We start from the raw sequence: 95,292 nt of genomic DNA on the forward strand, positions 1-95,292 counted from the left end.
GGCACACCCCATCTCATCTACCGCGCGAAGGTGGATGAGGATTCCGAGAATGTGCCTACGCCCCAAGATCTCGACGCGGGAAATACCGCGTCCCTGACAGCGATTGAGGATGATCTGCAAGTTGTCAGCGCGGTCAAGGACCGCATCCTGGCCGAGATCGAGCGGGTTCAGGATCGCGAGATCGATCGCGGCGTCAATCTTGTTGGCCCGCACAGGGATGATCTCATTCTTGGCCTTAGGACCATGCCGGCGAAGGGCTTCGCATCGCACGGTGAGACCTGGTCCTATGCGCTGTCCCTGCGTCTAGCGGAATGGCAGCTCCTACGAGATGATGGGCGTGAAAGCGATCCCCTTCTCATTCTCGATGACGTGTTCGCGGAGCTCGATTCGAGGCGCCGTAGCGCACTCGCCAGCATGATTGATGCTGAGCAGGTCTTCATCACGGCTGCCGTCGGGGACGACATCCCACCGGAGCTCAGTGGTACTAGGTTCCGGGTTCACGAGGGGCAGGTGACACGTGAGAGTTGAGGAAGCTCGGGCGAAGGCCCAGGCGGAAACGGGTGATGACGTGTGCCTCGCGGCCCTGGAATGGGCGCGGCAGATGCAGACCCGTCACGGCTATCAGCGTGTGGGAAAGCCAAAGCCCTTCGTTGGTAAGGGTGCCCCGCGTGACGAGTCGCGAGTACCGCGAAACTTGGCCGTTCAGACTCCCGGTCCCGGGTGGGGTGACGTTGGTTCCGGGCCGCGGCCGTCGTGGCGGGATCCGCGTCCCATCGGGGAGGGGTTGGCGTCCCTCGTGACGGGCTCAGGATGGTCACGGCAGCTGGCCGTTGCGAAGCTACGGTCCGATTGGGATGGGATCGTCGGTCCCACAGTGGCGAAGAACTGTCCTCTCGAGAAATTTGAGGATGGGGTACTGACCATTACTGCAGCATCCTCCGCCTGGGCGGTCAACATTCAGTCCCTCCTTCCACAGGTGGAGAAGGCCATCGCGGACGCCATTGGTGAGGGAATTGTGGAGTCGATCAGGGTGCGCACTGCGCGAACTGTGTCGTGGAAGCACGGTCTGTTTTCCGTGCCGGGACGGGGACCGCGCGACACCTACGATTAGGCCCGTTCGAATAGTGAAATTCATGTATTAGCGCTAGAATGAGACGAGTTCTAAATCTAGGTATACCTACCAGTTTTAGGGTCCAGGACTACAGAAGCCATTCTGTGCATGTTTTCAGATGGCCGAGGTGCTGGGAAGGTTCAATGAAGGAGAATCCTGCACGTGGATGACGAACGCCTTTCGGAGGCAAATGCTCGGCGCCCAGGAACGGTTGATGAGGGACAGTCATACGACGCCGCGAACATCACCGTTCTCGAGGGACTTGAGGCAGTACGTAAGCGGCCGGGCATGTACATTGGCTCAACTGGTGAACGCGGACTGCACCACCTGGTGTACGAGGTCGTAGACAACTCGGTCGATGAGGCACTCGCAGGATACTGCGACCACATCGAGGTCACGATCCTTGAAGACGGTGGAATCCGAGTCGTAGACAACGGCCGTGGTATTCCCGTTGCCATGCACCCAACGGAAGGCAAGCCGGCAGTTGAGGTCGTCATGACCGTGCTGCACGCCGGCGGTAAGTTCGGCAACGGCGGCTACGCCGTGTCGGGTGGTCTGCACGGCGTGGGTGTTTCAGTTGTGAACGCACTCTCGGTTCGCATGGAAACCCAGGTGAAGCGCGACGGTAGCAACTGGAGCATCTCCTACAACAACGGTGTCACCGACGAGCCGCTCACGAAGGGGGAGCCCACGGACGAGACGGGCACGATCCAGACGTTCTGGCCCAACGGCGACATTTTCGAGACTCTCGACTTTGATTTTGAAACTCTGCGCCGCCGCTTCCACCAGATGGCGTTCCTCAACAAGGGACTGCGCATCACCCTGACCGATCTGCGTCCGCAGGCCATCGCCGAGGGTGATGAGGTGACGGGCGACGCTGAGGGAACGGCGAACGATCCGGTTCCCGGGCACCGCGAGATCTCGTACCGCTACGAGGGCGGCCTGCTCGACTACGTGAAGTTCCTCAACCAGATGAAGAAGGTTGACCTCATTCACGAGGAGCCGATCTACCTCGAGGCAGAGGACGATGAGAAGGCGATCTCGGTCGAGATCGCGATGCAGTGGACGAACGCCTACTCCGAGGCGATCCATACCTTCGCGAACACGATCAACACGACCGAGGGTGGTACGCACGAAGAGGGTTTCCGTTCTGCGCTCACGACGATCATCAACAAGTACGCCCGTGAGAAGGGGCTTCTCAAGGAGAAGGATCCGAACCTGACCGGTGAGGACGTTCGTGAGGGACTGACCGCCGTCATCTCCGTCAAGCTTGGTGAACCCCAGTTCGAGGGTCAGACGAAGACGAAGCTTGGTAATACTGAGGCGCGGACGTTCGTCCAGCAGCAGACCTACCAGCACCTGTCCACCTGGTTCGATGTTCACCCGAACGAGGCCCGCGACATCATTCGTAAGGCAACGCAGGCCTACCAGGCTCGCCTGGCTGCAAGAAAGGCCCGCGAGGCAACCCGACGCAAGTCCGTTCTCGAGTCCGCCTCCCTGCCCGGAAAGCTCAAGGACTGTTCCTCGCGCAACCCGGTTGATTCCGAGATCTTTATCGTGGAGGGTGACTCGGCGGGCGGCTCCGCCGTCAACGGCCGCGATCCCGCGCACCAGGCCATCATGCCCATTCGCGGCAAGATCCTGAACGTCGAGAAGGCACGCCTCGATCGTGCCCTCTCGTCCGACACGATTCAGTCGCTCATTACCGCCTTCGGCACGGGCATTGGCGACGAGTTCGATATCAGCAAGCTCCGCTATCACAAGATCATTTTCATGGCGGATGCCGACGTCGATGGTCAGCACATTGCGACCCTGCTCCTCACCCTCGTGTACCGGTACATGCGCCCCCTCATTGAGGAAGGCTACGTGTATCTCGCGATGCCCCCGCTGTACCGCATCAAGTGGACGAACGCCCAGCACGACTACGTGTTCTCCGATGAGGAACGTGACCGTGTCCTGGAAGAGGGCAAGGCCGCTGGCAAGCGACTGCCGAAGGACAAGACCACGGGCGCGGTTCAGCGTTACAAGGGTCTGGGCGAGATGAACGACATGGAGCTGTGGGACACCACCATGAATCCTGAGACCCGCACGTTGAAGCAGGTCGAGATCGGTGAGGCCGCAGCCACGGACGAGACGTTCTCGATTCTCATGGGTGAAGATGTGGAATCGCGTCGTAGCTTCATTCAGCGCAACGCGCACGACGTACGATTCCTCGATATTTAAGGGTAGATGTGAGCGAAGAAGAAACTGGAACGTACAACCACGGTGAGATTGTCGAGGTCGACCTCCAGCGCGAGATGGAGAAGTCGTACCTGGACTACTCCATGTCCGTCATTGTTGGTCGTGCACTTCCCGACGTTCGTGACGGCATGAAGCCGGTCCACCGCCGTGTCATCTATGCCATGTGGGACGGTGGCTACCGCCCGACGAGCGCCTTCTCGAAGTCGGCGAAGATCGTTGGCGACGTCATGGGTCACTACCATCCGCACGGTGACTCCGCCATCTACGATACGATGGTCCGTCTCGTACAGCCGTGGACCATGCGGTACCCGCTGGTGTCCGGTCAGGGTAACTTTGGTACTGCCGGTGACCTCGGGGCCGCTGCACCTAGGTACACGGAGGCCAGGATGGCTCCCCTGGCGGTCGAGATGGTGCGCGACATCGACCAGAACACGGTCGATTTTGAGCCGAACTACGACGGTTCGCTTCAGGAGCCGACGGTCCTGACCTCCCGCTTCCCGAACCTGCTCGTCAATGGTTCCGAGGGTATCGCGGTTGGTATGGCCACCCGCATCCCGCCCCACAACTTGCGCGAGGTTGCGAGCGGCGCTCAGTGGTACCTGGAGCACCCGGACGTCACGAAGGAAGAGCTGCTCGAGGAGCTCCTCAAGCTCATCACCGGCCCCGACTTCCCCTCGGGAGCCACCATTCTTGGCAAGAAGGGCATCGAGGAGGCGTACCGGACCGGTCGCGGCTCCATCACCCAGCGCGCCGTCGTTGAGGTCGATGAGATCAACGGCCGCCAGTGCCTCGTCGTCACCGACCTGCCCTACCAGGTGAACCCGGACCGACTCTTGGAGAAGATGGTCGAGAGTATCAAGGAGGGTCGCCTCCCCGGCATCGCCGACATTCGTGACGAGACCTCCGGTCGAGCAGGACAGCGCATCGTTATTGTTCTCAAGCGAGATGCTGTTGCGAAGGTCGTTCTCAACAACCTGTACAAGCACACCCAGCTGCAGAACAACTTCCCGGCCAACATGCTTGCCCTCGTCGACGGCGTGCCCCGCACCCTGTCTCTCGATGGCTTCATCCGCCACTGGGTGCACCACCAGATCGCGGTCATTCAGCGGCGCACCCAATTCCGCCTGGACAAGGCCCGGGAACTTCTCCACATCCTGACCGGCTACCTCAAGGCCCTCGATAACCTCGATGAGGTCATTGCCCTTATCCGTCGTTCCCCCACGGCCGATCAGGCACGCGAGGGACTCATGGAGCTGCTCGAAATCGATGCCGAGCAGGCCAACGCGATTCTCTCCCTCCAGCTGCGCCGCCTCGCAGCAATGGAACGTCAGAAGATTCTCGACGATTACGCCAAGGCCGAGGCCGAGGTGCTCGACTACGAGGACATCCTGGCACGGCCGGAGCGTCAGCGCTCCATCGTGTCCGAAGAGCTGCAGGAGATCGTCGACAAGTACGGCGACGAGCGACGCACCAAGATCCTGCCGTTCGATGGCGAGATGTCGGTCGAGGACCTCATTCCCGAAGAGGATGTTGTCGTCACCATTACTCGCGGCGGCTTTTCCAAGCGCACGAAGGTGTCCGAGTATCGCGCACAGCACCGCGGCGGCAAGGGCGTTTGTGGTGCATCGCTGCGAGGCGATGACGTTGTCGATCGCTTCGCGGTCGCATCCACGCACGACTGGCACCTGTTCTTCACGAACCTGGGCCGCGTTTACCGCATCAAGGGTTACGAACTACCCGAGGGTGGCCGCGACTCGAAGGGTCAGCACGTTGCGAACCTGCTTGCCTTCCAGCCTGGGGAACACATTGTCACGGCTTTGAACTTCTCCTCCTACGAGGATGCTCAGTACCTGGTGCTGGTCACCGCATCGGGTCTAATCAAGAAGACGAAACTGACGGACTACGATTCCCCGCGCACCGGTGGTCTCATCGCCATCAAACTCCGCGACCACATTGACGGTTCGACCGACCAGGTTGTTGGTGCCCGTCTCGTGAACGACGGGGACGACATTCTCCTCGTGTCCCGCAAGGGACAGTCGCTCCGCTTTACCGCAACGGATGAGGCGCTGCGCCCCATGGGTCGCGCCACCTCCGGTGTGACGGGCATGAAGTTCCGCGAGGGCGACTCCCTACTGTCCATGGACATCGTTCGCGATGATTCTGAGGTCTTCGTCGTCACCGAGGGTGGCTACGCGAAGCGCACGAGCGTATCCCAGTACCGCACGCAGGGTCGTGGTGGTCTCGGCATCAAGGTTGCAAACCTTGTTGAAGAGCGAGGCGACCTCGTGGGCGCACTCATTACCGAACCCACGGACGAAGTCCTTGTCATCATGAACTCGGGAAAGATCGTGCGTTCGGCCGTTTCCGAAGTGTCGCTGACCGGCAGAAACACCCAGGGCGTCATGTTCGCTCGTCCCGATGCGAACGACCGCGTTGCCGCGATTGCACGCAATGTCGAGACAGCCGAAGAGATTGCTCCGGAGTCCGGCGATAGCGCTTCGGAGGCTGCGGATAGTGAGCAGGCCGGCGATCAAGGCGTGGTCAACACCCCAGATGATATGCAAGCTGAGGTGTCGGGTGATGTAGCGTCTACCGTAGACAACACGACCGACGAGGATGAGTCATGAGCCAAATAACTGAACGGGCGGAGTCCGCACCGAAGAAGCAGCCGACGCGAGGCGGGATCCGGCGCGCGCACATGACGATCTCGAGGATCGACCCCTGGTCGGCTCTCAAGGTGTCATTCCTGCTGTCGGTCGGCGTTGGCCTCATGATCGTCATCTCCGCCATCGTCATCTGGAACGTGTTCGACACGATGAACGTGTTCGCCTCGATCAGGGACTTGCTCGAAACCCTTGGCTCTGCCCCGCTCCTTGAGCTCATGCAGTACCTGGAGTTCGGCCGCGTGGTCTCGTTCTCGATCGTCGTTGCCATCATCGATATCGTTCTTTTGACGGTTCTCGGTGGTCTTTTCGCGGTCCTGTACAACCTGATCGCGATGATGGTGGGCGGTGTCCACATCACTATCACGGACGAGTGAACACACTCTCATCGAAATTTCACTCTTTAGAAAGATTACGTTAAGATAACATTAGTGCCGTGGCCACCAGTTGATTCAAATCCTGGTGGCCACGAGACGTTTCCGGGGAAGGACACCTCTTCGGCATAATTCCCGATTCTCGCCGGCACAACTCGCGTCAACCGCGGGGTGTGTATGCAGGTTCACTAACCGTGAGTTTTGTTTCGGACCAGCCATTGAGTTAACCTAGTTTGGCACGTTACCGCAAGGCAACACGGGCCTATAGCTCAGTCGGTTAGAGCGCTTCCCTGATAAGGAAGAGGTCGCTGGTTCGAGTCCAGCTAGGCCCACACCCAACTGATTGGTTATCATGAAGAAGTTCGTAACAGTTCTCCTTGCAAGTGGCATTGGTTACCTTGCATGGATTAAGATTGCGGCTGACCGTGCTAATCAGGCATTATGGGAAGAGGTTGCGGATCCCACTCCGTCAATCTAAGGGGCTATGGCGCAATTGGTAGCGCATCTGCTTTGCAAGCAGAGGGTTCGGGGTTCGAGTCCCCGTGGCTCCACAAAATGAACGTGACACTTGGCTGCCGCGCTCGTCGCTTACCAGGCGAGTTTGGTTTCCTGGCAGTATTAGCCAGAATGTATTGGTATAAAAGTTGCTTTTGGTTGTAAAGCCTGAGAATGAGTGTTTAACCCGGTTCGAACCAAGTTCTTGTTGGCCACATCATGCTTTTTATCTCAGTCTATGATTGTGTTGCGTAGGAGAAGTGGTGTTAAAGCGGCTTCTATGGAGGGATGGGAAATCCTCGATACGAATGCTGTGACGGCACGACGCAACAACGGGGCTCAGAGCTGGTAGCCCACGATCTTGGTGTGCGACGTGTGGGGCAAGGCGATCGAGTGTGACTACTTCGGCGTCCGGGATTTCAGTGCTTTTCAGGCTTCGCGTCCCGTAAATACTCTCTGACTGATCAAAGGTCGCGAACGTGACGACGACGTGGTGAACTGTTCTGGTTTCTTCGCCAGAACCCACCAGCCCTTGAGGTGAGGCGTTACGCGGCTCCCGGCTTTTGAGCGCTCACCATGAGCCAAACACCCACAAATGCCAGGAGACCCCAGATGATAGCAACGAGCCACGGCAAGCCAGCGAGGATGATCAGGGGTGCCACTGCGACGGCTGCACCTTCAATGGGGATAAGGGGGATATAGGCGTAGCCGAATTCGTCCACGGTCCCCGACTCGAGATCTGGGTCAACGATGCGCAGCAAGGCGATGCCCGTGGCCACTGATCCCGTGGCCCAGCCCCAGGTGAAAATCTGCTTTTCAAACCAGGAATCGCCAAGGTACCTGGGCGCCACGAAGACGCCGAGGACAAGACAGAACACGATGCCCAGAACAAAGATCGCGATGAGGGCGGGCAGGTGGGCTGAAACGAAACGGGGTTCGATGGAGGCGATACCGCACACGATGAGGATGTCGGAGGCTGTGCCGGAAATTGCTTTAGTAGTTCCCCTATCCACCACGGTCATGGCGTTCGTGCGCCGCAGGATGAAACGCGCGATCAGACCCACCAAGAATGCTGTGGCGAACAGCGGAAGGGCGAAATTATTGAGCCGTTCAGCGGAGAGGTTTTGCACGACTCCACCCACGCCCACGATTGCCCCGATCAAGGAGAGATGAAGGCCCAGGGTCTCCATCGACGATCCCGACATCGTGTGCGTGGCATATGCCGAGCGTTCGTCACGCTCAAGGATCCCTCGCCTCATGGAGCGCGGGAGCGCAGTCGTGGAGGATTTCAGGGCCTTAGCGTAGCCGCGGCTGTGGCCGTAGCGCGACAGGATGACGCCACCTATGATCCCGGAGAGCATGCCCACCGTGGCCGCGGAGAAGGCAACAGAAGTGACTTCAGCCTGGCCCTGACTCGCGAACACATCACCCATCGCGGCGGACGTCCCAAAACCGCCGGACCATGCGGCGAATAGGATCAAGCCCATGAAGTTAGGTGAATCGAAGAGTGGGTCGAGGACAAGGAGAGCGAGTAGCATCCCGACGAGCACTTGCCCGGCTGGCATTGTGATGCCATAACCCGTGAATGCACGCACCTCCGAAGAAATCTTGGAGAAAGTGAAATCTTGGGCGATCGCCATCGATGCGAAGACAGCGGCGATGAGCATAGTCGTATATGACCCGATCATGGGCGAGAGCGGGAGAATTCCGGCCATGTTGGGACCCAGCAGGAATCCCAGCATGCCCGCGATGACCGGTGCAGGAAGAAGGAGCCACTGCAGTGGCCGAAGATACGCCCTCAAGACTACGCCCACGAGGAGCAGGGTGCCGATGATACCGACGTCGATAATGAGTGTGTTGAGGATCTGCGAGGCTTCCATAAGCTTTCCTACTCAAAGGATTAACAGCATTTCTACTGGTCGTGGGGCAAGTTGAGTTTATATGCCTTTTGCCGAGAAGTTGTGAAAATAGGTCGATACGCCAGGCTAAGTGTGCGACCGCGTCAGCATGACAGGATGTCTCGAGGCTCAAGGGTAAAGGAAATGTAACAATCCTGGTGATTACGTTTCTGATCCCCGCTTTTATGGCTGGGGAGACTAGTATTACTGGGACTGGCGCAGATAAAGCGAAGGAAACCCTATGATCCAGTTCCGCAATGTCGGCAAAACCTACCCGGATGGTACGACGGCAGTCAAGGACTTCAGTTACACGGTGGATCAAGGGCGTATTGTTGCCCTCGTTGGAGCCTCCGGTTCCGGCAAGACCACCCTGTTACGGATGGTCAATCGCATGGTCGAACCCACGACAGGCTCGATCTGGGTTGACAACAAAGATGTGTCGACTGTCGACCGCGTCCAGCTCCGCAGATCGATCGGGTACGTACTCCAGGCGGGAGGTCTCCTCCCGCACAGGACTATTGTCGATAATGTCGCCACCGTCCCCATGCTTAACGGTGTCAATCGGAAGAAGGCAAGGAAGGACGCGGAAGAGATTCTCGAACGTGTCGGCCTGGATGTCGGTATGGGAAAGAGATATCCCAGCCAGCTATCTGAAGGTCAGCAACAGCGTGTTGGCGTAGCCAGGGCTTTGGCCGCTGACCCCAAGGTGATGCTCATGGATGAGCCCTTCGGTGCGGTTGACCCGATCGTCCGAAAAGAGCTCCAGGAAGAGCTCCGCCGCCTCCAAGAAGAGCTCGGAAAGACGATTATTCTTGTCACCCACGACATTGAGGAAGCGTTCAACGTTGGCCATGACGTTGTGCTCTTGCGCAAAGGTGGCGAAATTCTCCAGTCTGGAACTCCGCAAGAAATCCTGTCCAACCCCCGCAACGAGTATGTTCGCCAGTTCATTGGTGCGGACCGCGCGGACCGTAATTTCACCATCAAGGAAGTGAACGGCGCCAAACTGATTGTTGATGGTGCAGGTCGCCCGGCAGGAGTCCTCCAACAGTGACCTGGCTATCCTATTCCTGGGAACATATTCGCGATCTCCTTCTCATCCACCTGTCAATAGCGATCCCCGCAATCCTGTTTGCGACGATTATCGCCGTCCCCATCGGGCGTTTTGCCTACCGCTTTCCGAGACTCGGCGGGACCCTTCTGTCCGCATCGACACTGCTGTATGCGATCCCGGCGCTCCCGATGCTCATCGTCATCCCCGCACTGTTTGGCACCAGCCTGCGCTCCGGTACCACAATCATCATCGCGCTCACGCTCTACGGAATTGCCCTGCTTGTTCGCAGTGCCTCGGATGGTTTTCACGCCGTTAATCCCCAGGTTCGTGAAGCTGCGATGGCGATCGGTTATTCGAAGCGGCAGATGCTTTGGAAGATCGACCTGCCACTCGCAATGCCGGTCATTATTTCCGGTGTCCGTGTCGTCACGGTCAGCACCGTCGGATTGACAACGATCGGTGCCCTCGTTGGTATTCAGAACCTCGGAAGTCTGTTCACCGATGGCTTCCAGCGCTCCATCATCGCCTCGGTTATCACCGGCATCGTTCTCACTGTCGCGGTCGCCCTCATTCTCGACGCCATCGTCCAACTCATTGGTCGTGTCCTGTCCCCCTGGGAGCGGGCTACCGTGCCGCAGCAGGTGGGATCGTGAACGTCATGACTGAAGCCTTTGAATGGCTTTCCGATTCGGCCCGCTGGTCGGGTCCTGGCAGCATTCCGCAGCGACTTCTCGAACACGTGGCGATCACAGGGCTCGTTGTTCTCCTCGCCAGCATCATCGCCATCCCCCTCGGCGTTCTCATTGGACATACGAGGAATGGCAAGGCGGCTGTCGTGGGCACGGCGGGTGCCCTGCGAGCCATTCCTTCCCTCGGTCTCCTGACCCTCGTCGGCCTCTACTCGGGTATTGGCCTCACCGCCCCCGTTGTTGCCCTCATTATCCTCGCGATACCGTCGTTACTTGCCGGTGCCTATTCGGGCGTGGAGTCTGTCGATAACCAGACGGTGGGCGCGGCGCGGGCGATTGGCATGAGTGAACGGCAGATCGTGTGGAAGGTGGAGCTCCCGATCGCGGCCCCCGTGATCGTTGGTGGTATCCGTGCCGCAACGCTCCAGGTCGTTGCCACCGCTACCCTCGCAGCCTACGTCGCTGATTTCGGGGTGGGACGATTCGTGTTCTCCGGGCTCAAATCCGGCAACTACGCCCCCATGCTTGGCGGGGCGATCCTCGTCATCGCCCTTGCTATCATCTTAGAAATTCTTCTCGCGTCCGCACACCGGGCGTCCCGTAAAATATCAAATCCGGCTTTGTGGCCGTGAAGGGAACATCATGAAACGAGTACTCGCACTCGTGACCGTTGCTGGGCTTGGACTTGTAGCCTGCTCCAACTCCGACCCGCTGGACGAGGGGGGTGATGGAGGCGGTGATCGTGATTCCTCCGCGATCGTCATCGGCTCCCAGGACTACTACTCGAGTGAAATCATCGCCGAAATCTACGCTCAAGCACTTGAGGCCGAGGGCTACGAGGTGGAGCGCGACTTCCGTATCGGACAGCGTGAAGCCTACCTGCCCGAAATAGAGGAGGGAAAAATTGACCTCTTCCCCGAATACACGGGACCTCTCCTGCGCTACTGGGAAGGAGAGACCGAAGTACGCGAAGCCGACGAGGTCTACGACGAACTTGTCGACGCCGCCCCCGATGGCCTCCGGGTGTTCGAATACTCTCCGGCAACCGACCAGGATGCCTACTTCGTGACGAAGGATTTCGCGGACGAATGGGGCCTTGAGACTCTTGAGGATCTGAAGAACGTAGAAGAAAGCATCACCGTTGGAGCGAACTCGGAACTGGAAACGCGACCGAATGGTCCGATCGGTCTGAAGGACGTCTACGGCGTCGATGTTGGCTTCACCCCGATTGAGGACGGTGGCGGGCAGCTGACCGTCAACGCACTCAAGGGTGATGACATCCAGATGGCACTCATCTACACGGCAGACCCTAGGGTTGCGGACTCGGAGCTTGTCCAGCTCGATGACACCAAGAACCTCTTCCTTGCCTCCCACGTCGTTCCCCTCGCGTCCGACAACGTCGATGAAAAGGCCGAAGAAATCATCAACAAGGTCAGCGCAGCACTCTCACCCGAGGACCTTGTGGAACTCAATGCACGCTCGGCAAACGAAAGCCTTCCCGCTGACGTCATCGCCAAGGACTGGCTCGCGGAGCAAGACTTCTAAGATAGAAAGTGAACGGAGTAGTTCACTTGGTTGACCTGGGCCCGGAGGAAACTCCGGGCCCGTCGCTTCACAATCGTGGTCGACGAGGGCGAGATAGGTGGAGAGTAAACGAATGCCCCCACCGCAGGGTGGGGGCAGGTTCGTAGGAAGTGGTTCTCTACTACTTCTTTTCGGGGTGACCGAGCTCCGTCTGGTTATCAGATTCGGTGAGACCAGCCTGCTCAGCGGCTTCAGCCTCGTTAAGCGCGGGCTTGTCGACCTTCTCCTCAACGACCGGGTCGTTGACGGAGGCCTGTGCCTCGGCGAGCGGGTCGATGGTTGCGCCCTCGCCGGAAGCTGCGGCCTGTGCGGCAGCATCCTCAGCAACGATGTCCTCCCAGTAGGCCTCAGCCCAGGGATCCTCGATCGGCTGGTTGCGCTTCCAGATCAGATACCCAACGCCAGCGGTTGCGACGCCAACGAGAACCCAACCGAACTTGCGGGACTTCTTCTTCGGCTCCGGTGGGGCCTGCAGTGCCTTCGAGGTTGCGGTGGAAACGGCGACAGCCTTGTCCTTGAGGCTACCGTCCTTACCGGCCTCCTCGCGAGCTGCATCGGCTGCGGCCTGGATCCTAGGGAGAACGTCGCGTTCCCAGCGATCGGATGCGGTCTCGGTCAGCTCCTGAGCCTTGCGGGAAGCGGTCTCAACGCGAGGGGCTGCCCACTTGGCGCCCTGGTCTGCGTAGTGCTTCGCCTGCTTGCTTGCCTTGTGGGCGTAGGTGCTGGCCTCAGCGCCTGCCTTCTCTGCGAAGTGCTTAGCGGATTCACTAAGAGAGCCAGTGCGGCTACCAATCAGATCAGCCCATTCGCCAATCTGACGGCTCAGTACTTCGCCTAGTTCCCCGGACTGGGACTTAGCCAGCTGCGGAGCGGTCTTCTTCTTGCCGAACATTCGACACCTCCATGTGGATACGACTATTACGAATAACTAGATAGAGTCTATAGGCACAGGCTGGTAGTTCGCTCGAGTTGAAATAATTACCCCCAAGAAATACGCCGATGGCGCAAGTAGCGGTTGGGCACCGGCATGCGATAGTGGGAAGATAGACCGTATGGAAGCAACTTTGCATACGAATCATGGCGATATTGTCGTCGAACTGTACCCCAACCATGCACCCGCCACGGTCGCGAATTTTACGGAGCTCGCCACCGGTCAGCGCGAATGGCAGAACCCGGCAACCGGTGAGCGCACCTCGGAGCCGCTCTACAACGGTGTTGTGTTCCATCGCATCATCCCCGGCTTCATGATCCAGGGCGGCGACCCGCTCGGAACCGGAACCGGCGGCCCCGGCTACAACTTTGACGACGAGATCCACCCGGAACTATCGTTCTCTGAGCCCTACGTGCTCGCCATGGCCAACGCTGGCAAGATCGCGGGTCGCGGCACCAACGGCTCGCAGTTCTTCATCACCGTTGCCCCCACCACCTGGCTGCAGGGCAAGCACACTATCTTCGGTCGCGTCGCCGACGAGGATTCGAAGAAGGTTGTTGACGCCATCGCAGCCGTTGACACCAACCAGATGGACCGTCCGCTCGAGGACGTCGTCATCAACTCCATTTCCGTATCGGCATGAGTGAATATCCGGATCCGGTGCCGGCAGGACCTCCGCCGGATCCGGATCGCCGCCGCTATGTCAGGCGGCCCAAGCCCGTCGTCACCATCGCCATCATCGTGGCGTGTATTGCCGTCTATGGGGCTGGTCGCCTCTGGTCCGAACTTGAAGCGACCCTGATCTTTGCGCCGTGGCTGGGCGAATCGCAGCCCTACCGATTCATTGGATCGGCCTTCCTTCACGCGGACTTCTGGCACCTGATCTTCAATATGTACGCCCTGTGGCTCGTGGGTCAGGCCATTGAACCGGTCTTTGGCTGGTGGCGTTTCGTCTGCCTCTATCTCCTGTCCGCCATAGGTGGCAACGTCGCAGTCCTTGTTCTTGCCGATCCCACGGGGGCGTCCTGGGCAACCTTTGTTGTGGGAGCCTCCGGCGCCGTCTTCGGACTCTTTGGCGCCCTCTTTGTTCTCGCGAAGGGCCCATCGAGGGACACCACGCCACTCCTCGTGCTCCTGGGAATCAACCTCATCCTCGGCTTCGTCGTCGATGGCATTTCGTGGCAGTCGCACGTCGGTGGCCTCATCATTGGTCTCATCGTTGGATTCCTCCTGACGAAGTCGAGGAAGACGTGGGTCAACATCCTCAGCATCGTCGGAGTCCTTGCGGCGCTGGCCGCGGTGTCGCTCCTCATCTATTCCTAACGCATCACACGCACTGGGCTCTTCGTCCCGACAGCCACCCTTCGGGGTGGCTGTTTTCGTTATTCGCCAAACAAATTTTCTCACCATTCACCAGTTTGTCCACAGAGTTATTCACAGCTGGGGATTGTTTCCACCGGAGCGCGGTCAAAAAACGTTGAAATCTCCGATAACTACATCGATGTAGTTATCCACCTGTGGGAAATACCTGTGGATAACTCTGGTTTGTTCCACAGCAGTGGATGAAATTGTGGGAAAGATTCTTGTGTGCTAACCGTTTGACACGAGCTTGTTGTTATGCGTTAACGAGGAGTTCATCGAGTTTCCCCAAGCACAATCCACCTATCCCCACGGGTGCGGAAGTAAAGGGTGAGGCTACGTGCCCCCATGAAGATCCCAGCGTAACCGGCCCACAGGGCAATTAATCCGACCATTCCGAGATCCGCTCCCGGACCCGCGAGAGCAAGGGGGACGGGTGTGTATAGAACGAGGGCGAGGATCATCATCCAGGCAAGGTAGCGAGTATCCCCGGCACCGATGAGAATGCCGTCAAGCATGTAGGCGATCGAGGCGATCGGCAGGCCGACGGCGCACATAACGAGGCCCCACATGGCCCACGATGCGACCTCACCGGATCCGGTGAAGGCGCGGGGAACAAACGGGGAGGCTAGCGCAAGAACAACCCCGAGGACGGCTCCAACGCCGATGCCCCACCACAGGCAGCGGGACAGCACCTGCCGCACGCGCTCGGGAGCCGAAGCACCGAGAGCCTGACCAACGAGCGCCTGGGCGGCAATCGCAAGGGCGTCAAGGCCGTAGGCCGCAAAGTTCCAGATTGAGTTAATGATCTGGTGGGCCGCGAGGGCGGTCGTGCCGAGGGCCGTCGCTGCCGTGACAGTTAACAGGATGCTGACGCGAAGCGACAGGGTGCGGATGATGAGGGGTATTGAGTCGCGTAGCGACTTCAGTACGCCAGCACCCGAGGGCAGGAGAGACACCTTCTGGCGATAGGCGGCGCGAGCAACGACGGCGCCTAGGGCAAGACCCATGCCGGTTTGGGCGAGGGCGGTACCGTAACCTGCACCAGCGACGCCAAGTCCTGCCGGATAGATGAGCAGATAGGACAGGGGAATGTTGGCCAGTGCGCCGGCCGTTGCCACGTAGAGCGGAGTCTTTGTGTCAAGCATCCCGCGCACTGTGCCGGTTGCGGCGAGAACGATGAGCATGCCGGGCAGTCCCCAGGCGCTCGCCGAGAGATATCGGGTTGCCTCATGCAGAACGGCTGCCTCGGGACCAAACCAGCTGAGGATCGTTTCCCCAAAGAAGAGGAGCGTCAACATGAGGACGATGCCAAGACCGATCGCGAGCCACACCCCATCCATGCCGAGTCGCAGGGCACGGGCGGGCTTGCCGGCACCAAAGTAGCGGGCCGTGGAGGCCGTCGTCGCGTAAGAGAGGAAGATGCAGATGCCGACCATCGTCGTCAGGATGGTCGAGGCAAGAGAGAGCCCGGCGAGCGGATCGATTCCGAGCCGACCAACGAGCGCGGTGTCCACAAGAATGAGAGTCGGCTCGGCCAGAAGGGTAGCGAGGGTGGGGAGCGCAAGCGACACAATCTGTCGGTCAATTCGTGTGGTCACGTCAACACCCTAGACCGGCGTGAAGTTATACTTGAGGAATGTGATCTCGGCGGAGTGTTCACGTCTTTATCCGTGAGTAAAGTTATCCACAGGTGTGGATATGTTTGGGGATGAATTCCCCAGGATTTCAACAGAAAAGCGCGCCAATTTCATCCACAGGTGGGATCGTTGTGGGTAACTGCCTGTTTTGCGCACAAGTTTTCCACGAAATGTACGGAGTGTTTCCACTGTTCGCAGCCGGTTGTCCACAGTTTATCCACAGATTGCGATTTGGTGTGGGCCGGTATAGTCGCCTTGAGGACAAGGAGAGCAATGACGGATTCTGGGGCAGGTTTCGAGCGCACGCCACCGCAAAATATCGAGGCAGAGATGTCTGTTCTCGGCGGCATGATGCTGTCGAAGGACGCTGTCGCGGACGTGACGGAGATTCTCAAATCCGATGACTTCTATCGTCCCTCCCACCAGCTCATCTTTGAGATCATCATGCAGTTCTTTGGCGACGGCGAACCCGCCGACGCCGTGACGGTTGGTGCCGAGCTCAAAAGGAGGGGCGAGCTCGAGCGCGTGGGTGGCCTGCCCTACCTGCACTCCCTGGTCGCCAGCGTCCCGACGGCCGCGAATGCCGGCTACTACGCCACAATCGTTCGCGAGCAGTCGCAGCTCCGTAAGCTGGTAGATGCCGGCACCCGAATCGTCCAACTCGGATACTCCACCGACGGCGCCGAGGTCGACCAGCTGGTCAACATGGCCCAGTCGGAGGTCTATGCCCTGACTGACTCGAACGAGAGCCGTGACTACGCGGTCATGGAAGACATCATCAACGACCTCGTCGAGACCCTTGAACACAACGAATCCAGGGGCGGGGAACTCGATGGTGTGTCATCGGGATTCCCCTCGGTCGATGCCATGCTCAACGGTTTCCGTGGCGGTCAGATGATCATCGTGGCGGCCCGCCCCGGTGCAGGTAAATCCACGTTCGCCATGGATGTCTGCCGCGCCGCAGCCGTCCATCACAACCTCCCGGTCGTGTACTTCTCGTTGGAAATGAACAGGACCGAGCTGTCGATGCGTGTCCTGGCGGCCGAGTCGAGCGTGTTCCTTGACCGCATGATCAAGGGCAATATGACCGCCGATGACTGGCAACGCGTCGTTGGTGGGCTGGAGAAGATCTCGAAGGCCCCACTCATCGTCGATGATTCACCGAACTTGACGATGGCGGAGATTCGCGCGAAGTGCCGCAGGCTCAAGCAGCAGAACGACATTCAGCTCATCGTCATCGACTACCTTCAGCTCCTCACGTCGGGCGCGAAGAACGTCGAGTCACGCCAGCAGGAGGTTTCCGACTTCTCCCGTTCGATCAAGCTTCTCGCCAAGGAACTCAACGTTCCGATCATTGCTGTCGCACAGCTCAACCGTGACTCTGAGAAGCGTGAGACGAAGAAGCCCATGGTGTCGGACCTGCGCGAATCCGGTTCGCTCGAGCAGGACGCTGACGTCGTGATCCTCCTCCACCGCGAGGACATGTACAAGTCCCGCGACGAGTCCCCCTCGGGCCTCGGTGAGGTCATCGTCGGCAAGCACAGGGCTGGCCCAGTCGGCTCCATCATGCTGACCTTCCAGGGCCACTACGCGCGCTTCGTCGAGGCCGCTGGAGACATCTAAGACCCGTCGAGCAGAACCGATCGTACGCGGCCCCCTTATCCACAGTCCTGAGAAAGGGTCCCGGCTCGTACGCGATCCTGAGCTGCGGTTCCCGCTTTCGAGCCTGAGCGGTTGACCTGCGTTGCGTCACGCTTGATAACGTGGCACCATGCTGACGACGATTCTGAGCGACGCACTGTCCCGCCCCATCGAGGTCTTCGAGAGGATCATCGATGAGCTCACCCTTGAGGAGCTTCATTGGGCTCCGGAGGGCGCGGACAACACGGTCACGTGGCTTGCGTGGCACACGGGGCGAGAGATGGACCTGCAGTTCGCGGCGCTCCAGGGTGCTGAGGACGTGTGGAAGCGTGACGGCTGGGTTGCTCGGTTCGGGCTGAATCTGCCCGAGGACTCGATGGGGTACGGCCACACGCCCGCAGAGGTGAGTGCGGTGGAGGTGACCGATAAGAGCCTGCTCGTGGGGTACCTGCGGGCCGTGTCTGAGGATGCCAGGAGCTACATTGCTTCCCTTGAGGAGAGTGCTCTGGACGAGATCGTTGATAGGAACTGGGATCCGCCCGTTGCTCGCGCCACCCGGATCGTCTCCATCATCGACGACGCTTCTCAGCACGCAGGGCAGGCCGATTACGTGGCAGGAATGATCAAGAACCTGCGATAGCGCGCCGGAGGGAACGAGCACCCCAGATCGCCAGCGCACCAACTTCTCGTACAAGGGACTTCAGGGTGATGGTGTGAACGGGGGCGGCAACGCCCCTCGGATCAAGCCCGATGCTCTTAGCCATGAGCAGTGCCCTGGGCAGGTGCGGGCGGGAGGTGACAAGCGTGATGGGAGGCAGGCCATCGGTGGCTACTTCCTGCGGGAGCACCGTGGGATCGGGTGCCTCCTCGGCGCTCTTCCCCACCCACGCATCGGGGTAGTCGGGGGAGGCGAGAATGGCCGCGAGGTGACGGAGGTTCTCTTCCGTTGTTCGTGAATGTGTCTCCTCAACGAGGCACCTGCGGGGAATACCGGTTTGTTCGAGGTAGCGGGCCATGACCGGGGCCTCGGCCTCCGCTCCCTCACTACCGATCCCACCCAAACAAAACACGACGGGTTCCAGGCCAACGCCGGTGGCGGTACGCCATTCCTGCACCGCGGTGTCGAGACGGGAGTGCAGGGCGGGGTTGGGACGCCCGCCCTGCACTGTGCTCCCGAGGACCGCGATAATCGGTCTAGTTTGTATAGGCACCTTGCCACACAGTGTCGAATGGCGGGTTGGCCGAGATCCTGCCCTGAATGCCCGCAGTCACCATGTCCTTGCCGACCTGGACGGCCTGACGGAGCTCGGTGCCCTTGGCAAGTTCGGCGGTGATGGCGGCAGCCAGCGTACATCCCGCGCCGTTGACGCGGTGCTCACCCACCTTGGGTGCGCGGTAGATGGTTGCCTCTTCGCCGTCCCACAGGACGTCGATGGCTTCGTCGCCTGGGAACTCGGTGCCACCCTTGACGACAACAGCCTTGGGGCCGTTGTCTGCAATGCGCTTGCCGGCCTCGATGAGGTCGTCAATGGTGTTGAGTGATTCCATGCCCGAGAGCGTGAGTGACTCAACGTAGTTCGGTGTCGTGACTGTCGCCTGGGTCAAGACCAGCTCACGCAGAGCCTTGTCGGTGTCGAAGGCCTGACCGCGTTCCTGACCCTTACAGATGAGAACGGGATCGACAACCACGTTCTTCCACGGCTGCTTGCGGAGGTTCTCAGCGACGACCTCGATCGTGGGAGGAGCACCCAGCATGCCGATCTTCACGGTGTCGAGCTCGTAGGCGGCAGTTGCTGCAGCGATCTGCTCCGCGATGAGATCCGGGGGCATGGGAGTGAAGCTGTGTCCCCAGTCGTTGTCGGGGTGCATCGTGACCACACAGGTGAGGGTGCCGAGTCCGAAGGTACCAAGTTGGTGGAAGGTACGAATGTCGACCTGGAGGCCTGCGGCCCCACTCGCCTCTGAACCGGCGATTGCGTAAGCGAAGTTCATAATTGCCTTTCTGTCACAGCCTTTCCATCGTGGCTGGATTTGAGCCCTGTCGACCCTCCTCGCCACGGTCTAGCTTTGTGATCCTCTCATAATCCTCTTCAGTGAGTGGCACGTCAAAGATGTCCATGTTTGATTCGACTCGGGACTTGGTGACGGATTTCGGAATGACGACGTCCCCGCGGTTCACGTGCCAGTTGAGAACGACCTGGGCGGGAGTGGCTCCAACGCGTTCCGCGATCTCCACGACCGTCGGATCGTCGAGTACGGCTGCGCGCCCGAGGGGCGACCATGCCTGGGTGACAATGCCGAGTTCGGCATTCTTGGCGCGGGAGGCCTCGTTCGTGAAGTAGGGGTGGATTTCGATCTGGTTGACGGCGGGAACAAGGTCCGAACCGTTCGCCAGCACATCGAGGTGCTCGGGCAGGAAGTTCGAGACGCCAACGGCCTTTGCGCGACCGTCCTCGTAGAACTCCTCAAGCGTCAGCCAGGTGGTCAGGAAGTCACCACCGAAGAGGGTGGGGAGCGGCCAGTGAATAAGGAACAGGTCGACGTAGTCGGTCTGCAGATCCTCGAGGGACTGACGGAAGGAGATACGTGCCTCGTCGGGCTGGTGGTTCGGGTTGTTGAGCTTCGTGGTGAGGAAGATGTCGGCGCGATCGATGCCGGACTTCGCGATTGCCTCGCCAACCTCGGCCTCATTGCCGTACATCTGGGCGGTATCGATGTGGCGGTAACCGGCCTCAAGAGCCATCGTAACCGCGTCTACCGTATCTTCCGGCGCGATCTTGTATGTGCCATATCCGAGCTGGGGAATGGTGTTTCCAGTATTCATCGTCACGTTTTTCATACTGTTATTGTCCATGTTCGGGCGATGAATAGAAACCGCTACCCGTAATCGGTCGTCCGTTGCGCTGGTGGAGGGCGTTCAAAGCCCCTGACCATTATGTGTTCGAGCTATCCGCTGACCGGCAACTTTGCTACCTTACTGTTATGCAGCTCATACCAGTTCTTACAGTGGAGGACGACAAGGCTGCGCTTGATTTCTATCTGGACGTGTTTCACGCGCAGGTCGGTCGTAGCCTTTACAACACAACCCACATCATCGTTCAAGGCCAATCGATTGCGATTCGGAGGAGCGACAAGGACCACCCGATCGAAGGCGACGGTAACGTCGTACTCTTGGTGGAAACGGCAGCTCCTGATGTCCTGGAGCAGGCGGCTCTGAAACTCGGTGCGACAACGATCAACCCGGTTGATGATCAAGACAGCGGCATTCGTGCCGGAAGCATACGAGACCCGTTTGGATTCCAGTGGATACTTTCAACCCCGATACCCCGATAGCGACCGTCGTTGACCTTGGGTTCGCCAACTTCACGGTCGTCACCCGGGACGACGGCACCGTCATCGCCTCAAGTTTCGACAGTGTGGAGAAGATGGCGGCGGGGCGACCCTACGTCATGGGAGAGGTGCCGGGTCCCGCTCTGCCCGCTCTCGAATCCTGGTTGAAGGGCGACTTCGCTCCGCTCATGGAGGTGCCGGTCCAATACTCCGGTACCCCCAAGCTCGTGCAGCTCCGCCAGGAGCTACGGAACGTCCCCGCCGGCACTGTCGTGACCTACAAGCAGCTCGCAGAACAGGCGGGCCTTCCGACTCTGCCTCGCCTTGCTGGCAGAGCATGCTCCACGAACCCCTGCCTCCTGTTCGTCCCCTGCCACAGGGTCGTCTCGACAGCCCACATCGGCCCCCCGGTCATCCCCGGCCAGTACGCGGGTTCCACAGAGTTCAAGGCAAAGATCCTGGCTCACGAAGGCGTCGAAGTTGGTACGGAAACCAGAGAAGACTACTCCGGTTTCTAACAGCAGGAGTTCTCCTCCGTGGCCATCGTTGGGTTCTGTCATCGAGTGATCTACACGTGCGGATAGACCCACGAAGCGTTCGTACAGGTAGGACGTACAGGGCAGACAGAAAGCGTCGACACATAGGGAGAGCGGGACTCAGTGAGTCCCGCTCAATCGTTTAAAGTGGCGCCGTTCTGGTTGATGGCAGGGTAGCCCTTAGTAGATCTGGGACTTCTCGACTTCCCTGGGGTCAAAGACCTGCATGTTTCCCGCCTCGAGGGAGTCGATGAGGGTGAGATCGTCGGCGGAGAGGTGAACGGACGCGGAGTGTAGGTTCTCCTCCATGCGGACGCTGCTGACCGACTTCGGAATGACGATGCGGCCCTTGGCGAGATGCCAAGCGAGAACAACCTGCGCGGGAGTCGCCCCAACGCGCTGCGCAATGTCGAGGACAACCTGTTCCTTGAGGTCGGCGCCGCGACCGAGCGGCGAGTACGCCTCGACGGCAAGCTCCTCAAGCCGTGTCACCTTCTCCACCTCCGCCTGCTGGTAGCTGGGGTGCAACTCGATCTGGTTCACCATGGGGGCAATGTCGGAGCCATCAAGAAGGATCTGCAGGTACTCGGGAAGGAAGTTCGCGACACCGATGGCGCGGGTGCGCTTATCTTCGTAGATCTCCTGGATCGCCATCCACGACTTCACGTAGAGGCCACGCTTGGGGCTGGGCCAGTGAATGAGATAGAGGTCGACGTAGTCGAGTCCGAGCCGCTGGAGAGAATCATCGAAGGCCTTGAACACGGATTCGTAGCCCTGTTCACCGTTGCGGAGCTTCGTGGTCACGAAGATGTCGTCGCGGTTGATTCCGGTGGCCTTGAGGGCGGCGCCAACGCCTTCCTCGTTGTTGTAGGCGGCAGCGGTGTCGATGTGGCGGTAGCCAAGCTCAAGGGCGGTCTCGACGTTTTGTTGGACCTGATCGTTCGGCACCTCCCAAACACCCAAACCAATCTGGGGGATCTCCACACCATTGGACAACGTGACGGGCTGGACTTCGGACATTCCTTTGCTCCTCAGAAATACAGATCACTGCGAGAAAGACGCACTCCCATCATGTCAAACCCACCGAACTAATCCCACCGACAAACATCCCTGGCAAACAGATCGCCTGCATGGACGGCATAATCGAACCATGATGATCCAGACAGAGACCTACAGAATCGCGTCCGACACTTACCACGAGTACTCCTATCCCGTTGCGCTCGATAGGACCGGGAAGGTCGCGGGCACGATCGAGATCTTTGCCCGCGAGATCGTGCGAGACGGCCACGAGAAAGACCCCCGCATCGTCTTCTTCCAGGGTGGTCCCGGTTCCCCCGCACCCCGACCAGCACCCGTGGGCGGATGGGTCGACTGGCTGCTCGGCCACTACCGCGTGGTTCTCTTTGACCAGCGGGGCACAGGCGCCTCCAGCCCACTCGAGGCCAGCGCTGTGACCGCCCAGGGTGACGCTGAGGCTCAGGCGGACTACCTCGCATGCTTCAGGGCGGATGCCATCATCGACGATGCTGAGGACCTGCGCCATCACCTTCAGGACGACGAACCGTGGCATGTGCTCGGGCAATCCTTTGGTGGCTTCATCAACACCGCCTACCTCAGCAGGGCACCCCACGGCCTCGCCTCCGTCATGATCACCGCGGGCCTCCCATCGGTCACGGAGCACGCAACAAGGACGTACGAGCTCACCTGGGCATCAACAGACAGGCGCAACAGCGAGATGTTTGAGCAGTTCGACGGACTCGAGGAGCGCGTGTGGGACGTCGCCGTTCACCTCGAGAACAGCGACGAAAGACTGGTCACGGGGGAGCGTCTCACCCCGGCCCGACTGCGCATGCTCGGGCTCGTCCTCGGATATTCGTACGGGCCGCAGACACTGCGGTTCCTGTTCGAACAGCCCTTCGTGACGATCAACGGAGGCAAGAGGCTGAACGCACGCTTCCTCCACGACGTCACCGACCGGCTGTCGTTTGCCACAAACCCGATCTACGGGGTCCTGCACGAAGCGATCTACTCGGGCACAACCCCCGAACCAACGGCGTGGGCGGCGCACAGGGTCCGGGACTCCTTCCCAGACTTTGCTCTCCCGGGTACAGGACAGTCGCCGTATGCCACCGAGAGCGAGGCCCGTCAGGCGGGCGCACCGTTCCGGTTCTCCGGCGAACACGTCTTCCCGTGGCAGATGAGGGAGGACCCGGCACTGGCCCCCATGGCGGACGCCGCCGACCTGATCGCGGAGCGAAAGTTTGGCAAACTCTACGATCTCGAGGTTCTGGCCAGCAACACCGTCCCCGCCTCGGGCTGGGTGTTCTGGGATGACATGTTCGTGCCGGCCAGCCTCTCGCTCGACACGGCGGAGCGGATCCGTGGCTTCCAGCCCATCCTCACGAACGACTACCACCACGACGGCCTGCGAGCAGACGGTCCGAAGCTGCTGGAGCGCATGCACGAGCAGAACCAGAAAGCGATCAACGCATTGAAGTAGTTTCCCTCGCGACGCCACTTGTTGGCATGAGAACACAATCATCGTGATTCGTGATGTTATCCAGTGAATTGAGTGATCATTCGGTTATTTGCGTGAACTGTTCCTACAGTTAGATAGAAAGGTTTCCGTTTCAAGAAGGGAGCAGGGAGTGACGGCCAGCATCTCACCGATTGTGCTTGAGCAGCTCACGTCCTTCGTTCCCGACCAATTTTCTGGAACAGGAACGCCTTCCTACCTCGGCGCGGGATGGGATTTCGCCGTCTATCGGTGGGGAGACAGGGTCCTCCGACTCCCAATCCGCGATCAGGCACTGACCTGCCTCCAGAACGAGTACAGCTGGATTCCCGACGCCACCAACACTCTCGTGGAGAGCGGATTAGCCGTCCCCCTTCCCCGATTCCGTGGGGAACCAACAGAAGGCTTCCCTCGCCCCTGGCTCGTCTCCGACCACGTGCCTGGTGAACCGCTCATCCGAATGCCACGTGGGCAACGGGGCAGGGCGGCGCGGGACATCGCGGTGGCGCTCGCGGCCATGCACCAGCCCGCCCCACCGGATGCTCCCCACAATCCGTTCCGCAACGTCACACTCGAGGAGAAAGCGACAGCGTTTGCCTCATATTCGGCACGGGTGAATCTGCCGGCCGAACTGCACGAGGTCTTCCAGCTTGGTGTGCAGGCTGAGCCGTGGCGGGGCGAGAAGCTCTGGTGCCACGGCGACCTACACCCCGGCAACATTCTGAGCAGAGACCAGCAGGTGACCGGCCTCATCGACTTTGGTGACCTGGGTGCCGGAGACCCCGCCGTTGACCTCGCGATCTTCTTCCTCGCCTTCACCCCCGAAGAACGTGAGCATGCTCGGGTGATTCTCCGGTCGCTCGGGCACAATGATGATGGCGCGCTCTGGGCGAGAGCACGGGCGTGGGCGGTGCACATGACCGCCGCCCTCCTGACCTCAACCGACGCCGACAACCGAGAAATCGCAAGCCAAGCACTGACCCTTCTGTCCGCCAACCGTTAGAGCAAGCCGTGGCAAAGAACAGCAAGAAGAACCAGAAAAGCAACGCAACCCCAGAAACAACCAGGGAAACCAAGGTCAAGAACGACCCGGCCCTATCCGACCAGCTCTCGGGAGTTGAAGAACGCCTGAACCAGCGCATCGACCTCGTCGTTAGTCTGCTGAAGCCAGAAAATCACGCGGGTGAGCTGGAATCTGGATCGGTGCAGTCCACCGTTTCTGATGACGACTCGAGTTCGGCAGTCGAGGGAACGAACGACCGCTCAAGCTTTGACCTTGCCCAGGTGTCGGAGGCGCTCGCAGCCGTGGCTCACTCGGTGCGGTTGCGAATGCTCGTCACGGCAAGCGCGAAGACTGTGCGCGTGACGGAGCTGCTTGAGACACTTCAGCTTGGGACGACTGGGCAGGTCTATCATCACCTCCGGATCCTCACCGGAGCGGGCTGGGTTGAAACAAACGGGCACGGTGACTACTGGGTGCCCGATTCCCGGCAGGGCTTTCTCGATCGGGTTCTTGCCCTTGGTGACGAACTTGGAACCCTGCGGGCGATGACTCAGTCCAGGTGAAAGTCGTAAGCTGAAGGAATGGCTGAAGACTTGACCCTGCGTGCCCGCGAACTCGTCGACGATGATCTCGTAGCACTCTTTGGATCAGCCACAGTCGACCGCGGCAAGGGATACCATCGCGAGGATCGCGTCGAATCGCTCAGCGTCGACGACTCGATTGTTGCTCGCGTGAAAGGCAACGGCCGCTCCTACCTCGTTGTCATCGACTCCATCGAACCCTTCAGCGCCCAGTGCACCTGCCCAGTTGGCAGCTATTGCAAGCACATGGTCGCGACCCTGCTGGCGATGGGAGCGGGCGGTGACCTGGGTTGGCGCAGCCTCCTGACCGCCATGACCCACACCCACAAGGAGAGCGGCGCACCCCTTGCCATCAGGATCGACACGAGAAGCGAGGGGGCGCCGCTGACGGCCTTCCGGAAACGGGACCACTGGGTGCGATTGCCGTGGCCGGATCTGACGAACAACAGGTGGCAGTCGACCACGGATGGGCTCGACCAGTCCCACGTCTCGGTCCTGCGCCACCTGCACCGCACGGCACGCCGAACGAGACCCTGGAACTCCCCCTCGGACATCCTTCTCTCGGACCTGGGAAGCGGAGGCCTGTCGTTCCTCCGCCAACTCGCCGCCGAGGGCATTTCGTTGCTCGATGCTGACATGGAGGGGTTGGCGGTCGCTGACGAGGTGTGGCCGGTCCGGCTCGAGATCGAATCAAAGGAAGCCCTCCACGCAACACCCGTGGTGTCGAGACTCGATGGGGTGCGTGCCTACGCGCTCCCGGGAGTGGTACCAGTCGTGGCACTGTCCCGCGGAAAAATCGCTGCAGTCAACACATCCGTTCCCACCCAGATCCAGTCACTCATCGCATCCCGCGCCACCATCGACGTTCCGATGGAGGACCGGCTCGAGTTTGAGGCGAGCTTCATTCCCGCACTCGGTCAGGTTGAGGTGACCTCACCGGATGGATCCTTTGAGCAGACGGAGTTCTCCGAGCCCCGACTCCACCTTCAGGTGGCCAGGCCGACCGGGCTCACGCACTTCCTCGAATGGAAGCAGTCCCGCACCTCCCTCACGAGCGGGCAGTCGCTCGTGTCTGAGATCGGCAATACCGATCTGAGAGAAGACTTCGACCTCGTTGACACCCTGTGGGAACAGGCCGACTTCCCATCGGGTAGCGTCCCGCCGAAGGTTGCGAGCCTGGGCGTGGAGTACCTGGAGACTCTCAAGGAGTTCTTCATACCGGCCCTTGAAGAGACCGGCATTGGGGTGACGTTCTCGACCAGAGCCAACATCGAACTCGTGAAGTCCGTGCCCGAGCTTCGGGTGAATGCCGCGAGCGAGCGGGACTGGCTGGATCTTGCCATCACCGTCAACATCGACGGTCACGACGTGCCGCTCCCAGTTCTCTATCCCGCGCTCGTTGGTGGCGCACCCTACCTGGAATTCTCCGACCTGCTCATCAAGCTGGGTGAGGAGTTCGATCCGCTACGCAAGCTCCTGCGCGAGGCCGCCATGCTCGGCCGCATCAAGGGCAAGACCATCTCAGTCCCCACCCCACAGTTGCACGCCCTCAGCATCCCTGAGGAACTCCTCGAAGGATTCCTGAAGGACAGGTTGGGCAAGCTGGCCGACATCGCCACCCCCGTGGAGGTCCCGCAGTCACTGACCGCGGAGCTGCGTCCCTACCAGGCCACCGGGTACTCGTGGCTCGTTCGCCTCGCGAAAGCCCAGTACGGTGGGGTCCTCGCCGACGACATGGGTCTCGGTAAGACAGTTCAGATTCTTGCGGCTCTCAGCAAGCTCAAGGAGGATGGGGAACTGAACGGCCCCGTTCTCATCGTTGCTCCCACCTCGGTCGTGTCGACGTGGCGCAGCGAGGCAGCGAAGTTTGCTCCCGGCCTCAACGTCACGACCGTGAATGCCACGAGAAGGAAGCGCCGCACCCCCGTCGCGGGCCTCGCCGGCGCTGATGTCATCGTCACCTCGTATACGCTGTTGCGGCTCGAACGTGACGAGTACGAGCACGTCGATTGGCAGGGACTCGTTCTCGACGAGGCGCAGGCCGTGAAGAACCCGCGCACCATTGGTTATCGCACGATCATGAGGCTGCGGCGGGACTGGACCTTCGCCGTCACGGGCACGCCAATTGAGAACTCGATCGGTGACCTGGGTGCGATCTATGCGCTGACAAACCCGGGCCTCCTGCCGGGGGCTGACCGGTTCTCCGAGAAGTTCAAACGCCCCATCGAACGTAACGGGGACCCGGAGGCGCGAAACATGCTGATCAAGCTGACAAAGCCGTTCCTCATGAGGCGCCGCAAGGCGGATGTGGCATCTGATCTGCCGGAGAAGATGTCGACGGTCCTGTCGGTGGACATGGATGAGGCGCACGAGGCACGGTACACCCGTCAGCTCGAGCGGGAACGTCAGGAAATCCTTGGCCTGATCCGAGAACCGGACCAGAACCGGATCTCCATTCTCGCGTCCCTCACGCGCCTGCGCAGGCTCGCCATCGACCCGGGTCTGCTCGAGGAGCATGCCCCACCGGCGAACAAGACGAGGGTGCTACTCGAGCACCTGGAGTCCCTCCTTCCCTCCGGTCATCAGGTCCTCGTGTTCTCCCAGTTCACGACCTACCTGGGCCGTATTGCCGAGCAGCTGAAGAAGGAGAAGATTCCCTACGCCTACCTGGATGGTTCCACCCGCAACCGGGACCAGGTGATTGAGTCCTTCAAGTCGGGAGAAAAACCCGTATTCCTCATCTCCCTCAAGGCGGGCGGTGTTGGCCTCACCCTTATCGAAGCCGACTACGTGTTCGTCATGGACCCGTGGTGGAATCCAGCCGCGGAGGAGCAGGCAATCGACCGCGCCCACCGCATCGGGCAGGACAAGCACGTGCACGTGTACCGACTTGCCTCCACGAACACGATCGAGGAGAAGGTGCTTGCCCTCCAGGAGCGTAAGCGTAGCCTCGCCACCATCATCGAGCAGGACGGTGGCAGCACCATCACCTCCGACGATATTCGGGCGCTCCTCGAAGACTAGAAGCCACAGTCAGTACGTTGTTCCTTTGACTATGGTGGGATCACGAGGCATGCGGAGAGAACCCCTCTTGCGGTCTGAAAGGTTCAGTCCCGTGCGCCAAGCGCTAGCTTGATGCTGGGGACTGATTGGTAGGGCCTTGAGTTCGTTACGCCTTAGGACATGGGTTCGTCGGTGACTGGGCGCAGGAGGTACTCGGCTGCCTTCGCGTCGTCCTCCGCACGCAGGCGGGGTGTCGAGGACTGCTCCGGGTTGTAGCCCAGCATGTCCTTGTAGAAGGCGCGAATCTTCTCCATGTCGTCTGCGACGTTCCAGGTCGGCTCAAAGGTCGGGCCGGTGCCGTACGTCTTGGTCACGGAGTCAACGAGACCGAAGGTGATGGGAAGCTTGTTCTCGTACGCGATTCGGTAGAACCCGGACTTCCAGTACTCCTGCTTCGAGCGGGTGCCCTTTGGGGTGATGCAGAGGGTGAACGTGTCGGACTGCTGAATCACCTGGGCCAGGTTGTGGGTCAGGCCGGTGGACTGGCGGCGGTTGACGGGAATGCCACCCAGCCAACGCACGAGGCTCTTGAGTACCGGGACCTTCATGACCTCGTCCTTGACGAGGAAGTTAAACTCGCGCTCAGCCTGCCACATGATGAGGACCATGAGGAGGGCATCAAAGTTTGAGGTGTGCGGAGCGCCAATGACGATGGTCTTCTTCGGCCAATCCTCGATCCGGGGCTGCCACTTCGGCATGAGGAACGAGAGCGCTTTGGCGATGCCCTTACGAATCTTCTTACCGGCCACTGGTCACCGCAATCGAGTAGTTCCAGATCTGAGAGGAGGTGCCGACCGGACGGCGGCCTTCCTTCTGGGAGTGACCTTCACGGAACGCCTGCGACGACTTCCAGGCCTCGAAAGATTCCTCGTTCTCCCAACGGGTCACTACGAGCCACGTGGTGCGATCATCCTCGGGCCGCAGGAGCTCAAAGCCAAGGCAACCGGGAACGTCGTCCATGGCCCGCGCACGCGGAGCGAAGCGTTCAGCCAATGCATCACCTGAGTCGGCAGGCACCTCAATCGCATTAATCTTGATCACTGTCATGATGAGTCCTCTACTTTCCTCAATCATGATAGTCCGACTTCAGCGTCAGGGAAGCTTCGAGTCCACGATCTCCATGAACTGCGGCTCTTCTACGTAACCGGGCACGACCGTGTCATTGATGATGAACGCGGGAGTGCCGGTCAGGCCAAGATTCAGTCCGTGCTCCCGGGAGTCCATGATCTCCTGAAGGATCTCGGTGGATTGCATTTCTTCGCTGAACAGATCGAGATCGGGAACTCCGACTTCTTCTGCAACGGACACGAAGTAGGCGAGGTCGTAGGAGGGGTTCACTCCCTCGTATGTGTCGGTGTAGAGAGCATCGGAGTACTCCCAGTACTTCCCCTGGTTGCCGGCGGCGCGCGCCGCCGAGGAGGCGAAGACCGACGAGTCGCCAAGGACAGGGAGGTCGCGGTACTCGAAGCGCACCTGGCCCGATTCGATCAGGGGCTCGAGCGACGGGAAGACCTCGTGGTGCCACAGCGCGCAGTAGCCGCAGCGGAAGTCCGCGTACTTGACGATGACGATATCCGCGTCCGGGTCGCCGAGGGCGTAGGGGTCGTTCGGGTCGCGGTGGATCTCGGCTGCCATGACGTCGGGATCCGTGATGTTCTGAGTCGCGGCAGTGGTCGGGTCAGCAACCTCCTCGGGGAAGGTCTCGTCCGCGGTTGCTTCACCGTCCTGGTTCTCTGCTGTGCCGGAGTCAGTGCCGCTGGCACCGCCAGAGTCGGCTCCTTCAGCGGAACTGGTGTCGATCGTTGCCTGCTCAGCCAAGGACTCGTCGTTGCTGTCGAGACTCAGAACGAGAGCAACTGCGAGGACGATGACGGCCACGAGGAGGACAACGACGGCAATGAGTAGCCCCCGGTTTCTCGAACCCTGCTGTGGGGGTTGGCCGTAGGGAGGGAGATTCTGGGGGCTACCGTATGTCATGACTGCCAGTGCTGCATTTCCTTCAGTGCATCATCGGGGGAGGTGATGCAGGTGGCGAAGGTGTCGAGGTCGACGTTGCCGCCCGAGATGATCGTGCCAACGCGGGAGCCACGCGCAATCTTGCCGCTGTCCACGAGGGACTTGATGCCGGCGAGGCCGAGGACACCAGTCGGTTCAGCAACGAGCTTGAGGCGGTCCGCGACGAGACGCATCGAGGTGAAGATCTCCGAATCCGGAACGGTGATGATCTCATCGACATTCTTCTGCATGAGCTCGAGGGTCAGATCCGAGATGTGGCGGACACGAGCACCGTCAGCAATCGTCTGCGGCGAGGAGATGCTGACAACCTCACCCTTGGCGAGTGACTGCTGAGCATCGTTCGCGTTCTCGGGTTCCACACCGAAGATCTTGGCGTTGGGGCTGAATACCTTGGTGACAAGAGCGGAACCGGAGATCAGGCCGCCACCACCAACGGGCAGAACAATGGCGTCCACGTGCTTGACCTCGCGGAGCAGCTCCTGGATCGCGGTGCCCTGACCTGCGATCAGGTCGGGATCGTCGAAGGACGATATCATGGAGAGGTTGCGTTCAGCAGCGACCTGCTGGGCCATCGCGATGCGGTCGTCGTCCTCCGGGTCGTACATGATGATCTCAGCGCCGTAGGAGCGGGTCATGTCGACCTTGACCTGCGGTGCGTCGGTGGGCATGAGGACAACGCCGGTCAGACCCAGCTGGTATGCGGCAAGCGCCATAGCTTGACCGTGGTTACCGCTGGAGTACGTGACGAAGCCGCGTTCCTTCGAGATCTCGCCACGCTCCATGCGTGCCAGGATCGCGTTGAAGGCGCCACGGGTCTTGAAGGAGCCCGCACGTTGCTGGTTCTCACACTTGATGAGCACCTCGATGCCGAGGTACTTGTTCAAGAGCCTGGAACCGACGACACGGGTCTCGTGGGTGTAAGGCTTGATTCGGGCGGCGGCAGAACCGACATCTTCGAACATAGGCAGGGCGGTCATTTTTTCTCCTATCAGAGCAGGAAACTGAAGGCGGGTGTGTCCGGTTCCAGTTTCTCGATTGCCAGCGGTGACTCAGCCATCCTCTCGAGGAGGGAAGATAGTTGGGTCGGAGCATCGATTTCGATGCCAACGAGTGCTGGGCCCGTTTCTCGGTTGTTTTTCTTGGTGTATTCAAAAAGGACGATGTCTTCCCCATCGGAGAGCACTTCGTCCAAGAAGTGGCGCAGGGCCCCGGGCCGCTGCGGAAAGGTGACGAGGAAGTAGTGGCGCAGTCCCTCGTGGACCGCGGACCGTTCAATGATCTCGTCGTACCGGGAGATGTCGTTGTTTCCACCGGACACGATGCAGACCACGGGTCTGTCATCGGCGGTCACGTGCCCGAGGGCAACGACCGTGGAGGCGAGAGCGCCTGCGGGCTCCGCGATGATTCCATCCGTCTGATAGAGCTCGATCATCTCTGTCGAAACCGCGCCCTCAGGAACCGAGATGACGTCGTCGAACATGTCCCGAACGATGGGGAACGTGATGTCACCGACCCGGGAGACGGCCGTGCCGTCAACGAAGCCGTCGACCTTCGGAAGCTGGACGGGGGAGCCGTTCTCGATCGCGGCGAGCATGGAAGCGGCGCCATCCGGTTCCACGCCGATAATCTTCGTGTTCGGGTAGTTCTCGCGAACGTAAATCGCGGTACCGGCTGCGAGCCCACCCCCACCGATGGGAACAATAACCGTCCTGGGCTTGGTCGAGGCCTGCTCGAACACTTCCCGGATCACGGTTCCCTGACCGGCAATGGTCCGTGGATCGTCGAAGGGGTGAACGTAGATCGCGCCAGATTCGACGGCATACTCCTGAGCGGCCTCCGAGGCCGCGTCAAAGGTTTGACCGCCAATGATCTGCTCGATCCAGGCTCCACCGATGTCTTGGATGCGGCGGCGCTTCTGCCGCGGGGTGGTGGCGGGCAGGAAAACCTTGCCGTGGATGCGGAGCTGACGGCACGCGAAAGCAACGCCCTGGGCGTGGTTACCTGCGGAGGCACAGACGATCCCGAAGGATCGTTCCTCGTCCGAGAGCATGGAGATGAAGTTGTATGCTCCACGCACCTTGTACGACCGACCAACCTGCAAATCTTCCCTCTTCAGCAGAACATCGCCGCGCATGAGGCCGGACAGACGGAGCGACAATTCGAGCGGGGTCCGCCGAATCATGGGTCCAAGACGTCCCGCCGCTGCGGTAACATCTGCTCCAGTTGGTTGTGTCATGCTTCCATGGTGCCATGTAAAACACGGACGGAAGCGGCACTTCGTCCTAATTGTGCATACTGAATACACACAATTTCATGCACCGAAACAGAGAGATAAGGTCGCCATGGATCTTGACCCGATTGACCAGATCTTTGAGTTTGAAAGAAAGTTCTTTGTCGGCGCCGTTCCCGACGTGACGGAGCATGCGCACCGCACTCTCATCATCCAGGGCTACGTGTTTGCCGAGGATGGGTACGCGATCCGGGTTCGCGTCACGGTCCCGGAGCAGGACATCACCTTCCCGCCCTTCAACGACGAGGCTGACCGGTTTGGAGGCTACGAGCGCCGCATCCTCTCCCAGGTGTCCGACTCAATCTCCGATGCTTGGATCACCGTGAAGTCGCCGCCGGTCTCGGCCCAGCGCTACGAGCTCGATCAGCGCCTCGATGATTCGGTCGCCATCAACATCCTGCAACGCTCCCCGCGCATCATCATCAAAACGAGGCATTCCGTGTGGCTGGGGTCCGACGGCTGGGAGATTGACGAGTTCCACGGCCAGAACACCGGGCTTGTGCTCGCCGAATGTGAGCGAACCGGTCCCGTTGTCGACCTGGATATCCCGGACTTCTGCGAGACAGAGGTGTCCTCGGACATGAGGTTCACGAACGACTACCTGTCCCGTCAGCCCTGGGCGGGCTGGGGCGAAGCGTTCCTCGCCGAACTCGCCATCAAAGGCCCCTACTTCGAGGACTACCACTCGTAGACTGTGAGCCCTTCACGTGCCAGACTCGCCGACCTGCGCGTGAGAGCCAGTCGCAGCTTGGCTCCGATACCACGGCGCCCTATCCGCGGCGGACCAGGTGAGTGCCTAGCTCGTGTGTTCACGAACAGTTCAAGAAACCGTTACCGTGTCCTAGCTCACGGAAGGGCCGGGGTGTGGGAATGTGAAAGTGCCTCCCACGAAAGGTCGGTGCGTTGAGCAGACGAGCACGCAAGTTCCCCACCTTCAAACGATCTCCCGAAGCTAAACTCCAGCGCATCTCCCAATCCCGGCCCCTGATGCCACGGTCGGGGCGAATGGAGCGGCGCTACTGGCTAACTCCATCGAGCAGCCTAAGGAGCGGACAACTCAGCCAGTATTCCCTGTCTTTCCTCACTCCGACGGAGCTGGTTGGGGTGAGGTGCCGTCTCGTGGTGGTCGCGACACAGGGGCGTCGTTACCCTTTTGGCTAGACTCCTCCGAACATGGATCTGCTGACGGGCAGTGCAGGGCTAGGCTACTCGGAGCTAGGAGGAGGGGCGGTTCTGAAGGACCTTGATGGAGGGCTGGGCAAGGATTGCCAGCGTCGCAACCGTGAAGGCCGACATGGCGGAGGCGGCACGGTCGCGATCAACCTCGTAATTGTCCGCCAACCATTCCGCCGCAACATCGATGGACCAGGCATCAACGTCGAAGACGTCGACGTCGCCAATCCTGTCGAGAACGTTCTGATCGATCGTCGTCCCCTTCTTGTGGTTGACCACGATCGCGATCTCGGAGTGCACGCCACGGAGCGGGTGCAGGGTGGTGTCCGGTTTATCGTCGAACAGCTTGTAGACCCCGGGGGTATCGATCTTCTCGCCGCGCAGGCCACCGAGAGGATAGGAGTTCTTGATGGGGAGGCCAAACTCGAACGCAACCTCCCGAACGAGATCCTCCTGCTCGTTCGCGTAGGTGATGATGCTCGTGAGCCCATCGAGGGCACCACAGCCGCTCGAGCGATCATCGGGGCCGGCGTGGATTGAGCCCTCGGCTCCGTGCCACGCGAGCCTGTTGCTGAGGTCGTCCGCACCCCACAGGGAGTCCGTGATGCCACGGGTTGCTGCGAGAGCCACAAGAAGGCTGAGCGAGCCCCCGGGCATGCAGGGCACGATCTTCGCATAGGGGGTGATGGGCCTACGCCCATCAATGCACCGGGAGGGAAGATCAACCTCGGTGTTGACGTAGAGGGAACCGTCCGCGTTTGCCAGAGCAAGGGGTTCCAGCCCGGGATGCCCGGGATCCGGTGCGATCGAGCCCTTGGCTAGGCGAGCGAAGACTCCCACGAGCTACTTCCAGCCCATTGTCATGAGGAAGCCGACCAGCATGACACCAAATCCGAGGAACAGGTTGTAGTTACCGTTAGAGAACGGGATCGGGTAGTTACCACTCGTCACGTAGGCAGTCACAACGATGATGAGGCCGATGACCATGAGGGTGACCATGAGCGGTGCCCACCACCGGGGAGAACCAGGCCGTTCCCGATTCTTCTCAATGTCCACTTTCTTCTGCGCCTGCTGCCTCTTAACAGCTTCTTTGCGGCGCTTGGATTCGGGCATTCTGGCTCCTTACCTGGTAGTGGCATAAACTTATCCGGACTAGTCTGGAATTGAGGAGGGCGTTCATGGGCCGACACGCCAACACCAAACCGTCTGCTCTCTCGAGAGTACTAGGTGTGCTGGGAGAACTCCTCATTACTGCCGGAGTTGTCGTGCTCCTCTTCGTTGTCTGGCAAATCTGGTGGACCGACATTATCGCCGGCCGCGAGCAGGGGCGACTCGTGTCCGAGTTCCGCCAGGAAGTTGGTGAGACCGAGGTCGATCAAGAAGGCACCGAGTACCGGGGTGATCCGCCACTGGTCGATGTGGATGCCATCCGGGCCTCCCTCAACACCAACGAGATCTGGGGCATCATGCACGTCCCGGCCTTCGGGGATGACTACGAGGTGGGTATCGCCGAAGGCACGGACCTCAAGTCCGTGATCGACAAGGGCAGCCTCGGCCACTACGAGAACACCCAGTTGCCCGGGGAGCTGGGGAACTTCGCGCTCGCGGGACACAGGCAGTCCTACGGGGCGGCCCTCCGCCAGCAACCCGACCTCGAGGTCGGGGACGCCCTGATCGTGGAGACCGCGGAAACCTGGTATGTCTACCGCGTGACCGAGCATGAGGTCGTGGCCCCCAGTGCCATCGAGGTGCTGGCCCCCGTCCCCGGCCACCCCGAGACTCCTGCCGACGGCCACTACCTGACCCTCACGACTTGTCATCCCCCGTTTGTGTCGAACGAACGCTGGATCACGTACGCAGAACTCGACTACTGGATGCCCCGCGACGAGGGCACACCGAAGGAGCTTTGATGTATTCCGCACTGTTCCGCAGGCTCCCTGGCCCCACCTGGCTCAAGGTCATCCAGGTCCTCATCCTTCTCGCTGCCATCATCGTCATCCTTTTTGGATGGGTGTTTCCGTGGGCAGCCGAGCATCTTCCCATCTCTGAGAATACGGTTGGTTAATGAGCAACATTCTGATTGTCGACAACTACGACTCCTTCGTTTACACGATCGCTGACTACCTTCAGCAGCTCGGTGCGAACGTGACGATCCGACGCAACGATGCCGTCGAGGTAGACGACGCCGAAGAGTTCGACGGTGTGCTGATCTCACCCGGTCCCGGCACCCCCGCGGACGCAGGCGTGTCGATGGACATGATCCGGTACTGCGCGGATCACGAGAAGCCGATGCTGGGCGTCTGCCTTGGTCACCAGGCTCTTGCCGAGGTCTACGGCGGCACGGTCGCGCACGCCCCGGAGCTCATGCACGGCAAGACCTCCCAGATCTTTCACGAGGGCACGGGCGTGTTCGAGGACCTCCCGAGTCCCCTCGAGGTCACCCGCTACCACTCGCTTGCCATCGAGGACGGCACGAACCCGGACGTCTTGGAAGTGACCGCGAACGTCCGTCACGCAGGCGGTGAAGTTATTATGGCGGTCCAGCATAGGGACCTGCCTCTGTGGGGCGTTCAGTTCCACCCCGAGTCGATCCTCACCAACGGCGGGCACAGGATGCTCGCGAACTGGCTCGCCATCACCGGTGACGACCATGCCGTCGAGAAGTCGGCGGGCCTCGCACCGCTCATCAACCGCGGATAGTAGCCAATAGCTACGGCGGCGACCCGGGGCCGCTCGGGAACAGGACCGGGTATATGGCTTCTGTACGCAGAGCAGTCGACACTACCCAGAACGTATCGTCACCGAGAAGCCTAAACTCTGAACATCAGACGGAAGTGGGGGAGCACCGCTTGGTGCTCCCCCACAACCATGTCTCTTACTCCTCGGGAGGTCCGGTGGTCGGATCCGCTGAGGGCGGGCCGTCCGTCGTGGGATCCTCGCTCGGAGGCTCCTCCGTGGTCGGGTCCTCAGACGGTTCCTCCGTGGTGGGATCCTCGGTCGGTGTCGGTTCCTCAGCGATGGTGATGACGATCTGCTGACCCCTGGGAACCGTTGCACCCTCGGGGTAGTTCTGGCGAATAACGGTGTCCGGAGTCTGGTCTGATTCCTCGGACTCGATCCGGTAGCTCAGGTTCAGGTTGTCGAGCTCTGCCGTGGCGATGTCGACGTTCATGCCGACCAGGTTCGGAACGGTCACGCGTCCGGATGACACCTCGACGTTGACGACGGTGCCGCGGGGAACGTTGCTTTTCGCGGACGGATCCGTCGACACGACCTCACCCTCGTTGAAGTCGGGATTGTTGTCGACCGTGGACTGCGTGCCCCACGTCAGTCCAGCGTCCTCAATGCTGCGACGAGCAGCTTCGACATCGAGACCCGTCACGTCGGGAACCGTGGTTTCTCCGACTCCGGAGGAGAAGGACACCGTCACGGACGAGCCTTCCTCAACGGGGGTTCCTGCGGGCGGATCGGAGGATACGAAGAGGCCCTCGTCGATGTCCTCGGACTCGACAGGGTCGCCGATAACAAGCTCGAGATTGTAGCTCGAGAGCTCTGTTCTGGCCTGCGATTGATCCATTCCCTCAAGGTTTGGAACATCGACCATGACAACTGAGGGAGTCTCCTCATCGGTTGATCCATCGCCGGAGAACACCTGGTATGCGCCAAAGCCGGCGAGAGCGAGGAGCAGCACGATGATGATGCCCCAGAGCCAGCCCTTGTTCGACTTCTTCTGCTGGGCCGGGAACTGGCCGGTCTCGAAGGGTGGGTAGTTGCCCGTGTGGGCGGACACGGCGGACGGTACCGACCCGGTGGGGAACACATTCGTTGCGGCCGCCACGGGAACCGGTGCCGGCACCGCATAGGCGGTGGTCGCGGGTGCCGTGACTGCGAGGCCGCGGACCGCGTTCAGCAAGTCCGAACGGAACTGGGCCGCTGTCTGGTAGCGATCGTCGCGATTCTTAGCGAGCGACTTGAGAACAACGCGATCAATGGCGTCGGGAATGTCGGCCGTGATCGAGGAGGGCGGTGCCGGCACCTCAGAGACGTGCTGGTAGGCAACAGCCACAGCAGAGTCACCGGTGAACGGGGGTTTACCAACCAACATTTCGTATAGGAGGCAGCCGGTCGAGTAGAGATCGGACCGAGTATCAACAATCTCGCCACGGGCCTGCTCGGGAGACAGGTACTGGGCGGTGCCGACCACCGTGTTCGTCTGGGTGACGGTCGAGTGAGCATCGGCCAGGGCGCGCGCAATGCCGAAGTCCATGACCTTGACCGTGCCATCCTGGGTGAGCATGATGTTGCCCGGCTTGATGTCGCGGTGAATGATGCCCTCGCGGTGCGAGTATTCGAGTGCCGACAGGACACCGGCCGCGACGTGTGCGGCCTCGTCGATCGGGATCGGATCGCCGTCGGCAAGAAGGTCACGAACGGTCTGGCCGTTGACGTACTCCATGACGATAAACGGGAGGGTTACCTTGCCGGTGCCGGTCTCGATCTCCTCCTCGCCCGTGTCGTACACGGCGACGATCGAGGGGTGGTTGAGAGCTGCCGAGGACTGGGCTTCCCTGCGGAAACGGGCCAGGAAGGTGTCATCCGTTGCCATGTCGGAACGCAAGACTTTGATGGCAACCGTGCGCGAAAGGCGAGTGTCGTAGGCGATGTACACCTGTGCCATGCCGCCGCGCCCAATCAGCCGGCCAACCTCATACCGGTTGGCAAGCATGCGCGGGAGTTGGTCCACCATAATTAACCTTTCCTAACGACTAGTCGTTCAATGCGGTCAGCATGACCGACTGTGCCATGGGGGCCGCAAGCGAGCCGCCGTCCGTACCAAATCCTTGATTCCCACCATTTTCCACCATGACCGCGATGGCGACCTCGGGATTCTCGGCGGGAGCGAAACCAATGAACCAGGCGTGCGGAGGTATCGTACTCGAAATCTCCGCGGTGCCCGTCTTGCCGGCAACCTCAACGCCCTGAATCTGCGCGCGATAGCCGGTTCCGTTCGCCACAACCTCAACCATCATGTCGGTCATCTCCTGAGCGGTTTCCTCGCTCATGGCACGTGAGAACTCGCGAGGCGAGGTCGTCGACACCTCGTCAAGATCGGCTGACAGGGTCCGCTTCACCAGGTAGGGCTGCATGAGCGAACCATCGTTCGCGATCGCGGAGGCAACCATCGCCATCTGCAGCGGGCTCACACGCGTCTCAAACTGGCCGAAACCAACCTGAGCGAGCTCAGCCTGACCCGTGGTGTCGGGGAACTGGGAGGACCGCACCGGCATCGGAATCGACAGGTCCTGGCCGAAGCCAAACTTCTCGGCCTGCTCCCTCATCGCATCCTCACCGAGATCAACGGCCGCGATGGCGAAGGGGGTGTTGCAGGACTGGCGAAGAGCCTCGAGCAGGGTCGCCTGACCGGAACCATCGCCACAGGCAAGCTCGCCCGGGTTGTGGATGACGTGCGAGGTGCCGGGAGGGGAGTAGTCGGTCGGCGCATCGATGCGCTCATCAACCTCGTAACCGTTCTCCAACATCGCCGTTGCCGTCACAACCTTGAACACGGAACCCGGGGTGTACAGCTCGCCACCCGTGGCCCTGTTGAGGAGCGGCTGATTCGGGTCCGCCACAAGCGCGTCGTAATTCTCCTGCGCGGCCGCGGAATCGTGGGTCGCGAGCAGGTTTGGATCGTAGGAGGGAACGGACACCATGGCGAGAATTTGGCCCGTGTCCGGTTCCAGAACAACGATGGCGCCTCGCTGACCAGCAAGAGCGTCAACCGCGGCCTGCTGAATCTCGGGATCCAATGTCAGCTCCACGCCACCACCGCGCTGGGAATCACCCGTGAAAAGGTCACGCAGGCGTTGCAAGGCGAGGGACTGATCCGAGCCACCAAGCACGGAATTCTCGTACCGTTCAACACCGGTCATGGAGTTGAAGGCGACAGAGAAGTAACCGGTCGCGTGCGCGTAGAGCTCGCCCTGGTTGTAGGTGCGCTGGTACGAATACAGATTGTCGACCGGTTCGGAGGACACGATCTCCTGATCGGCCACGATGATAGGACCGCGCTCGCGGCCGTACTCCTCGTAGATCGTGCGGGAGTTCCGGGAGTCCGCAACGAGTTCGGGGGCGCGCACGAACTGCACCATGGTCACGGAGATCATGAGGGCAAGGAACATGAGGCACGCGAGCGTTGCGAGGCGGCGAATGGGTACGTTCATGACAGCCTCATCGCCTGGGTCTCCTGCCTATCCTCATCGGTCTCTTCCTGCGGTTCAATGTCGAGTTCGTCTTCATCACCATCATCGATTCCGGCTTCCTCCCACGCTGGTGGGAGCGGTTCGGCGGAGCGGACCTGGGGGCTACGGGCGGCGTTGGAGACCCGCAAGAGCAGGCCAATAACGATCCAGTTGCACAGCAGGGACGAACCGCCGAGCGCGACAAGCGGCAGGGTGAGGCCGGTCAGCGGAATGAGGCGGGTGACGCCACCAATGACCACGAAGATCTGGAGGGCAATCATGAAGGACAGGCCGGCAGCGAGAAGCTTCCCGAACCCGTCACGCACATAGGCCGCGGAACGCAGGCCGCGAATGACGATGACGAGGTAGAGGGAGAGGATCGCGAAGACCCCCGCCATACCCAGCTCCTCACCGATCGAGGCAATGATGAAGTCGGAGTTAGCCTGAGGCACAATGCCCGGGTATCCCTGGCCGAGACCGGTGCCGAACAGGCCGCCGGATGCCATGCCGAAGTTGCCCTGGACCACCTGGTAGGAACCGAAGGCCGCGTTGTACACATCGGGATCCATGGCGTTGAGCCATACGTTGAAACGGGCGGTCACGTGCGGGAAGAGCTGGAAGACAGCGAAGCCGCCAACAAGGGCCAAGACTCCGCCGATGATGATCCAGGAAAGCCGGTCCGTTGCCACGTACAGCATCGACACGAACAGGCCGAAGAACAGGATCGAGGTGCCAAGGTCCTTCTGGAATACGAGAACGGCGAGGCACACAGCCCACGCAAGCATGATCGGGGCGAAGTGGCGGAGCTGTGGTAGCTGCATTCCAAGGAACTTCGGGCCCGCCAGCGCCAGGTTGTCCCTGTTGACCACGAGGTAGCCGGCGAAGAAGATCGCGAAGAAGATCTTGGCGAGCTCGGCGGGCTGGAACGAGAATCCAGCGAGCGAGATCCAGATCCGGGCACCGTAGATCTCGACTCCCAAGCCAGGAACTAGAGGGAGCAGAAGCAGGATCGCGCCGATGATGAGGGACGTGTACGTGAACCTGCGGAGCACCCGGTGGTCCCGAATGATCATGAGGGTCAGCACGGCAAGGATCATGCCAAGCAGGGTGAAGATCCCCTGCGAACCGGCCTCGTTCGTGCCGTGGTAGATGTCGATTCGCTCGATCATGGCAAGGCCCAGGCCGTTGAGTGCCATGGCCGATGGGAAGATGACCGGGTCGGCGTAGGGTGCCGCCCAACGAATAAGAATGTGGCAGAGGAGTGCGACGCCGCCGAACATGGCGGACACGACGACCATGTTGTCCGGCATCGTTCCGTTGGCGCCCAGGTGCACGAGTGCGTACGCCCCCAAGCCGATCACGGCTGACATGATCGTGAGGAAGAACTCGGGGAGCCTGCCGGGATGAGCCGCCAGGTGAGTCACGGTCGCCATTAGGGAGTCTCTTCCGGCTGGCCGCCGCTGTCACCCCGGGATGGCGGGGTGGTGCTGTCTTCCGAGGAGGATTCCGATGGTGAGGACGTCTCGGATGGGGAGGTTGACTCAGTTGGGTCTTCCGATTCCTTCCGTTCCTCGTTCTCCACGGTCTGGTCCCGCAGGAAGTCCTGCTCCAGGTCGGACACGAAGCTTTCCGCATCCTCGCGAGAGGACTGGGTGACGGGCTGTTCGAGGCGGCGCTGAGCCGTGTCCGTCAGGTCCTCGATGCGCAGAGACGTTCTCTCCTCCAAGTGGGATAGCTCGAATGGTCCGATTGCCTGCGGTATGCCGCGGTAGATGCCCACGTTCCCATCGGCGGAATAGACGTAGTACTGGGATTGGGTCCAGTACCAGCCACCGAAGAGGCCACCGAAGAGCAGAACGAAGACACCGATGAGAACGGCGAGCCGTGCCGGCCACTTCCGTTTCCGGGGCTCCTCATCCACTGTGCAGTTCGGGTCCGCCACGTTTCCGGTGCGGACGACCTTGGACCGGTTCTCGTCCTCAAACTCTGCCGAAGCGGAACCAACCACGACCGGGATCGTCGAGGGGGCGTTGTTCGTGGTGATCTCACGATCGTCCATGACGTCGAACAGAATGACCGTCACGTTGTCGGGAGCGCCCGCAGCGAGCGCGAGCTCAATGAGCCGGTCTGCGCAGCGCTCAAGATTCGAGTAATGCAGGAGGGTGTGTGCGATTGTCTCGTTCGAGACAACGCCGTAGAGACCATCGGAGCAGAGCAGCCAGCGGTCACCGACCACTGCTTCGCGGATTGATTCGTCGAGCTCGACCTCGCCCTCGGTGTCACCCAAGGCCCTCATGATCACGTTCTTCTTCGGGTGGTTCTCTGCCTCTTCGGCCGTGATCTGACCGTGGTCGAGAAGGTACTGAACGAGGGTGTGGTCCTTCGTCACCTGGATGAGGGAGTCGCCACGAAGCTGGTAGGCACGTGAGTCGCCAATGTGGACCATGGCGAGTTTGTTACCGGAACGCATGATGGCGATGCAGGTGGTGCCCATTCCCTTGAGGGAACGATCCTCCTCCGCCATGGCAACTAGTTCGTCGTGAGCCTCCGTGACCGTTTCCCGCAGGAGCGGGAGCAGATCATCGGCGCGATGAATGTCGTCAAGCTCGGACAGGCGGCTGACCGTCACGGACGAGGCGGTGTCACCTCCGGCCGCGCCACCCATGCCGTCTGCAAGCACAATGAGGTGAGGTCCAGCGTATCCAGCATCCTGGTTATTCTTGCGGACCGCACCAACGTCAGAGCGAGCGGCGAAACGTAGTTGAACAGACATGGGAGCCTACCGTTGGAGAGTGAAGGTCGTTTGGCCGATGGTGACGGAATCGCCCGCCTTCACAGGGATCGGGTGATCAATTCGCTGGCCGTGGACAAAGGTTCCGTTCGTTGACTGCAGGTCCTCCACGTACCAATGGCCCTCCGATTGGAAGAACCGAGCGTGCCGTGCAGAAGAGTAGGAGTCGTTGAGAACGAGGGCGGAATCAGGGGAGCGTCCCACGATGATGGAGGCGCCATCGAGCGGCACGGTTGTGCCCACAAGAGGACCGTCGGTCACGATGATTTTCGTTGGCACGTCACGGGCGCGCTTGGCGGGCTGCTTCTTCGGTCTGGCCTGCTGGCGAGAGTAGTTCACGGGAGCTACGGGTTGCGGCTTCTGTCCGCGCTTGCGCACCCGGACTCCGTAGATGTCGCGGCGCAGAGTTGCTATCACTGCCAGCACGAAGACCCACAAGAGGACCAGGAATCCAATGTGGAGAATCGTGAGGACGAGTTCGCTCATACGTAGCTCTCCGGACTATTCCAGAACATGATGCGGGTACGGCCGATCGTGATCGTGTTGCCATCCACGAGTGTCGCTGCGCTGATCCTGTGTCCCTCCACGAAACTGCCGTTGGTGGAACCCAAGTCGGTGGCAATGACGCCGCGGGGAGTGACGCGAAGTTCAAGGTGGTGGCGGGAAACACCGGTGTCATCAACAACGATGTCGGATTCGGAACCGCGGCCAATGATTGTGACCGGTCCCGTGAGAAGGTAACGCTGACCCTGAACATCAATGATGGGGTTAGCTTGAGATGGAACGGATGTAGTCACGGGTGCAACAGCTCCTCGCTTTGTTTGAGTGGTAACGCGAATCGTACCGACCCCCTGCTCAACGCCCTGATCAAAGCTCATGCGGAGCGGGCCGAGGAACGAGTATCCCTGCGACGTTGCGTACTTGACTGCGTGGTCAATGAGTTCGTCCTCGATCGCGGCCCTGCCCCATTGCTCAAGCTTCTCCGAGTCATCGGGGGAGAGGGAAATAGTGAACTCGTTGGGTGAGATGGTGCGCTCCCGTGAATAGACGGCAGCCCCCTCATCCATTGCTCTGTTGATAGCCGAAGCGATCTCGACAGGCTTGATCTCGGACTTGAAAGCGCGACTGAAAACGGAGTTGACGACGTTCTCGATTCCGCGTTCGAACTTACCAAAAGCTCCCATGCGAGCATCTCCTTTCCGCAGACAGTCGGGTCAGTGCCCACAACTACACCCAGACTAGTAGGTTTTTGCATTCTAGAGACGGTAGCGGGGAGTTTCATGGGGAGTTACCGGGTAGAAATGTCTGCACGCTCACAGCGCAAGAGAGCGTGACTAGCAGGGCAATTGATCAGAAGCTCCGTGGCGAAACCGAAAACTCCGACACGCCGCCTCCAACATCCACGTACTCAGTAGGCGTTCTCACAATTTGCGCAGTTGGAGACAGGGTCAGGGTCAATGTAAGCTAACAAAGCTGGTATCCAGTGAGCGCAAGTGGCGGAATAGGCAGACGCGCACGGTTCAGGTCCGTGTGCCCGAAAGGGCGTGGGGGTTCAACTCCCCCCTTGCGCACCAGATGAAATGCCGCAATATTTCGATATCGCGGCATTCTTCATATTCACGTGAGGCACTGCTATGCCCCGGAATCGGAGCTTCGACGCCCCGAGTGTTCTCCGTGTTTATGAGGCTTCGATCATGTCTCGCCGGGCGCTAGACGTCTGGTCCAGCTCGGTGTGCTTCACGCCCTGGACGATCAGCCAGATGCCGATGCTGAACTCCCAGATGGCGATGGGTAGCGCGCCGAGTGCGGCTTCCGCTCCTGAGCCGGCCAGTTCTGCCGATGTGCGGATGGTTCCCAGTGATAGGAGCGCGATGACGCCGGTGAAGACAGTGGAGGCCTCAAGTACTCGTGACGAAGCCGAGAGCGAGACCCTCGCTGTAGCGTCTGCCGATTGGGTAGAAGGCGACCGCGGTTCCGATGCAGGCAAGCGCGAGAATGATCTCGAGAACAACAGCGCCATTGAGCATCTCCATGCTTCCGGTTCCTTCGAGGAAGGGCTCTTTCATGGCGAATGCGGGAATAGACGTAACGAAGGTGACGAGGTAGAGGACGCCGGTGAGGGTGGCGAGCTTGCGTTGTGAATTCATGGGATTCTCCAAAGAACTGCTTGAGGTGTACGCCGTATACAAATTATAATAGGTGTACGCGGTACACGTTCGCAAGGGAGAAATGTGGCAGAGCAGAAAAGCCGCAAGAGGCTTGACCAGAGGGCCGTCGTTTCCGAGGCCATTGCCTTTGCCGACGAGGAGGGCCTCGAGGCAGTCAGCATGCGTGCGCTCGCGGCGCGACTGGGGGTTGTTCCCATGGCCCTCTACCGCCACGTGGCTGACAAGGATGACCTGCTTGGGCGAATGATCGATCAGATCATCGAGGGGTACACGGCTCCACCGGCGGGAGGTACCTGGCGGGAGCGGGTCCGCTTTCGGGTCATGAACGCGCAGGCTGAGATTCTGGCGCATCCCTGGCTTGGTGCTGCGATTGACTCCGCCAAGCGGCGCACGGAAGCGGTGCTCGCGCACATGAATGCCGTGTCAGGGGAGTTCATTGATGGTGGGGTTTCGCCCGACCTCACGCACTATGCGATGCACGCACTGGGGAATCGGATGTGGGGCTACAGCACGGAAGCATTTGAGGATGCGGATGCACCCACTCCGAAGGATGTTGATCAGCCCGATGTTGCGCAGTACATGACGCAGAACTTCCCCCACGTTGTCGCTATCGCAATGGACTCCGTTGCTCGCAACCCAACGGGATCCTGCGACCGCCAGACCGAGTTTGAGTTCACCCTCGATTTGCTACTCGATTCTTTCGAACGCCTTCACGAGGCAGGCTGGGTGTCCCGACCACTGCGAAGCTGAGCCCTACTTGGTTGGCGTCGAGTGTGGCTTTACCCGGAGTGGTTTCCGAAGAAGTTGAGGTCAGCAATCTCGAGGAGTGACATGGTTCCATCCTCATTGAACACAATGATGCCGGCCTCGTCTGAGGAAGTGATGGGGATGAGGACGTAGCATTCTCCCGCGACTGCGCCGCCCACGGTGCTGAACTCCGCCATCTCGAACCGATCGATGACGAGACCGGTGCTGAGTTCTATGGCAACGACTTCGGATGCGTAGGAGTTGGCCGACTGATTGCTGTGGATGAACAGCACCCCATAGGCAATGCCGCCAGCGAATTCGCTCGTTGCCGGCATCTCCGGAATCTTGCCGCTTTCGACCAGCGTTGCGTACTCAAGTTCTTCGACATCGAATTCGCAGTAGAGGTCGTCAAAGAAGCACAGGGTGTCGATGTCGTCGAGCGTTAGCGGAGTCATCACCCGCAAGCTGTTGGTGATGATTCTGGGGTTGTAGAACGTCTCGTCTCCGAACGGTACCTCCTCACCACCATCGAGGACGAGGGAGGAGGTTTGCGCGCCCGGGGCGGTCTCCTTCACGCTCAGGGTCATCCCGGGTGCAAGCTGCGCGGTCATGACGGTGTCCTGGTCGGCAAAGTTGAGAATCGAGGATCCGGTAAGGAGGATCGACCAGCGCTCATTCACTTCGTCGCTCGCAGGCTCCGCGCTAGCTTCCCCCAACGGAATCGTTTTCAGGTCGCCGGTCTCGTCGATGGCGACAATGACTTCCAGGTCGCGGTCGTACTCGTACGAATCCGCGTCGGCAACATAGTTCTCCAGCCCCGTGATGGAGTCGGGTTCCGCAACAGACGAACCGTCCTCAAGGGAGCGGATGTAGAGACCATCATTGCTTGCGACATAGACATGGCCCTTGCCCGCGACTATGACTCGGGTGTCGCTGATGAGCTCTCCATTGAGCTGTTCGTCCCACAGGACCTCACCGCCCTCAAGGGTGATCGCAGCGACGCGGTTCTGGAACATGTCCTTGAACATGCGCTGATACCAGCCGCGCGTGCCCGTTCTCTCGTACGCAACTAAGGCAACAGACTCGCCGTTGATCTCGGTGATCTGAACTTCCGAACTAACCTCAAGTCGGGGTCGATCGCCGGTCGCGTAATGGGCCACGAACATGACTGAAGGGATCGCGAGAAGTACGAAAAGGGTGAAGATGGCTCCGAGGCAACCGCCGAGGCTCCGACGCCCTTGTGTGGATGCTTGTGTTCGCTTTTGGTCATCCGAGCTGGAGGGAGAACTGTGGGTGCTCGACGTGGCAGATGAACTCGAGCTAGAAGAAGCTGAACTACGTGAAGAGACTGAGCTATGCGAAATGTTCGTGGTCTTTTTGGAGCCGAAGCGCTTCTTGCGTGGCCCCAACATGGGTCCCTGCGAAGAATCATCCATCTACAGCATCGCTTTCACTCGGTACGTCACAAACAGTCACTTTTCAATGAAGAGCAGCCGATCCGCGACTGAGCGGCGGTACCCAAATTGTAGGCCGAGTCCGCAGCTTCCGGAGAGCCATACAGCTTTCGGCAACCCGCTGTTTAACGACTGGTCAAAGAACCAAAGGTTCAGTCCGCGGCCAATCCGGTGAACCAATGCCAAGACGGAGAAGTGCTGGCGTATGTTTGAAGATGAGTGCAGAGGCCACATCCTTGTTGCTGGACACGGCTTACAGAACATGTGGTTGCGCTGAGGATATGGAAGGGCAGGGATTGGTGTTTACGGGAATTGTGGAAGAGATCGGCACAATCGAGTCGATCGAACAGCAGGCTGGTGGTGAGATCAGGCTCGTCATCAATGGAGCCAAGGCAGCATCCGATGCTCAACTTGGCGACTCCATCTCCGTGAGCGGCGTTTGCCTCACAGCAGTGGACCTGCCGGGTCACTACCGGTTCGCGGTCGAAGCGGTTCCCGAAACCCTGTCGCGAACCACGATCGGTGAACTTGAGCCAGGCTCGCGAGTGAACCTGGAGCGTGCCCTGAAGGCGGATGCTCGCCTGGGAGGACACATTGTTCAGGGCCACGTGGACGGCATGGGAGCGCTCCTTTCTCGCACCGATGGTGGCAGGTGGCAGGACCTGACGTTCTCCATTCCAACCGAACTCGCCTACCTCGTTGCCGAGAAGGGCTCAATCACGATCTCCGGAGTTTCCCTGACCGTCACGGCCGTGACCGTCGAAACGTTCTCCGTCTCCCTCATCCCCGCCACCCTTGAGGCGACCACGTTGGGCGATCTCGTGGTTGGGGACAGGGTCAATCTTGAAGTTGATGTTCTTGCTCGCTACGTGGCGAGGCTGATGGCGAAGGACTCCGCAGAGTCCTGAGGGGCCGACTGGTTTGGTCATTATGCGAGGAGAAGCTTCGCTATTGAGGGTAAACTGCTCACCGGTTTGACCAGGTTGAATGACCAGATCGCGCGCTTTGTGCCCCGCGGGTCGATAAACTTGAGTCATTACTATTAGGAGGATGTTGGAGAAATGACGATACAATCCAAGGCCTCCCACAAACGCCTCCCTATTGGGCCCGCCCCGCACGCTTTTGACATTGAGACCGCAACCGTTGAGAACACTAACTACCGCACCACCGTGTGGTCGGGTAAGTACCTTCAGGTCACCCTCATGTCCATTCCCGTCGGTGAGTCGATCGGACTGGAAGCACACCCCGACACCGACCAGTTCCTGCGCATCGATGCTGGCGAAGGCAAGTGCGTCATGGGACCCACGGAGGACAACCTCGACTTTGAGCAGCAGGTGAGCGACGGATGGTCGATCCAGGTTCCCGCGGGCACCTGGCACGATGTCATCAACACGGGTGACGAGCCGCTCCGCCTCTACACGGTCTACGCCCCCGTTCATCATGCCGCCGGAATCATCCACGAAACGGCTGAGGATGCGGAGCGCGATGAGGACAACGGTGTGGACGTACCCCCGAAGTGGAGTGTTCAGCCCGAGGTTACCCACGACGATAAGCACGCCTAGGCGTGCCGACTGAGGCGGCTGACTTCCGCAATGCGGCTAGATGAGTGAGGCGGGGCGGGGATCATTCCCGGCCCCGCCTCACGTCTAGCTTTGACCTAGTCTCTAACTGCTTCAGGCGCTAAGGAAACTACCTCAGTTGAGAAACCTACCGCCACCATGTCTGTTGCGGCGCCACGGGCATGGTCCTCTTGTGGCGTGAACGCAGGAAGTAACGTTCGATGGCCTCGGCCGTTTCGGTGGGAATGTCCTTGCCCTCGAGGTAGTCGTCGATGTTGTCGTAGGAGAGTCCGAGCTCGTCCTCGTCTGTGCGCTGCGGCTGATCATCGAGCAGGTCAGCTGTTGGAACCTTCTGCCACACGCTCTCGTCACCACCGAGCTCACGCACGAGGGAGCGAACCTGGCGCTTGTTCAGGCCGGTCAGGGGCACAACGTCCGCACCACCATCGCCGTACTTTGTGTAGAAACCGGTGACCGCTTCTGCTGAGTGGTCGGAACCGACGACCAGGAGCCCCTTGTCGCCTGCCAGTGCGTACTGGGAGATCATGCGGAGGCGGGCCTTGACGTTGCCCTTGTTGAAGTCGGTCATGCGAGATGGTGCCGCAAGGTCGTATTCCTTCTCGAAGGCATCAACCGCGGGACCAATGTTGAGGGTCACGGTCTGGTCGGGCCCAATGAAGGCGAGTGCCGCCTGAGCGTCCGACTCGTCGGCCTGGACGTGGTGGGGGAGGCGGACGGCCATGAACGTCGCCTCGCCACCTTCTTCGCGTACCCGCTCGACAGCGAGCTGTGCCAGGCGACCACCCAGCGACGAATCGACCCCGCCGGAGATGCCGAGCGCATACCCCTTGGCGCCGGTGGCGCGCAGGTAGTCGACAAGGAACTGAATGCGAGATTCAATCTCTGCCTCGACGTCAATAGTGGGCTTTACGCCAAGTTCGGCGATGATCTGTTCCTGCATTTCGCGCATAAAACGAGAATACCCCAACGAGTTTCTGGCGCATGCACAGAGCATTCATCCACCTGTGGATAACTTGTGAATTTCTGTGGAAAGCGACGTGAATCTGTGGAATTATCGCGGAAATCCGTGGAGGGAACCTGTGGATAGAATGTGGAAAAGTAAGTTACAGGGATGTCTTTTTCCAGGTCATGGGCATGTTGCGTGTGAATATGAGCCGGTAGGAATACACCGTCAACATCAGTCCTCGAGCCTGCCCCAATTGGCCTCGAGTCCGCGCAGGCGATCCATCTCGCGCCGCTCCTTCTTGGTTGGGCGTCCGGCGCCGCGTTCACGAATGAACTGGGGCGGGAGATAAACCCTCGGCCTCTCTGGCGTGTGGTTGATGTAGCACTCCTGAGCGAGAGGGGCGCTCGTTCTCTTGAGAATCAGTTTCGTGACCTCGAGGATCCGATCCTGGCCCTCGATACGTAGCCGAACCTCATCGCCGACCTTGACCTTCTGGCTGGGCTTGGCGGGTTCACCGTTGACCCGAACGTGCCCGGCTTTCGCCGCATTCGTGGCAAGGGTTCGGGTCTTGAGTTGCCGAACCGCCCACAGCCACACATCAACCCGAACGCTTTCACTCATGGACTGAGTCTAGTTCCTGGACGCGGACCTGGGGATTTATCCAACCGATCGGAACGGACATTAATGAGGCGGTTTGGGAGTGCTGTATGACGAGAGTTACAGGTCTGTCATCCGATTATGGGCGAAATGAGGGTCTCTGGTAACCCTCCGTTCATGTCGATACTTCACAGTAGGTTCATGACTCTTGCCGACAGTGGGGCCCGGACCTACGTCAACGACGCCCTCGTTGACGAGTTTCGTGCCTTCGTCGCCAGGATCGGCATCATGAACGCCGTCAGCGGACTTTTCGATGACTTCATCCTCGAAAACGGACTGACCTTTCCCGGCAAGGCATTCACTCTTCACCATGAGGTCGTCGACGTTGGTGGCCCGCAGTGGCTCATCGTCGCCGGATCCTCCAGCGTCCCCCGAGGTGTTCACCTCCAAGGGGCGCCGGCATGGGCGCGGGAACGCCTCGGATCGGTCGAGCAGCCCGCCATGGTCGTGTGGGGAAAGCCGGGATCCTGGAACACCTCTCCTGAACGCCGCGACTATGAGGATGACGGAACCCTTCCCATTGTTGACGTCGAGCGGCCGTGGATGACGGAGGGGATCCGGGACGACATCGCTCCCGCTCTGACCGATGTGGCAACCCGCAACCACTTCCAGTACCTGCTCCCCACGGACGAACCCGACGTCCTCGCAGCCGCGAACTTCAATATGCTCGCTCCCTCGATCTGGAACGCACTCGTCTGCCCCGCGGTCGTCACCAACAAGCAGCGTTTGGCCGCATCGCTTCGCTCCCTCGCCGCGCACGTGCACCTTCAGCCGATCGAGGCAAAGAAGATCACCGCGGTCGTCAACCTGATCGAGAAGCTGTGGTTCACGTACGTCCCGGGACAGCCCAAGCCGCTAACTGAGGTACCGGGATCCATCGACATCCCGCCTCGCACCCCCATCATCGAACGCGACCTCACGAGTCAGAACACGGCATTTGTGTGGGGTTGGGCAATCACGGCGATGTCGCAGGCCGCCAAGGCCATCCCCGTACGCGAACGCACCGCCCGCTTCGACCAGTCCGGGCTCCTCATCCGTGACCGATCCGCATGGGCACGCCTCGTCGGTCTCGACGCCGGCAGGCTCGCCATGGTGGGCGAGGGGGCAACAGAGCACATCCCGACCAGGCAGTACTTTACACGCCCCAGCTGGGTTCCGGGACTTCACGAGAAGTTCGGTGGCTCCGAAGCCTGGACCGTGCGCGGATTCTGGCGCGGATGCAACGCAACCGGACCGATCGAGAACATCAGCTACCTGAGCGCCGCGGCCAAAGTGAAGCCCAACAGGGCCGCCAACCTCCCCGCTGCGCTCGCGGTCGTACCCGATCCCGTGACTGCCGAGGCGCGCATTGAGGTCACGGAGATGATGCAGGGGTTGCAGGACTTCACCTGGAACAACTCGGTTCTTGCCACTCGTCCCGGCTACGGAACCACCCCGGCTTCATACCCGTTCTAGCGCAGCGGGGTCGGGTTCCCTAAACCGAATGAGCCCCACTCGTGGTGAACCCACCGCCTCCGGCGAGTCAGAAGTGGGGGATGTCGGTGGCACCCCTACGTGATTGGCGTCAGCACAGCCGTTTCGTCGGGAGCGGGCGATGCTTCCTCAGCGGTTCTCTGAGCTTCCTTCGATCCGTTTGCTTCGCGATCGGTCACGTCAGCCACGAACTCGTCTGCTTCCTCGTTAGTGTCGGTAACCGCAATGCAGAAGGTGTCTCCCATGCCCTGGCGGTACTGGACGGGATTCCGCTCGACCATCCTGATCCGCTCGCCCCACTTCGCCTCCACCTCGGTTGCCTGTAGGCGATAGCTGGCGCTGTCCTGGCGGGAGGCATAAACGGCGATCTTCGACTCGCTACCGGCTTCGGGAACCTCGGGGGTGAGCAGGGGGTCGAGTGAGGCAATGGATGATGCAAAGACCTGGTAGACATCCCGGTTCTGAGCAAAGTCGTGCATGTCCAGCGTGAATGCGGGTGGGGCGGAGCGGGAGATGCGGATGATGTGGGGCGAGGTGCCGGGAGCAAAGGCGACCTGCACGTGCAGGAACGTCAGCTTTGCGCGCAGGGCTTCCGCAACGGACCTGCCGAGGCGTGCCAGCAGGGGCGGAATGGGGCTGACCGTGCGGTAGGTGTACTCGGTGGAGGACTCGGCCGGCCACTCCGTGACACCCTCGAACAGAACTTCCCGGTCGGCGCCGATGAAGGCATCCCAGGAGAGGATCTGACCCGCGGGTGAACCAACGGGAAGGCCGGCTTCCCGGGCGATCTCAAGAGAATCAGCATCGGAGGCTCCCCAGTTGATTCCGGGAATATTGAAGTCGAGGCGGAGCTGAGCGTCCTGAGCCAACCAGTACGAGTTGTTGGAATCAAGGCGGGAGGGCTTGCCGTACTTGTAGTTCAAGAACGCGACGCCGCGATAGACCTCGTCATAGTTGTCGAGGCTGGATACCCGGTAGTACTCCGTCAAGGACTCCTTCAGCCGATGATCAAGCCCCTCGAACTCGGCATCTCCGATCCCCAAAACTCGCACGCCGCTTTCTGCAAGGTGCTCAACCAAGTTGACGTTGATGTGAGGGAAATCCGGGGAAACGAAGATGAAGCTGCTCATGAGGATCCTTATCTCGACTACTTGCATCGTAGTTGGCTTCCGTGAACTTACCGAAACACTCGTGCACCTGCGTGTAGCGACTGTGTCCCGTGATTGTCGAGAACAAGGTCAAGAAAAGTCGATTGCGGAGGGCAGAGAACATTGTGGAGGAGGCTTCCTGGCGAAGGAGATGTCCTGGTGAGAGGAACAGGAAATAGTGGACCTCGGGAGATGTTTCCGAACACGTGAGTGTCCGTGGTGGCCGCCAGTGTTTGCTGACAGCCACCACGGACAGGGTCGATACGCGAAGGATATGGTCACCATGCGAGGAAGAGGGTTATCCTGCGGACTTCTCCCGGCGGCGCTCCTCTGCCTTGCGCTGTTCCTCCTGACGGCGGTGAAGGACCTTCTCGTCGATCGGGCCATCGTTGGATGCTCGGAGCCGGCGGTAGTAGTCGGCCGCTTCGTTCTGGCGGGTGCGCTCCAGACCCGAGGAGATCGGTGCGCGCCAGTGGTCCCGGGTGTATCCGAACGCTGCGACGAGGTCGAGGGCGTGCGGACGGATCTTCGTCAACAGGCGAGCAATGTAGTCGTCGAGCGTGCGAGCTCGACCAAGGGACAGGTGCCCGTGCATGAGGTACCAGGCGAGCTGCTTCTGGATTGTTGTCAGGGCAAAGAGATCCCGGAGTCGCACCAGGACTGCTCTCGTCTCGTCGTCCTCGATCTTCTTCAGACCGTTGTTGAATGCGGTCAAGAGAATGACGTCGACGTGAGCCTTGGCGGCGTCGATCAACTCCGCCTGATGGGAGTTCACCAGTGCGGCTGCGTCCTCCTTCGACATGCTGGAGGCCTGACGGAGCGACAGGCTGAGTTCCTCAACGAGGGACTGCGCACGTGAGGAGATGAGTTCGAGCTGCAGGTCGGGATCGCGTAGCGATGCCGCGGTGCGGCGCACCGAACCGAGATCGGATGCCGACTGAAGGAGACGGCGCCACGGCGTGTGACGGGTCGAGATGGTTTCGGCGCGGGAGGCAACGAACTTCGTGACGTCACCCGCGTCCATGCCCTTCAAAGAGTTCGCGTACTCGCCGAGGAGTCGTTTGCTCACGAGTTGGAGGAGAACGTGATTGTCTCCCTCGAAGGTTGCGTAAATGTCGAGGTCCTGGTGGAGGCCAACGAGCCTGTTTTCCGCCATGTACCCCGCGCCGCCGCACGCCTCGCGGCAGGCCTGGATCGTTTCCAGGGCGAGCCAGGTTGAGGACGGCTTGATCGCCGCGGCCATGGTCTCCAGGTCGATCCGGTTTTCCTCCGTGTCCCCCTCGCCGGAGAAGACCTCGTCGAAGGCCGTGAGGAGGTCCTCCTGCGCGAAAGCGGAGGCGTACGTGCGGGCGAGAAGCGGGAAGAGTCGCTTCTGGTGAAGCTGGTAGTCGAGAAGCACGACCTCGTTGATTCCCGTGAAGTCAGCGAACTGGCGCCTCTGAGAACCGTAGGTGATGGCAATGCCAAGGGCGAGCTTCGCGGCATTCGTGGCCGCTCCCGAAAGCGACACGCGACCCTGAACGAGGGTGGTGAGCATCGTGAAGAACCGCCTGCCGGGTGAGGCGATGTCGGAGCTGTAGGTGCCGTCGGGAGCTACGTCGCCGTACCTGTTGAGCAGGTTCGTGCGAGGGATCCGAACGTGGTTGAAGGCAAGCCGGCCATTGTCGATGCCGTTGAGGCCGCCCTTCTCGCCGTCGTCCTCGGAGCTCACTCCGGGCAGGAGCTCGCCGTCCTCCCTGATCGGAACGAAGAAGCAGTGCACTCCGTGATTAACGCCCTTCGTGATGAGCTGCGCGAAGACCACGGCCGCATGCCCGTGGAGTGCCGCGTTTCCCAGGAACTCTTTGGTGGCGGCACGGAACGGGGTGTGAATGACGAACTCTTGGGTTCCCTCGTCGTAGGTTGCGGTTGTGCCCACGGCCGACACGTCGGAGCCGTGACCGATCTCGGTCATGGCGTAGACGCCGGGAAGCTTCACGCTCATCGTGTCATCCATCCACTTCTTGTGGTGCTCCTCGGTGCCGAGGTGCAGGATGGCGGAGGCGAAGAGGCCGAACTGGACGCCGGCCTTGATCTGAAGCGAGGGATCGCCGGCCACGAGCTCCTCGAAGGCCGCCAGGTTGGCGCCCGGATTGTTCGAACCGCCGAGGTGCTCGGGAAGCATCTGTGCGGACCAGTTCCGTTTCGCGAGTTCCTTCAGGCGCTTCAGTGTGAGCTCGCGATGATCGTCCATCGTCATGTCGACGGGGCGAGCAAAGGTCGGATCGCCAGCGATCTCGCGACCCCACTCCCTCATCTCACCCCACCTGCCGTCGAGCACGCGGGTCAGTGCCGCCACGTCGATCCTCGATTCGTCCTCGATGTGCAGGTGAGATTCGGTCGGGTCTCCGGCGCCACCGTCGTTGGCCGAAATGGGGCCCGAAGCGTTGGCCGCGTTAGCGGCATCGTCAGAGGTGTCCCCCGAGGGTATTGGGGGTAGCGTTGTCGTCATTGATAACTCCCGTGAGCAGTGCTGTTGTGATGAGGTGTTTGAGGTCGTCTTTGGGCATGGACTTGTCGGACTCCATCCACCAGGTGAAGGTGGCGTTGACAAACCCGGTTGCTCCCGCAGCCCACGCGTTCAGCATGGGCTCGGGAACGATGGACTTCATGGCTGAGGCGATGAGGATCGAGCAGTCTTCCAGGAACCTGTTGAGCCCCTCCGAGGGCTGGGTGATGAAGTTGTAGACGTTGACGGAACTGGCCGCAGCATCCACGTACATGCCCACCATGGTCTGAATCGATTCCGCAGGCGTTGAACCCGATTCCACTCCGTCTTCGAGGCGGTGCTTCATGCGGGAAAGGATGGACTCACCTAGCGCGCTCTTCAGCTCATCTTTATCCTGAAAGTATCGGTATACGATCGACTTCGAGGTGCCGCTCGCAGACGCAATCGCCGCCATGGTCACGTCTGGACCGTCGGTGTGGATCAGTTTACGGGCGACATCAATGAGCTCGGCACGCCGCTGTTCGCGGTGAGATGCCCAGCGTGTTGATCGCCTATCAGTCGATGTAGTAGGGTTCACAAAACTGACGGTATCAGATACTCTCGGTATTGCATACCTTGGAAATTATTCAACGAACGGAGAACACGTGAAATATCCCCGCAATGTTGCGGTGCTGGGTGGGAATAGGATTCCATTCGCCCGAGCTGGCAAGGCTTACAAGAATGTCAGCAATCAGGACATGCTCACCGCCGCCCTCGACGGGCTTGTTGCACGGTTCTCTCTTCAAGGAGAGCTCCTCGGTGACGTGGCGACAGGTGCCGTTCTCAAGCACGCGAAGGACTTCAACCTGACGAGGGAAGCGGTTCTCGGATCCGCTCTGGACTCCCGCACCCCCGCAATCGATATCCAGCGCGCCTGCGCAACCGGCCTCGACGGCATCAGCCTCGTCGCCAACAAGATCGCCCTCGGACAGATCGAGGTCGGCATCGGTGGTGGCGTGGACTCCACCTCGGATGCTCCAATCGAGGTCAGCAACGACCTGCGTGCGCTGCTCCACCGCCTCAACTCCGCGAAGACCATGAAGGATCGCCTCAAGGTCCTCTCGGGTCTGCGCCCCGGAGCCCTCAAGCCGTCGGCTCCGTCCGCGGCGGAGGTTCGCACCGGACTCAACATGGGTCAGCACCAGGCCCTCTCGACCGAGAAGTGGGGCATCGCCCGCGAAGAGCAGGACGAGATCGCCTACAACTCCCACAAGAACCTCATGGAGGCCTACGAGAAGGGCTTCTTTGATGACCTCATGACCGGCTATCAGGGCCTGGATCGCGACGAGAACCTGCGTGTCTCCACCCGTGAGAAGCTTGCCTCCCTCAAGCCGGTCTTCGGTGGCCCCGAGGGCACCATGACCGCGGGCAACTCGACCCCGCTGTCCGATGGTGCGTCAACCGTTCTCATCGCCTCGGAAGACTGGGCGAAAGAACACGGCCACCAGCCCCTCGCCTTCATCCGCGACATCCACACCCGTTCCGTCGACTTCGTCAACGGCGCAGACCTGCTCTCGGCTCCCGCCTACGCGGCACCCGAGATGCTGCAGCGCCACGGCCTGTCCTTGGACGACATGGACTTCGTGGAGATCCACGAGGCCTTCGCCGCCACGGTTGTCATGATCCTCAAGGCATGGGAATCGGAGGAGTTCGGTCGGACCGAACTCGGTCTCGACGGCGCCTTCGGCACCGTTGACCCGGCACGCCTCAACGTTTACGGCTCCTCCCTCGCGGCAGGGCATCCCTTCGCCGCCACCGGTGGCCGCATCGTCGCATCGCTCGCCAAGATGCTGTACGAAGCGGGCCCGGGCAAGCTCGGACTTATCTCTATCTGCGCAGCTGGCGGGCAGGGCACAGTCGCTCTGCTGGAGTCGGCTGCCTGAAAGGCACACGAATGAAATTCGATTACACGACCGCCGTACGGACCGGCCCCGGCAAGTTCATTGCCGGGAAGACCGGACTTCCGCAACCGACCGACCTGCCCCGCTTCATGGACCGTCCCCAGCCCGTGCTCGGGCCGGTTCTCGTGCTCGGTACCAGCCAGGGTACCGAGGACATCGCGAACCAGATCCTCGCCTGGGACGGTGACGTGCGCAGGCACGGAGACGAGCTCGACAAGATCGGCACCATCGTCGTTGTCCTCGACGAGATCACGAACCCGACCGACACGGGACCGATCATTCGTGAGCTTCCCGCCGCGTTCAAGAAGATCAAGACCGGTGGTCGCGTCCTCACGATCTCCCGGTCCGCAACCGAGGACGATCCCGCGGTGAACGCAGCTCGTGCCGGCGTTGAAGGCTTTATCCGTACCCTCGCGAAGGAGGCCCGCCACGGCGCCACCGCCAACGGCATCGTCGTCGACGACGACGTGGAGATCACCGCATCCTCCGTGATCGGAGCACTGCGCTTCTTCCTGACCGCGAAGTCCGCCTTTATCTCGGGTCAGACCCTCCGGGTTTCCGACGATGGTGGCGGCATTCCCGCCCTGTGGGAGCAGCACCTTGCGGGCAAGAACGTGCTCGTCACGGGCGCGGCCCGGGGCATTGGTGCTGCGATCGCACGCACCCTGAGCCGCGACGGCGCCAAGGTCATTGTCCTTGACGTTCCCGGTTCCGGTTCCGCCCTGTCGGAGCTTGCGAACGAGATCGGTGCGATCCCGCTGCAGATGGACATCACGAGCGAGAACGCCGGCCAGCGCATCGTTGACGAGCTAACTAAGCGCAACATCGTGCTTGATGGCTTCGTTCACAACGCCGGCATCACCCGCGACAAGTACTTTGCGAACATGACCGATGATCGCTGGGACGCCGTCATCGACGTCAACATTGCGGCTCAGCTCCGCATCAACGACGTCCTGCTCACATCGGACCGGCTGGGTGACCACTTCCGTCTCGTTTCCCTCGCCTCCACCTCCGGTGTGGCCGGGAATGCGGGTCAGGCCAACTACGCCTACTCGAAGTCAGCTGTCATGGGCATGGTGGCGGCCCTCGGCCCGATCCTTGCCGAGCGTGGGGGTACCGCCAACGCCGTTGCTCCCGGCTTCATCGAGACCGAGATGACCGGCAAGATCCCACCCGTTCAGCGTGAGATCTTCCGCCGCTCCAACTCCCTCAAGCAGGGTGGCCTGCCCCTCGACGTCGCAGAGACCGTGTCCTTCCTCCTCAGCCTTCCCGCGGGTGGCTATGTCGGACAGACCCTGCGGGTGTGCGGGCAGAACCTCGTGGGTCGCTAATGCGCATCGAGCACGAAACCCTGCCCAGCTTCGGCCAGACCTTCTCCGCTGCCGCCCTTCAGGCGGCGCGGATGAAGGCGGGCCGTGGCGTTGCCACGGAGCTCCCCGGGGTGGAGGCCTCGGTCAAGCTCACCGCCGATCCCGCCCGTCACGCCGAGTTTGTTCACCTCATGGGCGACACCGTCACCACCCACCTGCACCCGGGATACGTGCACGCGCTCGGTTTCCCACTCACCATGTCCCTCCTCGTGAGGAAGGACTTCCCCCTGCCCCTCCTTGGGATGCTTCACATCACCAACCAGGTCACCCAGACTCGGGGCATCGAAACGGGCGAGGAGATGGAACTGGTCGCAAGCATCGAGAACGCCCGCCCGCACTACGCGGGCACCCTCATCGATTCCGTAGTTCGTGTGAACGTCGGTGGCGAAGAGGTTCTCGTCGACACGGCAGGCTATCTCGTGCGCGGCTCCGACTTCGGTGGTCCCCTCCCCGAGCGCCCCGAGCGCGTGGAATTCGAGCCGCCGAACCCAACGGCCGTGTGGAAGCTGGGGCCAGATGCTGGGCGAAAGTACGCCCACGTGTCCGGGGATGGTAATCCGATCCACCTGAGCAAGTTCACTGCCAAGCCCTTCGGCTTCAACAAGCCCATCGTGCACGGCATGTATTCCGCCTCCCGCGCCTACTCCGCAACCGGGGTCGGCAACAACGGTCCGCGGGATTGGTTCGTCGAGTTTGAAGCTCCCGTGTCCCTGCCCGGCACAGTCCAGTTCGCAACCTCGCGAGAGGACGGACGTGTCTCCTACGAGGGGTGGCGAGCAGCAAAGGGGGATAAACCCGCTCGCCGGCACTTCAATGGGTACATTGCACATCAATAGAACCATCGAACTTTACTCCAATTTGGCCAATTCTTGACCAATGCGACGGAATATCTGGTTAGATAGGTGGCGTGATGAGACTTGGGGTTGCGGTAGCGGTGCTGCTGCTGGCCGGTTGTGCGGCCACAGACGATCCGTACGTTCCCCCGCGTCCCAGCACGTCGCCTTCTTCAGAGGGCCCGGTCCTCATCGAGACCGGCCCCAGCAATAAGGAGATCTTTGCAAACATCGAGCGGGCCGAGGACGCTGTTGATGGCGTCGCCGTGGCTGTTCAGACCCGTCTCAATTCCTACGTTGTAACAGTTGCAACGGCCGAAGACATCTACGAAGTCACCATCGTCGGTGACGGCATCATCACCAACCTGGTGACGGAACGTAGCGATGACAACGAGGCAAACGGCGTCGAGCAGGTCGTGACGCTCGCGGATGCTATCGATGCTGCCGCGGTGATCGTTCCTGGTCGCGTCGAGGCCGCAACCATCAGCTTCCTCGCCGACGAGGATGATCCGGTCTTCCGTGTCACGATCGAGACCGACTCCGGAGTTGTCGTTGTGACGGTCGATGGTCACAGCGCTGACGTTCTCGGCACGGAGACTCTCGAGGAATCCGAAGAGTAACAGCGCGGCCGTGTCCCAGCTTGGGAAGGGTGTCGTGTTCATATCCAGCCGAGTTCTGCCGCAGCACAAACTTCCCGTGCTGACTTTGCACTGATGACGGGCTAACTCGCCTACCACGTGTGCCATTCGTCCCGGTTTTGTTTTGATACTTTGTCTATCCTGTCAACATGGGTGAAGACACTGATCAGAGCGGTAATCAGCCGGTTGACCTCCACGTTTGTCCCGTTCTCGATCGCGCGTACGGCTTGCTTGGCAAGCGGTGGATGGGGCTCATCGTTGACACACTCCGGCAGCGACCAGCTCACTTCAACGAGCTCGTGCACGCTTTGTCGATCTCCAAGCGTGTCCTTTCCGCACGCCTGAAGGAGCTGATGGAAATCGGTGTTGTGGCCCGCGAAGACGAGGGCGGAAACATCGAATACTCGCTCACGGAGTCGGGAGAGATGTTGGCGGGGTCCATGGATGCCATGCGGGAGTGGGCAATCAAATACCTCCTGCCGCCTAAGAAGTAGGAAACGATTCGCTACACTAATGCCTGAATGGAGCGATCCATTCAGGCGCCTTTGCGTCGATCACGGTGGTGGCAGCGCCGGATCAGTCCCCTTCACGTCTTCTTACGTTTCTTGAGGTCTGCATGTCTGCCCGATTTGTACCCGTCCGCCGCGGCCACTTCGACACCCTTGTCGTCCTGTTTGTGTCCTTCCTCCTGCTGTCCAACATTGGCGCAACCAAGCTCATCGAGATCAACCTTTTGGGTGGCACGTTTGTGTTCGATGGTGGGGCGATCCTCTTCCCGCTCACCTACATCATTGGTGACGTGCTCTCCGAGGTGTATGGGTTCAAGGCCGCACGCAAGGCCATCCTGCTCGGCATGTTCGTTTCGATCATGGCCTCAGCCGTGTTCTATCTCGTTCAGATCGCACCGCCCGCAGCCGACTACGCGAACCAGGCCGCCTTCGAGACCGTCCTCGGCTTCGTCCCCCGCATCGTCGCGGCCTCCGTTTGCGGCTACGTCGTTGGTCAGCTTCTCAACTCGTGGGTTCTGGTCAAGCTGAAGGAACGCTACGGCGAGAAGAACCTGTGGGTCCGCCTGCTCGGTTCCACCGTTGTTGGCGAGGCCGCCGACACCATCATCTTCTGCCTCGTTGCCTGGGTCGGTGTCATGCCGATGTCCACCATCCTCAACCTCATGATCGTGGGTTACCTGTACAAGGTCGCGCTCGAGTTTGCTCTCCTGCCCGTCACGTATCGAGTAGTCTCCATCGTGAAGAAGCATGAACCGGAGTACGAGGAGATCACGTGAGTTTCACAGTCGGAACGAGACTTGATGGTCAGGGGCGTACGGGAGTCATCCACACGCCCCACGGGGACATCCAAACTCCCGCCTTCATCCCCGTTGGAACGAAGGCAACCGTCAAGGCCGTTCTACCCGAGTCGATCAAGGACGTTGGGGCGCAGGCCGTTCTCGCCAACGCCTACCACCTCTTCCTTCAACCCGGATCGGATGTTGTGGACGAGGGGGGTGGGCTCGGAAAGTTCATGAACTGGCCCGGCCCCAGCTACACCGACTCGGGCGGCTTCCAGGTCATGAGCCTCGGAACCGGTTACAAGAAGGTCCTGTCGGAGCAGTTCGCCGGCACTGGTCAGAAGGGTCGCGACGGTAGCGACTTGGAGGTGGCGGAGAACAAGATCCGCCGAGCACACATTGACGACGATGGCGTGACGTTCCGTTCCCACCTCGATGGCACCAAGCACAGGTTCACGTCCGAGGTGTCGATGCGGATCCAGCACGAACTCGGCGCCGACATCATCTTCGCCTTCGATGAGCTCACCACCCTCCTCAACTCCCGCACTTACCAGGAGGAGGCCCTCGAGAGGACCCGGCTGTGGGCGGAGCGTTGCCTCGTTGCGCACAAGAAGCTAACAGAGGAACGCACCCACCGCCCCTACCAGCAGCTCTTCGGTGTCATTCAGGGCGCCCAGTACGAGGACCTGCGCAGGAAGGCCGCCCGCGACCTGGGAACCATGGAAGTTGATGGTCAGATGTTCGATGGCTTCGGAATCGGTGGTGCACTCGAGAAGGAGAACCTCGGAACGATCGTGGGGTGGGTGAGTGAAGAATTGCCTGAGAACAAGGCCCGTCACCTCCTCGGCATCTCCGAACCCGATGACCTGTTTGCTGCCGTCGAGGCCGGTGCCGACACCTTCGACTGCGTGAACCCGTCCAGGGTTGCTCGCAACGCCGCCATCTACTCTCCCGACGGCAGATTCAATGTCACCAGGTCCGAGTTCAGGCGGAACTTCACCCCACTTGTTGAGGGTTGTGAATGCTACACGTGCACGAACTACACGAAGGCCTACCTGCACCACACGTTCAAGGCGAAGGAGATGATCTCCTCCACCCTCGCAACGATCCACAACGAGTACTTCACGGTTCAGCTCGTTGACTCGATCCGCAGGTCGATCGAAGAGGGCACCTACGAGGAGTTCAAGGGCGAGACCCTCGGCAGGTTCTACGCCATGAAGTAGTGAGAAGTAGTCGTGCTACGACTCGGGTTGCTTAGGCGGTGACCGCCGAGCGGCTCTCACAGACAAACACAGTTGGGGCGGAGATTCACAGTCTCCGCCCCAACTCGTCTCTGACCTGGACTTATGTCATGGCCACGCGCGATCCGAGTCCACCCGGTTTAGTCCGTTCCTGACTCGCGTTTGTCACGAGCCGGGTGACCCCGGCTTGGTCGGTCTTTAGTCATTCCGGCGATAGTCGGTTGTGAGGATCCTTGTCTCGATGGGCCGGGATGCGCCTGCTGCGAGGAGGCATGTGGTGATGCCGATGGCGATGACAACGACGAGAAAGAGTCCGTTGTTCATGGAGACAAGGTCTCCCTGCGCGCTCATGACCAACATGTTCCCGACAAGCAGGCCGAGGGGAACTGAGACGCCGAGGGTGGTGAGGAGTGGTAGGAGAACCTGGCGGTACCGAGCTCCAGCGAACACGGACCTGGGGGTTCCCATGCGGGTGAGGGCGACTGTCTGTTCCGCCCTGTCGACCGTGAACGCGGCCTGATTGATGAGCGTCGACGTGGCCGCAACGAGCATGCCGATGGCGAGGGTGAGGAAGATGCCGGTCGCGACGTCCCTGATCTGAAGGTTGAATATCGGATCGTCGGGAACGTGGGGCAAGCCCACGGTGAAGGCGGCAATGAAGCCGATGAATGCCAGTCCGCCAACATTCCTCCACGCATCCCGCGGCTGCGCAATGAGGCGGCGGGCCGCCAGCAAGCTCGCTGGGTTCGAGGTACGGACGAGAGGGCGCGCAACGAGCTGGATCAGCATGGGACCAACGAGGCTGACTGTGAAGAGGACGAGCGCGATGAGTCCGCCGATGACGAGGAAACTCAGCATGTTCGACTTGAGGAGGTCGAATGACTGGACGGCGATGATGAAGACCGTGACAGCCAAGAAGAAAACAATGACCCGCCAGAACTGCAGTGCCTTCGGTGTTTCCCGCTTCGCAACACCGAGGGGGCTGATGACAACCCGGCTGAGTCCAAGGGTGGTCGACAGTGCCGAAAGCAGAAGAATGACGCCAATCATGGCAAGGGTCAGCCACCAGGGTCCCACCATCTCACCAGGAGACAGATACGCGCCGTGGAAGGACACGAACTGCCACAGCGGCAGCGTCAGTGCGAAGAGGGCGACCCCGAGGACGGAACCAACGAGGGTGAGGACAAGGGTTTCGATGACGGACATGAGGACGACCTCGCCGCCGGTCATGCCGATGAGTCGCAGGGAGGCGAGGCGCTTGGCGCGACCCGTGGCACCCAGGCGAGCCGCTCCAGCACCGAGGCTGAGAATCGGAACAACGAGGATGGCGCAGGCGATGATCGCGAACGTGACGTACATGCTCGAGATGTCCTCTGCCGTGTTGAAGTCGTAGGGGGAGCTATCGATGATTGCCTGTAGAGCTTCGGGTGGGTTGTGCCAGCGATCGACGAACATGGCGGTGCCGTTCGCAACCACGAGGGCAAGGAGTGTCGTGACGGCAAAGGCGATGACTGCCAGAACATCGAGTCCGGAACGGTTTGTTTTGATGCGGGAGAGGGCAAGGCGTGAGGAGAGACCAATCATCGTCCAACTCCCAGCTTGCGATCGTCGTGGATGATGGCGTCGCGGATCTCAACGAGACGATTGCACCACTTGGCCACCTCGAGATCGTGGGTGACGACAATGAGGGAGGCTCCCGACATCTGGCACACGGTCGTGAGGATCTGCATGACCTCGTGGCCGGTTGCCTGATCGAGTGCACCGGTTGGTTCGTCGGCAAAGACAACGCTGGGCTTGTGGACGAGGGCGCGAGCGATGGCTACGCGCTGCGCCTGTCCGCCCGACATCTCACCCGGCTTCCGGTTCCCCATGCCATCAAGCCCGAGCCTCTTGAGCCAATGCTCTGCTTCCTTGAGGGCGCGGCCACGCTTCCAGCCGTTCAGCAGGAGCGGGAAGGCGACGTTCTCGGCCGCGGTCAGCTCGTCGACGAGCTGACCGTCCTGGAAGACAAAGCCGAAGCGGTCCCGGCGCAGCTTGGAGCGTTCCGTGTCGCTCAGGCCGGTAACGTCGATGGGGCCGAGGTTGACGGTGCCGGAATCGGGGCGGAGAATCCCCGAGAGTGCGTGCAGGAGCGTGGACTTGCCGGAGCCGGAGGGACCCATGATGGCGACGGAGGATCCGGATTCGACGGTGATTGATACGTCGTTCAGGGCCCGCACAGGGCCGTAAGTCTTGACCAGGTGCGTTGCATTCAGTGTGTTCTTCATGGTCACTATTCCACTCGCCTTATCACGTGAGGAACATCCAGGACGGTTCCGTCATGGAGTAGAGCTAGCTCTACTGTCCTCATCACCTGTCCCCACTAGTATGGGTTCCATGTCTCCCCGCGTCCGCAACACGGCCATCATTATTGCCATTCTCGCAATCATTGGTGCCCAGCTCATCTTGGGGGACCCAACCACCGCGCTCCTAACCGCATTCGCTGTCATCCTCGCACTGGGCTACCAGTACCGTTCGAAGGCGGCGCGTGATGCTCGGGACGAGAGCCCCGAGAGCTACGCGAAGAACCTCGCCGACCTGCGCAGATCCCGCAGAGAGATCGTCGGGGCCTTCGAGATTGAGCGACGCAGGATCGAACGAGACCTGCACGATGGGGCGCAGCAGTACCTCGTGGCCGCGACGATGAAGATGGGGGAGGCGAGCCTGACCCTCGACCCGGTTTCGAACGAGGGAAGGTTGCTATCCGCGGCCCAGGACGATGCCTCGCGGGCCATGAAGGCATTGCGGGAGACGGTGCATGGCATCCATCCCCAGGTTCTGACCGACATGGGACTGGAGGCGGCCGTTCGCGACCTTGCGCGACGCTTTGAGGACGTTGAGGTGAGGTGCCCGCATCCGCTCCCGAGCCTGCCCCAGGGAGTCACAGCATCCGGCTACTTCTTTGTGTCGGAGGCGCTAACGAATGCAGCAAAGTACGGGGGACCCGCCGTTGTACTTCTTACTGTTGATGAGCATCTGCACGTGACCGTGACGGATCGGGGCGAGGGTGGCGCGGTCATTCGGCCGGGGCACGGGCTGTCTGGCATGAGGGAACGTCTCGCCGCGTTCGGTGGAGAACTGTTTGTGTCCAGCCCCCACGGGGGTCCCACGGAGGTGAGGGCAACCATGCCGCTCCTTCTCGACGTTGGTGAATCGGGGTACCTGTGAAGTTTGTTGTTGCCGATGACTCGGCTCTCCTGCGCGAAGGCATCGTTGGGCTCGTTGAACGGCAGGGCCACGAGGTACTAGCGGCGGTCGATGATGCTCCGAGCCTCGTCACTGCCGTGCGGGAGGCTATCGAAAACGGCAGTGTTCCGGACGTGGTCATTGCCGACGTGAGGATGCCACCGGGCATGAGAACCGACGGCCTCGATGCTGCGGCTGAGATCCGCGAGGACTACCCGGAATTGGGAATCATGATCCTCTCCCAGTACGTGGCACCCGCGTACGCTTCACGCTTCCTGACCGGCACGGGCGGCGGGTTTGGTTACCTGCTGAAGGATAGGGTCGCGAAGGTCGCTGATTTCCTCCGATCGCTCAGCATTGTGTCCGCAGGCGGGGTTGTCATCGATCCCGAGGTGGCAAGTCAGCTGGCACGAGCACGATCCGGTCCTCTCGATAGCCTGACGGAACGTGAGAGGGAGGTCCTCGCCCTCACGGCAGAGGGGCTGTCGAACAGCCAGATCTCCGAGAAGCTCTTCCTCTCCGCGGGTGCCGTCTCAAAGTACGTGGCAGCCGTGTTCCTCAAACTGGGATTGCCCGTGGGAGAGGAGAATAGGCGCGTGCGAGCGGTCCTTACCTATCTCACGTCCACAAGCTGAGTGAATTCGTCATCAACACGGGCCAACGCACCGTCTCGGCCTGATTCTCAGAACGTATTGCCCATGGTGGGTTGCGCGCCGATCTGAAGGTGCTGCCAACCTACTTGTGATCACTCACTGAGCGCCGGGGGAAGTGACCAGGTGGTCTCTCCCGCTTGCTCGACTCGAGCAGATCTCTCCTCGAGGTCGAGGATCACGGTGATGGAATTGGTGTCGTCGTGGGTCGTGTATGTGAATGTCGTGTTGGTGAGCTCAAGCTTGTCGGTGCGAGCATGCTTCAACCAGGGGTGTTCGCGGCGGAAGTTCGCACCCCAGCGGTACATGTTGAGCAGGGGGAGCGACTCATCCTTGATGGCGTCGGTAGGCGTGGCTGGTAGCTCGGGACGCAGCGGATCATCAGCCTCGTAGCCTTCGCCCTTGACTCCGAGCCATCCGAACTCGTCACCGTAGTAGATCGAGGGGATTCCCGGTGTGGTGAAGAGGATGAGGGCGGCGACAGCCGCCTTCGACTGCCCCAGTGTTGAGGTGATGCGTTCGACGTCGTGGTTGCCGATAAAGGTGTTGGGTGAGAACGATTCGAGGAACGCGTCGTGACGCTGCAGCGACCAGTCGAGTTCGAAGAAGTTCTCCTCCTTCAGGCTCGACCAGATGGCCTTCCACAGCTCGTACTGGGTGACAGAATCCAGCCGATCCGGTCCCGTGAACGACGGGTAGTCACCGTGAATGACCTCCCCAAGGAACCATGCCTCCGGGTACTTTTCCTTGATGGGAGGGAGGATCTTTGCCCACACCTCGGGGTTGATCCGGTAGGCCGCGTCCATCCGCCACCCCATGACCCCGCGATCAAGCCAGTGGGTGATGACGTTGGAGATGTAGTCGAGGACAACGGAGTCCGTGTGGTCCAGCTCGAGGAGGGCACCGTGGCCCTCGAACACGGCCGGGCTACCATCCTCGTTCCTGATGACGTGTTCTTCGAGGGGGTGGCCCTTGGCGACGTGGTTGAAAACGCCGTCGAGGATGATGCCGAGTCCGCGTTCACCAGCCTCGCCAATGAACTGATCGAAGTCATCGTCGGTGCCGAGGCGAGGGTCGAGACTGAAGTGATCGGTTGTGTCGTATCCGTGGGACACGGAGGTGAAGATGGGTCCGAGAAGGAGCATGTCGGACAGGCTTGTGGCGTGGTCGAGCCAGGGAACAAGCTTGAGGATCCGGTGCTCCTCCATCCCGGGATCTGTCCAATCACGGATTGGGGCTCCTGTCGCGCCAAGTGGGTATGTGTGCCAAAGCGTGTCCATGGTATCCATTATCCCCTATCTCTAAAGAGTTAGGGCTCTCACTTCATGTTTGAGTACTACACCTGCAAGTTTGTGTGCACTAGACTGACGTCGTGGTAAAAGGGGGAGCCGTGCGGAAAAGTATCGGATGTATTGCCGTGGCAATGGTACTTGCCTTGCCGGCATGCGGTGCCGTGTCGGCAGCTCCCTCAGGGGAGAGCGCAGTCAGGCAAACACTACCGACTGATGGATCCGAGCTTGGTACTTCGGAGAGTGCGACCACGGCTGAGGGCGATAGTCTGACGGTCGAATCCGCTCCCACCATTGCGGACACGACCGACCCCGTCAACGTTGAGGATGTCATTCCGCCCGCGGAGCAGATTCCGGCGGAGGCCATGGCGGTGGATGGTTCCATGACTGTCGCACTACCCGACGATTGGCGTTACGCGGAGGAAATCGAAACCCCATACTCGGTGTTTGCGTGGACGAAGGTTGATGCCACACAGAACATGTCCGTGGCACCGCTCGGACCCTGGGTGCAGATCGGTAATCCCGAGAACTACCTGCAGAGCCTGATTGACGCTGGCAACCTCGGGGATGCCACCGCCACCTATCAGGGTGATGCCACGATCGACGGCTACGACGGTTTCTGGGTAGCGGTTGAGGGCCCCGGGTACGTTGCCAACATTTACTACATCAACGTTGATGGCGGGATCAAGGAGATCACTGTCAACGCACTTCATGCTCAAGGTCTGGCAGAAGCCGACGGATTGGTGCACACAATTGACTTCCTTTAAGCGCGCAGCAGCCCTGTCTGCGATCCTCGTCGTTTCCGCATGTGGAAACGTTTCGAACGATGAAGCGGAGCAGACGGAGACCGGCCAGATTCAGTCCGAGACTCTCGAGTCCGACCTCTCCACCGAAGAGGCCGCTGACTACTCGGTCAGCATCGATGTTCCTTCCGACTGGTACGAGTCCGACAAGGCCGGATTTGACTACCAGTACCTGTGGGATGGAAACGACTGGGACGACATTCTCGCGCAGGACTTCAATGACCAGTCCTATGACTTCACCGGTGACTTCTTCCGCGATCTTCTTGAAAGCAATCTGCCTGACGCCGAGTCGATCACGGTCCGTGACGACAGCGCCGAGCTCGGTGGCTACCCCGCGATCATCATCGACGTCACCTACACGACCGACTCCTACACGTCACTGACCTACGTCGATGTGGACGGGCACCTGTGGGAGTTCACCGTCAACGCACAGACCCAGGAAGGCATTGAACGCGGCGAGGACATCAACGACACCGCCACTTTCACGCCGTAGATTTGCGCCGTGGCCCCGCGCGGGGCATGGCATAGACAAACCTTGAGGGGAGCAGGTCACCTGCTCCCCTCAACATCTCTCAAGATCTGCCGATCTGTGCTGTGCCGGATTGGACCGGGCTTCACCGGCACCGGGGACTAGTCCCGGGCCGCCTCGTCAGCCAGAGCGATCAGCAGAGTGCCTCGCGCGTGAACCATCTTGCCTACGTTCCTTGTTTTCTTGGAAGTCAGGCTTCTCTTCTGCCAGGGATGAAGAGTCACTGGAGACCAAAGCGGATTCCGAAGCGGGTGCGACCGCTGGTGTGGTCGCGGCGTCGACTGTGGGCTGTTTCTTCGGCGCTGGCTTGCGGCGCGGCCAGGGCAGCTCGAAAAAGAGCCACTTGAGAGGCGGGATCCAGCGACAGACGTAGACAGCGATCGTGGGAACGATGAGGCCGAGGGCCATGAGGGCGTAGAAGTGTCCGATGCCCCAGTCCGTGCGCCACCCGAACCACCAGCTGTAGCCGAGGAACATCGGGTAGTGCATGACGTAGTAGTAGAGGGAGTTCCGGCCAATGAACTCAATCGGCTTCGTGATCCACGACGACTTGATGTAGGAGGCGTAGGCGACGACAAGCAAGGTGAAGGCGATCGGACCCCAAATGTATTCGGGACGGTACCTCACGGCCGTGATTCGCTCGACGTAAAGGTAGATCGGTATGAGGGCAAGGACGATGAGAACGAGAGTGACTGGTGGTTTCCGAAGGAAATTGATGAACGCTTTCAGGTGGTCCATGATGAGTGCCCCAAGGAAGAAGAACACCATGAGGAATCCCCAACGCAGATCGATTTGATCGGGGTCGGGAACAAAGGCGACCTGGTATGCGCCGAGGCCAAGGCCGACGAAGATGCCTACCCACAGGGGCAAGCGAAGCCACACAAGGATCTGGGCGAAGATGTAGTAGAAGAACAGATTCCTCAGGTACCACAGCGGCGTCAGGTTCGGGTTGTCGGGTTGGAGGATCTCCATCGGGATCTGATCCAGGGTGGCGACGTCGTGAATCCACAGGACCACGAAGAAGAGCGCCATCCACACGGCATAGGGCCACGCCAGTTTCGTGAACTTACCGGGCAGGAAGCTCTTCCAACCACGCCTAATCGACCGAGGCACGAGCATGCCGGACAGGAACATGAGCATCGGCATGCGCAGCAGCACAAGTACGCGGTTGGATGTGATCATCCAATCCGGGCTTTCAAACAACGATTCTTGGCGGCCGATAGCTTCAGCGTGACCGTAGATGACTGCGATGATGGCGATACCCCTCACCACATCCATCCAGATTGCACGTTGTCTGACCGTACTGGCTTTCTTCACCTCTTGAGACACCACGTCAGACTATCAACGAGGTATCTGTTAAGTGGCGGAATGTTGCCAATACCTCGGGTCAGGCGTGCTTTTTCGTCAGTGCCTTCTCGACCTTGACCTGTACCTTCGGGTTCTTCAGAGCTTGCGCAAAGTCGGCAGCCTCAGCGTCCAGGACGGCGGACATCGACTTCAGGAGGGACTTCCGATTCGGGGCCTTGAGCTCCTTGAGTGCCTTCTTCACGGCCTTCGGATCGATACGTTCGATGGTCGCGTCAACCAAGCCCAGCTTCTGTGCCTTGCCGACGCCGATGAGTTCGGCGTTCTTGATCATCTCGTCGGCAGCCTTATCACCAATCCGGTGCCGCAGCAGTTCCCGGGTGCCGAAGTCAGTGGGCAGTCCCAGCTTTGCGTAGGCCGTGCTGTAGCGGGCGCGAGCGGTTGCCAGCTGAATGTCGCAGGCAAGGGCGATACCGATTCCGGCACCGGCACAAACACCGTCGATGAGAGCAACGGTTGTGGCGTTTGAGAACAGAATGTCCTCAACGAGGTTCCCGCCCTCGCGGATGATTGCCTCCACACCCAACTTGTCAGTCTCGGCCTGTTTCGCGAGAGCGGAAACAGTCTCCAACTGGCCTCCGGAGGAAAATGCTCCGTTGCGTCCCGTGAGGATCAGGTACTTGGTCTTCACGGCTTCGATCTGTTCGGCAAGCGCGCGTACGAACTCTGGATCCAGAGCATTCAGATTCGACGGATCATCAAGGACAATCCACGTCTGATTCTTGTCGATGAATGCGGAGACCCGAGGATCACTTGAAGAGGGCGGTTCCTTCACATTCACAGAATAGCGGTAAACCGGCCACGACATGGACGCGGTTAGTTTCCGTGCAGTTCATCTTCACCCGCCTGAGCACGAAGTTCACATAATCAGGGAACGTGTGCGAGGAAAATAACTCATGTGTGGGTGGCAGGAGAGCCGCAACTCGGGTCAGGCTGGGTGCCGGCTTTCGTGCCAGCAAGTGTGCGGGGCCGCTGTGAGCAGGGTGCCGGACTGCTCGTGTCAGCATGGTGCCAAACCGCTCGTGTCGGTCGTGCGAGTCTTTGTTCGTGGCACAAACAAGCCCAAGAAAGGCAGCCTTGAGGGATGCCACCGACTCCGATTAGAACGGGAGGTCGGAGATGGCGGGAATGCCGGGCAGGGAGGTTGCCGATCGGACCCCGTCGATGACCGCGAGGCGAACGGCCTCCGCGGCGAGGAAACAGACGGCATTGACGTGGGCTTCGACGTTTCCGGTCGACACGGCAAAGAGGGTATCCCCGTCGTCCATCGTGTGGAGCGGGCGAATCGCACGAGCAAGACCGTCGTGGGCGGCAGAGGCAACCTTGTTGGCCTGAGCCTTCGTCAAAGAAGCATTGGTCGCCACGATCCCGATCGTCGTGTTCGTCATACCCACGGTTGCCCCAAGGTAGCTCTCGGTCGGCAGGAAGCCCGACTCGTTGTGAGTGCCAGCGATCTTCGAATCACCGTCAAAGATGTCACCCAGGGCGTTGACGACCACGGCAGCGGATACGACAAGATCGCCCTCGCGGACAGCGGCCTGACCGAGACCGCCCTTCATGACTCCCGGGAAACCACGGTACTTGCCGACTGTGGCACCCGTTCCGGCACCAACGTTGCCGCGCTCGCGGTTATCTCCTGCCGCACGAACGGCTTCGCGACCAAGCTCAGCCGTGGGGCGGGTGCCACCGGAGACGGGAAGATCGAAGATCACGGCCGCGGGCACGATCGGAACAATGCCCATGCCGGTATCAAGTCCCACGCCCTGGTCCGCCAACTCCAACATCACACCGTCGGCAGCGGCAAGACCGAAGGCGGATCCGCCCGTGAGGACGAGAGTGTTGACCTGTTGGACTGCGGCGGTGGGATCCAGCAGGTCTGTTTCCCTCGTGCCGGGGGCGGAGCCCCGCACGTCAACGCCGGCGGTGCCGCCCTGATCGATGATGGCGACGGTGACACCGGTGCCGTTCGTGCTTGCATGACCCAACCTGAGGCCACCAGCGTCGACCAGTGCACCATTCTTCACAAGTTCCATGACACGACACTACCGCGGCTCTTGGGTGTGAGCGACTAGCGTAGGGAGGGTGAAGTTAGTGGAGAAGGTCGACCTGCCGGTGCAGGAGGCGCTGCCAAATCTTGGGGAAGCCATGGATGAGGCGGGTGCCGCCGTCCTGTCGGCACCTCCCGGCACGGGCAAGACAACCCTGGTGCCACCGTTCCTTGCGAACCGGACCAACGGAACAGTCATCGTTGCTCAGCCGAGGCGGATGGTGGCGAGGGCCGCAGCCCGCAGGCTCGCATCCCTCCTCCACGAGCCGGTCGGCAAGTCGGTGGGGTACTCGGTCCGTGGCGACACCAAGAGGTCGCGGGACACCAGGGTCGAGTTCGTGACCGCGGGTGTCCTCCTCAGGCGGATCTTGACGGAACCGGATCTGCCCGGGGTGGGAGCCGTGGTCCTCGACGAGGTGCACGAACGACACCTTGACTCCGACCTGGTCGCGGCGCTTCTCCTCGACGTTCGCGACCTCACGGGATTAAACCTGGTCGCCATGTCCGCCACTCTTTCCGCAGGCACGTGGGCCGAGTTGCTCGATGCTCCCGTCGTTGAGGCCCACGCCCGCATCCATCCGGTGGAGACCCTGTACCGTCCAGGACCGCAAGCCCTGGGGCCGAGGGGAGTGGAACGCGACTTCCTCCAACACGTTGCCGACGAGGCGATGCTGGCCGCAGGTGAAGAGGCGGGAAGCGTGCTCGTGTTCCTCCCCGGCAGGCGCGAGATAGAGACTGTGTCGACCATGATCGACCACCCACGTGTCCGCATCCTCCACGGTTCCGTGCCCGCCAAGGAGCAGGACGCGATCCTCACGGGAGACGGTGAACAACACATCGTTCTCTCCACGTCGATAGCGGAATCATCCCTCACGGTTCCCGGAGTGACCCGAGTTGTGGATTCGGGACTGTCGCGGGAGCCGCGCACGAACTATCGTTCAGGAGTCTCGGGACTCGTCACGGTTCCGGTCTCGAAGGCGAGTGCTGCGCAACGAGCGGGACGAGCGGGGCGCCTCGGCCCCGGCCAGGCCCGGATCCTCATGAGCAAGACCAGCTGGTCTCGCCTGGACGACCACCCGGAACCCGAGATCCGAACAGCCGACCTCACCGACTTCCTCCTGTCAGCACTGACGTGGGGCGATGTCGCTGACCTCAGGCTCCCGGACCGGCCTCCGGTCCCCGCCCTTGAGTCGGCCACAACGGTTCTCGAGAGACTGGGTTTGGCCTCCGATGGTGAGGTCACTGACCTGGGCAGGAAGGTCTCCCGGATCCCCGCGAATCCGCGGACCGCGACGGCCCTCCTGACTCTCAACGACGAGGTGGGGACCAAGGCGTGCACGGAGATCATCGCGCTCCTCGAAGAGGACCAAAATGTCCCAGGCGCAGACTTGGCGGCAGCGTGGCGGAGCATGCTCCGAAATGGCACCCGTTCGTGGAAGCATTCGGTTTCCCGCCTGGAACGACTCGTCCCGTACTCGAAAGGTGCGGGTCTGAGCATGGATGAGGCGATCGGTGAGGTCGTGGCGAGTGCCAACCCCGATCGGATTGCCGTCCTGCGCTCCGGTCGCTATCTCACCACCATGGGGTCCGGCGCGGTGCTCCCGAACGGGTCACCCCTCACGGGATCGGAATGGTTGGCGATCGCGGATATGACCGACATGGGACGAGCAGATGCTATGATCCGTTCCGCCATCCCCATCTCACCCTCCCTTGCCGCGGAGATGGGGGCGCGGGAAAGAGTCGAACACGAGGTATCGAACGGCCGGTTGAAGGCATGGAAGATCCGCAGCATCGGGGCGATCGAGCTGTCGCGAAAGCCGGCGCAGATCGACCCAGACCAGGGCAGAAAGGCGCTCATCGAGTACGTCACGGCAGACCTGTCTGTGCTCGGATGGTCAGATAGTGCGACCGTGCTCCGCGAGCGCCTCGACTTTCTTCACCGCACCCTCGGCGAACCTTGGCCTGATGTGTCCGATGGGACGCTCGGCGAGGGGCTTGAGGAATGGTTGGGGGTTGAACTGGAGCAGTGGGCAATGGGCAAGAAGATCCAGGCCGACGTGACCGATGCTCTGCGCAGACTCTTGCCCTGGCCGGAGGCACTCGAGCTGGACACGCTTGCGCCCTCCCGGATCCCCTCACCCGCTGGCGGCACGGTCCAGGTGCATTACGATAGCGAGAAGCCCTACGCTGCAATGAAGCTCCAGGAATGCTTTGGCTGGCAGGAGTCACCGACCCTTGCCGGAGGTGTGCGCCTCCAAATCCACCTGCTTTCGCCCGCGGGACGGCCCCTGGCTGTCACGGATGATCTGGCATCATTTTGGCGCGGCGCATACGCTCAAGTCAGGGCAGAGAACCGTGGACGGTACCCGAAGCATCCCTGGCCCGAGGACCCACTGACTGCCGAACCCACCCGCAAGACAAGGAGAAGGTCGTGAAAGAGCTGAAAGCCCTGAAGAAGCAGGCGGCCGACGCGGAGCGGGAGATGAGGGACTGGCTGGTTCGCGACGGCAAGCAGCCAACGAAGGTCGAGGTCCTTGGCCGAATCAACGGTCCCGGCGTCACGTTCTTTGCCATGCAGTTCCAGGTCCCCGAACACGACGGATGGCTCCTCGGTGTCGCCGGTGGCTACCTGGAAGACACACTCACCCTCACGGGTCACACGGTCTCGTCCTATCAACCCGTCACGGAGAACTTTGGTGAGGATGCGACCTCACTCATTGCGGCCATGGATCGCGCTCTCAGTAGTGGCGCCGTGGCAGAAGGCCGGGATGTGGCAGAGTACCTGTCTGCCACACTGCTGCTCACCCAACCGGCCCACCTGGAGCGCCTGCGAGCACTCCTCGGTGGTCGCGTTGAAGACGATGTTCTTTACGTCGGCAACTCCCGGATCACGACCGGACCGGAACTGGACAAGCTTGGCCCCATCGCCGAACGCGCCTACCTGTGGCCGGATGCGACGAACGCGGTCTCCCACCACACGGCACGGCTCGTCGTCGACACGGCAGGAACCGACCACCTGGCGCGAGCAGAGGAACACGCCCGCAGGGTCACTGAACTCATCGACTCCTCAGTCGTTGGCATCTCCGCCAACGGAACCCTGTACGAACCCGCCTTCTATCGGCAGGTAGTCGACACCACACCAGCCGGCACTCCGCCCGTCCTCGTTCTCGTGCAACTAGGACTCGCAAAACGCATGGGTAAGCTCCACGGCTTCACCGAGGGCCTCGCCGACATCGGGAAGGACGAGTTCCTTCTCGAGGGAGACAGTCCAGAAGAGCTACAGCGAGTCCTTCTCGAACTCGCCTCCCACATTCTCGTGACCGGAGCAGTCATCCCCGACGACACGAACCTCACCCTCTCCACGGGACAGGTCCTTCACCTCACCCGCAAGGGAAGCGGAGAGAACGCGGCACTGACCGGATCGCTCAAGGACAAGTAACTCAAGAGCAAGTACTCACGGATCTGTTCAAGCGCTCGCGGAAGTCGGTTCCAACTGGAGCGGTGCGTGACGTCCTAGCGGGTCATGAAGATGAGGCACTCTACGTGCGTGGTGTGCGGGAACATGTCAAAGAGCTGAGCCCGCTGCGCCGTGAATCCCATGATTTCCATGTCCCGCGCAGCGGACTCGAGGTTGCATGAGGAATAGAGGACGGTCTCAATAGTGGAATCGCGGATCCACTCCGCCATGTCCCCAATGCCCCTGCGCGGCGGATTTACCACGAGCAGGTCTGGCACGATGTCCTGCTCGCGCGCCCACTGGCCAGCATCCCCAGCGAGGAACATGGGCGGCCCACCCGCGGCGATGACTGCCTGCTCCGACAGCTCGACACCGGTGACGATGCGGCTTGATAAGGCCATGGCCTTCGCGAAACCACCGACACCGCAGTACAGATCCCAGATCGAGGTCGGATCGATCTCGTCCGCCCACGCGGCCGCTGTTGCGTACAGGACGCGGGTGATCTCGGTGTTGGTTTGGAAGAAGCCCTGGGGGCGCAGCTTGAGCTCAAGCGGACCCAGGCTCATGTCGAGAACCTCATCCCCGAACAGATGGATCTCTGTTTCTCCTTCGGGAAGGGCAACGTGCGTGGGTAGCAGGTTGACGCTCCCCACCTCCATCGGAATCTCGTTTGCCAACCAACCCAGATTGCTGGCGATGGTGGGGATCTGATCCTTAGTGCGAAGCACGAACCGGACCATGAGCTGTCCGGCGGGATTCGCGGTCACGATGATGGACTTCAGTTCCCCCGTGCGGTCCGGGATCGAGTAGGGGATCAGACCAGCGCGAGTAATGAACTCCGTCAGTGGCCCATGCGCCCTCGTAATAGCGCTGTCGTACAGCAGGCAGTCCCGAAGATCCTGACCCATCCCGTTCGTGATGATCCCAAGCGTTGGTTCATCTGTCGTTCCAGCAACAATGATCTTTGCCTTGTTGCGGAACCCAAACTCGGCACTCGCAACGGGAGGGAGCCATTCGGATGCGCTGAGTACTTCCTCTGCACGTGCCTGCTTGTTCGAAAGCTGAATGTCGTACGGCGTGGCAAGAAGGGTGCACGAACGGCACCTGTCCTCGTTGAAGTATCGACAGGGCGTCACAGGTTCACTCATTGCCACCCGCCAATCCTAACCCGGGGTGCAAGAGCGAAAGCTTTCGGGTAGCGATGAGGGAGGCCCGTGGGCCTCCCTCATACGAAGCAATACAGATAGACCTAAGAGCCGATCGAATTACTCTTCGATGTTCATGCGCTCGCGAACCTCGGGGTTCTCGTCGAGCCACTCGGCAACGGTTTCTGCCGTGGGGCGGTCGCTGTTCTCGTTGAGCGCGTAGTTCTCAACGTCGGACAGTTCCTCATCGGTCAGGGTGAAGTTACCAAGCATCTCGGCAACCTCGGGATGATCGGCGGCAAAGCCGTCGCGACCGTAGGAATGGATTTCCTCGATGTCACCGAATGCGCCCTCGGGATCCTCAAGATCACGGATGTCGTAAGCGCCGTAAGCCCAGTGCGGGGACCAGAGAGTTACAACAATGTCGCGTCCCTCGTTCATGGCGCCGTCGAGCTCAGCGAGCATGGCGGCGGTGGAGGAGATCTGGAAGTCCATGCCCTCAAGGCCGTAGGTCGGGATGACGTGGTCACGGGTGCGGGCGGTGATGCCGGCGCCACCGTCGATGCCGATGATCTCGTTGCCGAACTCATCGGCGTGCTCTGCGAGCTCCTCGATGGACTGAATATCAGAGTCAGCGTTGACGGCGAGAGCCAGCTTGGCCTCGTCATACCAGACTCCAAGATCCTCAATCTGATCGCCGTACTGCGCGATGTAGCTTTCGTGGGTGATGGGGAGCCATGCGTCCAGGAGCAGGTCCATGTCGCCCGTGGACAGACCGGTGAAGATAATACCGATCTCGCCGTCGGTCAGGGTCACGTCGTAACCCTGCTCCTCAAGGGCGATCTCCATCATGTGGGAGACAACAACACCCTCGTCCCAACCGGCGGGAACGCCGATGTTGAGTTCGCGGGCGACGGCTTCGCCGTTGCCGTTGCCTTCTGTTTCGTTGGTGGTGTCATCGCTGTCGCTACCGCATGCTGCGAGCAGAGTGGTGGCGAGGGCTGCGGTGAGGGCGATGCTCCTCTTCGATCGAGAAATCATGTGATTTCCTTTCTTGGTAGGTTGATCGTTCTTCCTGCGTTTATGAAAACTAGAGCTTGTCCTTGTGGCTGACGCCGAAGGACGCTGTGACGCGGTCAAGGTAGATGGCAAGCAGCACCACGGCGAGACCGGATTCGGCGCCGAGAGAGATGTTGACCGAGGTGACCGACGTGTAGACGTCGCGACCGAGACCACCCGCGCCGACCATGCCGGCGATGACGATCATCGACAGAGCCAGCATGATGACCTGGTTGATGCCACCCATGATGGTGGGGCGAGCGAGCGGAAGCTCGATCTGGCCGAGGATGCGAAGCGGGTGTGAACCGAAGGCGTGGGCTGCTTCCACGACCTCGCGGTCGACGCCACGGATGCCGAGTTCGGTGAAGCGAACGGCCGGTGCGATCGAGAACAGGATCGTTGCCACGATGCCGGGAACAACACCGATTCCGAACAGGACAACGAACGGGATCAGGTACACGAACGCGGGCATGGTCTGGAGGAAGTCAAGGATGGGTCGCACAATGGCGCTCACCCACTTGTTCTTTGCGGCCAAGATGCCGATCGGCACACCGATGACAATGGTGATGATCGAGGCGACAAGGACCAGGGCGAAGGAGGACATCGCGTTCTCCCACTGATTGACTCCGTAGATGATTGCGAAGCTGATGATCGCGAGAAGAGCCAGTTTCCAACCACTCGCGGCGAAAGCCACGACGGTCAGGAAGACAACGATTGTCCACCAGGGCAGTGCGTCGACGTCACCCTGCAGGCCTTCCTCGGCACCATGCGAGACCAGTAGCCACATGTCCATCGCGAACGCAACGGCCGCGCCGATGGCGACTGGAATGCCAATCGATTTGCCCTTCCAGGCGTAAACGCCTGCGGCGACGAGGACGAGGATGATCGCCGGAAGCCACCAGTCCCAGCCGAGGCCGCTACTATTCGTGACCCACGTGTCGAGCACGTAGGCAAGCAGGAACGTGCCTGCCGTGTAGGCACCAGCCTTCCAGCCCTTCCACAGCAGTGCCACCACGGTGAACACGACCGCGAGGGACAAGAGGTTCGGGGTGAGGAGGAAGTTGTTGAGGAAGCTGTACATCGGCTGAAGCAGGTCGTCAGCAATGAAGTTGAAGAAGCTGTTCAGGTTTGTTGTCAGCCAGTCGACTGCGTCCCTCGTCCATTCGCCAAGAGGGATCCTAAAGAGGAGACCGTCTGTCATTACTTGCCCTCCTCGGAAGCGTCGCCAGAAATGTCAGTTGTCAGTGGGGATTCGTCGGATGTTGCGCCCTGTTCGGCGACGGGATGGTCAGAGACCGGGTCGGAGGAGGGCGCGGATACGTGTTTCCCGGCTGATTGGTCTGCTGCCTCGTGCGGGCTGCGAGCAGACGAGGGGGTGGCCGCCGAAGCGGCACTCAAATCCACCGTCATGTCCTCGTCCTCGGTACCCAGTGCACGCAGCAGCGTCACGTTCGGAATCACGCCGAGGAGGCGATTGTCCTCGGACACAACCGGGATCGTTGCCTGCTCGTTAGCTGCCGGTGCGACAACCTGGTTGAGTGGCGTATCGGGACCGACACCGGGGTGCGAGGGGTGAATAAGATCGTCAATCGAGTTCAGGTGTGGGTTCTTGCGAAGTGCCGAAACGATCTCATCGGCGTAGATCGAGCCGTACAGGAATCGACCACCGTCAGTGACCCAGCCACCGACGGAGTCAACTTCCTCGAGCTTGCGCAGGATCACGTTCGGACCGTCGTTGCGGTAGAGGCGCTGGCGGGGCTTCACCATGATCGATGAGGCGGTGATGACGCGGGAGCGATCAACGTCCTGCACGAACCGTTCCACGTAGTCGCTCGACGGGTTCGTCAGAATCTCTTCTGCGGTACCGATCTGGTCGACGGAGCCGTTCCTCATGACCGCGATCCTGTTGCCAACGAACATGGCCTCGTTGAGGTCGTGGGTGATGAAGATGATGGTGCGGCGCTTCTTCTCCTGGATTTCCAGCAGAAGCTCCTGCATGTCCCGTCGGATCAGGGGATCGAGGGCGGAGAACGCCTCGTCCATGAGCAGAATCGGAGCATCAGCGGTCAGGGCGCGAGCCAGACCCACGCGCTGCTGCATGCCACCCGAAAGCTCCGACGGGTAGTTGTCTTCCCAGCCCTCTAGGCCGGTCGTCTTCAACGATTCCTTGGCGCGTTCGAGACGCTCCGCCTTGGCAACGCCAGCAATCTCCAACGGATATGCGGCGTTGTCGATGACCGTACGGTGGGGGAGAAGCGCGAAGTGCTGGAACACCATCGACATGGAAGAAGCCCGCAGTGCGCGGATCTTCTTGCTGTTCATGGCGGTGATTTCCTCATCGCCAATAAAGATCTTGCCGCCCGTGGCGGGGCCAAGGGCGTTCAGGGTGCGGAGCAGGGTGGACTTGCCGGAGCCGGATAGGCCCATGACAACGAAGATTTCTCCCGCTTCGACTTCAAAACTCACGTTATTAACGGCGACCGTGACGCCTTCGGGAAGCTCATCGCGGCTGGCTCCCTCTTGGAGCATGCGAGTGGCTTTAGAAGCTTCCCTTCCAAACACTTTGTAGACGTTCTCGCAACGGAGTCCCTTCATCTACTGTCCTTATCTATCTGCTACTAGTACTGCCGAAAAACTACGTAATTCTCAAAACACTGAAGTCGCGCAGTGAGCCCTGTCATAAAACGGCACAACTCTGCCGACTTCGACCACCTTCCACCATTAGGGACAGGCGTTCAAATAACAGATAGATAACGAAAATTTTCCTGAATCTTGACTAAACCGCGCCCTCAAGGCGTTCTGAGAGATTGGTTCAGGGGAAATCCAGATTGGAAGTGTGACCCATCTTATGCTCAATAATGCAAATTAAACGTATATATAACCAAAATATGCGAGTGGGTTGAAAAGTTTACGTCAGGCGGTAGGTCAAGTTTTGCGGAATTGAGTCCAGATTTCCGCACACCTTACAGAACCTGAAGAAACTCGTAAAGCATTATATGCAATTGTGACACAACTGTAATTGGCTGGAATGCTGACAAATAGCGCCTGCACCTTCCTTCTGTCGGGGCTACCGACGAGCGCAACCAGGTGTCCGCGCATCGCGACCATGCCCTCTCGCAGGAGGTGCCGAACGGTTCTTCGGCAGATGCTAGTGCCGGAGTCGACAGGGCGGTGGTTCAATCGTTTCTCGGGAGCACCTCTCTTCGCGAGCCGCTGTGCACTACACGTGGGAACCAACACGCTTTGTCCAACCAAATCGGCGCGCTCCACCGGGCTCAATCGAGCGTGGATCTTTGCGCGGAGTCTCAAGAAAACGTCGGACGAAAAGCAACCCGATGTGGCCAACCAAAACCCGAACGCTGGTACGAAGCAGTGTGACGATCACGTTTCCTTGGAAGAACAAGGAAAACAAGGCGTAGAACCAACGTGATATGTCCGTCCAAGTCTGTACGCCCGTGTGGCACCATTTCCATTGGGTCTCTAATAGACAAAAGCTGGGTCTTAAGACCAGCCTTTTCGTTGATGTGGCGTAGAAAAGTCGGGATCATTAGGGTGGTAGGGAAGAGACAGTCGTGGCCTAACGTGGGGACACTCCTTTTCCATTGTCTCTTTTGTCCTTTAGCTCAGTCCTTTTGTCTGCTGTCTTCGCTCGCAAAGATAGATGCCGCGAAAGGTCTGAAACGCTGCTGAAGGTGGGCGGGGAAAGGGGAAGCCCCGCACACTGTGCGGGGCTTCCTGTCTGCGCGCCCGGAGGGATTCGAACCCCCAACCTTCTGATCCGTAGTCAGATGCTCTATCCGTTGAGCTACGGGCGCATGTCGCTTGGACGTCATTTATTTTAACGCTCTTTTGGCTCCAAATGCGAGTTGCAGAAGCATGAAAGGCGTCACCCTTTGGGGGAGGGTCGCAACGAGACTAGCCGATCGCATCCAAACGATTGGCAAGCTTTGGGCGGACGGGGATGTCCCAGGTGCCGACGAGCTCCTCAACATCACCCTTGAACTGCCTCTTGAAGTGCAGCACACCGGCATCGGAGGCCTCATCGGTGAAGATACCCGTGATGCCGAAGGTGTTGTAGCGGTCAATGCCGTTCTCAGTTGCCCATTCGAGCATGGCGCGGTGGATGAGGTAGATGCCGTAGTACGACTGGTACTCGCGGTAGGAACCGGAGAGAAGGTAGACAAGCTCATTGGGGCACGCGATGTAGAAGGAGGCGGCGAGAACGATCTCGTCACCGGTCTCAGCCTGATGCTCCCGGGTTTCTTTGGCGCGGCGCTGTAGTACTCCGAGGCGGTCCTTGGCCTCGTTGCGGGCGGTGCGCTGCTTCTTTGCGAGGTTCTTGCCCTCGGTCTGAAGCGTTGCTTCCTGTTCGTCAATGCTCGCGATCTTGGCCTCGAGCTCGTTCGATTCCTTCTCGATACCCGCGAGGTAGTCGGGACAGTTGAGAACGGCAACGGGGGCGAACACCTTCTCGGGGCGGGCCTTCTTCAGCCCTCGGTAGAAGCTCATGGCCTGATCGGAGATCTCCTGCATGGCTGACCTGTCGGCGGTGTGGTGAAGAACGTCCTGGAGGATGTCGAACTCGTCCGCCTCGAGGAACTTCACCGTGACACCCGGTGTTCCCGCACGGTTGAATCCGGTGCGGACGACCTGACCCACGGACTTGTTGACCTCTGCGAAGCTCATTCCCGAGATGTTCTTCGTGTAGAAGAAGCGGGCCTGAATGTCGGCGGCGTCGTAGAACTCGCGGTTGATCCGAACCCCACCCAGCTCCACCATGGCCTTTTCGAAGGTATCTGCAACCGGGTTTGGTGCAACCGGCGTGATGTCCTCGTAGAACGTCTTGGCAAGAAGCGGATTGAAGCGGATGGAGAGAACGGTCTTGTCCTTCTTCACGAACTTGATGAGCTCCGTGAAGAAGAATTTCACGAGTTTGGTGTTTGAGAAGTCGATGGTGGGGCCGTAGGCAATGCTGATGCGTTTGAAGACCTTCTTCCACGGCTGGTAGCGCAGGAGAGCGGCCGCGATGATCTTCTCCTCACCATCAACGGTGTCGATCACTCCGACCTCAACGACATCCGTGCCCTCGGCACGGCGTTCGGCGGCATAGCCAGGAAGCTGTGGGAACAGGATTCTTTCCTGTTCGTAAGCGAACTGGCTGTAAGCGGACGTAGAAAGTCGAGTAAAACGCATGCCCCCATTATGCCTTCAGGAGGCGGAGCCGCCGCGAGGTTAGCAGGAACCTCTAAGGTGACATTCAGCGTTGGGATGTTTTGGTCATCTCAGAGTGCGCAGTGATATCTGCTTTCGTGGCTAGAAGGTGGTGTCCGACGGGGTTGGGTACGTGCGGACCAGGCTTCGTAGCTGATTGAAGTCAGCTGCGTAGCGGTAGGCGAACCGTTTGACGTTCGGATCCTTCCAGTACGAGAGCGGGTGCACAGCGGGACGCTTGAGGAGGAGCTTGATGAGGTGATTGCGGAGCTTCTTGTCTCGTACCCAGCGTCCGATTGTGATCGTGGGAACGAAGGCGTAGACGCCTTCCCTGTCGGCAACCCGCGGTTCGAGTTCCAAACCGTCGATGAAGTCGGCGACCATGGCGGCGGCAAGATTGACGCCCCCAACGGCCACGAAGTAGGAGCCGCGGCCCCAGCGGGGGTTCACGTCAAGGAGATACGGCTTGTTCGTGCGTGAATCGATCTTGATGTCGATGGAGAAGAAGCCACGCAGTCCCAGTTCAGCAATGACCTTCTCCGCCATGTCCCTCAACTCGTCGTTCTGGACGACGTGGATGATGCCGGCGTTGCCGATGAAGGACGTCTGGTGCAGGCCCAGGATCTGACGGCCCGTTGCGACTCCGGTGACGACGCCACGGGAATCGACGTAGCCGGACACAATCCAGGAATAGGTGTCGTCACCAACCACCATGTCCTGCACGAGCATGTGCCCCGCGAACCCGGCGTTCTTGATTGTCGTCAAGGTGTCGAGTGCGGAGGGGAGATCCTGTGCGGCGTAAGCCTTGCGCTGCCCGGGGAACTGAAGCTTTCCGTACTCCATGCCGCCCGCCTGCGGCTTGATCACGGCGGGGAAGGTGATGGTGGACAGAGCCGATTCCCACGTGTCGGGTTCGGTGGACAGCTCGAGATCAACAGTTGTGACGGTTGGGAACCCGAGCTTCTCACACACGTCGTGAATGACGGCCTTGTTGGATGCCTTCTCAACAATGTCGGAGGGAGCGAGAGGAATGACGTAACCGGCCCTCTCGAGACGGTCCCGGTACCTGAGCGTCAGGTCAACGTCGCGGTCCATGAAGGGCATGAGAATGGGAGTGCGATCCGTGTCGGCGATCTTCTCCAGGGTCTCGATCATGAGCTCATCGTTGAGCGTCCCGCCCTTGCCAACATAGACGGGATCGATGATGTTGGAGTTTGAGATGGAGCCGCGGGACATTCCGGAGACGGTGACGGAGGTGCACCCAAACGCTTCATGAAACATGCGAGCACACGAGTAAGTTCCAACATCGGTGCCAAGCAGGACGGGCATGAGTTCCGGTCGCAAAGCGATAGTAGCCATATTGTGAGTTTGCCACAGCTCGCGACCGGGGTGGGGGACAGGCACGTGTTCGGTTGTGCTCATAAGGAAAAACCTAGGCTGAGCTGGAATCAGACGCTTACCATGGTGGAAGTTTCAACTACCGGAAAGAGTGAGCATGGCCGACCAGATGACAATTGACCTGTGGACCGACATCGTGTGTCCCTTCTGCTACATCGGCGAGGCCCGCCTGCGCCGCGCACTTGACGCGGAGGGCATCTCCGCCGACATCCGCTACCACTCCTTCGAGCTGGACCCGACCGTGACGGAACCCGTTGATGGTGTTGAGCACCTGTCTCGCAGCAAGGGTGCCGACCTTCAGCAGATCGCGCAGATGGAGGAGCAGCTGAAGGACATGGCGGAAGGTGAGGGCCTCACGTACGACACGCACCGCCTCATGGGTCCGACCGTGCCGGTTCACCGGATCGCACAGTACGCCAACCAGGTCAGCAACGAGCTGGGACTCACCTACCTCCGTACCGTCCAGACCGCGTACTTTGAGGGCAGGCTTGACCCGTTCGACACGGAAGCCATTCTCGATGTGGTGGAGCACGTTGGTCTTGATCGCGAGGGAGCCGAAGCCGCACTCACCAACGATGCCTACCTTGATGCTGTTCGACAGGATCAGCAGATTGCACGCCAGCTTGGTGTCAACGGCGTTCCCTACATCCTTCTCGACCGGAAGCTTGCCATTCCCGGTGCGGTCAGCTTCGAGCAGTTCCAGGGAGCCCTACGCCAGGTCCAGGAGATGGCATGAGCACCGGATTCGACGGTCTCGATCTCTCCAAGCTCATCACCCTCGACGCATCCGATGTCGACGTGTGCGGACCCGATGGCTGTGGTCCGCTCGGTGATGAATCGGTCGACACGGCAGTAGTCGAACTGCCGAGTGAGAAACGTTCGACTCCGGAGCAACTCGTCCAGGAAGACTAGGCACTTCTTGCGGCGTGCTGGCACGGTCAGCCGGTTACGCCCTGAGGTCACAGTGACTTGTGCTGAGGTTGTCGTGAACCGGTCAGTGAGTCCCGTCGACAAATGAGCGAAGCTGGTCGCCCTACGAAGTGACGAGAGAAGTCAAAAGAATCGAATACGAGGAGGGCGGGCGACCACTGGTCACCCGCCCTCTCCTTATGCTTGATGCTTCAGTTCGTTGACTCTAGAAGCCCATGCCACCCGGTTCGGGGAGCTTGGGGTTCTCGAGGAGCGGAGCATCGTCAGGATCGGATCCCTGATTGAACTGGGACATGTAGAGGCGGTAGTAGGCGCCTTCCTGGCGGAGCAGGCTGGCGTGATCGCCCTGTTCGACGATGGCACCCTCCTCCATCACCAAGATGATGTCTGCCTCGCGGATCGTCGAGAGCCTGTGGGCGATGACGAAGGAGGTGCGGTCGGAGCGCAGCGCGGCCATGGCCTGCTGGACGAGAACCTCGGTGCGGGTGTCGACCGACGATGTTGCCTCATCGAGGATGAGGAGGGCCGGCTGCGCGATGAAGGCGCGTGCGATCGTGATGAGCTGGCGTTCGCCGGCCGAGATGTTCTCGCCACCGTTCTCGATAACCGTGTCGTAGCCGTCGGGGAGGGAGTGCACGAAACGGTCCACGTAGGTTGCCTTCGCTGCCTCAGTCACTTCCTCATCCGTGGCATCCAGGCGACCGTAGCGAATGTTGTCCATGATGGTGCCGCCGAACAGCACAGCGTCCTGGAGCACCATGCCGATCTTCGAGCGGAGCTCACCGCGCTCCAGAAGGGACGTATCCACGCCGTCGAGACGGATCTGGCCGGACTGGATCTCGTAGAACCTCATGATGAGATTGACAAGAGTGGTCTTGCCAGCGCCCGTGGGTCCCACAATCGCGACAACCTGACCGGGTTCCGCCGTGAGGGACAGATCAGTGATGAGGGGCTTGTCGGGGCTGTAGGAGAACGCGACGTGATCGAATTCGATCTTGCTGCGGACCGGCTCGGTGAGCGTGGCGGGCTGGGGTCCCTGGGGGTCCAGGGTTCCGGCGGTCTGCTGCTCGGTGAGATCGGGTTCCTGCTCGTCAGCGTCGAGAAGTTCGAAGATGCGCTCCGCGGAGGCAACACCGGAGATCAGCATGTTGGCCATGCCGGCGACCTGGCCGAGGGGCTGGTTGAACTCGCGGGAGTACTGGATGAAGGCGGTGACGGCGCCGAGGGTCATCTGACCGTTGGCGACACGGAGCCCACCAACAACGGCGATACCGACGTAACCGAGGTAGTTCACCCACTGCATGATCGGCATGATCATGCCGGAGTAGAACTGGGCCTTGAAGGATGCCTCGTACAGTTCCTCGTTGCGTTCGCTGAAGCGCTCACCCATTTCGTCCTGACGGCCGAAAGTCGTGACCAGGTCGTGCCCGGTGAAGGACTCCTCGATGTGGCCGTTGAGGCGGCCCGTGTGGCGCCACTGGTCCGTGAACATCCGCTGCGACTTCGTGCCGATGATGCCGATGACGATGCCGGACAGGGGCAGGGCAATGAGCGCGATGAGGGCGAGCTGCCACGACAGCGAGAACATCATGATGATGATGCCGATGATCGTGAGGACCGAGTAGATGACGGACGTGAATGCCTGCTGCATGGCGTTCTGCACGTTGTCGACATCGTTGGTGGTGCGGGACAGAATGTCGCCACGGGAGTTCTTGTCGAAGTAGGACAGGGGAAGGCGATTGACCTTCCGCTCAATGTCCTCCCTCAGGCGGAACACCATGCGCATGACAACGTCGTTGAGGATGCGGCCCTGGAGCCACATGAAGAACTGCGACACCACGTACATGCCGAGCACGATGAGGATGAGGCGGCCCAGTTCCGAGAAGTCGATGCCCGCACCCGGGGTGAAGTTCATGCCGGACAGCATGTCGACGTACTGGGTCTGACCGGCCGCAGCGAGTCCCTGAATGACCTCGTCACGCGTCAGGGTCGAGGGCATGTCGGAGGACACGAAGCCGGCGAAGATGACGTTCATGGCGTCACCCAGGATCGATGGAGCCCACACGCTGAGGACGACGGCGATGACCACCATGATGAACACGGCGGTGAGGGCTGCCTTTTCCGTGACGAAGCGACCAAGCAGTCGCATCGCGGAGGGCCAGAATGCCTTCGCCTTGCGCGGGGGAGCAACGTCTCCCCAGTCACCCATGTCAACAGAGTCCTGAAGCTCCGCGATTTCTTCCTCGGTCAGGGTGCCGGGACTCTTAGCGTTGTTATCGGCGCTCATGCGAGTTCCTCCTGGCTGATCTGAGAGTCAACGATCTGGCGGTAGGTATCGGAGGTGGCGAGAAGCTCCTCGTGTGTGCCCTGGGCGATGATCCGGCCCTCCTCGAGAACGAGAATCTGATCGGCCTCGGTAATGGTCGACACGCGCTGAGCGACGATGATAACGGTCGCTCCCTCCGTGTAGTCGTTCAGTGCGGCACGCAGGTTCGCATCCGTTGTCACGTCGAGCGCGGAGAACGAGTCATCGAAGAGATAGATGCGGGGCTTCGCGGTGAGGGCGCGTGCAATGCAGAGGCGCTGGCGCTGGCCACCCGACACGTTCGTGCCGCCCTGGGAGATCGCGGACTCGAGTCCGTGAGCCACATCGTCACCAGAACCGGTCGTCCGTTCCTTGACGAACTCGGTGGCCTGGGCGGTGTCGAGTGCCGCCCACATGTCCTCCTCGGTCGCGTTCGGTGCGCCAAAGGTCAGGTTGTCGGCAACCGTGCCTGAGAACAGGTATGGCTTCTGGGGAACGAGGCCAACGGTTTGGGTCAGGTTCTTGCGCGACTGATCCCGAACCGACACACCATCAATGAGGACGTCACCGGTGGTTGCGTCATAGAGGCGGGGAATGAGGTTGATGAGAGTGGACTTGCCGGAACCAGTCGAACCGATGATCGCGGTTGTCTTGCCGGGGCGGGCAATGAACGACACGTTGTCGATCACGGGGGACTCGGCGCCCGGGTAGGCGAACGACACGTTACGGAACTCGACCTCACCGGCCTGGTTCTCGGGAACAACAGGATTGCTGGGCTCAACGACCCTGATCTCGGTCTCCAGCACCTCACCAATGCGGCGGGCACAGATGATGGCGCGAGGGAAGATCATGAACATGAACGTGCCCATCATGACAGCCACAAGGATCTGCAGCAGGTACTGCATGAAGGCAGTCAGGGAACCAACGTCGACGAGATCCTGGTCGACGCGGTGACCACCGAACCACAGCACGGCGGCGGTGGCAAGATGAAGGATGATCGTGACGAGCGGACCCATGATGACAAACAGGCGGCCAATGCGGACGGAGATGTCGGTCAGGTGGGCGTTGGCGTCCGTGAACCTCTCGGTCTCGTGGCGCTCGCGGCGGAACGCACGAACAACGCGGATGCCCATGATCTGTTCACGCATGACACCATTGATCTTGTCGATCGCGTCCTGCATCTTCTGGAACTGCGGCATGAGGATCATCATGAGGATCGCGAGCATGACGAGCAGGATCGGAACCGAGGTCCACACGAGCCACGACAGGCCCGGATCCTCACGGATCGCCATGACAATGCCACCGATCGACATGATCGGCACCATGACAACAAAGTTCAGGGTCATGAGCAGAACCATCTGAACCTGCTGCACATCGTTCGTTGCGCGAGTAATAAGGGTCGGTGCTCCGAACTTTCCGATCTCCTCAGCAGAGAAGTCATCAACCTTGGAATACACGGCCCTGCGCAGGTCGCGGCCGACCGACATGGAGGCGCGGGCGCCGAACCACACGGCAAGGACAGCCGTGACGAGCTGGGCGAGGGCAACGGCGAGCATGATACCGCCGGTCTTCCAAATGTAATTGGTGTCGCCAGTGGCAACGCCGTGATCGATGATGTCAGCGTTCAGGCTAGGCAGATAAAGCGTTGCGAGGGTGGTCGCGGTTTGCAGAATCACCACGGCAACAACCTGCCAACGATATGGCCACAGGTAGTGCCGGATCAGCTTCCACAGCATGGGGCTCACTTCCGAAGTTGGTCAAGTCCTCGAGAATCGAAGAACGGTGCGGCCTGCGAGATGCGCTAGGCCAGCAAGATAAAGTACCACCCCGGGGTAACGGGGAGAAGAATAGGAATGCACGTCACACAGCAAGCATTCAGGTGACTCGCGATGGCCTTCACGCGAACAGGGAAGAGCCACTGGCGTGGCCGCCATCCCACACGCTACACCCAAGCCACGAACAACACGTCCCGAGAACTAAATTGGACTATCGCAGTTCATTGACGTTTTCTGTCTTGGGTCGCAAAGGACTAATCGGAACAGAACAAGCCGCCTACTACAACCGGGTACGGCGGAAGGTTAGGATTTGGGTAAGTGAGTGGGGGCAAGTAATGTCAGAAAGCTACCTGGGTTCAGAGGTTTACCTTGCGATACCTGAGCGGGGTCAGCAAGTCATGCCTCTCATGATCGGAGACCTCGCCGACGTGCGGGTCCTCGCCCGAGAACGCTTCGCGATGTTCGCACTATCCCCCGGCGGAGCCATTCACCCCATCCACGATCATCTGGATGTCGTCAAGGACTATCCCGAATGGCCCTCCCTCATGTTCCGAGGCATGTTCGTCGACCCCACGGTCATCCGCATCATCGAGGAACTACCCGACTGGTCCCTCTTCGGACCCCGCGGCAAATCCGTCGAGGACCTCATCGACCAGTACCTCTTCCTCGATGACCTGGGTAAGGACTCCTTCCACCAAGCCGAACAGGCCGGCAGGCTCGCTCTCCGTGAATACGCAGAAGACACCAGTCATGGTGTCCAGTTCATTGAAGAGATCTTTGAAGGAACCGTGTTCGGGGGCCGCTACGCGCTCGCGTGTAAAGCACTCTACTATCTCGCCAACTCCGCCAGCGTCTCGGGTCCCCTCGCTCTCGCGGCAGCCATCATCCTCCGTGACGGCCTGGGAGAAGAGGCCTACCAGCAGCTCGTCGAACCCTACCGAGAAGCCCACATTCCCTTCCTCGAGAACGTCGAATAGCTCCCGCAAGCCTTGTCGAGACTACCCACCTCCCTCATCGGGTTGAGGCATGGAGCCCGCTGTGCTGACGATACAATCAAGTCTGGTCTTTTGATCTGAAGCAAGGTGCTTGAGGGCGCTCGACGTTCCGAGTTCCCGGTGAACCCAGGGACAGCGCCCCGGATTCGGTTTTCACGTGAGTCAAAGATGAAAGGTTTCTCATTTTTGTCTCCTTTCCGCTTCATTTCCAGCCTTTTCAATAGAGGCATCAAGGAAGCCCGTAAGGGTAGGAATGAATCCGGCTGAGGAGACAGGATGTCACGCAAAATTTGGATCGCGACAGGTTCAATCGGTGTGCTCTCCATCGTTGCGGGAACGGGCATGGCGATTGGCGAGAACAATCAGCAGAACACCCCGGGACTGTACCGCGACAACACGACGAACCAGTCTGCGCAGTCGGCACGTTCAACCCAGTCGGCCACGTCCACCCCATCCGCGCAGACCACGGTCAGTGCGACCTCGACACCGTCTGCCCGCTCAACCTCGTCCGTAGTGAGCACAGTTTCGGTTGTCTCCGCGCCCTCGCCCGCACCGGCAGCGAACATTCTGCGCGCCTCAGCTCCGTCGGCGCCTTCCGCGCCGTCAGCCCCCTCGCCGGCCCCAGCTCGGGCGCAGCAACCTGCCCCGACGCAGCCTGCACCGGCTCCCGCACAGGCGAGGCCGAACCCTGCACCGGCACCGGCATCGGCTCCCGTGCCCGCTCCGGTCTACTCGGCGCCTTCCCCGGCGTCCCCGCCTTCACCGGCCTCGCCTCCGTCACCGCCGTCGGCTGACTCGGGTTGGTCGGCACCGTCGGCTGATAGCCCGTGATCCCCAGTTGGTGACGAGGTAAGTTCTGAACTCTAATCAGTAAGAGGCGCCGACAACCCCTCAGATTTAGACAAGTGTTGTGCCGAGCAGAGTGACCTGCCCGGCACAACACTTGTTTATAAGAGAGTCATTCGCTGCCGTGGTGTCGGGCCGAGATTGGGTGATTGTTCCTCACCTGCTCTTGGCCCGCACTTCGATCGTGAAGATGCTACTGCTCCATATCGCTGAGGTCGGCCTCCCACAGGCCGTAGGCGACCCCGGCGGGAGTGGCGGCATAGGTGAATCTGCCCATGTCCTCCATCTCAGTGAACTCCTCGACAACGGTGCCACCAGTCTCTTTCACGAGGGCCGCGGAGCGGTCGAGGTCGCTTGTGAGGAGCGAAACGAACCAGGTACCGCGAGTGTCCTCCGGGGTGCGGGGGAATGAGAAGCCGTAGGCGTCAGAACCGGACCCGGGAACCTGGATTGTCCAGTACTCGTCCCCGTGATTGACGACGTCGAGGCTGAAGCAGTCGGCGTAGAACTGTGCGGCTGCGGCGGGGTCTGGGCTCATGTGCTCAAACCAGAAGGGCGATCCCGGGACCATCATGATGCTGATGCCGGGGAAGGTGATGGGCTCCCACAGGCCGATCCACGCACCGAACGGGTCGATGAGCAGAGCCTGCTTGCCAAGAGTCATGACGGTGAGGATTTCTTCACCGTCGAATGTCTGCACCTCGGCACCATGCTGACGCATGCGTTCGAGAGCATCTTCAATATTGGAGACTTTCAGCCAAACATCTATGCCGTCTGGCTGGGACTCTTTAGCTGGGATTGGCCACACTCCACTGATTGGCTGTCCCGAGACGGAGGCGAGTGCGTACCCGTCCAAGTCCGGATCGCCTGGAGGTATTTCCCATCCAGCTGTTCTGCGAAAAAATTCGGTTCCGGAATCTAGGTCATTAAAGTTCACCTGCATCCAGCAGGGTGTTCCATCTGAAAATTCCATAGGACCTCCCAAGGTGAGACTCACGTTACAGCCAATGAGGTGGTGGGGATAGTGCTGAGGGGTCTTTGTGAAAAGGGAGTAGCAGGCGCCGGACGTGAGTGAATAGGTTTAGTGTCGTCGCGGACGTGTAGAGGTACCACGAGCAGGGAGAGTCCCTGCCCTCCCAACATGAGCGTCGGAAGGGCAGGGACCAATGGAACGCGTACCCAACCTCACTGGAGATTACAGCTAGACCGAGTCAACGCACCTTGTTTGAGCTGAGCATATTCCTCCTGGGTGATCGCGCCGCTGTCGAGCAACTGCTTGGCCTGTGCAATTTCACCAGCCGTTCCGCCCGCAACGGAGCGAATGTAATCGTCAGTGGCCGTCTTTGAATCAACCAGATGCTTCTCGGCCCGGGCACTCATTCCATTTCCGCGAACTATGAGGTAGACGAGGATCGTAATAAAGGGCAGGAATACCAGGAAGACAAGCCACAGAGCCTTGTATAAGCCCTTCAACTCTCGATCGCGGAAGAGGTCGCCAATGATCGCGATTAATGCCATGAGATAGGCGACAAAGACAAAGACAGTAAAGAGCCACCAGACGGTATCCCACAACGAGGACCAAGATGTTATTCGCATGATTAAACCTTCTGATTAAGGCATGCCGAAATGCGGCAACGGAGAGAGTGATAGAAGATGAATTAGGCGTCGCGCTCTTTTAGCGCGACGAGTGGGATGAGCCAAGCTCCGAACATCGTGACAACCCAGACGATTAACGTGGCGAGCACCCATGTCAGCGCACCTGAGATTGTCAGCCCGTCAGAAACTATCGAGGCAATCAGGAGCGCGAAGAACGTCGACAGGAGTCCCACACCACCGAGGAGTGCGGATGCGTGACGGTTCGCCATCATAAAAATAAACGGAGTCAGAATGCTCTGTGCTACTGCAAAAACGACGATCGCGGTGATCATGCCGGATGCTGTGAGTTGAAAATTCTCCAGGACGAGAGCGGCAACAAGAAGGCCGAGAGCGGCAGTGGCGAGGAAGATTGCCACGCGAATGAGGAATCGAGACATAACCCAAACTTTCTGTATGGGGAACTCCGGCTCGGAAGACACTCCAGCTCTAAAACTCTCATTTACAAGTAATAGTTCGTTCTGACTGTCGAGGATCAGAAGTCGCGAGTTCGCATGACTTGAGGGGTGCGGTAGACCGCGGGATCAGCGACTGTGGAACGCTGCTAAAGGTGATGGCGCATGTTTCCAACGACGAGTGCGAGGCACCAACGTTCGAGCAGAAAAGGTCAAGAGTTTCAAGCAACTCACTCTGTATCCTTCAGAATAGCCGAAAAAGTGAGCAATCTCGCCTCCCATTTTCAGACAACAGATATGTGCTGGATAGTCGTGAGAATGCGTCGTCACTGCGGGAGTGTTCCATTGGGAAGCGATGCGGTCGTATTTGCGGGCTATTGCTGTTCCTTCACGAAATAGGCGGCTATCAGTAGTTCGTTCGTGACCCGAAAACTCCTTGATGCTCTCGAGGCAACCGTGCGCTCTAGCGGCCCATCACACGCTCTACGACACATGACTAGCCGAGCGGACCTGCCGCATAGATGGCTCGTCAACACAGATCCCGGCTTTCGCCCGGCGGAACAAACCCCTCCCGAAAACATCGGGAGGGGCCATATGCGGAGACGGAGGGATTTGAACCCTCGAGGGGCTTAGCACCCCTACCTCCTTAGCAGGGAGGCGCACTCGACCTGACTATGCGACGTCTCCAAGTGCTTAAAGCTAACGCCACCTAGATTACAGGGCAATGAACACTATTGCTAATGAGCTCGCGATGAACCCGCACTCATGAAAGCCGGTTAAACCGTTGGGAAACGGGACCCTATAGGGCAGTTTGCTGGTGTCGGATTAAGGACTCTTTGGCGAAACTTGAGCATCAAACCAAGGAAAACTGTTTAGAGTGCGAAGGTGCGTTCCGAGCTTCGCACCGTCATTTCCAATCAAACAAGCACGCAAATGTGGTGAAAAACATAGCTCTAGACAAGGGTTATGTGAAGTGTCCCAGGTTTTGTTCCGTTTGAGTAGATGGGAAAATCTGGAATATGCC

General features: G+C 60.2%; 88 protein-coding genes, 5 tRNA genes and 2 pseudogenes. 48 read left to right on the forward strand and 47 right to left on the reverse strand.

All coding sequences use genetic code 11. The features are described from left to right. The 8 genes and pseudogenes from QMB98_RS03345 to QMB98_RS03380 all read left to right on the forward strand — a co-directional run. A pseudogene (locus tag QMB98_RS03345) lies at nucleotides 1–528 on the forward strand (DNA replication and repair protein RecF); the annotation flags it as partial. After that, nucleotides 518–1,111: a DUF721 domain-containing protein gene (locus QMB98_RS03350; protein ID WP_371684236.1), complete on the forward strand. Its 594-nt coding sequence runs from the start codon at nucleotides 518–520 to the stop codon at nucleotides 1,109–1,111. The pseudogene QMB98_RS03345 and the gene QMB98_RS03350, both read left to right, overlap by 11 nt. Before the next feature lie 162 nt (nucleotides 1,112–1,273). Beyond that, nucleotides 1,274–3,334, forward strand: coding sequence for a DNA topoisomerase (ATP-hydrolyzing) subunit B (gyrB, locus tag QMB98_RS03355; RefSeq protein ID WP_371684237.1), 2,061 nt, complete (start codon nucleotides 1,274–1,276; stop codon nucleotides 3,332–3,334). A gap of 8 nt (nucleotides 3,335–3,342) precedes the next feature. Continuing rightward, on the forward strand, nucleotides 3,343–5,979 hold the full coding sequence (gene gyrA, locus QMB98_RS03360; RefSeq protein ID WP_371684238.1) for a DNA gyrase subunit A: 2,637 nt from the start codon (nucleotides 3,343–3,345) through the stop codon (nucleotides 5,977–5,979). After that, a complete protein-coding gene (locus tag QMB98_RS03365; RefSeq protein ID WP_371684239.1) occupies nucleotides 5,976–6,392 on the forward strand; it encodes a DUF3566 domain-containing protein in 417 nt (138 codons plus the stop codon). Before gyrA ends, QMB98_RS03365 begins: the two co-directional genes overlap by 4 nt. Before the next feature lie 255 nt (nucleotides 6,393–6,647). After that, nucleotides 6,648–6,721: transfer RNA gene (locus QMB98_RS03370), tRNA-Ile, on the forward strand. A gap of 20 nt (nucleotides 6,722–6,741) precedes the next feature. After that, nucleotides 6,742–6,867, forward strand: a complete 126-nt coding sequence (locus QMB98_RS03375) for a DLW-39 family protein (protein ID WP_371684240.1) — start codon at nucleotides 6,742–6,744, stop codon at nucleotides 6,865–6,867. Next, nucleotides 6,868–6,940, forward strand: a tRNA-Ala gene (locus QMB98_RS03380). Between the two features lie 489 nt (nucleotides 6,941–7,429). Here the strand turns inward: QMB98_RS03380 and QMB98_RS03385 are convergent. Then, nucleotides 7,430–8,764: a sodium/glutamate symporter gene (locus tag QMB98_RS03385; protein WP_371684241.1), complete on the reverse strand. Its 1,335-nt coding sequence runs from the start codon at nucleotides 8,762–8,764 to the stop codon at nucleotides 7,430–7,432. 259 nt (nucleotides 8,765–9,023) lie between these two features. On the opposite strand from QMB98_RS03385, the gene QMB98_RS03390 reads away from it, so the two are divergent. Genes QMB98_RS03390 through QMB98_RS03405 form a run of 4 tightly spaced genes read left to right on the forward strand, consistent with a single transcriptional unit; the run spans nucleotide 9,024 to nucleotide 12,070 of the window. After that, nucleotides 9,024–9,836, forward strand: coding sequence for an ABC transporter ATP-binding protein (locus QMB98_RS03390; RefSeq protein WP_371684242.1), 813 nt, complete (start codon nucleotides 9,024–9,026; stop codon nucleotides 9,834–9,836). Beyond that, nucleotides 9,833–10,489: an ABC transporter permease gene (locus QMB98_RS03395; protein WP_371684243.1), complete on the forward strand. Its 657-nt coding sequence runs from the start codon at nucleotides 9,833–9,835 to the stop codon at nucleotides 10,487–10,489. Before QMB98_RS03390 ends, QMB98_RS03395 begins: the two co-directional genes overlap by 4 nt. Before the next feature lie 5 nt (nucleotides 10,490–10,494). Beyond that, entirely contained in the window at nucleotides 10,495–11,157 is a 663-nt protein-coding gene (locus QMB98_RS03400; protein WP_371684245.1) for an ABC transporter permease, read from the forward strand. A gap of 10 nt (nucleotides 11,158–11,167) precedes the next feature. Then, nucleotides 11,168–12,070, forward strand: coding sequence for an ABC transporter substrate-binding protein (locus QMB98_RS03405; protein WP_371684246.1), 903 nt, complete (start codon nucleotides 11,168–11,170; stop codon nucleotides 12,068–12,070). 160 nt (nucleotides 12,071–12,230) lie between these two features. On the opposite strand, the gene QMB98_RS03410 is transcribed toward QMB98_RS03405, so the two are convergent. Further along, complete coding sequence (locus QMB98_RS03410) at nucleotides 12,231–13,001, reverse strand: hypothetical protein (RefSeq protein ID WP_371684247.1); 771 nt, start codon at nucleotides 12,999–13,001, stop codon at nucleotides 12,231–12,233. Between the two features lie 160 nt (nucleotides 13,002–13,161). Here QMB98_RS03410 and QMB98_RS03415 point away from each other — a divergent pair, with 160 nt between their 5' ends. After that, on the forward strand, nucleotides 13,162–13,683 hold the full coding sequence (locus tag QMB98_RS03415; protein ID WP_371684248.1) for a peptidylprolyl isomerase: 522 nt from the start codon (nucleotides 13,162–13,164) through the stop codon (nucleotides 13,681–13,683). Beyond that, on the forward strand, nucleotides 13,680–14,363 hold the full coding sequence (locus tag QMB98_RS03420) for a rhomboid family intramembrane serine protease (RefSeq protein ID WP_371684249.1): 684 nt from the start codon (nucleotides 13,680–13,682) through the stop codon (nucleotides 14,361–14,363). Before QMB98_RS03415 ends, QMB98_RS03420 begins: the two co-directional genes overlap by 4 nt. 311 nt (nucleotides 14,364–14,674) lie before the next feature. Here the strand turns inward: QMB98_RS03420 and QMB98_RS03425 are convergent, their stop codons facing one another. Then, nucleotides 14,675–16,000, reverse strand: coding sequence for an MATE family efflux transporter (locus QMB98_RS03425; protein ID WP_371684250.1), 1,326 nt, complete (start codon nucleotides 15,998–16,000; stop codon nucleotides 14,675–14,677). Between the two features lie 312 nt (nucleotides 16,001–16,312). Here QMB98_RS03425 and dnaB point away from each other — a divergent pair, with 312 nt between their 5' ends. Together dnaB and QMB98_RS03435 are read left to right on the forward strand one after the other, a co-directional pair. Then, complete coding sequence (dnaB, locus tag QMB98_RS03430; RefSeq protein ID WP_371684251.1) at nucleotides 16,313–17,662, forward strand: replicative DNA helicase; 1,350 nt, start codon at nucleotides 16,313–16,315, stop codon at nucleotides 17,660–17,662. A 148-nt stretch (nucleotides 17,663–17,810) separates the two neighbouring features. Further along, complete coding sequence (locus QMB98_RS03435) at nucleotides 17,811–18,320, forward strand: DUF664 domain-containing protein (RefSeq protein WP_371684252.1); 510 nt, start codon at nucleotides 17,811–17,813, stop codon at nucleotides 18,318–18,320. Here the strand turns inward: QMB98_RS03435 and QMB98_RS03440 are convergent. The 3 genes from QMB98_RS03440 to QMB98_RS03450 are packed head-to-tail and all read right to left on the reverse strand — an operon-like array spanning nucleotide 18,304 to nucleotide 20,519. Continuing rightward, nucleotides 18,304–18,891, reverse strand: a complete 588-nt coding sequence (locus QMB98_RS03440; RefSeq protein ID WP_371684253.1) for a YdcF family protein — start codon at nucleotides 18,889–18,891, stop codon at nucleotides 18,304–18,306. The two genes, QMB98_RS03435 and QMB98_RS03440, sit on opposite strands and share 17 nt — an antisense overlap. Beyond that, nucleotides 18,875–19,672 (reverse strand): PfkB family carbohydrate kinase, encoded by a 798-nt coding sequence (locus tag QMB98_RS03445; RefSeq protein ID WP_371684254.1) that lies wholly within the window; start codon nucleotides 19,670–19,672, stop codon nucleotides 18,875–18,877. The genes QMB98_RS03440 and QMB98_RS03445 overlap by 17 nt, the downstream gene beginning before the upstream one ends. A gap of 13 nt (nucleotides 19,673–19,685) precedes the next feature. After that, the gene (locus QMB98_RS03450; protein WP_371684255.1) at nucleotides 19,686–20,519 is read right to left on the reverse strand and encodes an aldo/keto reductase; all 834 of its coding nucleotides are present in this window, start codon (nucleotides 20,517–20,519) and stop codon (nucleotides 19,686–19,688) included. 143 nt (nucleotides 20,520–20,662) lie between these two features. On the opposite strand from QMB98_RS03450, the gene QMB98_RS03455 reads away from it, so the two are divergent. Together QMB98_RS03455 and QMB98_RS03460 are read left to right on the forward strand one after the other, a co-directional pair. Further along, complete coding sequence (locus QMB98_RS03455; protein WP_371684256.1) at nucleotides 20,663–21,013, forward strand: VOC family protein; 351 nt, start codon at nucleotides 20,663–20,665, stop codon at nucleotides 21,011–21,013. Then, on the forward strand, nucleotides 20,983–21,528 hold the full coding sequence (locus tag QMB98_RS03460; RefSeq protein WP_371684258.1) for a methylated-DNA--[protein]-cysteine S-methyltransferase: 546 nt from the start codon (nucleotides 20,983–20,985) through the stop codon (nucleotides 21,526–21,528). The genes QMB98_RS03455 and QMB98_RS03460 overlap by 31 nt, the downstream gene beginning before the upstream one ends. A 198-nt stretch (nucleotides 21,529–21,726) precedes the next feature. Here the strand turns inward: QMB98_RS03460 and QMB98_RS03465 are convergent, their stop codons facing one another. After that, nucleotides 21,727–22,566, reverse strand: a complete 840-nt coding sequence (locus QMB98_RS03465; RefSeq protein ID WP_371684259.1) for an aldo/keto reductase — start codon at nucleotides 22,564–22,566, stop codon at nucleotides 21,727–21,729. A gap of 130 nt (nucleotides 22,567–22,696) precedes the next feature. Here QMB98_RS03465 and QMB98_RS03470 point away from each other — a divergent pair, with 130 nt between their 5' ends. From QMB98_RS03470 to QMB98_RS03485, 4 genes are all read left to right on the forward strand, one after another. Beyond that, nucleotides 22,697–24,046, forward strand: coding sequence for an alpha/beta fold hydrolase (locus QMB98_RS03470; RefSeq protein WP_371684260.1), 1,350 nt, complete (start codon nucleotides 22,697–22,699; stop codon nucleotides 24,044–24,046). 148 nt (nucleotides 24,047–24,194) lie between these two features. After that, nucleotides 24,195–25,064, forward strand: coding sequence for a phosphotransferase (locus QMB98_RS03475; RefSeq protein WP_371684261.1), 870 nt, complete (start codon nucleotides 24,195–24,197; stop codon nucleotides 25,062–25,064). Nucleotides 25,065–25,072: 8 nt separating this feature from the next. Next, on the forward strand, nucleotides 25,073–25,627 hold the full coding sequence (locus QMB98_RS03480) for an ArsR/SmtB family transcription factor (RefSeq protein ID WP_371684262.1): 555 nt from the start codon (nucleotides 25,073–25,075) through the stop codon (nucleotides 25,625–25,627). Nucleotides 25,628–25,645: 18 nt separating this feature from the next. Further along, complete coding sequence (locus QMB98_RS03485) at nucleotides 25,646–28,669, forward strand: SNF2-related protein (protein ID WP_371684263.1); 3,024 nt, start codon at nucleotides 25,646–25,648, stop codon at nucleotides 28,667–28,669. Between the two features lie 152 nt (nucleotides 28,670–28,821). Here QMB98_RS03485 and QMB98_RS03490 read toward each other — a convergent pair whose 3' ends face one another. Genes QMB98_RS03490 through ilvA form a run of 5 tightly spaced genes read right to left on the reverse strand, consistent with a single transcriptional unit; the run spans nucleotide 28,822 to nucleotide 32,960 of the window. Continuing rightward, nucleotides 28,822–29,457, reverse strand: a complete 636-nt coding sequence (locus QMB98_RS03490; protein ID WP_371684264.1) for a 1-acyl-sn-glycerol-3-phosphate acyltransferase — start codon at nucleotides 29,455–29,457, stop codon at nucleotides 28,822–28,824. Continuing rightward, the gene (locus QMB98_RS03495; RefSeq protein WP_371684266.1) at nucleotides 29,447–29,755 is read right to left on the reverse strand and encodes an antibiotic biosynthesis monooxygenase; all 309 of its coding nucleotides are present in this window, start codon (nucleotides 29,753–29,755) and stop codon (nucleotides 29,447–29,449) included. The genes QMB98_RS03490 and QMB98_RS03495 overlap by 11 nt, the downstream gene beginning before the upstream one ends. A gap of 45 nt (nucleotides 29,756–29,800) precedes the next feature. Continuing rightward, complete coding sequence (locus tag QMB98_RS03500) at nucleotides 29,801–30,685, reverse strand: DsbA family protein (RefSeq protein ID WP_371684267.1); 885 nt, start codon at nucleotides 30,683–30,685, stop codon at nucleotides 29,801–29,803. Beyond that, nucleotides 30,682–31,701, reverse strand: a complete 1,020-nt coding sequence (locus tag QMB98_RS03505) for a threonine/serine dehydratase (protein WP_371684268.1) — start codon at nucleotides 31,699–31,701, stop codon at nucleotides 30,682–30,684. The genes QMB98_RS03500 and QMB98_RS03505 overlap by 4 nt, the downstream gene beginning before the upstream one ends. Before the next feature lie 11 nt (nucleotides 31,702–31,712). Next, nucleotides 31,713–32,960: a threonine ammonia-lyase IlvA gene (gene ilvA, locus QMB98_RS03510; RefSeq protein ID WP_371684269.1), complete on the reverse strand. Its 1,248-nt coding sequence runs from the start codon at nucleotides 32,958–32,960 to the stop codon at nucleotides 31,713–31,715. 106 nt (nucleotides 32,961–33,066) lie between these two features. Here ilvA and QMB98_RS03515 point away from each other — a divergent pair, with 106 nt between their 5' ends. Then, complete coding sequence (locus QMB98_RS03515) at nucleotides 33,067–33,705, forward strand: adenylate cyclase (protein WP_371684270.1); 639 nt, start codon at nucleotides 33,067–33,069, stop codon at nucleotides 33,703–33,705. 524 nt (nucleotides 33,706–34,229) lie between these two features. Here QMB98_RS03515 and QMB98_RS03520 read toward each other — a convergent pair. Beyond that, a complete protein-coding gene (locus tag QMB98_RS03520; RefSeq protein ID WP_371684271.1) occupies nucleotides 34,230–35,027 on the reverse strand; it encodes a hypothetical protein in 798 nt (265 codons plus the stop codon). Between the two features lie 3 nt (nucleotides 35,028–35,030). Then, entirely contained in the window at nucleotides 35,031–35,300 is a 270-nt protein-coding gene (locus tag QMB98_RS03525; protein WP_371684272.1) for a cell division protein CrgA, read from the reverse strand. A gap of 116 nt (nucleotides 35,301–35,416) precedes the next feature. Between QMB98_RS03525 and QMB98_RS03530 the strand changes: the two genes are divergently transcribed. From QMB98_RS03530 to QMB98_RS03540, 3 genes are read left to right on the forward strand one after another with little or no spacing between them, the layout of a single operon-like run. Continuing rightward, nucleotides 35,417–36,097, forward strand: a complete 681-nt coding sequence (locus QMB98_RS03530) for a class E sortase (protein ID WP_371684273.1) — start codon at nucleotides 35,417–35,419, stop codon at nucleotides 36,095–36,097. Beyond that, a complete protein-coding gene (locus QMB98_RS03535; RefSeq protein WP_371684274.1) occupies nucleotides 36,097–36,252 on the forward strand; it encodes a hypothetical protein in 156 nt (51 codons plus the stop codon). Before QMB98_RS03530 ends, QMB98_RS03535 begins: the two co-directional genes overlap by 1 nt. Then, the gene (locus QMB98_RS03540; protein ID WP_371684276.1) at nucleotides 36,252–36,887 is read left to right on the forward strand and encodes an aminodeoxychorismate/anthranilate synthase component II; all 636 of its coding nucleotides are present in this window, start codon (nucleotides 36,252–36,254) and stop codon (nucleotides 36,885–36,887) included. Before QMB98_RS03535 ends, QMB98_RS03540 begins: the two co-directional genes overlap by 1 nt. 175 nt (nucleotides 36,888–37,062) lie before the next feature. Here QMB98_RS03540 and pknB read toward each other — a convergent pair whose 3' ends face one another. Genes pknB through QMB98_RS03570 form a run of 6 tightly spaced genes read right to left on the reverse strand, consistent with a single transcriptional unit; the run spans nucleotide 37,063 to nucleotide 44,404 of the window. Continuing rightward, a complete protein-coding gene (gene pknB / locus QMB98_RS03545) occupies nucleotides 37,063–38,934 on the reverse strand; it encodes a Stk1 family PASTA domain-containing Ser/Thr kinase (protein WP_371684277.1) in 1,872 nt (623 codons plus the stop codon). 19 nt (nucleotides 38,935–38,953) lie between these two features. Next, nucleotides 38,954–40,411: a peptidoglycan D,D-transpeptidase FtsI family protein gene (locus QMB98_RS03550; protein ID WP_371684278.1), complete on the reverse strand. Its 1,458-nt coding sequence runs from the start codon at nucleotides 40,409–40,411 to the stop codon at nucleotides 38,954–38,956. Then, the gene (locus QMB98_RS03555; protein ID WP_371684279.1) at nucleotides 40,408–41,862 is read right to left on the reverse strand and encodes an FtsW/RodA/SpoVE family cell cycle protein; all 1,455 of its coding nucleotides are present in this window, start codon (nucleotides 41,860–41,862) and stop codon (nucleotides 40,408–40,410) included. The genes QMB98_RS03550 and QMB98_RS03555 overlap by 4 nt, the downstream gene beginning before the upstream one ends. After that, a complete protein-coding gene (locus tag QMB98_RS03560; protein ID WP_371684280.1) occupies nucleotides 41,862–43,202 on the reverse strand; it encodes a Stp1/IreP family PP2C-type Ser/Thr phosphatase in 1,341 nt (446 codons plus the stop codon). The genes QMB98_RS03555 and QMB98_RS03560 overlap by 1 nt, the downstream gene beginning before the upstream one ends. A 6-nt stretch (nucleotides 43,203–43,208) precedes the next feature. Beyond that, nucleotides 43,209–43,706, reverse strand: coding sequence for an FHA domain-containing protein (locus QMB98_RS03565; RefSeq protein WP_371684281.1), 498 nt, complete (start codon nucleotides 43,704–43,706; stop codon nucleotides 43,209–43,211). Next, on the reverse strand, nucleotides 43,703–44,404 hold the full coding sequence (locus QMB98_RS03570; protein ID WP_371684282.1) for an FhaA domain-containing protein: 702 nt from the start codon (nucleotides 44,402–44,404) through the stop codon (nucleotides 43,703–43,705). The genes QMB98_RS03565 and QMB98_RS03570 overlap by 4 nt, the downstream gene beginning before the upstream one ends. Nucleotides 44,405–44,707: 303 nt before the next feature. Here QMB98_RS03570 and QMB98_RS03575 point away from each other — a divergent pair. Continuing rightward, nucleotides 44,708–44,794 (forward strand) — tRNA-Leu (locus tag QMB98_RS03575). 324 nt (nucleotides 44,795–45,118) lie between these two features. Here the strand turns inward: QMB98_RS03575 and QMB98_RS03580 are convergent. After that, a complete protein-coding gene (locus QMB98_RS03580; RefSeq protein ID WP_371684283.1) occupies nucleotides 45,119–45,367 on the reverse strand; it encodes a DUF4386 family protein in 249 nt (82 codons plus the stop codon). A gap of 84 nt (nucleotides 45,368–45,451) precedes the next feature. Here QMB98_RS03580 and QMB98_RS03585 point away from each other — a divergent pair, with 84 nt between their 5' ends. Then, nucleotides 45,452–46,138, forward strand: a complete 687-nt coding sequence (locus QMB98_RS03585) for a TetR/AcrR family transcriptional regulator (RefSeq protein WP_371684284.1) — start codon at nucleotides 45,452–45,454, stop codon at nucleotides 46,136–46,138. 29 nt (nucleotides 46,139–46,167) lie between these two features. Here the strand turns inward: QMB98_RS03585 and QMB98_RS03590 are convergent, their stop codons facing one another. Next, nucleotides 46,168–47,571 carry a PA2928 family protein gene (locus tag QMB98_RS03590; protein ID WP_371684285.1) on the reverse strand — a complete coding sequence of 468 codons (1,404 nt, stop codon included), beginning with the start codon at nucleotides 47,569–47,571 and terminating at the stop codon, nucleotides 46,168–46,170. A gap of 317 nt (nucleotides 47,572–47,888) precedes the next feature. Between QMB98_RS03590 and QMB98_RS03595 the strand changes: the two genes are divergently transcribed. Then, nucleotides 47,889–48,497, forward strand: coding sequence for a riboflavin synthase (locus QMB98_RS03595; RefSeq protein WP_371684286.1), 609 nt, complete (start codon nucleotides 47,889–47,891; stop codon nucleotides 48,495–48,497). A gap of 153 nt (nucleotides 48,498–48,650) precedes the next feature. Continuing rightward, a complete protein-coding gene (locus QMB98_RS03600) occupies nucleotides 48,651–49,151 on the forward strand; it encodes a cupin domain-containing protein (RefSeq protein ID WP_371684287.1) in 501 nt (166 codons plus the stop codon). A gap of 145 nt (nucleotides 49,152–49,296) precedes the next feature. Here the strand turns inward: QMB98_RS03600 and nadE are convergent, their stop codons facing one another. Then, nucleotides 49,297–50,118, reverse strand: coding sequence for an ammonia-dependent NAD(+) synthetase (gene nadE, locus QMB98_RS03605; RefSeq protein WP_371684288.1), 822 nt, complete (start codon nucleotides 50,116–50,118; stop codon nucleotides 49,297–49,299). Between the two features lie 228 nt (nucleotides 50,119–50,346). Beyond that, nucleotides 50,347–50,736 (reverse strand): RNA-binding S4 domain-containing protein, encoded by a 390-nt coding sequence (locus tag QMB98_RS03610; RefSeq protein ID WP_371684289.1) that lies wholly within the window; start codon nucleotides 50,734–50,736, stop codon nucleotides 50,347–50,349. A gap of 177 nt (nucleotides 50,737–50,913) precedes the next feature. Here QMB98_RS03610 and QMB98_RS03615 point away from each other — a divergent pair, with 177 nt between their 5' ends. Continuing rightward, nucleotides 50,914–52,227 carry a hypothetical protein gene (locus tag QMB98_RS03615; protein ID WP_371684290.1) on the forward strand — a complete coding sequence of 438 codons (1,314 nt, stop codon included), beginning with the start codon at nucleotides 50,914–50,916 and terminating at the stop codon, nucleotides 52,225–52,227. Between the two features lie 95 nt (nucleotides 52,228–52,322). On the opposite strand, the gene QMB98_RS03620 is transcribed toward QMB98_RS03615, so the two are convergent. The 4 genes and pseudogenes from QMB98_RS03620 to QMB98_RS03635 all read right to left on the reverse strand — a co-directional run. Further along, on the reverse strand, nucleotides 52,323–53,375 hold the full coding sequence (locus QMB98_RS03620) for a hypothetical protein (protein ID WP_371684291.1): 1,053 nt from the start codon (nucleotides 53,373–53,375) through the stop codon (nucleotides 52,323–52,325). A gap of 316 nt (nucleotides 53,376–53,691) precedes the next feature. Further along, entirely contained in the window at nucleotides 53,692–55,884 is a 2,193-nt protein-coding gene (locus tag QMB98_RS03625; RefSeq protein ID WP_371684292.1) for an acyl-CoA dehydrogenase, read from the reverse strand. Continuing rightward, nucleotides 55,841–56,227 (reverse strand): hypothetical protein, encoded by a 387-nt coding sequence (locus QMB98_RS03630; RefSeq protein ID WP_371684330.1) that lies wholly within the window; start codon nucleotides 56,225–56,227, stop codon nucleotides 55,841–55,843. Before QMB98_RS03630 ends, QMB98_RS03625 begins: the two co-directional genes overlap by 44 nt. Nucleotides 56,228–56,269: 42 nt before the next feature. Then, nucleotides 56,270–56,458: pseudogene (locus QMB98_RS03635) on the reverse strand (TetR/AcrR family transcriptional regulator); the annotation flags it as partial. 67 nt (nucleotides 56,459–56,525) lie between these two features. On the opposite strand from QMB98_RS03635, the gene QMB98_RS03640 reads away from it, so the two are divergent. The 7 genes from QMB98_RS03640 (at nucleotide 56,526) to tgt (ending at nucleotide 63,173) form a co-directional block, all read left to right on the forward strand. Beyond that, nucleotides 56,526–57,803 carry an acetyl-CoA C-acetyltransferase gene (locus QMB98_RS03640; RefSeq protein WP_371684293.1) on the forward strand — a complete coding sequence of 426 codons (1,278 nt, stop codon included), beginning with the start codon at nucleotides 56,526–56,528 and terminating at the stop codon, nucleotides 57,801–57,803. Between the two features lie 11 nt (nucleotides 57,804–57,814). After that, the gene (locus QMB98_RS03645; protein WP_371684294.1) at nucleotides 57,815–59,152 is read left to right on the forward strand and encodes a 3-oxoacyl-ACP reductase; all 1,338 of its coding nucleotides are present in this window, start codon (nucleotides 57,815–57,817) and stop codon (nucleotides 59,150–59,152) included. Then, a complete protein-coding gene (locus QMB98_RS03650; protein WP_371684295.1) occupies nucleotides 59,152–60,027 on the forward strand; it encodes a MaoC/PaaZ C-terminal domain-containing protein in 876 nt (291 codons plus the stop codon). The genes QMB98_RS03645 and QMB98_RS03650 overlap by 1 nt, the downstream gene beginning before the upstream one ends. 74 nt (nucleotides 60,028–60,101) lie before the next feature. Beyond that, nucleotides 60,102–60,644, forward strand: a complete 543-nt coding sequence (locus QMB98_RS03655; RefSeq protein ID WP_371684296.1) for a hypothetical protein — start codon at nucleotides 60,102–60,104, stop codon at nucleotides 60,642–60,644. A 167-nt stretch (nucleotides 60,645–60,811) separates the two neighbouring features. Continuing rightward, nucleotides 60,812–61,156: a winged helix-turn-helix transcriptional regulator gene (locus tag QMB98_RS03660; protein WP_371684297.1), complete on the forward strand. Its 345-nt coding sequence runs from the start codon at nucleotides 60,812–60,814 to the stop codon at nucleotides 61,154–61,156. A gap of 122 nt (nucleotides 61,157–61,278) precedes the next feature. Next, nucleotides 61,279–61,947, forward strand: coding sequence for a queuosine precursor transporter (locus QMB98_RS03665; RefSeq protein WP_371684298.1), 669 nt, complete (start codon nucleotides 61,279–61,281; stop codon nucleotides 61,945–61,947). Further along, nucleotides 61,944–63,173, forward strand: a complete 1,230-nt coding sequence (gene tgt / locus QMB98_RS03670; protein WP_371684300.1) for a tRNA guanosine(34) transglycosylase Tgt — start codon at nucleotides 61,944–61,946, stop codon at nucleotides 63,171–63,173. Before QMB98_RS03665 ends, tgt begins: the two co-directional genes overlap by 4 nt. A 216-nt stretch (nucleotides 63,174–63,389) precedes the next feature. Here the strand turns inward: tgt and QMB98_RS03675 are convergent, their stop codons facing one another. Both QMB98_RS03675 and QMB98_RS03680 read right to left on the reverse strand, forming a co-directional pair. Then, a complete protein-coding gene (locus tag QMB98_RS03675; protein ID WP_371684301.1) occupies nucleotides 63,390–64,775 on the reverse strand; it encodes an FtsX-like permease family protein in 1,386 nt (461 codons plus the stop codon). After that, on the reverse strand, nucleotides 64,772–65,458 hold the full coding sequence (locus tag QMB98_RS03680) for an ABC transporter ATP-binding protein (protein ID WP_371684302.1): 687 nt from the start codon (nucleotides 65,456–65,458) through the stop codon (nucleotides 64,772–64,774). The genes QMB98_RS03675 and QMB98_RS03680 overlap by 4 nt, the downstream gene beginning before the upstream one ends. 109 nt (nucleotides 65,459–65,567) lie before the next feature. Between QMB98_RS03680 and QMB98_RS03685 the strand changes: the two genes are divergently transcribed. Next, nucleotides 65,568–66,398 (forward strand): sensor histidine kinase, encoded by an 831-nt coding sequence (locus tag QMB98_RS03685; RefSeq protein WP_371684303.1) that lies wholly within the window; start codon nucleotides 65,568–65,570, stop codon nucleotides 66,396–66,398. Beyond that, complete coding sequence (locus tag QMB98_RS03690) at nucleotides 66,395–67,051, forward strand: response regulator transcription factor (RefSeq protein ID WP_371684304.1); 657 nt, start codon at nucleotides 66,395–66,397, stop codon at nucleotides 67,049–67,051. Before QMB98_RS03685 ends, QMB98_RS03690 begins: the two co-directional genes overlap by 4 nt. Before the next feature lie 110 nt (nucleotides 67,052–67,161). Here QMB98_RS03690 and QMB98_RS03695 read toward each other — a convergent pair whose 3' ends face one another. Beyond that, nucleotides 67,162–68,346, reverse strand: a complete 1,185-nt coding sequence (locus QMB98_RS03695; protein WP_371684305.1) for an alpha-amylase family glycosyl hydrolase — start codon at nucleotides 68,344–68,346, stop codon at nucleotides 67,162–67,164. A 143-nt stretch (nucleotides 68,347–68,489) separates the two neighbouring features. On the opposite strand from QMB98_RS03695, the gene QMB98_RS03700 reads away from it, so the two are divergent. Together QMB98_RS03700 and QMB98_RS03705 are read left to right on the forward strand one after the other, a co-directional pair. Beyond that, the gene (locus QMB98_RS03700; RefSeq protein WP_371684306.1) at nucleotides 68,490–69,122 is read left to right on the forward strand and encodes a hypothetical protein; all 633 of its coding nucleotides are present in this window, start codon (nucleotides 68,490–68,492) and stop codon (nucleotides 69,120–69,122) included. Further along, nucleotides 69,109–69,651, forward strand: a complete 543-nt coding sequence (locus QMB98_RS03705; RefSeq protein ID WP_371684307.1) for a hypothetical protein — start codon at nucleotides 69,109–69,111, stop codon at nucleotides 69,649–69,651. Before QMB98_RS03700 ends, QMB98_RS03705 begins: the two co-directional genes overlap by 14 nt. A gap of 156 nt (nucleotides 69,652–69,807) precedes the next feature. Here the strand turns inward: QMB98_RS03705 and QMB98_RS03710 are convergent, their stop codons facing one another. From QMB98_RS03710 to QMB98_RS03720, 3 genes are all read right to left on the reverse strand, one after another. Next, on the reverse strand, nucleotides 69,808–70,965 hold the full coding sequence (locus tag QMB98_RS03710) for an acyltransferase family protein (protein WP_371684308.1): 1,158 nt from the start codon (nucleotides 70,963–70,965) through the stop codon (nucleotides 69,808–69,810). A gap of 109 nt (nucleotides 70,966–71,074) precedes the next feature. Next, nucleotides 71,075–71,827: an enoyl-CoA hydratase/isomerase family protein gene (locus QMB98_RS03715; RefSeq protein WP_371684309.1), complete on the reverse strand. Its 753-nt coding sequence runs from the start codon at nucleotides 71,825–71,827 to the stop codon at nucleotides 71,075–71,077. Nucleotides 71,828–72,152: 325 nt separating this feature from the next. After that, entirely contained in the window at nucleotides 72,153–73,085 is a 933-nt protein-coding gene (locus QMB98_RS03720) for a P1 family peptidase (RefSeq protein ID WP_371684310.1), read from the reverse strand. A gap of 49 nt (nucleotides 73,086–73,134) precedes the next feature. Here QMB98_RS03720 and hrpB point away from each other — a divergent pair, with 49 nt between their 5' ends. Together hrpB and QMB98_RS03730 are read left to right on the forward strand one after the other, a co-directional pair. Next, entirely contained in the window at nucleotides 73,135–75,534 is a 2,400-nt protein-coding gene (gene hrpB, locus QMB98_RS03725; RefSeq protein WP_371684311.1) for an ATP-dependent helicase HrpB, read from the forward strand. Beyond that, nucleotides 75,531–76,538, forward strand: a complete 1,008-nt coding sequence (locus QMB98_RS03730; RefSeq protein ID WP_371684312.1) for a hypothetical protein — start codon at nucleotides 75,531–75,533, stop codon at nucleotides 76,536–76,538. The genes hrpB and QMB98_RS03730 overlap by 4 nt, the downstream gene beginning before the upstream one ends. A gap of 74 nt (nucleotides 76,539–76,612) precedes the next feature. On the opposite strand, the gene QMB98_RS03735 is transcribed toward QMB98_RS03730, so the two are convergent. From QMB98_RS03735 to QMB98_RS03765, 7 genes are all read right to left on the reverse strand, one after another. After that, a complete protein-coding gene (locus tag QMB98_RS03735; protein WP_371684313.1) occupies nucleotides 76,613–77,704 on the reverse strand; it encodes a 23S rRNA (uracil(747)-C(5))-methyltransferase in 1,092 nt (363 codons plus the stop codon). 117 nt (nucleotides 77,705–77,821) lie between these two features. Then, complete coding sequence (locus QMB98_RS03740) at nucleotides 77,822–78,742, reverse strand: glycine betaine ABC transporter substrate-binding protein (protein ID WP_371684314.1); 921 nt, start codon at nucleotides 78,740–78,742, stop codon at nucleotides 77,822–77,824. A 49-nt stretch (nucleotides 78,743–78,791) separates the two neighbouring features. Further along, nucleotides 78,792–79,961 carry an ABC transporter permease gene (locus QMB98_RS03745; protein WP_371684316.1) on the reverse strand — a complete coding sequence of 390 codons (1,170 nt, stop codon included), beginning with the start codon at nucleotides 79,959–79,961 and terminating at the stop codon, nucleotides 78,792–78,794. Continuing rightward, the gene (locus tag QMB98_RS03750; RefSeq protein WP_371684317.1) at nucleotides 79,961–81,355 is read right to left on the reverse strand and encodes a glycine betaine/L-proline ABC transporter ATP-binding protein; all 1,395 of its coding nucleotides are present in this window, start codon (nucleotides 81,353–81,355) and stop codon (nucleotides 79,961–79,963) included. Before QMB98_RS03750 ends, QMB98_RS03745 begins: the two co-directional genes overlap by 1 nt. A 1,147-nt stretch (nucleotides 81,356–82,502) precedes the next feature. Then, a tRNA-Arg gene (locus QMB98_RS03755) sits at nucleotides 82,503–82,575 on the reverse strand. A gap of 100 nt (nucleotides 82,576–82,675) precedes the next feature. Further along, a complete protein-coding gene (locus tag QMB98_RS03760; RefSeq protein WP_371684318.1) occupies nucleotides 82,676–83,953 on the reverse strand; it encodes a peptidoglycan bridge formation glycyltransferase FemA/FemB family protein in 1,278 nt (425 codons plus the stop codon). Between the two features lie 120 nt (nucleotides 83,954–84,073). Continuing rightward, on the reverse strand, nucleotides 84,074–85,330 hold the full coding sequence (locus QMB98_RS03765; RefSeq protein ID WP_371684319.1) for an ATP-grasp domain-containing protein: 1,257 nt from the start codon (nucleotides 85,328–85,330) through the stop codon (nucleotides 84,074–84,076). A gap of 136 nt (nucleotides 85,331–85,466) precedes the next feature. Between QMB98_RS03765 and QMB98_RS03770 the strand changes: the two genes are divergently transcribed. Next, nucleotides 85,467–86,105, forward strand: coding sequence for a DsbA family protein (locus QMB98_RS03770; protein WP_371684320.1), 639 nt, complete (start codon nucleotides 85,467–85,469; stop codon nucleotides 86,103–86,105). Then, nucleotides 86,102–86,281, forward strand: coding sequence for a hypothetical protein (locus QMB98_RS03775; protein ID WP_371684321.1), 180 nt, complete (start codon nucleotides 86,102–86,104; stop codon nucleotides 86,279–86,281). The genes QMB98_RS03770 and QMB98_RS03775 overlap by 4 nt, the downstream gene beginning before the upstream one ends. A gap of 223 nt (nucleotides 86,282–86,504) precedes the next feature. Here QMB98_RS03775 and QMB98_RS03780 read toward each other — a convergent pair whose 3' ends face one another. Beyond that, nucleotides 86,505–88,586, reverse strand: coding sequence for an ABC transporter ATP-binding protein (locus QMB98_RS03780; protein WP_371684322.1), 2,082 nt, complete (start codon nucleotides 88,584–88,586; stop codon nucleotides 86,505–86,507). Further along, nucleotides 88,583–90,340, reverse strand: coding sequence for an ABC transporter ATP-binding protein (locus QMB98_RS03785; RefSeq protein WP_371684329.1), 1,758 nt, complete (start codon nucleotides 90,338–90,340; stop codon nucleotides 88,583–88,585). The genes QMB98_RS03780 and QMB98_RS03785 overlap by 4 nt, the downstream gene beginning before the upstream one ends. Nucleotides 90,341–90,777: 437 nt before the next feature. Between QMB98_RS03785 and QMB98_RS03790 the strand changes: the two genes are divergently transcribed. Then, nucleotides 90,778–91,356 (forward strand): hypothetical protein, encoded by a 579-nt coding sequence (locus QMB98_RS03790; protein WP_371684323.1) that lies wholly within the window; start codon nucleotides 90,778–90,780, stop codon nucleotides 91,354–91,356. 294 nt (nucleotides 91,357–91,650) lie between these two features. Further along, nucleotides 91,651–92,205 carry a hypothetical protein gene (locus QMB98_RS03795; RefSeq protein ID WP_371684324.1) on the forward strand — a complete coding sequence of 185 codons (555 nt, stop codon included), beginning with the start codon at nucleotides 91,651–91,653 and terminating at the stop codon, nucleotides 92,203–92,205. 208 nt (nucleotides 92,206–92,413) lie between these two features. Here QMB98_RS03795 and QMB98_RS03800 read toward each other — a convergent pair whose 3' ends face one another. The 4 genes from QMB98_RS03800 to QMB98_RS03815 all read right to left on the reverse strand — a co-directional run bounded on the left by QMB98_RS03800 (nucleotide 92,414) and on the right by QMB98_RS03815 (nucleotide 94,955). Beyond that, the gene (locus QMB98_RS03800) at nucleotides 92,414–93,076 is read right to left on the reverse strand and encodes a VOC family protein (protein WP_371684325.1); all 663 of its coding nucleotides are present in this window, start codon (nucleotides 93,074–93,076) and stop codon (nucleotides 92,414–92,416) included. A 329-nt stretch (nucleotides 93,077–93,405) separates the two neighbouring features. Continuing rightward, nucleotides 93,406–93,816 carry an SHOCT domain-containing protein gene (locus tag QMB98_RS03805; RefSeq protein ID WP_371684326.1) on the reverse strand — a complete coding sequence of 137 codons (411 nt, stop codon included), beginning with the start codon at nucleotides 93,814–93,816 and terminating at the stop codon, nucleotides 93,406–93,408. A 62-nt stretch (nucleotides 93,817–93,878) separates the two neighbouring features. Then, complete coding sequence (locus QMB98_RS03810) at nucleotides 93,879–94,253, reverse strand: hypothetical protein (RefSeq protein ID WP_371684327.1); 375 nt, start codon at nucleotides 94,251–94,253, stop codon at nucleotides 93,879–93,881. 612 nt (nucleotides 94,254–94,865) lie between these two features. After that, nucleotides 94,866–94,955, reverse strand: a tRNA-Ser gene (locus QMB98_RS03815). Nucleotides 94,956–95,292 lie beyond the last annotated feature (337 nt).

Origin of the sequence: Flaviflexus sp. (assembly GCF_041440645.1) — a bacterium.
GTDB lineage: Bacteria > Actinomycetota > Actinomycetes > Actinomycetales > Actinomycetaceae > Flaviflexus.

What these genes read in the sequence shown, in the direction of transcription:
- QMB98_RS03580 (WP_371684283.1), bottom strand. Translation starts at nt 45,367, where the DNA reads ATGAATTCACAACGCAAGCTCGCCACCCTCACCGGCGTCCTCTACCTC.
- QMB98_RS03710 (WP_371684308.1), bottom strand. Translation starts at nt 70,965, where the DNA reads ATGGATGTGGTGAGGGGTATCGCCATCATCGCAGTCATCTACGGTCAC.
- QMB98_RS03660 (WP_371684297.1), top strand. Translation starts at nt 60,812, where the DNA reads ATGGGTGAAGACACTGATCAGAGCGGTAATCAGCCGGTTGACCTCCAC.
- pknB (WP_371684277.1), bottom strand. Translation starts at nt 38,934, where the DNA reads ATGGTGGACCAACTCCCGCGCATGCTTGCCAACCGGTATGAGGTTGGC.
- ilvA (WP_371684269.1), bottom strand. Translation starts at nt 32,960, where the DNA reads ATGACACAACCAACTGGAGCAGATGTTACCGCAGCGGCGGGACGTCTT.
- QMB98_RS03555 (WP_371684279.1), bottom strand. Translation starts at nt 41,862, where the DNA reads ATGGCGACCGTGACTCACCTGGCGGCTCATCCCGGCAGGCTCCCCGAG.
- QMB98_RS03805 (WP_371684326.1), bottom strand. Translation starts at nt 93,816, where the DNA reads ATGCGAATAACATCTTGGTCCTCGTTGTGGGATACCGTCTGGTGGCTC.
- QMB98_RS03590 (WP_371684285.1), bottom strand. Translation starts at nt 47,571, where the DNA reads ATGGATGATTCTTCGCAGGGACCCATGTTGGGGCCACGCAAGAAGCGC.
- QMB98_RS03560 (WP_371684280.1), bottom strand. Translation starts at nt 43,202, where the DNA reads ATGTCTGTTCAACTACGTTTCGCCGCTCGCTCTGACGTTGGTGCGGTC.
- QMB98_RS03465 (WP_371684259.1), bottom strand. Translation starts at nt 22,566, where the DNA reads ATGTCCGAAGTCCAGCCCGTCACGTTGTCCAATGGTGTGGAGATCCCC.
- QMB98_RS03450 (WP_371684255.1), bottom strand. Translation starts at nt 20,519, where the DNA reads ATGAAAAACGTGACGATGAATACTGGAAACACCATTCCCCAGCTCGGA.
- QMB98_RS03780 (WP_371684322.1), bottom strand. Translation starts at nt 88,586, where the DNA reads ATGAGCGCCGATAACAACGCTAAGAGTCCCGGCACCCTGACCGAGGAA.
- QMB98_RS03615 (WP_371684290.1), top strand. Translation starts at nt 50,914, where the DNA reads ATGACTCTTGCCGACAGTGGGGCCCGGACCTACGTCAACGACGCCCTC.
- QMB98_RS03740 (WP_371684314.1), bottom strand. Translation starts at nt 78,742, where the DNA reads ATGATTTCTCGATCGAAGAGGAGCATCGCCCTCACCGCAGCCCTCGCC.
- QMB98_RS03735 (WP_371684313.1), bottom strand. Translation starts at nt 77,704, where the DNA reads ATGAGTGAACCTGTGACGCCCTGTCGATACTTCAACGAGGACAGGTGC.
- QMB98_RS03540 (WP_371684276.1), top strand. Translation starts at nt 36,252, where the DNA reads ATGAGCAACATTCTGATTGTCGACAACTACGACTCCTTCGTTTACACG.
- QMB98_RS03565 (WP_371684281.1), bottom strand. Translation starts at nt 43,706, where the DNA reads ATGAGCGAACTCGTCCTCACGATTCTCCACATTGGATTCCTGGTCCTC.
- QMB98_RS03685 (WP_371684303.1), top strand. Translation starts at nt 65,568, where the DNA reads ATGTCTCCCCGCGTCCGCAACACGGCCATCATTATTGCCATTCTCGCA.
- QMB98_RS03445 (WP_371684254.1), bottom strand. Translation starts at nt 19,672, where the DNA reads ATGAACTTCGCTTACGCAATCGCCGGTTCAGAGGCGAGTGGGGCCGCA.
- QMB98_RS03410 (WP_371684247.1), bottom strand. Translation starts at nt 13,001, where the DNA reads ATGTTCGGCAAGAAGAAGACCGCTCCGCAGCTGGCTAAGTCCCAGTCC.
- QMB98_RS03655 (WP_371684296.1), top strand. Translation starts at nt 60,102, where the DNA reads ATGAGACTTGGGGTTGCGGTAGCGGTGCTGCTGCTGGCCGGTTGTGCG.
- QMB98_RS03535 (WP_371684274.1), top strand. Translation starts at nt 36,097, where the DNA reads ATGTATTCCGCACTGTTCCGCAGGCTCCCTGGCCCCACCTGGCTCAAG.
- QMB98_RS03405 (WP_371684246.1), top strand. Translation starts at nt 11,168, where the DNA reads ATGAAACGAGTACTCGCACTCGTGACCGTTGCTGGGCTTGGACTTGTA.
- QMB98_RS03415 (WP_371684248.1), top strand. Translation starts at nt 13,162, where the DNA reads ATGGAAGCAACTTTGCATACGAATCATGGCGATATTGTCGTCGAACTG.
- nadE (WP_371684288.1), bottom strand. Translation starts at nt 50,118, where the DNA reads ATGCGCGAAATGCAGGAACAGATCATCGCCGAACTTGGCGTAAAGCCC.
- QMB98_RS03365 (WP_371684239.1), top strand. Translation starts at nt 5,976, where the DNA reads ATGAGCCAAATAACTGAACGGGCGGAGTCCGCACCGAAGAAGCAGCCG.
- QMB98_RS03745 (WP_371684316.1), bottom strand. Translation starts at nt 79,961, where the DNA reads ATGACAGACGGTCTCCTCTTTAGGATCCCTCTTGGCGAATGGACGAGG.
- QMB98_RS03790 (WP_371684323.1), top strand. Translation starts at nt 90,778, where the DNA reads ATGCCTCTCATGATCGGAGACCTCGCCGACGTGCGGGTCCTCGCCCGA.
- QMB98_RS03495 (WP_371684266.1), bottom strand. Translation starts at nt 29,755, where the DNA reads ATGACAGTGATCAAGATTAATGCGATTGAGGTGCCTGCCGACTCAGGT.
- QMB98_RS03385 (WP_371684241.1), bottom strand. Translation starts at nt 8,764, where the DNA reads ATGGAAGCCTCGCAGATCCTCAACACACTCATTATCGACGTCGGTATC.
- QMB98_RS03505 (WP_371684268.1), bottom strand. Translation starts at nt 31,701, where the DNA reads ATGACCGCCCTGCCTATGTTCGAAGATGTCGGTTCTGCCGCCGCCCGA.
- QMB98_RS03810 (WP_371684327.1), bottom strand. Translation starts at nt 94,253, where the DNA reads ATGTCTCGATTCCTCATTCGCGTGGCAATCTTCCTCGCCACTGCCGCT.
- QMB98_RS03675 (WP_371684301.1), bottom strand. Translation starts at nt 64,775, where the DNA reads ATGATTGGTCTCTCCTCACGCCTTGCCCTCTCCCGCATCAAAACAAAC.
- QMB98_RS03485 (WP_371684263.1), top strand. Translation starts at nt 25,646, where the DNA reads ATGGCTGAAGACTTGACCCTGCGTGCCCGCGAACTCGTCGACGATGAT.
- QMB98_RS03390 (WP_371684242.1), top strand. Translation starts at nt 9,024, where the DNA reads ATGATCCAGTTCCGCAATGTCGGCAAAACCTACCCGGATGGTACGACG.
- QMB98_RS03630 (WP_371684330.1), bottom strand. Translation starts at nt 56,227, where the DNA reads ATGAAGCACCGCCTCGAAGACGGAGTGGAATCGGGTTCAACGCCTGCG.
- QMB98_RS03620 (WP_371684291.1), bottom strand. Translation starts at nt 53,375, where the DNA reads ATGAGCAGCTTCATCTTCGTTTCCCCGGATTTCCCTCACATCAACGTC.
- QMB98_RS03570 (WP_371684282.1), bottom strand. Translation starts at nt 44,404, where the DNA reads ATGGGAGCTTTTGGTAAGTTCGAACGCGGAATCGAGAACGTCGTCAAC.
- QMB98_RS03695 (WP_371684305.1), bottom strand. Translation starts at nt 68,346, where the DNA reads ATGGACACGCTTTGGCACACATACCCACTTGGCGCGACAGGAGCCCCA.
- QMB98_RS03455 (WP_371684256.1), top strand. Translation starts at nt 20,663, where the DNA reads ATGCAGCTCATACCAGTTCTTACAGTGGAGGACGACAAGGCTGCGCTT.
- QMB98_RS03625 (WP_371684292.1), bottom strand. Translation starts at nt 55,884, where the DNA reads ATGACGACAACGCTACCCCCAATACCCTCGGGGGACACCTCTGACGAT.
- QMB98_RS03525 (WP_371684272.1), bottom strand. Translation starts at nt 35,300, where the DNA reads ATGCCCGAATCCAAGCGCCGCAAAGAAGCTGTTAAGAGGCAGCAGGCG.
- QMB98_RS03550 (WP_371684278.1), bottom strand. Translation starts at nt 40,411, where the DNA reads ATGAACGTACCCATTCGCCGCCTCGCAACGCTCGCGTGCCTCATGTTC.
- QMB98_RS03600 (WP_371684287.1), top strand. Translation starts at nt 48,651, where the DNA reads ATGACGATACAATCCAAGGCCTCCCACAAACGCCTCCCTATTGGGCCC.
- QMB98_RS03770 (WP_371684320.1), top strand. Translation starts at nt 85,467, where the DNA reads ATGGCCGACCAGATGACAATTGACCTGTGGACCGACATCGTGTGTCCC.
- QMB98_RS03775 (WP_371684321.1), top strand. Translation starts at nt 86,102, where the DNA reads ATGAGCACCGGATTCGACGGTCTCGATCTCTCCAAGCTCATCACCCTC.
- QMB98_RS03420 (WP_371684249.1), top strand. Translation starts at nt 13,680, where the DNA reads ATGAGTGAATATCCGGATCCGGTGCCGGCAGGACCTCCGCCGGATCCG.
- QMB98_RS03795 (WP_371684324.1), top strand. Translation starts at nt 91,651, where the DNA reads ATGTCACGCAAAATTTGGATCGCGACAGGTTCAATCGGTGTGCTCTCC.
- QMB98_RS03750 (WP_371684317.1), bottom strand. Translation starts at nt 81,355, where the DNA reads ATGAAGGGACTCCGTTGCGAGAACGTCTACAAAGTGTTTGGAAGGGAA.
- QMB98_RS03765 (WP_371684319.1), bottom strand. Translation starts at nt 85,330, where the DNA reads ATGGCTACTATCGCTTTGCGACCGGAACTCATGCCCGTCCTGCTTGGC.
- QMB98_RS03515 (WP_371684270.1), top strand. Translation starts at nt 33,067, where the DNA reads ATGGATCTTGACCCGATTGACCAGATCTTTGAGTTTGAAAGAAAGTTC.
- QMB98_RS03665 (WP_371684298.1), top strand. Translation starts at nt 61,279, where the DNA reads ATGTCTGCCCGATTTGTACCCGTCCGCCGCGGCCACTTCGACACCCTT.
- QMB98_RS03435 (WP_371684252.1), top strand. Translation starts at nt 17,811, where the DNA reads ATGCTGACGACGATTCTGAGCGACGCACTGTCCCGCCCCATCGAGGTC.
- QMB98_RS03680 (WP_371684302.1), bottom strand. Translation starts at nt 65,458, where the DNA reads ATGAAGAACACACTGAATGCAACGCACCTGGTCAAGACTTACGGCCCT.
- QMB98_RS03400 (WP_371684245.1), top strand. Translation starts at nt 10,495, where the DNA reads ATGACTGAAGCCTTTGAATGGCTTTCCGATTCGGCCCGCTGGTCGGGT.
- QMB98_RS03375 (WP_371684240.1), top strand. Translation starts at nt 6,742, where the DNA reads ATGAAGAAGTTCGTAACAGTTCTCCTTGCAAGTGGCATTGGTTACCTT.
- QMB98_RS03760 (WP_371684318.1), bottom strand. Translation starts at nt 83,953, where the DNA reads ATGCGTTTTACTCGACTTTCTACGTCCGCTTACAGCCAGTTCGCTTAC.
- QMB98_RS03650 (WP_371684295.1), top strand. Translation starts at nt 59,152, where the DNA reads ATGCGCATCGAGCACGAAACCCTGCCCAGCTTCGGCCAGACCTTCTCC.
- QMB98_RS03720 (WP_371684310.1), bottom strand. Translation starts at nt 73,085, where the DNA reads ATGGAACTTGTGAAGAATGGTGCACTGGTCGACGCTGGTGGCCTCAGG.
- QMB98_RS03700 (WP_371684306.1), top strand. Translation starts at nt 68,490, where the DNA reads ATGGTACTTGCCTTGCCGGCATGCGGTGCCGTGTCGGCAGCTCCCTCA.
- QMB98_RS03610 (WP_371684289.1), bottom strand. Translation starts at nt 50,736, where the DNA reads ATGAGTGAAAGCGTTCGGGTTGATGTGTGGCTGTGGGCGGTTCGGCAA.
- QMB98_RS03500 (WP_371684267.1), bottom strand. Translation starts at nt 30,685, where the DNA reads ATGACATACGGTAGCCCCCAGAATCTCCCTCCCTACGGCCAACCCCCA.
- QMB98_RS03645 (WP_371684294.1), top strand. Translation starts at nt 57,815, where the DNA reads ATGAAATTCGATTACACGACCGCCGTACGGACCGGCCCCGGCAAGTTC.
- QMB98_RS03785 (WP_371684329.1), bottom strand. Translation starts at nt 90,340, where the DNA reads ATGCTGTGGAAGCTGATCCGGCACTACCTGTGGCCATATCGTTGGCAG.
- dnaB (WP_371684251.1), top strand. Translation starts at nt 16,313, where the DNA reads ATGACGGATTCTGGGGCAGGTTTCGAGCGCACGCCACCGCAAAATATC.
- QMB98_RS03470 (WP_371684260.1), top strand. Translation starts at nt 22,697, where the DNA reads ATGATGATCCAGACAGAGACCTACAGAATCGCGTCCGACACTTACCAC.